This window comes from Castellaniella sp. (assembly GCF_049651205.1).
GTDB lineage: Bacteria > Pseudomonadota > Gammaproteobacteria > Burkholderiales > Burkholderiaceae_B > Castellaniella.
This window is the reverse complement of the sequence record NZ_JBASBR010000004.1, coordinates 343140-456603: the sequence shown is the minus strand read 5'-3', so window position 1 is coordinate 456603 and position 113464 is coordinate 343140. Positions and strand designations below refer to the sequence as shown.

104 protein-coding genes, 1 tRNA gene, 2 pseudogenes and 1 riboswitch (1 of these 108 running past the window's edge) are annotated in these 113464 nt (G+C 59.7%); of the genes and pseudogenes, 68 read left to right on the top strand and 39 right to left on the bottom strand.

Going from position 1 to position 113464, the window contains the following annotated elements; genetic code table 11:
• Nucleotides 1-221: 221 nt before the first annotated feature.
• Complete coding sequence (locus WA928_RS03245; protein WP_424299437.1) at nt 222-749, top strand: carboxymuconolactone decarboxylase family protein; 528 nt, start codon at nt 222-224, stop codon at nt 747-749.
• On the opposite strand, the gene WA928_RS03240 is transcribed toward WA928_RS03245, so the two are convergent.
• Nucleotides 746-1300: a cob(I)yrinic acid a,c-diamide adenosyltransferase gene (locus WA928_RS03240; RefSeq protein WP_424299434.1), complete on the bottom strand. Its 555-nt coding sequence runs from the start codon at nt 1298-1300 to the stop codon at nt 746-748. The two genes, WA928_RS03245 and WA928_RS03240, sit on opposite strands and share 4 nt — an antisense overlap.
• Before the next feature lie 58 nt (nt 1301-1358).
• Nucleotides 1359-1865 carry an N-acetyltransferase family protein gene (locus WA928_RS03235; RefSeq protein WP_424299431.1) on the bottom strand — a complete coding sequence of 169 codons (507 nt, stop codon included), beginning with the start codon at nt 1863-1865 and terminating at the stop codon, nt 1359-1361.
• 52 nt (nt 1866-1917) lie between these two features.
• On the opposite strand from WA928_RS03235, the gene WA928_RS03230 reads away from it, so the two are divergent.
• Entirely contained in the window at nt 1918-2283 is a 366-nt protein-coding gene (locus WA928_RS03230) for a copper-binding protein (RefSeq protein ID WP_424299428.1), read from the top strand.
• A 114-nt stretch (nt 2284-2397) separates the two neighbouring features.
• On the opposite strand, the gene hslU is transcribed toward WA928_RS03230, so the two are convergent.
• From hslU to WA928_RS03205, 5 genes are all read right to left on the bottom strand, one after another.
• On the bottom strand, nt 2398-3729 hold the full coding sequence (hslU, locus tag WA928_RS03225; protein ID WP_424299425.1) for an ATP-dependent protease ATPase subunit HslU: 1332 nt from the start codon (nt 3727-3729) through the stop codon (nt 2398-2400).
• 7 nt (nt 3730-3736) lie between these two features.
• Complete coding sequence (hslV, locus tag WA928_RS03220) at nt 3737-4270, bottom strand: ATP-dependent protease subunit HslV (RefSeq protein WP_424299422.1); 534 nt, start codon at nt 4268-4270, stop codon at nt 3737-3739.
• A 164-nt stretch (nt 4271-4434) separates the two neighbouring features.
• Nucleotides 4435-4875 (bottom strand): RNA polymerase-binding protein DksA, encoded by a 441-nt coding sequence (dksA, locus tag WA928_RS03215; protein WP_350380025.1) that lies wholly within the window; start codon nt 4873-4875, stop codon nt 4435-4437.
• A gap of 78 nt (nt 4876-4953) precedes the next feature.
• On the bottom strand, nt 4954-6054 hold the full coding sequence (locus tag WA928_RS03210) for a CobW family GTP-binding protein (protein ID WP_424299419.1): 1101 nt from the start codon (nt 6052-6054) through the stop codon (nt 4954-4956).
• 123 nt (nt 6055-6177) lie between these two features.
• The gene (locus WA928_RS03205; protein WP_424299416.1) at nt 6178-6675 is read right to left on the bottom strand and encodes a Fur family transcriptional regulator; all 498 of its coding nucleotides are present in this window, start codon (nt 6673-6675) and stop codon (nt 6178-6180) included.
• Between the two features lie 209 nt (nt 6676-6884).
• Here WA928_RS03205 and WA928_RS03200 point away from each other — a divergent pair, with 209 nt between their 5' ends.
• The 3 genes from WA928_RS03200 (at nt 6885) to WA928_RS03190 (ending at nt 9524) form a co-directional block, all read left to right on the top strand.
• A complete protein-coding gene (locus WA928_RS03200; RefSeq protein ID WP_424299413.1) occupies nt 6885-7637 on the top strand; it encodes a metal ABC transporter ATP-binding protein in 753 nt (250 codons plus the stop codon).
• A complete protein-coding gene (locus tag WA928_RS03195; protein ID WP_424299624.1) occupies nt 7637-8569 on the top strand; it encodes a metal ABC transporter permease in 933 nt (310 codons plus the stop codon). Before WA928_RS03200 ends, WA928_RS03195 begins: the two co-directional genes overlap by 1 nt.
• Before the next feature lie 91 nt (nt 8570-8660).
• The gene (locus WA928_RS03190; protein ID WP_424299410.1) at nt 8661-9524 is read left to right on the top strand and encodes a metal ABC transporter solute-binding protein, Zn/Mn family; all 864 of its coding nucleotides are present in this window, start codon (nt 8661-8663) and stop codon (nt 9522-9524) included.
• A gap of 1 nt (nt 9525) precedes the next feature.
• Here the strand turns inward: WA928_RS03190 and xerC are convergent, their stop codons facing one another.
• From xerC to WA928_RS03165, 5 genes are all read right to left on the bottom strand, one after another.
• Nucleotides 9526-10491, bottom strand: coding sequence for a tyrosine recombinase XerC (gene xerC / locus WA928_RS03185; protein ID WP_424299407.1), 966 nt, complete (start codon nt 10489-10491; stop codon nt 9526-9528).
• Nucleotides 10492-10499: 8 nt separating this feature from the next.
• The gene (locus WA928_RS03180) at nt 10500-11180 is read right to left on the bottom strand and encodes a DUF484 family protein (protein ID WP_424299404.1); all 681 of its coding nucleotides are present in this window, start codon (nt 11178-11180) and stop codon (nt 10500-10502) included.
• Entirely contained in the window at nt 11177-12064 is an 888-nt protein-coding gene (dapF, locus tag WA928_RS03175; protein WP_424299401.1) for a diaminopimelate epimerase, read from the bottom strand. Before dapF ends, WA928_RS03180 begins: the two co-directional genes overlap by 4 nt.
• A gap of 80 nt (nt 12065-12144) precedes the next feature.
• Nucleotides 12145-13029: a lysophospholipid acyltransferase family protein gene (locus WA928_RS03170; RefSeq protein ID WP_350380008.1), complete on the bottom strand. Its 885-nt coding sequence runs from the start codon at nt 13027-13029 to the stop codon at nt 12145-12147.
• Nucleotides 13022-13876, bottom strand: coding sequence for a lysophospholipid acyltransferase family protein (locus tag WA928_RS03165; RefSeq protein WP_424299397.1), 855 nt, complete (start codon nt 13874-13876; stop codon nt 13022-13024). The genes WA928_RS03170 and WA928_RS03165 overlap by 8 nt, the downstream gene beginning before the upstream one ends.
• Before the next feature lie 226 nt (nt 13877-14102).
• On the opposite strand from WA928_RS03165, the gene metK reads away from it, so the two are divergent.
• The 5 genes from metK (at nt 14103) to metF (ending at nt 18413) form a co-directional block, all read left to right on the top strand.
• The gene (metK, locus tag WA928_RS03160) at nt 14103-15266 is read left to right on the top strand and encodes a methionine adenosyltransferase (RefSeq protein ID WP_350380003.1); all 1164 of its coding nucleotides are present in this window, start codon (nt 14103-14105) and stop codon (nt 15264-15266) included.
• Nucleotides 15267-15334: 68 nt separating this feature from the next.
• Nucleotides 15335-15541 carry a YqaE/Pmp3 family membrane protein gene (locus tag WA928_RS03155; protein WP_424299394.1) on the top strand — a complete coding sequence of 69 codons (207 nt, stop codon included), beginning with the start codon at nt 15335-15337 and terminating at the stop codon, nt 15539-15541.
• Nucleotides 15542-15608: 67 nt separating this feature from the next.
• Nucleotides 15609-15704, top strand: a riboswitch (S-adenosyl-L-homocysteine riboswitch).
• Between the two features lie 59 nt (nt 15705-15763).
• Nucleotides 15764-17170, top strand: a complete 1407-nt coding sequence (gene ahcY / locus WA928_RS03150) for an adenosylhomocysteinase (protein WP_424299391.1) — start codon at nt 15764-15766, stop codon at nt 17168-17170.
• A 27-nt stretch (nt 17171-17197) separates the two neighbouring features.
• The gene (locus WA928_RS03145; RefSeq protein ID WP_350379996.1) at nt 17198-17539 is read left to right on the top strand and encodes a phage holin family protein; all 342 of its coding nucleotides are present in this window, start codon (nt 17198-17200) and stop codon (nt 17537-17539) included.
• Nucleotides 17540-17555: 16 nt separating this feature from the next.
• On the top strand, nt 17556-18413 hold the full coding sequence (gene metF / locus WA928_RS03140) for a methylenetetrahydrofolate reductase [NAD(P)H] (protein ID WP_424299387.1): 858 nt from the start codon (nt 17556-17558) through the stop codon (nt 18411-18413).
• A 3-nt stretch (nt 18414-18416) separates the two neighbouring features.
• Here the strand turns inward: metF and WA928_RS03135 are convergent, their stop codons facing one another.
• Entirely contained in the window at nt 18417-19049 is a 633-nt protein-coding gene (locus WA928_RS03135) for a 5-formyltetrahydrofolate cyclo-ligase (RefSeq protein WP_424299384.1), read from the bottom strand.
• A gap of 28 nt (nt 19050-19077) precedes the next feature.
• On the opposite strand from WA928_RS03135, the gene WA928_RS03130 reads away from it, so the two are divergent.
• The 3 genes from WA928_RS03130 to murI are packed head-to-tail and all read left to right on the top strand — an operon-like array spanning nt 19078 to nt 23255.
• Complete coding sequence (locus WA928_RS03130) at nt 19078-21234, top strand: transglycosylase SLT domain-containing protein (protein WP_424299381.1); 2157 nt, start codon at nt 19078-19080, stop codon at nt 21232-21234.
• Nucleotides 21234-22370 carry a hypothetical protein gene (locus tag WA928_RS03125; RefSeq protein WP_424299621.1) on the top strand — a complete coding sequence of 379 codons (1137 nt, stop codon included), beginning with the start codon at nt 21234-21236 and terminating at the stop codon, nt 22368-22370. Before WA928_RS03130 ends, WA928_RS03125 begins: the two co-directional genes overlap by 1 nt.
• A 15-nt stretch (nt 22371-22385) precedes the next feature.
• Nucleotides 22386-23255, top strand: a complete 870-nt coding sequence (gene murI, locus WA928_RS03120; protein ID WP_424299378.1) for a glutamate racemase — start codon at nt 22386-22388, stop codon at nt 23253-23255.
• Here the strand turns inward: murI and WA928_RS03115 are convergent.
• From WA928_RS03115 to WA928_RS03105, 3 genes are all read right to left on the bottom strand, one after another.
• A complete protein-coding gene (locus WA928_RS03115) occupies nt 23214-24395 on the bottom strand; it encodes a class I SAM-dependent methyltransferase (protein WP_424299375.1) in 1182 nt (393 codons plus the stop codon). The two genes, murI and WA928_RS03115, sit on opposite strands and share 42 nt — an antisense overlap.
• Nucleotides 24396-24510: 115 nt before the next feature.
• Complete coding sequence (locus WA928_RS03110) at nt 24511-26190, bottom strand: DEAD/DEAH box helicase (protein ID WP_424299372.1); 1680 nt, start codon at nt 26188-26190, stop codon at nt 24511-24513.
• A gap of 181 nt (nt 26191-26371) precedes the next feature.
• Nucleotides 26372-26878 (bottom strand): Lrp/AsnC family transcriptional regulator, encoded by a 507-nt coding sequence (locus tag WA928_RS03105; protein WP_424299369.1) that lies wholly within the window; start codon nt 26876-26878, stop codon nt 26372-26374.
• A gap of 228 nt (nt 26879-27106) precedes the next feature.
• Here WA928_RS03105 and glmS point away from each other — a divergent pair, with 228 nt between their 5' ends.
• Entirely contained in the window at nt 27107-28939 is a 1833-nt protein-coding gene (gene glmS / locus WA928_RS03100) for a glutamine--fructose-6-phosphate transaminase (isomerizing) (RefSeq protein ID WP_424299366.1), read from the top strand.
• A gap of 43 nt (nt 28940-28982) precedes the next feature.
• Here the strand turns inward: glmS and WA928_RS03095 are convergent, their stop codons facing one another.
• Together WA928_RS03095 and WA928_RS03090 are read right to left on the bottom strand one after the other, a co-directional pair.
• Entirely contained in the window at nt 28983-30215 is a 1233-nt protein-coding gene (locus tag WA928_RS03095) for an MFS transporter (RefSeq protein ID WP_424299363.1), read from the bottom strand.
• A gap of 21 nt (nt 30216-30236) precedes the next feature.
• Nucleotides 30237-31625, bottom strand: coding sequence for an MmgE/PrpD family protein (locus WA928_RS03090; protein WP_424299360.1), 1389 nt, complete (start codon nt 31623-31625; stop codon nt 30237-30239).
• Nucleotides 31626-31780: 155 nt separating this feature from the next.
• On the opposite strand from WA928_RS03090, the gene WA928_RS03085 reads away from it, so the two are divergent.
• From WA928_RS03085 to WA928_RS03065, 5 genes are all read left to right on the top strand, one after another.
• Nucleotides 31781-32695 (top strand): LysR substrate-binding domain-containing protein, encoded by a 915-nt coding sequence (locus WA928_RS03085; protein ID WP_424299357.1) that lies wholly within the window; start codon nt 31781-31783, stop codon nt 32693-32695.
• A 103-nt stretch (nt 32696-32798) separates the two neighbouring features.
• Complete coding sequence (locus WA928_RS03080; RefSeq protein WP_424299354.1) at nt 32799-33959, top strand: acyl-CoA dehydrogenase family protein; 1161 nt, start codon at nt 32799-32801, stop codon at nt 33957-33959.
• A 12-nt stretch (nt 33960-33971) separates the two neighbouring features.
• Nucleotides 33972-35120, top strand: a complete 1149-nt coding sequence (locus WA928_RS03075; protein WP_424299351.1) for a CaiB/BaiF CoA transferase family protein — start codon at nt 33972-33974, stop codon at nt 35118-35120.
• A gap of 107 nt (nt 35121-35227) precedes the next feature.
• Entirely contained in the window at nt 35228-36235 is a 1008-nt protein-coding gene (locus WA928_RS03070) for a TRAP transporter substrate-binding protein (protein WP_424299348.1), read from the top strand.
• A 163-nt stretch (nt 36236-36398) separates the two neighbouring features.
• On the top strand, nt 36399-37223 hold the full coding sequence (locus tag WA928_RS03065) for an itaconyl-CoA hydratase (protein ID WP_424299345.1): 825 nt from the start codon (nt 36399-36401) through the stop codon (nt 37221-37223).
• On the opposite strand, the gene WA928_RS03060 is transcribed toward WA928_RS03065, so the two are convergent.
• On the bottom strand, nt 37224-38126 hold the full coding sequence (locus tag WA928_RS03060) for a LysR family transcriptional regulator (protein WP_424299342.1): 903 nt from the start codon (nt 38124-38126) through the stop codon (nt 37224-37226).
• A 132-nt stretch (nt 38127-38258) separates the two neighbouring features.
• On the opposite strand from WA928_RS03060, the gene WA928_RS03055 reads away from it, so the two are divergent.
• From WA928_RS03055 to maiA, 5 genes are read left to right on the top strand one after another with little or no spacing between them, the layout of a single operon-like run.
• On the top strand, nt 38259-38834 hold the full coding sequence (locus WA928_RS03055) for a TRAP transporter small permease (protein WP_424299339.1): 576 nt from the start codon (nt 38259-38261) through the stop codon (nt 38832-38834).
• Nucleotides 38831-40108 (top strand): TRAP transporter large permease, encoded by a 1278-nt coding sequence (locus WA928_RS03050; protein ID WP_424299336.1) that lies wholly within the window; start codon nt 38831-38833, stop codon nt 40106-40108. The genes WA928_RS03055 and WA928_RS03050 overlap by 4 nt, the downstream gene beginning before the upstream one ends.
• Nucleotides 40109-40155: 47 nt before the next feature.
• Nucleotides 40156-41136, top strand: a complete 981-nt coding sequence (locus WA928_RS03045) for a TRAP transporter substrate-binding protein (protein WP_424299333.1) — start codon at nt 40156-40158, stop codon at nt 41134-41136.
• Between the two features lie 54 nt (nt 41137-41190).
• On the top strand, nt 41191-42213 hold the full coding sequence (locus WA928_RS03040; protein WP_424299330.1) for a fumarylacetoacetate hydrolase family protein: 1023 nt from the start codon (nt 41191-41193) through the stop codon (nt 42211-42213).
• A 5-nt stretch (nt 42214-42218) separates the two neighbouring features.
• The gene (maiA, locus tag WA928_RS03035; RefSeq protein ID WP_424299327.1) at nt 42219-42863 is read left to right on the top strand and encodes a maleylacetoacetate isomerase; all 645 of its coding nucleotides are present in this window, start codon (nt 42219-42221) and stop codon (nt 42861-42863) included.
• 33 nt (nt 42864-42896) lie between these two features.
• On the opposite strand, the gene WA928_RS03030 is transcribed toward maiA, so the two are convergent.
• On the bottom strand, nt 42897-44270 hold the full coding sequence (locus tag WA928_RS03030) for a nucleobase:cation symporter-2 family protein (RefSeq protein WP_424299324.1): 1374 nt from the start codon (nt 44268-44270) through the stop codon (nt 42897-42899).
• Nucleotides 44271-44569: 299 nt separating this feature from the next.
• Here WA928_RS03030 and WA928_RS03025 point away from each other — a divergent pair, with 299 nt between their 5' ends.
• Entirely contained in the window at nt 44570-46096 is a 1527-nt protein-coding gene (locus tag WA928_RS03025) for a diguanylate cyclase domain-containing protein (protein ID WP_424299321.1), read from the top strand.
• A 7-nt stretch (nt 46097-46103) separates the two neighbouring features.
• Here WA928_RS03025 and WA928_RS03020 read toward each other — a convergent pair whose 3' ends face one another.
• Nucleotides 46104-46727 (bottom strand): FmdE family protein, encoded by a 624-nt coding sequence (locus WA928_RS03020; RefSeq protein WP_424299318.1) that lies wholly within the window; start codon nt 46725-46727, stop codon nt 46104-46106.
• 291 nt (nt 46728-47018) lie between these two features.
• Between WA928_RS03020 and acnA the strand changes: the two genes are divergently transcribed.
• On the top strand, nt 47019-49694 hold the full coding sequence (acnA, locus tag WA928_RS03015; RefSeq protein ID WP_424299315.1) for an aconitate hydratase AcnA: 2676 nt from the start codon (nt 47019-47021) through the stop codon (nt 49692-49694).
• Nucleotides 49695-49783: 89 nt separating this feature from the next.
• Here acnA and WA928_RS03010 read toward each other — a convergent pair whose 3' ends face one another.
• Nucleotides 49784-50626: an aldo/keto reductase gene (locus WA928_RS03010; protein ID WP_424299312.1), complete on the bottom strand. Its 843-nt coding sequence runs from the start codon at nt 50624-50626 to the stop codon at nt 49784-49786.
• A 35-nt stretch (nt 50627-50661) separates the two neighbouring features.
• Between WA928_RS03010 and panB the strand changes: the two genes are divergently transcribed.
• From panB to glnQ, 9 genes are all read left to right on the top strand, one after another.
• Complete coding sequence (gene panB / locus WA928_RS03005; protein ID WP_424299309.1) at nt 50662-51489, top strand: 3-methyl-2-oxobutanoate hydroxymethyltransferase; 828 nt, start codon at nt 50662-50664, stop codon at nt 51487-51489.
• A gap of 68 nt (nt 51490-51557) precedes the next feature.
• The gene (locus WA928_RS03000) at nt 51558-52514 is read left to right on the top strand and encodes a LysR family transcriptional regulator (RefSeq protein ID WP_424299306.1); all 957 of its coding nucleotides are present in this window, start codon (nt 51558-51560) and stop codon (nt 52512-52514) included.
• A 49-nt stretch (nt 52515-52563) separates the two neighbouring features.
• On the top strand, nt 52564-54072 hold the full coding sequence (rmuC, locus tag WA928_RS02995; RefSeq protein WP_424299303.1) for a DNA recombination protein RmuC: 1509 nt from the start codon (nt 52564-52566) through the stop codon (nt 54070-54072).
• A 129-nt stretch (nt 54073-54201) separates the two neighbouring features.
• Nucleotides 54202-55215 carry a methionine ABC transporter ATP-binding protein gene (locus WA928_RS02990; RefSeq protein ID WP_424299618.1) on the top strand — a complete coding sequence of 338 codons (1014 nt, stop codon included), beginning with the start codon at nt 54202-54204 and terminating at the stop codon, nt 55213-55215.
• The gene (locus WA928_RS02985; protein WP_424299300.1) at nt 55212-55868 is read left to right on the top strand and encodes a methionine ABC transporter permease; all 657 of its coding nucleotides are present in this window, start codon (nt 55212-55214) and stop codon (nt 55866-55868) included. The genes WA928_RS02990 and WA928_RS02985 overlap by 4 nt, the downstream gene beginning before the upstream one ends.
• Nucleotides 55869-55945: 77 nt before the next feature.
• Nucleotides 55946-56731 carry a MetQ/NlpA family ABC transporter substrate-binding protein gene (locus WA928_RS02980; protein WP_424299297.1) on the top strand — a complete coding sequence of 262 codons (786 nt, stop codon included), beginning with the start codon at nt 55946-55948 and terminating at the stop codon, nt 56729-56731.
• Between the two features lie 172 nt (nt 56732-56903).
• Nucleotides 56904-57650 (top strand): glutamine ABC transporter substrate-binding protein GlnH, encoded by a 747-nt coding sequence (gene glnH, locus WA928_RS02975; protein WP_424299294.1) that lies wholly within the window; start codon nt 56904-56906, stop codon nt 57648-57650.
• A gap of 293 nt (nt 57651-57943) precedes the next feature.
• Nucleotides 57944-58510 carry an ABC transporter permease subunit gene (locus WA928_RS02970; RefSeq protein WP_424299615.1) on the top strand — a complete coding sequence of 189 codons (567 nt, stop codon included), beginning with the start codon at nt 57944-57946 and terminating at the stop codon, nt 58508-58510.
• Entirely contained in the window at nt 58507-59235 is a 729-nt protein-coding gene (gene glnQ / locus WA928_RS02965) for a glutamine ABC transporter ATP-binding protein GlnQ (RefSeq protein WP_424299291.1), read from the top strand. Before WA928_RS02970 ends, glnQ begins: the two co-directional genes overlap by 4 nt.
• 1 nt (nt 59236) lies before the next feature.
• Here the strand turns inward: glnQ and WA928_RS02960 are convergent, their stop codons facing one another.
• From WA928_RS02960 to WA928_RS02950, 3 genes are all read right to left on the bottom strand, one after another.
• Nucleotides 59237-59956, bottom strand: a complete 720-nt coding sequence (locus tag WA928_RS02960; RefSeq protein WP_424299288.1) for a hypothetical protein — start codon at nt 59954-59956, stop codon at nt 59237-59239.
• 197 nt (nt 59957-60153) lie between these two features.
• Nucleotides 60154-60861: an N-acetylmuramate alpha-1-phosphate uridylyltransferase MurU gene (gene murU / locus WA928_RS02955; RefSeq protein ID WP_424299285.1), complete on the bottom strand. Its 708-nt coding sequence runs from the start codon at nt 60859-60861 to the stop codon at nt 60154-60156.
• The gene (locus tag WA928_RS02950; RefSeq protein ID WP_424299282.1) at nt 60861-61910 is read right to left on the bottom strand and encodes an aminoglycoside phosphotransferase family protein; all 1050 of its coding nucleotides are present in this window, start codon (nt 61908-61910) and stop codon (nt 60861-60863) included. The genes murU and WA928_RS02950 overlap by 1 nt, the downstream gene beginning before the upstream one ends.
• A 129-nt stretch (nt 61911-62039) precedes the next feature.
• Between WA928_RS02950 and WA928_RS02945 the strand changes: the two genes are divergently transcribed.
• The 3 genes from WA928_RS02945 to rsmA are packed head-to-tail and all read left to right on the top strand — an operon-like array spanning nt 62040 to nt 66842.
• Nucleotides 62040-64409 (top strand): LPS-assembly protein LptD, encoded by a 2370-nt coding sequence (locus tag WA928_RS02945; protein WP_424299279.1) that lies wholly within the window; start codon nt 62040-62042, stop codon nt 64407-64409.
• Nucleotides 64406-65968 carry a peptidylprolyl isomerase gene (locus WA928_RS02940; RefSeq protein WP_424299276.1) on the top strand — a complete coding sequence of 521 codons (1563 nt, stop codon included), beginning with the start codon at nt 64406-64408 and terminating at the stop codon, nt 65966-65968. Before WA928_RS02945 ends, WA928_RS02940 begins: the two co-directional genes overlap by 4 nt.
• A gap of 4 nt (nt 65969-65972) precedes the next feature.
• The gene (rsmA, locus tag WA928_RS02935; RefSeq protein ID WP_424299273.1) at nt 65973-66842 is read left to right on the top strand and encodes a 16S rRNA (adenine(1518)-N(6)/adenine(1519)-N(6))-dimethyltransferase RsmA; all 870 of its coding nucleotides are present in this window, start codon (nt 65973-65975) and stop codon (nt 66840-66842) included.
• Here the strand turns inward: rsmA and gloA are convergent.
• The 6 genes from gloA to glyQ form a co-directional block, all read right to left on the bottom strand.
• Nucleotides 66839-67234 (bottom strand): lactoylglutathione lyase, encoded by a 396-nt coding sequence (gloA, locus tag WA928_RS02930; protein WP_350379805.1) that lies wholly within the window; start codon nt 67232-67234, stop codon nt 66839-66841. The two genes, rsmA and gloA, sit on opposite strands and share 4 nt — an antisense overlap.
• A gap of 74 nt (nt 67235-67308) precedes the next feature.
• Entirely contained in the window at nt 67309-68220 is a 912-nt protein-coding gene (locus WA928_RS02925; protein ID WP_424299270.1) for a M48 family metallopeptidase, read from the bottom strand.
• The gene (locus WA928_RS02920) at nt 68210-68938 is read right to left on the bottom strand and encodes a lysophospholipid acyltransferase family protein (RefSeq protein ID WP_424299267.1); all 729 of its coding nucleotides are present in this window, start codon (nt 68936-68938) and stop codon (nt 68210-68212) included. The genes WA928_RS02925 and WA928_RS02920 overlap by 11 nt, the downstream gene beginning before the upstream one ends.
• Nucleotides 68935-69489: a D-glycero-beta-D-manno-heptose 1,7-bisphosphate 7-phosphatase gene (gene gmhB, locus WA928_RS02915; protein WP_417275913.1), complete on the bottom strand. Its 555-nt coding sequence runs from the start codon at nt 69487-69489 to the stop codon at nt 68935-68937. Before gmhB ends, WA928_RS02920 begins: the two co-directional genes overlap by 4 nt.
• Nucleotides 69486-71618 carry a glycine--tRNA ligase subunit beta gene (glyS, locus tag WA928_RS02910; protein ID WP_424299264.1) on the bottom strand — a complete coding sequence of 711 codons (2133 nt, stop codon included), beginning with the start codon at nt 71616-71618 and terminating at the stop codon, nt 69486-69488. The genes gmhB and glyS overlap by 4 nt, the downstream gene beginning before the upstream one ends.
• Entirely contained in the window at nt 71615-72508 is an 894-nt protein-coding gene (glyQ, locus tag WA928_RS02905; RefSeq protein WP_350380223.1) for a glycine--tRNA ligase subunit alpha, read from the bottom strand. Before glyQ ends, glyS begins: the two co-directional genes overlap by 4 nt.
• Nucleotides 72509-72604: 96 nt before the next feature.
• On the opposite strand from glyQ, the gene WA928_RS02900 reads away from it, so the two are divergent.
• From WA928_RS02900 to WA928_RS02890, 3 genes are read left to right on the top strand one after another with little or no spacing between them, the layout of a single operon-like run.
• Nucleotides 72605-73372, top strand: coding sequence for a crotonase/enoyl-CoA hydratase family protein (locus tag WA928_RS02900; protein WP_424299260.1), 768 nt, complete (start codon nt 72605-72607; stop codon nt 73370-73372).
• Nucleotides 73372-74895 (top strand): fumarate hydratase, encoded by a 1524-nt coding sequence (locus tag WA928_RS02895; protein WP_417275916.1) that lies wholly within the window; start codon nt 73372-73374, stop codon nt 74893-74895. The genes WA928_RS02900 and WA928_RS02895 overlap by 1 nt, the downstream gene beginning before the upstream one ends.
• 27 nt (nt 74896-74922) lie before the next feature.
• Nucleotides 74923-75753, top strand: a complete 831-nt coding sequence (locus WA928_RS02890; RefSeq protein ID WP_424299257.1) for an HpcH/HpaI aldolase/citrate lyase family protein — start codon at nt 74923-74925, stop codon at nt 75751-75753.
• Here the strand turns inward: WA928_RS02890 and WA928_RS02885 are convergent.
• Nucleotides 75750-76583, bottom strand: a complete 834-nt coding sequence (locus WA928_RS02885; protein ID WP_424299612.1) for a thymidylate synthase — start codon at nt 76581-76583, stop codon at nt 75750-75752. The genes WA928_RS02890 and WA928_RS02885 overlap by 4 nt on opposite strands.
• Nucleotides 76584-76662: 79 nt before the next feature.
• The gene (locus WA928_RS02880) at nt 76663-77085 is read right to left on the bottom strand and encodes an OsmC family protein (RefSeq protein ID WP_424299254.1); all 423 of its coding nucleotides are present in this window, start codon (nt 77083-77085) and stop codon (nt 76663-76665) included.
• 202 nt (nt 77086-77287) lie between these two features.
• Between WA928_RS02880 and WA928_RS02875 the strand changes: the two genes are divergently transcribed.
• From WA928_RS02875 to WA928_RS02805, 15 genes and pseudogenes are all read left to right on the top strand, one after another.
• Nucleotides 77288-78961, top strand: coding sequence for a cbb3-type cytochrome c oxidase subunit I (locus tag WA928_RS02875; protein ID WP_424299251.1), 1674 nt, complete (start codon nt 77288-77290; stop codon nt 78959-78961).
• 2 nt (nt 78962-78963) lie between these two features.
• Entirely contained in the window at nt 78964-79602 is a 639-nt protein-coding gene (locus WA928_RS02870) for a cbb3-type cytochrome c oxidase subunit II (RefSeq protein WP_350379787.1), read from the top strand.
• Entirely contained in the window at nt 79599-80183 is a 585-nt protein-coding gene (locus WA928_RS02865; protein ID WP_424299248.1) for a c-type cytochrome, read from the top strand. Before WA928_RS02870 ends, WA928_RS02865 begins: the two co-directional genes overlap by 4 nt.
• 15 nt (nt 80184-80198) lie before the next feature.
• Nucleotides 80199-80855, top strand: coding sequence for an SCO family protein (locus WA928_RS02860; protein ID WP_424299245.1), 657 nt, complete (start codon nt 80199-80201; stop codon nt 80853-80855).
• Complete coding sequence (locus tag WA928_RS02855) at nt 80852-81577, top strand: hypothetical protein (protein WP_424299242.1); 726 nt, start codon at nt 80852-80854, stop codon at nt 81575-81577. The genes WA928_RS02860 and WA928_RS02855 overlap by 4 nt, the downstream gene beginning before the upstream one ends.
• Before the next feature lie 12 nt (nt 81578-81589).
• Nucleotides 81590-82264, top strand: coding sequence for a 2-polyprenyl-3-methyl-6-methoxy-1,4-benzoquinone monooxygenase (coq7, locus tag WA928_RS02850; protein ID WP_424299239.1), 675 nt, complete (start codon nt 81590-81592; stop codon nt 82262-82264).
• 358 nt (nt 82265-82622) lie between these two features.
• Entirely contained in the window at nt 82623-84077 is a 1455-nt protein-coding gene (gene gabD, locus WA928_RS02845) for an NADP-dependent succinate-semialdehyde dehydrogenase (protein WP_424299236.1), read from the top strand.
• Nucleotides 84078-84269: 192 nt separating this feature from the next.
• Complete coding sequence (locus WA928_RS02840; RefSeq protein WP_424299609.1) at nt 84270-85352, top strand: MraY family glycosyltransferase; 1083 nt, start codon at nt 84270-84272, stop codon at nt 85350-85352.
• A gap of 42 nt (nt 85353-85394) precedes the next feature.
• Nucleotides 85395-86669, top strand: coding sequence for a Vi polysaccharide biosynthesis UDP-N-acetylglucosamine C-6 dehydrogenase TviB (gene tviB, locus WA928_RS02835; RefSeq protein WP_424299233.1), 1275 nt, complete (start codon nt 85395-85397; stop codon nt 86667-86669).
• An 11-nt stretch (nt 86670-86680) separates the two neighbouring features.
• A complete protein-coding gene (locus WA928_RS02830; RefSeq protein ID WP_417275927.1) occupies nt 86681-87706 on the top strand; it encodes an SDR family oxidoreductase in 1026 nt (341 codons plus the stop codon).
• Nucleotides 87706-89094, top strand: a complete 1389-nt coding sequence (gene murJ, locus WA928_RS02825) for a murein biosynthesis integral membrane protein MurJ (RefSeq protein ID WP_417275928.1) — start codon at nt 87706-87708, stop codon at nt 89092-89094. Before WA928_RS02830 ends, murJ begins: the two co-directional genes overlap by 1 nt.
• Entirely contained in the window at nt 89075-90202 is a 1128-nt protein-coding gene (locus tag WA928_RS02820; RefSeq protein WP_424299228.1) for a glycosyltransferase family 4 protein, read from the top strand. Before murJ ends, WA928_RS02820 begins: the two co-directional genes overlap by 20 nt.
• Complete coding sequence (locus WA928_RS02815; RefSeq protein ID WP_424299225.1) at nt 90203-91357, top strand: glycosyltransferase family 4 protein; 1155 nt, start codon at nt 90203-90205, stop codon at nt 91355-91357.
• Nucleotides 91245-92372: pseudogene (locus WA928_RS02810) on the top strand (glycosyltransferase); the annotation flags it as partial. The gene WA928_RS02815 and the pseudogene WA928_RS02810, both read left to right, overlap by 113 nt.
• 330 nt (nt 92373-92702) lie before the next feature.
• Entirely contained in the window at nt 92703-93812 is a 1110-nt protein-coding gene (locus tag WA928_RS02805; RefSeq protein WP_424299606.1) for a glycosyltransferase family 4 protein, read from the top strand.
• Nucleotides 93813-93816: 4 nt separating this feature from the next.
• On the opposite strand, the gene WA928_RS02800 is transcribed toward WA928_RS02805, so the two are convergent.
• Complete coding sequence (locus WA928_RS02800) at nt 93817-95202, bottom strand: phosphomannomutase/phosphoglucomutase (protein WP_424299223.1); 1386 nt, start codon at nt 95200-95202, stop codon at nt 93817-93819.
• A 145-nt stretch (nt 95203-95347) separates the two neighbouring features.
• Here WA928_RS02800 and WA928_RS02795 point away from each other — a divergent pair, with 145 nt between their 5' ends.
• Nucleotides 95348-96766, top strand: a complete 1419-nt coding sequence (locus tag WA928_RS02795) for an FAD-binding oxidoreductase (protein ID WP_424299220.1) — start codon at nt 95348-95350, stop codon at nt 96764-96766.
• Nucleotides 96767-96808: 42 nt separating this feature from the next.
• On the opposite strand, the gene mutM is transcribed toward WA928_RS02795, so the two are convergent.
• Complete coding sequence (mutM, locus tag WA928_RS02790) at nt 96809-97636, bottom strand: bifunctional DNA-formamidopyrimidine glycosylase/DNA-(apurinic or apyrimidinic site) lyase (protein WP_424299217.1); 828 nt, start codon at nt 97634-97636, stop codon at nt 96809-96811.
• Between the two features lie 85 nt (nt 97637-97721).
• On the opposite strand from mutM, the gene WA928_RS02785 reads away from it, so the two are divergent.
• The 10 genes from WA928_RS02785 (at nt 97722) to WA928_RS02740 (ending at nt 106285) form a co-directional block, all read left to right on the top strand.
• Nucleotides 97722-99494: a tetratricopeptide repeat protein gene (locus tag WA928_RS02785; RefSeq protein WP_424299214.1), complete on the top strand. Its 1773-nt coding sequence runs from the start codon at nt 97722-97724 to the stop codon at nt 99492-99494.
• Nucleotides 99491-100072, top strand: a complete 582-nt coding sequence (locus WA928_RS02780; RefSeq protein ID WP_424299211.1) for an outer membrane lipoprotein LolB — start codon at nt 99491-99493, stop codon at nt 100070-100072. The genes WA928_RS02785 and WA928_RS02780 overlap by 4 nt, the downstream gene beginning before the upstream one ends.
• 43 nt (nt 100073-100115) lie before the next feature.
• Nucleotides 100116-101030 carry a 4-(cytidine 5'-diphospho)-2-C-methyl-D-erythritol kinase gene (gene ispE / locus WA928_RS02775; RefSeq protein ID WP_424299604.1) on the top strand — a complete coding sequence of 305 codons (915 nt, stop codon included), beginning with the start codon at nt 100116-100118 and terminating at the stop codon, nt 101028-101030.
• A 6-nt stretch (nt 101031-101036) separates the two neighbouring features.
• Nucleotides 101037-101113, top strand: a tRNA-Gln gene (locus WA928_RS02770).
• A gap of 94 nt (nt 101114-101207) precedes the next feature.
• On the top strand, nt 101208-102158 hold the full coding sequence (locus WA928_RS02765) for a ribose-phosphate pyrophosphokinase (protein WP_350379754.1): 951 nt from the start codon (nt 101208-101210) through the stop codon (nt 102156-102158).
• Between the two features lie 92 nt (nt 102159-102250).
• Nucleotides 102251-102871, top strand: coding sequence for a 50S ribosomal protein L25/general stress protein Ctc (locus tag WA928_RS02760; RefSeq protein WP_424299208.1), 621 nt, complete (start codon nt 102251-102253; stop codon nt 102869-102871).
• Between the two features lie 144 nt (nt 102872-103015).
• Nucleotides 103016-103615 carry an aminoacyl-tRNA hydrolase gene (gene pth / locus WA928_RS02755; RefSeq protein WP_424299205.1) on the top strand — a complete coding sequence of 200 codons (600 nt, stop codon included), beginning with the start codon at nt 103016-103018 and terminating at the stop codon, nt 103613-103615.
• A gap of 118 nt (nt 103616-103733) precedes the next feature.
• On the top strand, nt 103734-104486 hold the full coding sequence (locus WA928_RS02750) for a type II CAAX prenyl endopeptidase Rce1 family protein (protein ID WP_424299203.1): 753 nt from the start codon (nt 103734-103736) through the stop codon (nt 104484-104486).
• A gap of 82 nt (nt 104487-104568) precedes the next feature.
• Nucleotides 104569-105660 carry a redox-regulated ATPase YchF gene (gene ychF, locus WA928_RS02745; protein WP_350379744.1) on the top strand — a complete coding sequence of 364 codons (1092 nt, stop codon included), beginning with the start codon at nt 104569-104571 and terminating at the stop codon, nt 105658-105660.
• The gene (locus WA928_RS02740; RefSeq protein WP_424299199.1) at nt 105653-106285 is read left to right on the top strand and encodes a tRNA-(ms[2]io[6]A)-hydroxylase; all 633 of its coding nucleotides are present in this window, start codon (nt 105653-105655) and stop codon (nt 106283-106285) included. The genes ychF and WA928_RS02740 overlap by 8 nt, the downstream gene beginning before the upstream one ends.
• A gap of 64 nt (nt 106286-106349) precedes the next feature.
• Here the strand turns inward: WA928_RS02740 and WA928_RS02735 are convergent, their stop codons facing one another.
• The 4 genes and pseudogenes from WA928_RS02735 to WA928_RS02720 form a co-directional block, all read right to left on the bottom strand.
• On the bottom strand, nt 106350-107396 hold the full coding sequence (locus tag WA928_RS02735; protein WP_424299196.1) for an ABC transporter ATP-binding protein: 1047 nt from the start codon (nt 107394-107396) through the stop codon (nt 106350-106352).
• Nucleotides 107386-108897, bottom strand: coding sequence for an ABC transporter permease (locus tag WA928_RS02730; protein WP_424299193.1), 1512 nt, complete (start codon nt 108895-108897; stop codon nt 107386-107388). Before WA928_RS02730 ends, WA928_RS02735 begins: the two co-directional genes overlap by 11 nt.
• A 35-nt stretch (nt 108898-108932) precedes the next feature.
• Nucleotides 108933-109964: an extracellular solute-binding protein gene (locus tag WA928_RS02725; protein ID WP_424299190.1), complete on the bottom strand. Its 1032-nt coding sequence runs from the start codon at nt 109962-109964 to the stop codon at nt 108933-108935.
• Between the two features lie 167 nt (nt 109965-110131).
• Nucleotides 110132-111835: pseudogene (locus WA928_RS02720) on the bottom strand (methyl-accepting chemotaxis protein); the annotation flags it as partial.
• A gap of 600 nt (nt 111836-112435) precedes the next feature.
• On the opposite strand from WA928_RS02720, the gene WA928_RS02715 reads away from it, so the two are divergent.
• A protein-coding gene (locus tag WA928_RS02715; RefSeq protein WP_424299187.1) for a mechanosensitive ion channel family protein crosses the window boundary here: on the top strand, nt 112436-113464 show its 5' portion. It continues 156 nt past the right edge of the window; 1029 of the gene's 1185 nt are visible here — the first part of the coding sequence; its start codon is at nt 112436-112438; the stop codon falls past the right edge of the window.

The following is a 113464-nucleotide window of genomic DNA, read 5'->3' as shown; positions in this document are numbered from 1 at the left end:
AATATGGCTTATCTTGTTGTGTAATGGTTGTCGGCCCCAATGTCCGATCATGACTCGACTTTCCTTCGTCAATCCCAGCATACGCCGAAAAATGCAGGGTACACCTGGGGAGTTTCCCTGTCTGATAATACCCACCCCGGTGTTGCAGGCTGCGGTCTGCCGGATGTATCGGCTGCTTGTTAGTTGCTTTGCCGGATGGCCGGCATTACATGGAGGTTCTCATGGCCCGATTGCCATATGCAGATTTAAGCCAAAAAGATGCCGCCGCTCTGGCGCAACGCATCACTGCCGAGCGCGGCAGTGTGCTTCATTTATATCAGATGCTCTTGCACAGCCCACCCGTGGCGCAGGGCTGGCTCGGCTATCTCACTGCGATCCGGCAGCAGTCAGGGTTGGATGGCGCCTTGAGAGAGTTGGTGATCATGCGCATCGCCTATCTCAACCGCGCGCCTTACGAGGCTGATCAGCATGCACCCATTGCGCTGTCCGAGGGGCTTAGCCAGGATCAACTCAAGGGTGTGGCATTATCTCCGGTGCCCTCGGGCGTGTTTGATGCACGCCAGCAGGTGGTGCTGGCCTATGTGGATGCGATGACCTTGTCTGTGCAGGTTTCAGACAGCGTGTTTCAGGAAGTCCGCCAGTGGTTTTCCGATACCGAGATTGTTGAGCTCACCGCCACGATTGCAGCGTACAACATGGTGTCGCGTTTTCTCGAAGCATTACAGGTGCATTCGGAAGACGCCCGTTAAGTCTGGCTGGCAGGGTTTTGCCACAGGACATCAGGCGTCTGGGCTGTGCGGTTCAGCTGGCGGGCGAGCACAAAACAAAGGTCTGACAAGCGGTTCAGGTAATGACGTACAGGCGTATTGACGGTGTCGTGATGCGACAGGGCTACCACGGATCGTTCTGCGCGTCGTGCCACTGTGCGACACATATGGGCGTGTGCGGCGGCTAGGCAGCCCCCGGGCAGGATGAACTCCCGCAATGGTTCAAGGCTTGCGTTGTAGTGTGTCAGTGCTTTGTCCAGCCGCTCAACGTGCGTAGCCTGCAGCGATGTCCAGCCCGGGATGCTCAGTTCTGCACCCAAATCAAAGAGATCATTCTGGATCTGCGCCAGAAGCGAATCGATATCGGCAGGCAAGCCCTGAGTGCGCCAGAGGCCGATGGCGCTGTTCAGCTCATCGACATCCCCCAGTGCAACAATGCGCGGCGCGTCCTTGGATACCCGGCTTTTGTCACCCAGGCCGGTGGTGCCATCATCCCCGGTGCGGGTGGCCACAATCGAAACGCGAACAGACATACCAATCTCCTGGTTTTTGCCAGGGTACGCGCCCGCGTGCCCTCTGGCTGAAAGTGTCTTAGGGCTGCGTGGCGAGACGCTGCAGGGCATCCCCCGTGACGCGCACCATACGCCAGTCGTCAAGAATCTCGGCACCATGGTGCTTGTAAAAATCGATGGCGTTCTGGTTCCAGTCGAGCACTACCCACTCAAAACGGCCACAACCCAGCTCAAGGGCTTTGGCTGCCAGGTGTTTCAGTACCCAGCCCCCCAGACCGCGACCACGGTGGGCGGGCGAAATATATACGTCTTCGAGGTACAGCCCGCGCCGATCGAGAAAGCTGGAATAGTTGTGAAACCACATGATGTACGAAATCGCGGTCTTGGGGGCGGCTTCGGTGGTGATCACAAGGCAGTGGGCAGCGGGCTCGGGGCCAAAAAAACTGGCCTGCAAGGTGGCTGGTGTAGCTTTGAAAATATCCGTCAGTTTTTCAAACTGGGCCATCTCGAGCATCAGCCCGTAAATGGCGGGAATATCGGATGCGGTGGCAGGCCGCAGGATGTAGCCGGAAATGGAGGTGGGCAAAATAAACTCTGTTTGGCGTTATGCTAGATTCAAACCCCAAGGAGTTTAGCTTATGTCTTTTTTGCGTTTCATTGTGGTGAGTCTAATGGCTGCTGCACGCCGCTGGCCGGTCGGGCTGCCCCAAAAAGGCGGTGCTGCCTTGCTGGTTTCGATATTGGCCGTCGGGGTGCCGGTGGCAGTGGTTCAGGCCCAGTCTGTACAGGCCCAGGCCAGTGGCACCGTGGTGCGCGTAACACCTGATAAGGGCAAGATCGCAATTCGTCACTCTGCCATCAGCAAACTCGATCTGCCCGCCATGACGCTTGTGTACCACCTTGACCCGGCCTTGTTGGCGGGTGTTCAGAACGGTGACAAAGTGGATTTCACCGCCGAACGCCGCAACGGCCAATATTGGGTGGTCAAACTCGAGAAGCAATAAAAATCTCCCCGCGCAGTATTGCAAAACGGGGGCTGGGCCAGGCTGCTGCATGTTTACTGTATGCAGCAGGCAAGGTCAGCGTGCGACGCGGCTGGCGCGCCGGCAGCACGATTATTACAGTACGTAGCGTGCAAGATCCTGGCTGCTGGCTGCCTCAGCCAACTTATCATTGACGTAAGCCGTATCAATCACCACAGATTCGGCACCCGGATTGGATGCTTCAAACGAGAGGTCTTCGAGCAGTTTTTCCATGATGGTGTACAGGCGGCGCGCACCGATGTTTTCGGTGCGTTCATTGACTTCAAAAGCCAGTTCTGCCAACCGTCGGATACCCTCTTCTGTGAACTCGAGCGTGACGTCTTCGGTGGCCATCAGAGCGCCGTATTGCTTGGTCAGAGAGGCGTCTGTTGTGCTCAGGATGCGTACGAAATCCTCCGCCGACAAGGAGTCGAGCTCGACCCGGATGGGAAACCGGCCCTGAAGCTCCGGGATCAGATCGGATGGTCGCGACAGATGAAATGCCCCTGAGGCAATAAACAAGATGTGATCTGTATGCACCGTGCCGTATTTGGTGCTTACAGTGGTGCCTTCCACCAGCGGCAAAAGGTCGCGCTGAACCCCCTGGCGGGAGACATCGCTGCCACTGGCTTCCTGGCGGGTGGCGATCTTGTCGATTTCGTCGAGAAACACAATGCCGTGCTGCTCAACCAGTGTGACTGCCTGGGTGCGCAGGTCTTCTTCGTTGATGCGCCGACTGGCTTCTTCTTCTGTCAGCAGGCGAAACGCCTCTTTGACTGACAGCTTGCGTGATTTGGTTTTGCCCTGGGACAGACCGGCGAACATGCCACGCAGCTGCTCGGTCATTTCTTCCATGCCCGGTGGCGCCATGATCTCCATGTGGGCAGGGGTCTGTGCCACTTCGATATCGATCATGGTGTCGTCCAGCGTGCCCTCGCGCAAGCGCTTGCGAAACACCTGGCGAGTGTTGTTGTCTTCGCGCTCGGGTTGACCCTGGGCGTTGCGCGGTGGTGGCAGCAAGGCGTCGAGGATGCGGTCTTCAGCGGCGTCCTCGGCTTGCGTGCGAACCCGGCGCATCTCGGTTTCTCGGGTTTGCTTGACTGCCACATCCACCAGGTCGCGGATGATGGTGTCGACATCGCGCCCCACATAACCCACTTCGGTAAATTTGGTGGCTTCAATCTTGATAAACGGTGCGTTGGCCAGGCGTGCCAGACGCCGGGCGATTTCTGTCTTGCCCACACCGGTGGGCCCAATCATCAGGATGTTCTTGGGTACGATCTCGTTGCGTAGCGGCTCGGCTACCTGCTGGCGCCGCCAACGGTTGCGCAAGGCCACTGCCACAGAGCGCTTGGCCTTGTCCTGGCCGACGATGTGCTTGTCCAGTTCCGAGACAATTTCTTTTGGGGTCATGGGTGTGGAGGACATGGCAGGCCTATAGCGTTTCGACAATGTGATTTTGGTTGGTGTAGATGCAGAGGTCGCCGGCGATTTCGAGCGATTTTTTGACCACTTCGGCGGGAGACAGATCCGTGGCATCCAGCAGGGCTCTGGCTGCTGATTGCGCGTAGGCCCCGCCCGAGCCGATGGCTGCGATGCCGTGCTCGGGTTCGAGTACATCGCCGTTGCCCGTCAGGATCAGGGTGTGGTCTTGGTCGGCCACGATCAGCATGGCTTCCAGGCGCCGCAGGACGCGATCAGTGCGCCAGTCGCGGGTGAGTTCGACGGCCGCACGCATCAGGTGGCCCTGATGCTTCTCCAGCTTGGCCTCAAAGCGCTCTTGCAGTGTGAAGGCATCCGCAGTAGCCCCGGCGAAGCCGGCCAGTACCTTGTCGTGATACAGGCGGCGGATTTTGCGGGCTGTGCCCTTGATGACGATGTTGCCCAGTGTGACTTGGCCATCGCCGCCCAGAGCGACATCGCTGCCGCGTCGGACACAAACGATGGTAGTGGCGTGAAATTGTTCCATGGTGATCTCTTGGTCCAGAACCAGAGAGATGGGGACACCAGGGGGAAATTTCAAGGGTGAGGGTGGCAAGGCAAGTGCCTGGCACAGGGCCACGGGGTGGCAAGAGGTGCTGGCAGCCAGGCAGCGCCCGGGTGGGCTGTGAGGCTGCCTGTTTGCCGTCTGGCTTAGTCGCCGTAAAGCTTTTGGCGCATCTCGCGCCGTTCTTGGGCCTCGAGTGACAAGGTGGCGGTGGGCCGAGCCAGGAGGCGCGGCACGCCGATGGGTTCGCCGGTTTCCTCGCACCAGCCGTATTCGCCGGCATCGATGCGCGCGATGGCCTGCTGCACTTTTTTCAGCAGCTTGCGTTCGCGGTCTCGTGTGCGCAGCTCGAGGGCGTGTTCTTCCTCGATGGTGGCGCGATCAGCGGGATCGGGCACGTATTGGGTTTCGCGCAGGTTTTCGGTGGTAGCCCCTGCGTTGGTGAGGATTTCGTGCTCGAGCTGGTGCAGCCGATCGCGAAAGAACGCCAGTTGAGCGCTGTTCATGTAGTCCTTGTCGGACATTGCCAAGAGTTCTTTTTCGGTGAGGGCTTTGGCTGCCGATTTGGTGCCTGATTTGCTAGCCATATTGTGTCCTTCCTTATTATTTGCCTGGAACTGTCGTCCGCATCCCATTGATGATGCGGGGCAGCGTGGGGTGGGCGGTCAGGCCAGGCATTGCTCTAGCCCCTGAGTAAAGATGTCTTGAGGCAGTTTACGGCCGATGAATACCAGTCGGGTATTCGGTTTTTCACTGGCTTTCCAGGGGGTACCGGGTTCGGCCCCCATCATCATGTGGACGCCCTGGAACACCATGCGGCGTTTGATGCCCTTGATGTACAGGATGCCTTTGTAGCGAAGCAGATCCGGGCCGTACACCTGAACGATGCCGCCAAGAAAGTCTTCAAGGCGTTCGGGATCAAAGGGCCGGTTGGCGCGGAACACAAAGGCGCCGATGTCGTCGCTGTGATGGGCGTGATGGTGGTCGTGATGATCGTGGGTGCACCCGGTGCCACAGACATGGCCGTCCTCGTCGTGCTCGTGATCATGGCCGTGGTGATCGTGATCGTGGGCGTCTTCTTCGGCCAGGAACTCGGGATCGATATCGAGGATGGCGTCGAGATTGAAGCCACTGACATCCAGGAGTGTGGTGAGATCGGTTTCGCCAAAGTGCACAGGTGCAATCGATGCCCGGGGGTTGATGCGCAACAGGCGCGCACGCAGGGCTTCGTAATCGGCGTCGTTGACCAGATCCTTTTTGGAAATCAGGATGCGATCGGCAAAACCGACTTGCCGCTGGGCTTCTTCCTGGCGATCCAGGGTAGCCATCCCGTGTTTGGCATCAACCACAGTGATGACGGCGTCCAGACGGTAGGCTTCGGCGATGTCGTCATCCATGAAAAACGTCTGGCACACAGGGCCTGGATTGGCCATGCCGGTGGTTTCAATGATGACGCGATCAAACTGGATGGCCCCGGCCTTGCGGCGAGAGGAGAGGTCGTTGAGCGTGCGGATGAGATCACCGCGAACGGTACAGCACACGCAGCCGTTGCTGAGTTCGACGATCTGTTCGTCGCGATCCTGCACCAGCACATCGTTGTCGATGTTTTCTTCGCCAAACTCGTTTTCGATCACGGCGATTCGCTGGCCGTGGAATTCGGTAAGAATACGCCGCAACAGCGTGGTTTTTCCTGAACCAAGAAAGCCGGTCAGGATGGTAACCGGGATCATGGTGTCGATGGATCGGGCAGTATCAGCAGTGTTCATGGTTAGACCTTTGATTGATGCATGTGCCAGGACAAGCAAACCGACCTGAATCAGGTTTTTACGTTTGTGATGCTTGTCAAGTGCGTGATGCAATCAGCATGCGATTACATCATAGGCAGGGGTTTAGGGCAAACCTGCCTCGGTGGAGGGCGAAGGGTCGGCCAGGCACCGGGCGCAGATTGCACGCAGTTCGGTCTCGTGGCCGTCCAGCGCAAAGTCTGTTTGTGCCACGCAGTCGGCCAACCGCTGGCTGAGATCCGGGTCGCTTAGTTCGGCCACCGTGCCGCAGCGGATACAGACGATGAGCAAGTCGTGGCGCGTGCCGCCGGCATCGGTGCAGGCCGTCCAGGCGTTGATGGCGTCCAGGCGATGGATCAGACCTTGTTCGGTGAGGAAATCCAGTGCCCGGTACACCGTGGGAGGGGCCACGCCGGGGGTGCTGGTGCGCAAGGCATCGAGAAGCTCGTAGGCTTTCAGGCTGCCATGGTGGCGCAACAGGGTTTCCAATACGCGCTTGCGCAACGGCGTCAGCCGCGAGCCGCGCTGCGAACAGAGATGCTCGGCCGTCAGCAGTTGATGCTGAATTTTTGCCGAAGAATGAGAATGTGCCTGGGTACCCATAATAGTTATGTTATAACATAACAAGTCATCCTGATCACCAGCCGTCTCCGGCCACGTCTACTGCTTTCACTTGCCATGCACTTATTGTTCACTCGTCGCCACCCGCGCACTTATCGGGGGTCTGCCTTGCTGTTATCGGCGGGATGTCGCATGCGGCGCGTGACCTGGGCGTTGCTGCTGCTTTGGGCGCTCACCTTCTGGGCATTGTGATGCAAACTCCCCAGCCGGCCAAGGCCGCTGCCCAGCAAGCTGCGCCTGCCATCGAGCTGCAGCAAGTGTGGCTGGGCTGGCGCGATCACATTGCCGTGCGCGATGTCAGCGGTCAGTTTGCCCGCGGCTCTTTCACTGCGGTGGTGGGCCCCAACGGGGCAGGCAAATCTACACTGGTCAAAACCTTGGCCGGGCAACTCAGCCCGCTGCGGGGGCATATTCAAACTGCACCAGATCTCTCGGGCAATCTGGGCTGCCTGCCTCAGGCGGCCGAGCTCGACACCAGTGTGCCTGTCAGCACCTTCGATCTGGTGGCCTTGGGCGCCTGGCATCGTTCCGGGGGGTGGCGCGGTCTGAGTTCATCTGACCTGAACGCCGTGGAGGCGGCCCTGCATACCGTGGGTTTGGCGGGGTTTGGTCATCAGCCGGTTGAGACGCTGTCGGGCGGGCAGCGGCAGCGGGCGCTGTTTGCGCGCCTGATGATGCGTGATGCGCAGGTGATTTTGCTGGATGAGCCCTTCGCGGCGGTCGACCGTGCCACCACCGAAGATCTGCTGGCTTTATTGCAGCTGTGGCATGCGGAGGGCCGCACGATCATTGTTGTTCTGCATGATCTCGAAATGGTGCGCAGCCACTTCCCAGATACCTTGCTGCTGGGTGGGCAGGTGGTGGGGTGGGGAGCCACGGATCAGGTGCTGAATGCGGCCAATCTGCATCTGGCCCGCCATCTGTGCGCGGGGAGCATGCCATGATGACCTTATGGCATGTGCTGGTACAGCCATTTATTGATTTTGGCTTTTTGCGCCGGGCGCTGGCGGGTTCCTGGGCCTTGGCGTTCGCGGCCGGCCCTCTAGGGGTTTTTTTGGTGCTGCGCCGTCTCAGCTTGATGGGCGATGCCATGGCCCACGCGATCTTGCCGGGTGTGGCTGTGGGGTTTCTTACCGCTGGGCTGTCCATGACGGCCATGATGGTGGGGGGGCTGATCACCGGGCTGGTGGTGGCGCTGCTGGCAGGGCTGGTGTCTCGCCTGACCCCCTTGCGTGAGGACGCCAGTTTTGCAGCGTTCTATCTGGTGTCCCTGGGGCTTGGAGTTTTGCTGGTCTCGCTCAAGGGCACCAGCCAGGATCTCATGCATGTGCTGTTTGGCACTGTGTTGGGGCTCAGTCAGGCCGCCCTGATTCTTGTCACAGTTGTCAGCAGCATCACGTTGCTGGCGCTGGCAGCCATGTTTCGTGTGCTGGTTACCGAATGCCTGGATCCCTCGTTCTTGCGTGCTGAAGGACACATCGGCGCTTGGGCGCATATGGGGTTTTTGTTGCTGTTGGTGCTTAACCTGGTGGCGGGCTTTCAGGTGCTGGGCACCCTGATGGTGGTGGGCATCATGATGCTGCCGGCCACAGCTGCACGCTTTTGGGTGCGCTCTATCAGTGGCCAGATGATTTTGGCCGCTATGCTGGGGGCCCTGGCTTCTTATGCCGGTTTGTTGTTGTCTTATTACACTGATGTTGCGGCCTCGCCGGCCATTATCCTGGCGGCTGGAGCCGCCTATTTTGTATCCGTGGCATTGGGCCCCCATGGGGGGCTGGTGCAAACACTTCGGCAGGCGCGCGCCCGGCGCGCCCGTTTATTGCAATCACTCAATCAGGTCCATGAAGACACTCATCCCAACAATCCGCTTGTCTAAGCGAGTGTCGCCGCCGGCGGTTTTCTTTACTGCCATCCGCCATGCTGGGCGTTGCCTGGTGTTATGCCTGCTGATGGTCCCTGCGCTTGTCATGGCGCAGACGGTCTCGGCGGAGGCTTCCGGCGGGACGGCGAAACCCCTGCGGGTGGTGGCATCGTTCTCTATTCTGGGCGATATGGTGCAGGTGGTGGGTGGCCCTGATATCCGGCTGGATGTGCTGGTGGGCCCTATGCAGGATGGTCACGGCTTTGAGCCCAGCCCGCGGGATGCACGGGTTCTGGGGGCTGCCCAGGTGTTGGTCATCAATGGGCTGGGTTTTGAAACTTGGCTGCCACGGCTGCAAGAGGCCTCGGGTTTCGCCGGGCTTGAAGTAGTGGCGTCGCAAGGTGTGCATGCACGTATGCTGAACGATGGCCAGGAGCCGGATCCGCATGCCTGGCAGGATTTGCGCAACGGGGTGCAGTATGTGCGCAACATTGCCGCCGGCCTTGCAAAGGCAGATCCTGCCCATGCGTCGGCATATGCGGCGCGGGCGCAAGCGTACGTACAGCAGCTGCAGCAGGAAGATGCCCAGTGGCGCAGCGCCTTGTCTGCAATCCCGCCATCCCAACGGGTGCTGGCCACTTCGCATGATGCCTTTGGGTATCTTGGTGCTGCCTATGACATCCGCATTTTGTCGCTGGTGGGGATCTCAAGCCAGGCAGAACCTTCCGCCAAAGACATGGCTGCCCTGTTGCAGGAGATTCGCACCGGACATGTGCGTGCCCTGTTTCTTGAGCAAGGCAGCATGTCTGCCGCCTTGAAGCAGATTGCCTCCGAAGCAGGGGTGTCGATAGGGGGCACCTTGTATGCCGATACGTTGAGCGCCAAAGGTGGCCAAGCCCCAAGCTATCTCGCCATGTTCCGCTGGAACACACAACAATTGCTGACGGCGTTTTCAGAGCCCGCAAAGTAGTTCAGGGTTTGGTTTTTGGTTTGCGCCGGGCCCTGGGGTGGGCCTGGTCGTAGCTGCTGGCCAGGTGCTGGAAGTCCAGCCGTGTATAGATTTGTGTGGTGGAAATATTGGCGTGGCCCAGCAGTTCTTGCACGGCTCGCAAGTCTTGTGCCGATTGCAGCAGATGGCTGGCAAAGCTGTGCCTGAGGCTGTGCGGATGAACATGCAGGGGCAAACCTACGCGCTGGGCCAGGGTTTGGAGCTGCAACTCGACCACCCGCGGGCTGATGCGCTTGCCACGAACCCCCAAAAACAAAGCAGCCCGCGTGTCGGCGTCCGGGCTGGCCGGCAGCCAGGATGTCCGCACCTGCAGCCAGGCCTGCACGGCATCTATGGCGTGGCGGCCCAGGGGTACGATGCGTGTCTTGTTGCCCTTGCCGCGCACAATCGCCTCGTGTTCGTCCAGCTGGATCCAGCTGTGGGATTCATATCCGGCTTCGCGCAAGGGCTGGCAATCCAGACCCACTAGTTCTGACAGGCGCAGCCCGGCGGAGTACAGCACTTCAAACATGGCCATATCGCGGTGTTCAACCGGTGTGGTGGCGGGTGGCAGGTGACTGCGATCCAGCAATGCCTGTGCCTGATCAACAGACAAGGCCTTGGGCAGGCTGTGAGGGATACGCGGTGCACGCACGCCGGTGACTGGATTGCGGGCCAGGCCGGCCATCGGGGCGCGCCAGGCAAAATACGAGCGCCAGGCCGACAAGGTGCGGGCCAGGCTGCGCGGTTGTTGGCCTTGAGCATGCAATCGGCCCAGGGCCTGGCGAATCTGGTGCTCTTGTAGTGTGTCCAGGGCTTGGCCCGGGAAAATCGCGATCAAGGCATGGAGATCGCGTCGATAGGCGGCGATGGTGTGAGGCGAGTATCGCTGCCCGCCGGCCAGTTCCTGCAGCCATTGCTCGACAGTGGGCGCATCGACATCCGACATCCCGGGGCTCAGGCGACGTCTGGCGCCACCACCGCCAAACGGCCAAGTGCAGCGCCTGCCAGCAAGGCGATCAGTTGCAGGAAGTCGGTGCTCATGTCAGTCGTGAAGCGCTGCGGATCGGCCGAGCCCATGACCAGCAGCCCAACTGGCTGCTCTTGGTTGAGCGCACGCAGTGGCAGTATGGCCAGTGATGCCGGCTCTGTGGCCAGCCAGCCGGCTGCGGCCTGATCTTTGAGCGGGCCGCAGTAGGGCTGTTGCAGCGCCGCGGCCTGCTGGCGGATCTCATCGTTGACATCCTGCGCCAGACCCGTGTCCGTCAAAGCGGGAAGATTCCATACGCGCAGGGCAATTGCGTCGAGATCGAATTGGTCAGTGAGGCTGCGGACGATGTGGGCGGGGATTTGCTGCGCGTCTGGTTCGGCCAGCATGCGGGCGCACCATTGCATGAGCGCCTGGTGGATGCGCTCGTTGCCGCCTGCGTGATGCAGCAACTGCATGAGCCGTTGTTCTTGCTCTTTTACGCGGCCTCGCAGGGTAAGAATCTGGCGCTCGCCCAGCGAAATGGCCCGGGCCTGATGTGGATGTGGCACCGTCAGAGAAGCAAAAACATCGGCATGGTCTTCAAAGAACGCCGGGTTCTGACTGAGATAGTCGGCTACTTCCTGAGCGGTTAAGGCGTCTTGATTCATGTCTGTGTTCCGTTGAAAGTGGCCAGAAGCTGGTCGATGTCGACTTGGCCGTGAAAGACTGTGACTGCCGCGCCGCGCATGTGCAGCGTCTGGCCGTCCCATTCGATGTGCAGTGTTCCGCCACGGGTGTCCACCTGCACAGGGCTATCCAGCAGGCCGCGGCGTATGCCGGCCACTGCCGCGGCACAGGCCCCTGTGCCACAGGCCAGGGTTTCACCGGCACCGCGTTCGTAGACACGCAGGCGTATCTGGTGACGATTGAGGATTTGCATGAAACCGGCATTTACCCGTCGGGCAAAGCGGGGATGGCTTTCGATGGCCGGGCCAATACGGCCAACCGGATAGGTCGCTACATCCTCCACCAGAACCACAGCGTGGGGGTTGGAGATGGCCACCAGCGAGCACCAGACGGGGTCGATGCCCGCACCTGGTTCCAGTTGGTACAGGGTGTCTCCGCCGGCTGCTTGGCTGGGCAGGCCGCTGGCATCAAAGGGCAGATCGGACGGTGCAAAACGGGTGTGTCCCATTTCGACGGACACCTGGCCGTCCTCGGCCTCGTGCAGCACGATCAGGCCTGTGGCGATTTCGGCCTTGAGCGGGTTGCGGCGCGACAGGCCCTGCTGATGCACGAAGCGCACAAAACAGCGGGCGCCGTTGCCGCAGTGTTCAACTTCGCTGCCGTCGGCATTAAAAATCCGGTAGCGAAAATCGGCTTCTGGATCGAGCGGGTTTTCGACCAGCAGGATCTGATCTGCGCCGATGCCAAAATGACGATCGGCCAGCGCCCGGGCTTGTTGGGGGGTGAGATGTATGGCTTGCCGCACGCCGTCGAGTACGACGAAGTCGTTGCCGGCGCCCTGCATTTTGGTGAAGTTCCAGATCATGGTCAGATTATGCGACAAATAGGTGTGGAAATATTTGGGTATCGAAATAATCGCTGGTGGCGGGCTTGTCGCAAGGTGGCTTAGTAAAATCCTGCCTCGCCTTCGGGCCGGGTTTTAAAGCGTCGATGCACCCAGTAATATTGGGCCGGGTCTTTCAGGATTTGTGCTTCGATCAGGCGGTTTAAACGCGCAGTGGCCTCTTCCGGGCTATCGTTGCCTGGAAAGTCCTGTAACGGCGGCTGAACCCATGCCTGGTAGCGGCCCGTCTCGAGATCCAGATGGCTGATGACAGGGATGACGGCAGCATCCCAGTTGAGGGCAATCTGGCTGGCCGATAGCAAAGTGGCGGTGGGAATGCCAAAAAAAGGCACAAATGCCGCACCCTGTCGGCCGAAGTCCATGTCGGGCAGGTAGTACACCGGGACACCTTTGCGCAGCAGGCGAATCAGCCCGCGCACGCCTTCGTGGCGGCCCACCAAATACACCTGGCTGAAACGCGTGCGTCCCTGGCGCACGATTTCATCGACGTCGGCATCACTTTGCCGGGTGTACATCGAGGCAGCCTCTTTGAGAAACAGCTGCAATCGGGTGGCGGTGGCATCCAGAGCCACAAAGTGTGGTGCAAACATCAACACCGGGCGGCCTTGATCCAGCAGCGCTTGCAGGTGATGTTCGCCCCGCAGCTCGATGGTATCCAGGATGCGTTGCTCGCTACCAAACCAGCATAGGCCGCGATCAATAAACGATTGCGCCAGCAAATGGAAATGCCGCTTCTCGATGCGGGTGCGCTCGGCAGGTGTGAGATGAGGAAAACAGCGCGCCAGATTTACCCGCACGATATGCGCGCGGGACCTCAGCAAGCGGGGCACGAGCCAGCCCAGTACGCGGCCCCAACGCAGGCGGGTACGATCCGGGCAGCGGCCAAAGTATCCCAGAACCGCCCGCAACAGAGGTTTCTTATCCATGGGCTTCGTCCGGATAGGGCGGGGCGTCATCCGGACGTTTATAGCGGTTGTAGCTCCAGAGATATTGCTCGGGAAACCGCCGGATGAGTGTCTCCATCGACTGGTTGATCAGCAAGGTGAGTGCCTCTGGCGTGTCGGGCAGGGGCTCGGGCAGACGCAGATAGTGGATGCGCCAGCCCTTGCCGTGGGGCAGGCGCTGGCCTGCCGTCAGGATAACCGCCACCTTGGTTTGCAGTGCCAGCCGGGCGGCCAAGGTCATCGTCAGGGCGTAGTCGCCAAAAAACGGCAGCCACACGCCATCGCCTTCGCGTGGCACCTGATCGGGCAGCATGCCCACCGACTCGCCGCGCCGCAGTGCGCGCACAAACTCCCGTATCCCCTGGCGGCTGGCGGGCACGGCCCGCAGATTGTGCATGTCTCGAGCCGATTCGACGATGGGATCCAGGAGTTGGCTGCGCGAAGGGCGAAACATCACAGTCAGCGGGCCGTACGTGGCGCCGTAGCGGGCCGTCATCTCGAAGCAACCCAGGTGCGGGGTCAGATGCAGCACGCCGCGACCTGCAGCCATCGCCTCCCGGATGATATGTGCGTCATCGCAGTGGGTGATGGCCATGCATTGTTGGGTACGCCACCAGATTTTCGGCATTTCGAAGATCATCGCACCGGATTGCGCGGCCGCTTGCCGAAAAAACGCCGGTGAGTGGTACCCGGCCCGCCGTGCATTAGCCTGCAGCCGACGTCGGTAGCGCCCGGGAAACGCGTAGACAATGACACCCACCACACGCCCGATGGCCTGCAGCCAGGAGAGCGGCAAAATAGCAAGAGAACGAACCAGAAACAGCAACATATGGATGTGAAATATCCCTGTCGGGCAGGGTGCTTTGTGCGAATGAAAGCTATTTTCGCTTAAAATCAATCTGATCGCTGAGTTAACCGACAACTTGCGGAGCGATCCCCACGCCGTTTGCGGTGTGGTTTTACCCGCTAAAGCGTCGCGCCCCGATATCAGAGGTGCAACGCGTTCCGTTCAACCTTGCACCGGTCGGTCCGGTGTTCATACAGGACGTATCGCTGTGGCAAACAACGATTTTCTCTTTACTTCCGAGTCCGTCTCCGAAGGTCATCCCGACAAAGTCGCCGATCAAATCTCCGACGCCATCCTCGACGCATTGCTCGAGCAAGATCCAAACTCCCGCGTCGCTGCAGAAACCCTTTGCAATACCGGCTTGGTGGTATTGGCCGGCGAAATCACTTCGCGCGCCAATATCGATTACATCCAGGTGGCACGCGATACCATCCGGCGCATCGGCTACGACAACACCGAGTACGGTATCGACTACAAAGGTTGCGCTGTGCTGGTGGCCTACGACAAGCAGTCGCCCGATATCGCCCAGGGGGTTGATCGCTCCCCCGAAGAAATCCTCAACCAGGGTGCCGGCGACCAAGGCCTGATGTTTGGCTATGCCTGCGACGAAACCCCCGACCTCATGCCGGCTCCCATCTGGTATGCGCACCGCATCGTGCAGCGCCAGGCCGAGTTGCGCAAAGACGGCCGCCTGCCCTGGCTGCGCCCCGATGCCAAATCCCAGGTCACTTTCCGCTATCTGGATGGCAAGCCGGCCGAGGTCGATACCGTGGTGCTGTCTACGCAGCATCATCCCGACATTTCCCAGGCAGACATCCGCGATGCCGCCATCGAACACATCATCCGTCCGGTGTTTGCAGACGGCCTGCTCACGGACAAAACCAAATTCCTGATCAATCCTACGGGCAAATTCGTGATTGGCGGCCCGCAAGGCGATTGCGGCCTCACCGGCCGCAAGATCATCGTTGATACTTACGGTGGTGCTTGCCCGCACGGCGGTGGTGCGTTCTCCGGCAAAGATCCCTCCAAGGTCGACCGCTCGGCCGCCTATGCCGCGCGCTATGTGGCCAAAAACATCGTGGCTGCGGGCCTGGCGCGTCAGTGCCAGGTGCAGGTCAGCTACGCCATCGGTGTGGCCGAACCCATCAATATCACTGTGTACACCGAAGGCACGGGCGTCATCCCCGACGACCAGATCGCCCGTCTGGTGCGCGAGCACTTCGATCTGCGCCCCAAGGGCATCATCAATATGCTCGATCTGCTGCGTCCCATCTACGCAAAATCAGCCGCCTATGGCCACTTTGGCCGCAGCGAGCCCGAGTTCAGCTGGGAGGCTACCGACAAGGTGCAAACGCTTAAGGCCGCTGCCTAAGTTGGGTTTTGCCGTACAACGGGTGGAGGCTTTTTGCCTCCACCCTTTTCAGTAATATTGGGTTTTCAATGCGTTATCTTCTTGCGATCATTCTGCCGCCAGTGGCCGTTCTGCTTTGCGGCAAGCCGGTGCAATTTCTCCTGAACATTCTTCTGACGTGTCTGTTTTGGATTCCCGGCGTGATTCATGCCATTTTGGTTGTCAACAGCCATTTGGCAGACCAGCGTACCGCGCGCCTGGAAAAAGCGATCCGCGAAAGCAAGGCAGGCAGCTAAGCCAATATGGCCTGAAGTTTTTCCAGGCTGTATCGGCAAGGTTATCCTGTCGGTATAATCACCACTTTCTCCTGAGGGGCGCTGCACCGGCCCGCCAGCCGACAGGCTGATATCGCGGGCCGCCAGGCTCAGGAACCTTCATTACAAACGGCGTCCATCGTTGCCCTGCGCGGGCAAGGGTGGGCGGTTCTGCCTCTCGGTTTGCGCAGGCTTAGGACAACCATGAGCACTGCACAAGACTACGTTATTGCCGACATCGCACTGGCCGATTGGGGCCGCCGCGAACTTTCCATTGCCGAAACCGAAATGCCGGGCCTGATGGCCACGCGCGAGGAATTCGCCGCATCTCAGCCGCTTAAGGGTGCGCGCATTGCAGGCAGCCTGCACATGACGATCCAGACGGCTGTCCTGATCGAAACCCTGAAGGCACTGGGGGCGGAAGTCCGCTGGGCGTCGTGCAATATTTTTTCTACCCAGGATCACGCGGCCGCTGCCATCGCCGCCGGCGGTACGCCCGTGTTTGCCGTCAAGGGAGAATCCCTCGAAGACTACTGGCAATACACGCACCGTATTTTTGATTGGCCCGGCGAGCAAGCCAACATGATTTTGGATGACGGCGGCGACGCCACGTTGCTGCTGCACCTGGGGGCACGGGCCGAGTCTGACGCCTCAGTAATTGCCAGCCCCGAGAACGAAGAAGAACGTGTGCTGTTTGCGGCCATCAAGGCCCGCCTGGCACAAGACGCCACCTGGTATTCCACCCGTCTGGCGCAGATTCAGGGCGTTACCGAAGAAACCACCACCGGCGTGCACCGTCTCTATCAGATGTCGCAACGTGGCGAGCTCAAGATCCCCGCCATCAACGTCAATGATTCCGTCACCAAGTCCAAGTTCGACAATCTATACGGTTGCCGCGAATCCCTGGTGGATGGCATCAAGCGCGCCACCGATGTGATGGTCGCAGGCAAGGTTGCCATCGTGTGTGGTTTTGGCGATGTGGGCAAGGGCTGCGCCCAGGCACTGGCTGCCTTGCGAGCCCAGGTATGGGTTACCGAGGTAGACCCTATCTGCGCGCTGCAGGCCTCCATGGAAGGCTATCGTGTGGTGGATCTCAACCATCCGGATGTGGTCGAGCAAGCGGATATTTTTGTAACCGCCACCGGCAACTATCACGTTATCGACCGCGAGCACCTGTATCGCATGAAAGACCAGGCCATTGTGTGCAATATTGGTCACTTCGACAGCGAAATCAATGTGGCGTCGGTAGAAGACCTGCCCTGGGAAGAGATCAAGCCCCAGGTGGACCACATCATTTTCCCGGACGGCAAGCGGGTTATCCTGCTGGCCAAGGGGCGTCTGGTCAACCTGGGCTGCGCCACGGGGCATCCTTCGTTTGTGATGTCAGCCTCGTTTACCAACCAGACCATTGCCCAGATCGAGCTCTTCACCCGTGGCGATCACTACGCCACTGGTCAAGTGTATGTGCTGCCCAAGCATCTTGATGAAAAGGTGGCCCGTCTGCACCTCAAGAAACTCGGTGTGCATCTCAGCACCCTGTCGCAAAAACAGGCCGACTACATCAGCGTGCCTGTCCAGGGTCCCTTCAAGCCGGATCATTACCGCTACTAACCCTTTGTTTGTCCAAGGAGATCTCTTATGTTTATGCTCTTGCTCGTCTGGATCTTGAATGCCGTGGCGTTGCTGGTCGTGGCGTATTTGCTGCCGGGGATCTCCGTGGCATCCTTTGGGTCGGCCCTGATTGCTGCACTGGTGCTGGGCTTGCTCAATACCTTGGTCAAGCCCTTGCTGGTGCTGCTGACCTTGCCTCTTACGGTGGTCACGCTGGGCCTGTTTCTGCTGGTGCTCAATGCACTGGTTTTCTGGTGGGCCGGTTCCATCCTCAAGGGGTTTCAGGTAGACGGCTTTTGGTGGGCCGTGATCGGCGCCATTGTGTATAGCCTGGTCTCGGGCCTGTTGGCAGGTTTGCTGCTGCACTAAGCATTTTCAAAAATTTATGCCACTTCTCTCCAATCCGCAGGCGGCGCAGGTCAGCCTCGAATACTTCCCCCCGCGGGATATTGCCGCCCAAGAGCGTCTGGTGCGCTCGGCCAAGCGGCTGGCAGCGCTTAACCCGTCGTACGTCAGTGTCACTTTCGGGGCGGGAGGGTCTACCCGCACGGGCACGGTGGATACCGTACAGATGCTCAGCAACCTGGGCTGTGATGTTGCGCCGCACCTGTCGTGCATCGGCGCCTCACGCGATGATCTGCATGCCATCCTCAATGACTATCGCTCCCGCGGGATTCGTCGTCTAGTGGCCCTGCGCGGTGATCTCCCCTCTGGCATGGGTGGAGACACCGGTGATCTGCACTATGCCAGCGAGCTGGTGCAGTTTGTGCGCCAGCACCATGGTGATGCGTTTCACATCGAGGTCGCAGCATATCCCGAGATGCACCCGCAGGCAGAAAGCGCCACACGTGACCTCCAGCATTTTGTAGACAAAGTGCAGGCGGGCGCCGATAGCGCCATTACCCAGTATTTTTTCAATCCTGACGCGTATTTCGCTTTTGTTGATCAGGCCCGGGCCAAAGGGGTGTCGATCCCCATCACCCCCGGCATCATGCCGATCACCAACTACACGCAGCTGGCACGGTTTTCATCCATGTGCGGTGCAGAAATCCCGCGATGGATCCGTTTGCGCCTGCAGGACTTTGGCGATGACAAGGCCTCAATCCGGGCCTTTGGCATCGACGTTATCACTGATTTGTGCGCTCGTTTGCTGCAAAACGGTGCACCTGGTCTGCACTTTTATACGCTGAACCATGCCGATGCCGTGGTGCAGATCTGCGATAACCTCGGGGTGCCGGCCTGATGGTTAGAGGTTGGGTGCCGCTAGCGCCCAACCCTTGTCGGTCAGGATGCCGTCCAGGTGCTCGTCATGCGCCGCCGGCTGGTAGGTTTCGGCGCTAAGATCACCGCACGCCCAGGCGACGCCCAGGGCTGCACGGGGGCGATGGCCGGCTGCACCAAGCGCGGCCAGGGTGCGGTCGTAGTAGCCGCCACCGTAGCCAAGGCGGTCACCCTGCCGTGTGAACCCCAGTGTGGGTACCAGCATCACATCCGGTGGGGGGGCCTCAGGGCCCTGAGGCTCGAGGATGCCGTAGGCGCCCGCTTGCATCGGGGTGTCGGGCGTCCAGAGGCGAAACGCCAGCGCTTGCCCCGGGGCAGTCACCACAGGCAGAGAAAGTGTCAGGGAGTCGTCCTGTGCCCATTGCCGCAGCAGGGGCTGCAAGGCGGGCTCGTCGGCCATCGACCAAAACGCGGCAATATGGCGTACGTCCGGCATGCCGGCATTTTTTAAGGACGTGCGCTGGCTGGCCAGCCAGGTAAACAGGCGGCCGCGGATCAGCAGGGCACCGCGGTCTTTGTCGGCTGCCGGCTGTGCGCTGCGTTTCTGTTTGAGTCGCGCCCGGAGGGCGACTGCGTTATCCTGTGCGTTCTGATTCATAAGCAGTATGTTGTGCGGGGTGGGCTAGATGAGCTTGGACATTCTAAGGGATACGCAAGCCAGGCGGCAGGATGTTGGTTTCAGTACCAGTGTACGGCCCGGTGTATCTGCGTCGGGGCGCAGGATGATGGGGTGGGGGTTGGCCGCCGTGTTTGGCCTTAGCGGTTGTGCGGCGGCTCGTGCCCCGGTGCAGCAGCAGGTTGATCAAACACCGCAGGTGGCTGCCTTAAATCCGCAACCGGCACAAACCGTGCACAACGCAGCCAAGATTGCTCCCCCGGCCGTCTCGCCGTGGGTGGCACCAGTGGTGCCGGCAACTGCGCGTCAGGCCGTCGAAGACGCCTACGATGCGGTAAAAAAACGCCGCTGGTCTGATCTCGATCGCCTGGCACCATTGGCCCAGGCAGATCCTGTCCTGGGCCAGTATCCGCGTTATTGGGCACTTCAGCACCGCTTGCAGGATCGCACCCTGCCAGTACCCAACGATGCCGTGCGGCAGTTTTTGCACGATAACCCTGATGCCTATCTCAACGAGCGCATCCGCTCCAACTGGATCCTGGCTTCTGTGCGGGCTGAAGACTACACCGGTGCCCTGCGCATCCAGCCGCCCCCCGATCCCTGGTCTTCCGTGCAATGTGCGTTGCTGATGGCACAGCACATGACCGGCAAGCCGGCCCATGCCGCGGCGGTGCTCGATACCTTCAAGCCCAATTCAGATTGCTGGTCCATGCTGGATCAGGTGGCTGCGGATCACGTGCTCAGCCGCAAAGAGCTTAACGGGATGTTGCGAGACACCCTCGAAATCGGCCGTGCCTCTGATATCACCCGATTGGCCTCTGTGGTGTTTGATGATGCGGCGATGGTTCAGTTTGCGGTGCTCATGAAAGATCCGCAAAAATGGCTGTCCGGGCGTCAGAAGCCAAAGCCCGGCGCGGAAACCGAGCTTTTCACCATTGCCCTGTCGCGCCTGGCGCGAAGCGACGACCGCATTCAAGCGGCACAGCGCATCCAGGATCAATGGGCCCATGCGGTGCCCAAGGCTGATATGCAATGGGTGTGGGGCCAGTTTGGGCTGGTGGCCGCGCTTAATGTCGAGCCAGACGCCGCCCGCTGGTACCGGAAGTCGGGCTTTGTACCCATGACGGATTACAACCATGCCTGGCAGGTACGTGCCGAGCTGCGCGCTTCACCCATTCAATGGGATCGCGTGGCGGCCGCCATTCGCAAGATGGGTAGCGCCCAGGCAGCCGAGCCTGTGTGGCGCTACTGGTATGGCCGCGCCCTCGCGGCCCAGGGCAACCGTCAGGCAGCCCAGCAATATTTTCAGTCCATCACGGACGATCTTGGCTTTTATGGTCAACTGGCCAACGAAGAGCTTGGCCATACCCCCCAGTTGCCACCGCAGCCTGCACCGCTGGACAGCGGCTGGGTGGCCCAGGCGCAGGCCAACCCGGGTTTACAGCGGGCCGTGGCCCTGTTTGATCTCGGCTGGCGCCGGGAGGCTGTTCCCGAATGGAACTTCGCGCTGAGGGGGATGAGTGATCCTCAGTTGCGCGGTGCGGCAGAATTTGCCCGCTCAGAACAAATCTACGACCGCGTGGTCAACACCTCGCTGCAAACCCGGCAGGTGCACGATTTCAGTCAGCGCTTTATCGCCCCCTTCGAGGGCCGTGTTGCCGAAAAAGCCCGCGAGATCAATCTCGACCCCGCCTGGGTGTATGGGCTGATCCGGCAAGAGTCCCGCTTTATCACGGATGCCCGATCGCACGTGGGTGCATCGGGCCTGATGCAATTGATGCCGGCCACGGCACGGTATGTGGCACGCAAAATCGGCCTCAAGGATTTCAGCCTCAGCCAGGTCAATGATTTTGACACCAACACGGTATTGGGCACCCGCTACATGGATATGGTGTTGCAGCGCCTGGGGGGCTCCGAGCTTCTGGCCACTGCTGGGTATAACGCTGGTCCGGGGCGCCCCAAACGCTGGAAATCCCAGCTGCAAGCGCCGGTCGAAGGCGCCATCTTTGCTGAAACCATCCCGTTTACCGAAACCCGCCTGTACGTCAAAAACGTGATGTCCAATTCGGTTTGGTATGCCATGCTGTTTTCCGGCAAACCAGCTTCTCTCAAGGCCCGCCTGGGGACAGTCAGCCCGCTGGACGGCACTCAAACCGCTCGGCCGTGATGCAACCCAGGCCCATCGGCCCATCCACTGCCTCTGATCCCGTCGTCGACGGGCTTGAGGTGTACATCGTTGGTGGCGCCGTGCGAGACGACCTGCTGGGTTTGCCTGCGGGCGACCGTGATTGGGTGGTGGTGGGTGCCAGCCCCGAAGCCCTCGCGGCGCGCGGGTTTACTCCGGTGGGTGGCGATTTCCCCGTGTTTTTGCATCCACGTACCCACGAAGAATACGCATTGGCCAGAACCGAGCGCAAATCCGGGCGTGGTTATCATGGTTTTGTGTTTCACGCCGGCCTGGATGTCACGCTTGAAGAAGACCTTCAGCGTCGGGATCTTACCGTCAATGCAATTGCCCGGGCGCCCGACGGCCGCTTGATCGATCCCTTGAACGGCGCCGATGACATTGCCCATCGGGTGTTGCGCCATGTCGGCCCCGCCTTCGTCGAAGACCCAGTGCGGCTCTTGCGGCTGGCACGTTTTTCAGCCCGTTTTCATGATTTTTCCATTGCCCCCGAAACCCTGGCGCTCTGTGATCAGCTGGTGCAGGCGGGTGAGGTGGATGCGCTGGTGCCTGAACGCGTCTGGCAGGAGTTTGCCAAGGGGCTGGTTACACAACACCCACAACGGATGTTTGCGGTACTGGAACGGTGCGGGGCATTGCCACGGGTGGCGCCCGGCTTGGTCTGGAGCCCTCTGGTGGCGGATGCTCTGGCCCGCGCCGCAGCGTGCAGCCTGGATCTGGCCCAGCGCTATGCGGTCTTGTGCTGCCGCTCTGGTTCAGACCTGCACGCCCAACTGCGAGTGCCTACTGCCTGTCGAGACCTTGCGCGCCTGCTGCCAGGCTTGCTGGCAGGTTTGCAGCCCCTTCTGGGGACGGATCCCGATCCGGCCGCCTGCCTGGATGTGCTGGAGGCCTGCGATGCCCTAAGGCGCCCTGAGCGCTGCCTGCAACTGCTGGAAATTGCAGCCTGCCTCGATCCCGCCGTTGACGCGGCTGCCTGGCAGCAGCGCTTGCAGGCTGTGCGCCAGATTGATGCCGGGGCGGTTGCCCGTGCTGCCGGCGGTGATCCCGTCCGGATCCGGACGGATCTACGTGCTGCCCGTATCCAGGCCCTGGCAAAGCGTCCTTTGGCGCCCTGATTCATTCAAAATAATATGGTTGACGATCTTTATCCGGCAGCAGGTGCCGGTCAGTGCGTGCTGGTGTTTGATTCCGGAATCGGTGGGCTGACGGTTTTGCGCGAGGCCCGTCTGTTAATGCCTGAGCGTACGTTTGTCTATGTGGCGGATGATGCCGCGTTTCCATACGGCAACTGGGCCGAGGATGCATTGCAGGATCATGTGCTGCAGCTGATTGGCGCCTTGCTCGCCCAGTGGCGGCCTGCTTTGTGCCTGATTGCCTGCAATACTGCATTTACCGTGGCCGGTGCAGCCTTGAGAGCCCGCTATCCCGAGACCCGTTTTGTGGGTACTGTCCCCGCCATCAAACCTGCAGCCGAGCGCACCCGCTCGGGGCTGGTATCCGTGCTGGCCACTCCGGGTACCGTGCAGCGGGATTACACCCGCGGATTGATCCGTTCATTTGCCTCGCAGTGTCAAGTTAGGCTGGTGGGCTCTACCCGTCTGGCCCGGGCAGCCGAGGCCTATGTGCGCGGACAACCTGTGGATGATGAGCAAATTGCGGCGGAGATTGCGCCGTGCTTTGTCCGTGATGCAGATCGGCAAACGGATATTGTGGTGTTGGGATGTACTCATTATCCGTTTCTGGCCAATGTCTTTCGGCGCCTGGCACCCTGGCCGGTGGATTGGCTGGATCCTGCTGAAGCCATTGCCAGACAGGCACGCAGCCTATTGTCTTGCCCGGCGGATGCAGAGCATTCATCGGCACCCGACATTGCCCTGTTGACTGCCGGCCTGCCTGATTTTGCGACGCGCCGCTTGTTTAATAGCTTTGGCCTGACGGTTGGTGCGCAGACGCCGCAGTCACAGCCGGTCGCGCCGGTCGCCGCGCAAGAAGCCCGGTAGCGGGCTGTCCAGCCCACGCCCTACCGCCAGCACTTTGAACAACTCACCCATTTCGGCTTCTGACACCAGTGTGTTGATGGCCGTGTGCTGCCGGGCGCGATCAGCAGGGGCATGTGCCGGTGTGCCGATAAGTTCGATCAGGCCGCAGTTCATCAGAAAGCGCGCCTGCGAGGTATAGCCCAACACGTCCAGCCCGCCTGCCAGGGCGGCGTCCGCCATCGCGGTGAAGTCGATGTGTGCGGTGATGTCCTGCAAACCGGGAAGAACCAGTGGCTGGTCGTGTGCGTGATGGCGAAAATGGCACATCAGGGTGCCCTGCAGTCGCTGGGGGTGGTAGTACTCGGCTTGTGGAAAGCCATAATCAATAAGGATGGCAGCGCCGCATCGCAGCCAGGTGCCCATCTGGCGTATCCAGGCCTCGGCCTGTCCGTTGATTTCCGACTGATAACCAGGCAAAACCGGCATCCGTGCGGCTACAGTGGTGCGCAGGTGGTCATCTGCCGGCCGCGTGGCCCAGGCAAACGGGCTGGCCGTGTTGGCCTGCGGGGCAGCCATCACACCCAGGGTTTCCAATTGGCCGGTGTCTGTCCAGCGAAACACGGATACCGGCATGGCATCCAATACCTCGTTGGCCAGCACGCAACCGGCAAATGCATCGGGCAACTGATCCAGCCAATGCACCTGACCAGCCCAGGGGGCCAGCCGCTGTTGCTGGCGCGCCCGAAGATCGGCCGAGAGCTCGATGATCTGATAGCGTACCGTTAAGCCGCGTGCCTGTAAGGCAGGCAGCAACGCGGCTGCCAACGCACCGGAGCCCGCGCCGAACTCTAGTACGTCAAGGCTGTGGCTGGCCTGCAGCACCCAGGCCACTTGGCTGGCCAGCGCCTGGCCAAACAGCGGGCTGATTTCCGGTGCAGTGGTGAAATCACCCCCGGTGTGCAGCTTGGTACTGCCGGCGCTGTAGTAGCCCAGCCCCGGCTCGTACAGCGCGGCCTGCATCCAGGCCTCAAATGGCAGATAGCCGCCTGCTGCCTGTATTTTCTCAAGCAGCATGGCCTGCACCCGCAGGCTGTGGTCGTGGGCGGCGGGGTCTGGGGCAGGCAAGCCCGTGGGCATCTGGACGGGAGGCAGTTCATTCATAGGCGCAAAGCATAGCAAAATGAGCAGGGCAAAAGAAAAGGCCTGAGTGCAGTGAGGTACTGGACTCAGGCCTTGCTGTATCAGCAGCGGGCTTTAGCAGGCAAACAGCCTGGCCTTAGGCAAAACGTGGGCGGCTGCTGGGCCGTGTGGTTTGCTCTTGGCGTGCCTGGCGTTTAAAGCCGGCCTTGGCGCCCACTTTGTCGCCGCGCGGGCCACGGCTGGCGTGATCCGCATGGCCTTCTGCACGACGCGGTGCGTACTCAGGGCGGCTGTCTGCGCGCCGGGGAGCGTGCTCGGGACGGCTGTCTGGGCGGCGTGTTGCGTACTCGGGACGGCTGTCGCTGCGGCGTGCGGCGTACTCAGGGCGGCTGTCGCTACGGTGTGCATGTGGTGCACGTGCGGATGATTCGTCGGCTGCCCAGCTGGGTGCGCCTGCGTGACGTGCACGGGGTGCGCGGGCCGGACGCGTGTCGTTGTCGGTTGGCGCGGCATCACGATGCCAGGGCTTGGTGCTTGGGCGACCACCTGGTTTGCCTTGATAACCACCCGGTTTGCCGGCATGGGCGCCTGGTTTGCCCTGGTAGCCACCTGGCTTGCCATGATGCGGGCGACCTTTACCATTGGCGGGGCGGTCTTTCCAGGTAGGCCGTACGGCCTGCTTGGGTTCCAGGCCCGGAATGGTGGACGTAGGAATCGACTGGCCGATGAATTGTTCGATGCGGCGTACTTTATGACGCTCGGAGGACACGGCCAGGGTGATGGCTTCGCCATGACGTCCAGCACGGCCGGTACGGCCAATGCGGTGGACGTAGTCTTCGGCCTGCATGGGCAGATCGTAGTTGACTGCGTGAGTGATGGTCTGGACGTCGATGCCACGGGCGGCGACGTCAGTGGCCACCAGTACGCGGACACGGCCGTTTTGCATCATCCCCAGGGTGCGGGTGCGCTGGCGCTGGTTCATGTCGCCATGCAAGGCTGCAGCCGCGAAACCTTCGCCGGAGAGGTGATCGGCCAGATCGTCGGCGCCGCGTTTGGTAGCGGTAAACACGATGGCCTGATCCAGCGAAGTATCGCGCAGCAGGTGGTCCAGCAAACGCAGCTTGTGGGCACGATCGTCGGCGTACAGCAAATGCTGCGTGATGTTGGTGTGTTGTTGTTGGGGTGCCGAGATCTCGATGCGCTGGGGCTCGTGCATCAGATTGGCAGCCAGGTGCGCCACCGTGCCGTCTAACGTGGCTGAGAACAGCAGGGTCTGGCGGTCGTTGGGCGTGGCGGCCACAATGGTTTCGATGTCTTCGATGAAGCCCATGTCCAGCATGCGGTCGGCTTCGTCCAGCACCAATGTCTGAACAGTAGACAGATTGACCCGTCGTGCCTGCAGGTGATCGATTAGGCGGCCCGGTGTGGCCACCAGCACGTCGACGCGTCGCGACAGCGATTTGATCTGTGCGCCATAAGGCATGCCGCCCACAACGGTGGCGATACGCAGGCCGTCCAGATTTTTGGCGTAGCCTCGGGCGGCGTCAGCCACCTGCATGGCGAGTTCTCGGGTAGGGGCCAGCACCAGCACCTGCACGCCACGGCCACCGGCCGTGCTGCGATGGCTGAGGTGCTCGAGGGCGGGCAACATGAAGGCGGCGGTTTTGCCGCTACCGGTTTGAGAGGACACCATCAAATCGTGGCCACTCAGTGCCTGCGGGATTGCCGCGGCTTGTACGGAGGTGGGGGTGTCGATGCCCTGTTCGCTTAAGGCGGACACGAGCTTGGGGCCAAGCCCCAGAGAGTCAAAAGACATGGTTTCCTTGTGCCCGCCAATGCGGGCATGGAGCGCCGGGCGTGAAAGTGCCGGCTGCCGGGTTGTTGCAGCGGATGTCTGCCGCGCAAGAGTCAGTCGCATGTGCCGACCGAATCAACCCTAAAGAAAACCAAGGTCAGGAGGTCAGAAAACAAGCAATCCGCTACTATAGCATAAGTATTTACCCTGACGTGGGGTATATGCCGTCCGGAATCACAATTCGAGGGTCAAATTTGCTGCATTGTGTGGCAAAGAAACTACGAACATTGCGCACTCGGGGGTCTCCGGTCAGGCGCCTGAGGGCCAGATCCTGATACGCCTGCATATCGGCCAGGCGTGCCACAAGGATGAAATCGGGGCCGCTGCTGACGCGATAGCACTGCTGAATGGCGGGATCCTGAATCAGGTGGGCTTCGACGGCATCCAGTTGGGAGGCTGCCTGAGCATCCAGTGAGACCTCGATGATGACGGTGATGGGACTGCCCAACCGGGTGGCATCCAGCAGCGCGGTTTCGCGCACAATCAGCCCGGATTGCCTGAGCTTGCGTACGCGCCGCAAGCATGTGGGGGCAGATGCGTGCACCCGGGCGGCCAGTTGCAGGTTGCTGAGGGAAGAATCCTGCTGCAGCTGATCCAGAATGCGGCGATCAAGATCGTCCAGCGTGTATGGAAGGGTGCCGGGTGTCATGGCCTGGGTAGAAGATTCCGCGGATGGTTGTGGTTCATTTGAGCCAGAGTAGTAAATATCTGGTAGGTATGAAATTAAATTTCATATTAATTGGTAATTGAAATATTATTTCATAATCAAGAAAAAATAGAAATCAAATTTCTTTGTGGGCGGGACACAATAGCGAAAACCTTCAGGTTCGGCTCTGTGATTCCCGGGCCGCGCCTTACCACTGACAGGAGTGTTGCCATGTGCGGCATCGTCGGCGCAGTTGCGCGTCATAACATTGTTCCCGTTTTGCTCGAGGGCCTGCGACGGCTTGAATACCGTGGCTACGATTCCTGCGGGGTGGCAGTGCACACCGGCACAGGCCTGCAGCGGGTGCGCAGCACCCAGCGCGTGGCCGAGCTCGTCGCCCAGGCCAGGCAGGATCGTGTGGAGGGCCTCACCGGCATTGCCCATACCCGCTGGGCCACGCATGGGGCACCGCTGACGCACAACGCTCATCCGCATTTTTCAGGCCCCGAAAACGGTGCCCCTCGTGTGGCGCTGGTGCATAACGGCATCATCGAGAACCACGACGCCCTGCGCACTGAGCTTCAGGCGGCCGGCTATGTGTTTCACAGCCAGACGGATACCGAGGTGATTGCGCATCTGGTAGACCACCTGTACGACGGCGATCTGCTGGCGGCTGTTCAGCAAGCCACCCGCCGGCTGGAAGGTGCTTACGCCATTGCGGTGTTTTGTGCCGAAGAACCTCACCGTGTGGTGGGTGCGCGCCAGGGCTCGCCGCTGGTGGTGGGCTGCAGCGATCAGGGCAACTATCTGGCTTCGGATGCCCTGGCGTTGGCCGGTACCACCGACCAGATCATCTATCTCGAAGACGGTGATGTCGTGGATCTGCAGCTGTCGCGCGTGTGGGTGACCAACGCGCAGGGCCAGGCCGTGGAGCGTGCGGTGCACACGGTGCAGGCGCATACGGGCGAGGCCGAACTTGGCCCTTATCGTCATTTCATGCAGAAAGAGATTTTCGAGCAGCCCCGTGCGGTGGGCGATACCCTGCAGGATATCGACGCCATCATGCCCGAGCTCTTTGGGGATGGCGCGCATGCCGTGTTTAAAGACATCGACCGTGTGCTGATTTTGGCCTGCGGCACCAGCTACTATGCAGGCCTGACGGCACGCTACTGGATTGAATCCGTGGCAGGCATCCCGGTGAATGTTGAAATCGCCAGCGAATACCGCTATCGCACCAGTGTGCCCAACCCGCGCACCCTGGTTGTCACCATCTCGCAATCGGGTGAAACCGCCGATACCCTGGCGGCCCTGAAACACGCGCGCAGCCTGGGTATGGCGCATACCCTCACCATTTGCAACGTGGCCTCCAGTGCGATGGTGCGCGAGTGCAAGTTGGCGTTTATCACCCGCGCGGGTGTCGAGATCGGCGTCGCCTCCACCAAGGCCTTTACCACCCAGTTAACCGCGCTTTATCTGCTTACCCTGACACTGGCCCAGGCCAAAGGCCACCTGGCAGAAGACGCCGAGCGCGACGCCCTGAAAGCCTTGCGCCACCTACCGGCCGCCATCTCTGCCGTGCTGGCGCTGGAGCCCCAGATCATCGCCTGGGCCGAGCGCTTTGCCAGCAAAGAAAACGCTTTGTTTCTGGGCCGTGGCATGCATTACCCGATTGCCCTCGAAGGCGCGCTGAAGCTGAAGGAAATCAGCTACATCCATGCAGAGGCTTATCCCGCGGGTGAGCTCAAGCATGGCCCGCTGGCTCTGGTAACCGATGCCATGCCTGTGGTGACAGTGGCGCCGCACGACGAGTTGCTGGAAAAACTGAAATCCAATATGCAGGAAGTGCGGGCACGAGGCGGCGAACTCTATGTGTTTGCGGATGCCGACACGCAGATTGTCGGCACCACCGGCATGCATGTCATCCGCATGCCAGAGCACTATGGGCGCTTGTCTCCCATTTTGCACACCGTGCCCTTGCAACTGCTGGCCTATCACACGGCATGCGCCCGGGGTACGGACGTAGACAAGCCGCGTAACCTGGCCAAGAGCGTGACGGTGGAGTGATTGAAACTGGTGTGCTGGGCGGGGCAGCGCTTTTGGGCTGATGTCAGGCCGAGCCTGGCTTGAAATCCCCCCGGTACCGCCACAGCAGTACCAGGCACACACCTGCCGGCACCATCAGGGTGGCATAGGCAAAGCCATAGCTGCCCGATAACGACGCAATCCAGCCAAAGATGGGCGGCCCCACCACCACACCCAGGAATGTCATGGCCAAGGTGCCGCCGGTGGCCATGCTGGCCATGCCGTCGGGTGCCTGGCGGGCCACCTCGGCCAGATAAATGCCGTTCCAGCCAATGGCGCTGCCGCCAAACAGACATAGCACCAGGATCAGCACCCAGCGGGTATCGAGCAGATGCAAGAACGGGGTGGCCAGCGCACACAGGGCAACCAGGGCTGCCAGCCCGGCCAGGGTGCTGACAGGGCCCAGATAGTGGTCAGAGACATAGCCCCATAGCAGGCGGCCGCCCACACCGGCAGCCTGGGAGACGGCCAAAATCACGCCGGCAGCCACCAGATCCATGGCCAGATCATGGTGCAGGAACGTGACCATATAAGAGGTGAGTGACAGCTGGGTGATGGAAAACAAAAAGGACACCCCGGCCAGCACTGCCAGGCTGCGTTGGCTGAACACCAAGCGAAGTGGCCCTGCCAGGCCTTGTCCTGCCGACAGCTTCTGCTTAGGGTTTTGGTCGGCATCCAGGGATTTTCTCAGGGGCTGAACCGCCAATGCGCAGGCAGCATTGGCTGCGGCCACCACCCCAAAGGCAGCCTGCCATCCCAGCCACTGCGCCAGACTGGGCACGATCAGACCTGCCAGCACACCCCCCAGGGGGACACCGGTTTGCTTGATCGAAAACACGAATGACATGCGATCGGGCGGGGTGGTGCGGGCCAGCAGATGAGAGCTGGCCGGTGTGATGGGGCCGTATCCCAAGCCGATCAGTATGGCGCCCAGTGCCATCAGGGGCACGGAGGCCAGCGTGGAGAGCAGCAGCCCAAGTGCACACAGGATCAGCCCTGCCTGGCTGGCACGGATCGCCCCATAGCGGCGAGTGGCTGATCCGGACAGCAAGCTGGCTGCCATGGCGCCCATATAGGCCAGTGCCACATACACCCCGACATAAGCAGTTGGTACATCCAGTACGGCTGCAATGGCAGGGGCAATGGCGGGCAATGTCAGCAGGCTCATCGCCACCAGTGACTGAATCGTCACGGTGGCGGTAAGTGTAATGGCAGAAGAAGCTGTGTTGACTGGGTTGGGCTGCAAGGGAGACGACATCAGTGGTGGTTGAAAGAAGAGTCAGTGAGCCCTGGCCGGTGCCGAAGCGGGTTCTTTGCGCACACAAAAATTGCCTACCCGGGGCGTGTCGGCCAAATGCCAGACGCGATCGATCAGGGTATCGATTTCGGTGTCCGTGGATGCCTGATGATAGTGGCCCAAACGCCGAACCTTGTCTTCGATCTCGGCCCGGCTGAGGGTGTTGTCGGGATCTCCCTTTGGGGTATCCACTCGACCGTGCAAGGTTTGGCCCTGCTGGGTGGTGACCGTGACCTTGCCAATCCAGCGCTGCGGGTAGGCCGTGTTGACTTCGTCGTCCAGCTGCATGCTGACCTTGGGCAAGAAGGCGGCGATGTCGGCATCGTTGGGCGCATCGTCAAATTCTTGCAAGCCCGCTTTCTGGTGCTTGGCAATCACACCCAGCACCGTGCCCATTGAGAACTTGGACTGGTGAACCGTGGCAGGCTTGACCACCGGCCCCAGCACGTCAATGGCCCCCTGATGCACATGTGCCGTAACGTGGGCAATGTCGTGGATGCTCAGGTGATGCGTTTGCACCAGCGACAGCAGGGCATCGGCGGCGGGGTGGGTGTGGCGGCACGAGGCATGGTACTTGAACGAGGTTTCAAGCAAGGCCCAGCGGGTGCCCAGGCCGTCGGTCAGGCGTGAGGGATCTGCGTCGCTGGACATGCCGGCGGCCATCCCTTGCCGGCCCTCGAGGATCTGGCTGGCACCGGTAAACCCCTGGCCAGCCAGCCAGGCTGCCATCAGGCCGTTGGCTGCTGCGCGCGCCGTGTGCAGCTGTTTGGAGTCTGCGCCGTCGCGCAGAAACTCCCACAGGCCTGCCGCCTGCGTGCCCGCGGAGCCCAGTGCGTGCAGCATGCGGGGCGCATCCAGTTGCAGCAGCTTGCCGGCCGCCATGGCTGAGGCCAGGGCGCCGGCGGTGCCTGTGGTATGAAAAATCGTGTAGTGGCTGCGGCCCAGAAACTCGCCAATACGGATACCGGCTTCGTAGCCGGCCACAATGGCGGTAAGCAGGGCCTGGCCGCTGAGCCCATGTGCCTGGGCCAATGCCATGGCAGGCGGCATCACCACGGCTGCCGGGTGAAACACCGAGCCGTTGTGCACATCATCCTGCTCGACCATATGGGCGGCGGCCGCGTTGCTCATGGCGGCAAATACCGGGCTGGTGCCCCCGCGAGTGACAATGTTTTCGGCTGGACCGTTTTGCGGCCCCATCACCAGGCCGTACTGGGTAATGGCCTGAACCGTGCGCCCGCTGGCGCCTGCCAGCATCGATCCGATGCAGTCGAGCAAAAGGTCTTCGGCGCGTCGCAGGACGGGGGCCGGGATATCCTGGAATTCGAGCCCGGCCAGAAACCGGGTGAGCTCAGCGCTGGGATGTGACATGACGTTCCTGAAATAAGCAGTAATGGTGGATGTTTTGTTGTGTGTAACCACGCGCAGCGTGGCATTTATTCGAAAGACTTTGCGGGATAGGGAAATTTTTGCCTATTATTGTTTGCTTAAGACGGACTTCAGTAAACATTAAGGGCACTTGTACGATGGCGACGCGCTTCGACCTCACCGATATGCAGCTTTTGGTCAATGTGGCCGGTGCCCAAAGCTTGACCAAAGGAGCAGAGCGCACATTTTTATCCTTGCCGGCAGCGAGTAACCGGGTCAAAAGTCTCGAAGACGCACTGGGTACCGATCTCCTGTACCGGGGGAGTCAGGGTGTTACGTTGACACCTGCAGGCGAGGTGTTTGTCAGGCATGCCCGTGTGGTCTTGCGTCAGATCGAGCACCTGCGCGGGGATATCCAGGAGTACGCGCATGGCATCAAGGGGCAAGTGCGGCTGTATGCCAACACCACGGCCACCAACGAGTTCATCCCTGCCGTGCTGGGGCAATACCTGATCAGCCATCCCGACGTCAATATCGAACTGCGTGAGCGTCTCAGCTATCAGGTGGTGAAGGCGGTTTCTGATGGCGTGGCTGATATCGGCATTACGGCACAAGGCAGTGGTGGCTCCGGGCTCAAGTATCTGCCTTACCGCACCGATAAACTCGTGCTGGTGACGTATCCGGATCATCCCCTGGCACAGACCGGGCAGTGCCGGTTTGAGCAGACGCTGGGTGACAACTTCATCAGTTTGTTCGAGTCCAGCGCTATTCATTCGTTTTTGCTCAAGGCTGCCGAAGACATCGGCCAGTTGCTCAAGTTTCGTGTCGAGGTCGGTAATTTCGAGGCTGTTTGCCGCCTGATTGCAGCGCGGGTAGGGATCGGCGTCATTCCCCAGTCGGCTGCGTTGCGCTATGCACAGTTGATGCCCATCCGTATCGTGGCGTTAAGCGATGCGTGGTCTTGGCGAAATCTGCATATTTGCTGGCGGGAGGCTGGAGAATTGCCGGTTTTTGCCCAGGAACTGGTGGATCTGCTGGTGCGTGACGCACGGGACAGTACTGCCTCAGGGTAGACCCTCCGTTGCCTTCTGCAAAAGCCGGGCTTTGGCAAAACAAAATTGATTGCTTTGCCGGATTGCTTCATGCTGCCTGTTCTCCTTCACTTCGAGACAGACTATGTTTGACGCCGCAGGCGACCATCAGGATATTCGGGACGCAATCCGTGATCTTTGCGCGCAATTTGGCGATGAGTACTTTCGCAAGGTTGACGAAGCACGCGGCTATCCGGCGGAGTTTGTCGATGCGCTGACGCATGCGGGCTGGCTGGCCGCCCTGATCCCCGAAGAATACGGTGGCTCTGGCCTGGGTCTCACCGAGGCCTCCGTCATCATGGAAGAAATCAACCGGGCTGGCGGTAATTCGGGCGCTTGCCACGGGCAGATGTACAACATGGGCACCGTGTTGCGGCATGGTTCTGCCGCGCAAAAACAGCAGTGGTTGCCGCAAATTGCCAGTGGCCAGTTGCGCCTGCAGTCGATGGCGGTTACCGAGCCCACCACCGGCACAGATACCACCAAGATCAAAACCACTGCGGTTAAAAAAGACGGCCGCTATGTGGTCAATGGGCAAAAGGTCTGGATCTCCCGCGTGCAGCATTCCGACCTGATGGTGCTGCTGGCGCGCACCACCCCGCTGGAGCAAGTGCGCAAAAAATCCGAAGGCATGTCCATTTTTATGGTGGATCTGAAATCCGCCATTGGCAATGGCCTGAGCGTGCGGCCTATCCTTAATATGGTCAATCACGAAACCAACGAGCTTTTCTTCGAGGATCTCGAAATCCCCGAAGAAAATCTTATCGGTGAAGAAGGCAAGGGATTCAAGTACATCCTGGATGGCCTCAACGCCGAGCGCACCCTGATTGCCGCAGAGTGCATCGGCGATGGTTACTGGTTTGTGGATCGCGCCAAAAAGTACGTGTCCGAACGTGAAGTCTTTGGCCGGCCAATTGGCCAGAACCAGGGTGTGCAGTTTCCCATCGCGCGGGCGTTTGTCAATGTCGAGGCAGCCAGCCTGATGCGCTATCAGGCCTGCAACCTGTTTGACGCCCACAAGGATTGCGGTGCACAGGCCAATATGGCCAAGCTGCTGGCGGCCGATGCCTCATGGGAGGCCGCCAATGCCTGTCTGCAGGCGCACGGCGGATTTGGTTTCGCCTGCGAATACGATATCGAGCGCAAGTTCCGTGAAACCCGTCTCTATCAGGTGGCGCCCATTTCCACCAACCTGATCCTGTCTTATGTTGGCCAGCACGTGCTGGGCATGCCGCGGTCATTTTAAAGAGTTCTTACCATGCTGCCTTTGCAGGACATCACCGTTATTACGCTGGAACACGCCATTGCCGCGCCTTTTTGCACGCGACAGCTGGCGGATCTCGGTGCCCGTGTCATCAAGATCGAGCGCCCGGGGGTGGGTGACTTTGCCCGTGGCTACGACGAGCGCGTGCGCGGACTGTCATCCCATTTTGTGTGGGTCAATCGCTCTAAAGAGAGCCTGGCACTGGACATCAAAAGCCCGCAATCCGCAGAGGTCATGGATCGCCTGCTGGCCAAGGCGGATGTATTGGTGCAAAACCTGGCTCCGGGCGCTGCTGCACGTCTGGGCCTGTCCTTTGATGCCCTGCACGAGCGCTTTCCGGGCCTGATCGTTTGCGATATATCAGGCTACGGCAATGACGGCCCCTATCGTGACAAAAAAGCCTACGACCTCCTTATTCAAAGCGAATCCGGGTTTCTCTCGGTAACCGGCAGCCCCGATGAGCCCGCCAAGGCGGGTTGCTCCATCGCCGATATTGCGGCAGGCATGTATGCCTACACCAATATCCTGGCGGCCCTGCTGCAGCGCCAAAAAACAGGACAGGGGCGTCATATTGACGTGTCCATGCTTGAGAGTATGGCCGAATGGATGTCCTACCCGCTGTATTACAGTTTCGAGGGCGCTCAGCCGCCTGCCCGCAGCGGGGCTTCGCACGCCACCATTTATCCCTATGGGCCCTTTGCGGCGGGTGATGGCAAAACGGTGATGCTGGGCCTGCAAAACGAGCGAGAATGGCAAGTTTTTTGCGAAAAAGTACTGCTGCAGCCTGAGCTCGCCAGCGATCCCCGGTTTTCCAGCAATTCAAAACGGTCCGCTGATCGGATTGAACTGCGCAATATTATTCTTCAGGTGTTTTCCACGTTGACGGTTCAGGATGTGATTTCGCGACTGGATGAGGCCCGTATTGCCAACGCCCAGATGAACACGATGACCGACCTCTGGCAGCATCCTCAACTCAAGGCCCGCGGCCGCTGGGCATCTGTAGACAGCCCGGCAGGCCAGCTGCCGGCGCTACTGCCCCCTGGCGTGGCATCAAAAGAGGACGCACAAATGGCGGCCATTCCAGCCTTGGGGCAGCACACTGACGCCATCTTGCAAGAGTTGGGCATCACAAAACTGGTATAAAGCTAGTGCTGATTCAAAAAGGCCATTTCAGAGCCTTTACACAGGGTTTGGGTACCTTGCTGATGCAAGAGCCGCCCAGGCCACAACAATCTTTCAGGAGACCATATATGCAATCCCGTACACTCACCCGCCTGGCACTGGCCTTGGGCATCAGCTTGTCTACGGGCCTGATGGCCACGGCAGCTCAAGCAGCACCCATGATCATCAAGTTCAGTCACGTGGTGGCGGCCACTGCACCTAAGGGTCAGGGGGCCCTGAAGTTTAAAGAGCTCGCCGAGGCGGCGCTGCCCGGCAAGGTCGAAGTTCAAGTGTTTCCCAACTCGCAATTGTTTGGCGATGGCAAAGAAATGGAGGCTCTGCTGTTGGGCGACGTGCAAATGATTGCACCGTCCCTGTCCAAATTCGACCGCTACACCAAAAAACTGCAGGTGTTTGATCTGCCTTTCCTGTTTGACGACATGGATGCGGTCGACCGCTTCCAGGCCAGCGAAGTTGGCCAGGGCTTGCTCGATTCGATGAAATCCAAGGGGATCAAAGGCCTGGCCTATTGGCACAACGGCATGAAGCAGCTGTCCACCAACAAAGACAAGCTCACCCGTCCCGAAGACATCAAGGGCCTGAAGTTCCGTATCCAGTCGTCTGATGTGCTTGAAGCGCAGTTCCGTCAGTTGGGTGCCAATCCGCAAAAGCTGGCCTTCTCCGAGGTCTACCAAGCACTGCAAACCGGCGTGGTGGATGGTCAGGAAAACACCTGGTCCAATATCTACACACAAAAACTGCACGAGGTGCAAAAAACCATCGCCATCACCAACCATGGTGATATCGATTACATGGTTATCACCAACGCGGGCTGGTGGGATGGCTTGCCTGACGATATCCGGGCTGGCTTGAGCAAAGCCATGGCAGGGGCCACCGAGTACGCCAACAAGCTGGCTGCCGATATCAACGAACGTGATCATCAGCAGATTGCCAAGGCCGGTGCTGCAAAGATCCAGACACTCAGCAAAGAAGACGTGGCTGCATGGCGCACGGCGATGAAGCCTGTCTGGGAAAAATTTGAAGGCCAGATCGGTAAGGATGTGATTGAGGCTGCCCAGGCATCCAACAACAGCTGATCCCCCGATGTGCCGGCTTCCCGCATAAGGCCATGCAGATGGCTGCCGGGTAAGCTGGCCCTCATCAGACCACGTATTCAATGCCGTGGTCCAGGGCCACAAATCCCCTTGGGTGTTGTTTCTGCCCTTGGGGTGGTGGCCCGTTTTTTTTAAAGAGGCTCTTATGACCGACTTTTCATCCTGGGTGGGACGCCGCGAAACCTGTCACGATAACCTTGATCCTGGCCATGTCCAGCGGGTTGCCCTCAGCCTCGAAGAACCCGTTGTCCCAGATGCCTCGTTGCCGCCACTTTGGCATTGGGCATTTTTTGTTCAGGGCGAACCCTATGCAAAGCTGGGGCGCGACGGGCATCCCCAGGAAGACGCCTTCTTGCCGCCGGCCGGCCAGCGCAATCGCATGTGGGCGGGCGGACGCATTCAGTTTATGGCGCCCTTGCGTGTCGGTGTGCCCGCTGAAAGAGTGTCCGAGATTACAAAGATCATCGAAAAAACGGGCCGCAGTGGCCGCTTGCAATTTATGACCGTCTTGCACCGCTACATCCAGGACAACATTCTGTGTATATCTGAAGAGCAGGATATCGTCTATCGCGAGCCTTCCGCAGCGGTGCTTCAGGGCACCACGCCTGTGCCAGAAGCCCAATGGCACGAAGACATCACCCCCGATCCGGTACGGCTGTTTCGCTACTCGGCAGTTACCTTCAATGGCCACCGGATTCACTACGATGACCGTTATGTGCGCGAAGTCGAAGGCTATCCCGGCCTGGTGGTGCACGGGCCCCTGATTGCCACCCTGATGGTGGGCGCATTTGTCCGGGCTCACTCAGATTGCCAGGTGCAATCACTGTCCTACCGTGGGTTGCGACCCCTGATTGCTCCCCGGGCGTTTCAGGTAGGGGGATGCGTGACGCAAGCCGGTACGGCGCAGCTGTGGGCTGCTCAGGCGGGTACGCTGGCGCACCAGGCCGAGATCCAGTTCACATCAGCCTGATCATTTCCAGTCGGTTTGCCTGACGTGCTGGTGCAGGTAGTTTACAAAGGCTTCGGCCGCCGGCGGCAGGCTGGCATGCAGGCGGCTGTACACAAAAAATTTGCGCCTGACTTCTGGTGTGTGGATCAGGCGCGCCTGCAGGCCATAGAGTTTTACCAGACTGAGCGCATAGGGCAGGCAGGCCGTGATGCCCAGACCAGCACTGGCCATGCTGAGTGCTGTGCTCATGAAAGCAACTTCGTGGGTGGGGTGCAGGCCGTGTACGGATGCCTGGTTGTTCAGATCCAGCGCCAGGCGCTCGGTAAATTGCCCCTGTAGGGCGATCAGCGGATATTGCATCAGGTCTGCCCAGCGGATGCGTTTTTTGTCTGCCAGCGGATGTGTGGCTGGAAAAACCGCCATAAAAGGCAAGTCAAACAACGGGTCTGCCGCTAGTTCTGTCAGGCCTTCACGTTGCGGGCCAATCCCGATATCCACTTCACCCCGCAGTACCTGACTGATGGCGTTCTCGACTGCGCAATCCAGCAGCCGGATGTCGATGTCTGGGTGGCTTGCATGGAATCCCGCAATCACCTCCGGAATTAGCGTGCTCGACATCAACTGCGGTGCCGCAATCCGCACGACGCCCCGGCGCAGGCGCTTCAGGTTATTGATGTTGTCGACCGCATTGTCCAGATCCCGCAACACCTGTGTGGTGACAGCATGAAATTCTCTGCCAATATCCGATAGCCGCATCCTTCGTGTGCTGCGGTCCACCAGGCGCACACCCAGTTGGGTTTCCAACTCTTTGATCAGGCCGCTGAGGGCCGACTGCGTGATGTGCAGGGTTTCCGCTGCCCGGGTAAAGCTGCCGGTTCGGGCCAGGGCGGCAAATGCCCGTAGTTGGCGTAAGGTGACATCCATCAGGATTCCCTATGAATTGATGGGAAAAAACTGTTTGTATGATAGCCGGATAGCGTCTTTAATGGCACAAAACAAGGAGACAAACCATGTATACCGTTGCCATTATTCAGGCAGGCCTTTGCGGAGCATCTTATGTTTGACCGACTGGCCCAGCGCATCACGCACGGATTCGAGATTCTTATTGTGGCCTGTTTGGCCATTATGGGTGTGCTGGTGTTTGGCAATGTTGTGCTGCGCTACGCATTCAACTCGGGCATTGCCATTTCTGAAGAGCTCTCACGGCTCTTGTTTGTCTGGCTGATTTTTCTGGGAGCCGTGCTGGCTTCTGCCAAGCGCATCCATATTGGCTTCGATACCGTATTGCGGCATCTGTCGCGTGGCCCCCGGCGCGTGTTGCAGGTGGCCAACGGCCTGTTGATATTGGCCGGGTGCGTCATCTTCATCCTGGGCGGCTGGGCGCAAACCAAAATCAACTTGGGCAATGTCTATCCCGTGATGGGGATCTCTTATGCCTGGCTGTACGGAGTCGCCCTGGTGTTTGGGATTGCACTGATTTTTCCGGTGTGCAACAACATCCGCCGGGCACTCACGGGGGCCGACGAAGACCTCACCGAAGACCTTGCCGGGCGCATTGAAGACCTTGCCGAGCGTATCGAAGAAGATCAGGCCACGCGCACTCGTGCGGGCCGTCCGGGGGATCGCTCATGACTGCTGCTGTCTTTCTGGCCACCTTGCTGGGCCTGATCACATTTGGCCTGCCGATCGCATTCGCCCTGATGTTTGCCGGGGTGGCCCTGATGCTTCTGACTGGGCAGTTTGATCCCCAGACCGTGGTGCAGAACGCGATTTCGGGGGCAGATAACTTTGTACTGATGGCGGTGCCCTTCTTTATTTTGGCGGGCGAGTTCATGAACGCAGGCGGCCTGTCCAAGCGCATTGTGGATATGGCAGGTGCGTTTGTGGGGCATTTGCGCGGCGGCCTGGGTTACGTGGCCATTTTTGCCGGCATCTTGCTTGCCAGCCTCTCCGGTTCTGCCGTGGCGGATACTGCCGCCCTGGCGGCCATTCTGGTGCCCATGATGCGGGCCGCCGGGTACGATCCGGCCCGGGCCTGCGGCCTGATGGCGGCTGGCGGCATCATTGCACCAGTCATCCCGCCATCCATTGGGTTTCTGATTTTTGGTGTGGTGGCCAATGTGTCCATTACCCGTCTGTTTCTGGCCGGGATTGTGCCTGGCGTCATGATGGGGATGGTGCTGGTGGTGGCCTGGTGGATCGTGGCCCGTCGCCAGCAGGTGGCCGTGTCGCCGCGTGTGCCCTGGGGGCGTCGTCTGCTTCTGTTGGGCCAGGGGGGATGGGCCCTGATGCTGCCTGTCATCATTATTGGTGGCTTGCGCTTTGGCATCTTTACCCCCACCGAATCCGCTGTGGTGGCCGCCGCCTATGCCTTGTTTGTGGGCCTGGTGGTGTATCGCGAGCTGACCGGCGCCAAGATCTACGAGTGCCTGCTGTCTACCGCCCGCACGACATCGGTGGTGCTGCTGTTGGCGGCACTGGCCATGGTGGCGTCCTACATGATCACCATCACGGATATTTCCGGGCAGGTGGGCAACTGGCTGCAGGGCCTGTCAGATCATCCCACGGTTCTGATGGCCGCCATGATGGTCGTGGTGTTTTTTGCCGGGATGGTGCTGGATTTCATCCCCATCGTGCTGATTTTCACACCTGTGTTCATGCCGATTGTGCTGGCAGCAGATATCGACCCCGTGTATTTCGGTGTGATTTTCATCATGAATTGCTCGGTCGGCATGATCACCCCGCCTGTGGGTGTGGTGCTCAATGTCATCAGCTCGGTGGGCAAGGTATCAATGGGCGACGCCGTTCGCGGCATCCTGCCTTTTCTGCTGTCGCTGATGGTCTTGCTGGTCTTGCTGATCCTGTTTCCGGTGCTGGTGACAGCCCCGGCCCAATGGTGGCGTTAAACAGGCCCCTGCCTGATGCCACACGATTTCTACCCAAGGAGACATCCATGAAACTACGTACCTCGCTGTTGGTGGGCCTGCTGGCCACCGCGCTGTCTGGCTCTGCTTGGGCCACTGTCACGGCCAAGTTTGCCGTTACCCTGCCCGAGAAATCACATCAAGGTCAGGGTGTGGCCAAATTCGTCGAACTGGTTAAAGCCAAAAGCCAGGGCGATATCGTGATCAAGCCGTACTACAGCGGCGCGCTGGGCGATGACGTCAAGGTGACCTCTGCATTGCAAGGTGGCACGATTGAGTTCACCGTGCCGCAAACCACCACGCTGACAGGCATGGTGAAAGCCTACGAGATTCTGGATTTCCCCTTTTTGTTCAGCAGCGATGCTGAAGCCGAAAAAGTGCTGGACGGCCCGGTGGGACAACGCCTGCTGGATACCTTGCCTGCTCATGGCCTGATTGGCCTGGCTTATTGGGAAAACGGTTTCTTCAATGCCACCAACAGCAAACATCCGATTACCAAGGTCGAAGATTTTAATGGCCTGAAATTCCGCTCCATCCAGGCACGTATCACGCAAGAAACCATCAAGGCCCTGGGAGCCAATCCGGTGCCGCTGGCCGTACCAGAGCTCTACACCGCGCTTGAGACCCACACCATCGATGGCCAGGGCACGCCCAATGCAGTGATTGCCGCGCTGAAGCTGGATGAAGTGCAAAAATACCTGTCCGTGACGCGGCATAGCTATGGCGCGTTTATCCCCCTGGCGTCCAAAGCCTTTTGGGACAAACTCACTCCCGAGCAGCAAAAGATCATCAAGGACTCGGCCGTGGAAGCCCGCACCTATCAACGCCAGGTCGCTCGTACGCAATCCGAATCCGCCAAGAAAAAAATGATCGAGCACGGCATGCAGGTCAACGAGGTGTCGGATGCCGAGCGCGCCCGCATGAAAGAGCGTGTCCAGCCGGTCTGGAAAATGTTCATCCCCGATGTGGGCCAGGATCTCTTCGATCAGGTTCAGGCCGAGCTGAAGTGATGTTGCGGGCCCCGCGGGGGCCCGTCTTTGCAGAAGTCTTATAACGAGTTACTCATGAAACTTGCCACCCTGAAAAATCAGACCCGAGATGGTCAACTGGTTGTTGTGTCCAAAGATCTGTCCCTGTGTATTGCGGTGCCGCAAATTGCGTCTACCCTGCAGGTGGCGCTGGATCATTGGGAGGTCTGCCAGCATGCCCTGCAGGATGTCTATGGGCAGCTGAATGCCGGCACACTGGCACAAGAGGCCATGCCTTTTGACCCAGCGGCATGTCATTCGCCCCTGCCACGGGCCTTTCAGTGGGCCGATGGGTCGGCCTACCTCAACCATGTCGAGCTGGTGCGCAAGGCCAGAAACAGTCAGGTTCCCGAGTCATTCTTTTCCGATCCGTTGATGTATCAGGGTGGGTCAGACTCGTTTGTCGGTCCTCGGGATCCCATTGTGGCCGATGATGAGTCCTGGGGCATTGACCTCGAAGCCGAGATCGCGGTGATTACCGGTGATGTGGCCATGGGGACGTCACCGGCGCAGGCTCTGGGTGCCATCCGCTTGCTGATGCTGGTCAACGATGTGTCTTTGCGTGGGCTGATCCCGGGCGAGTTGGCCAAGGGGTTTGGTTTTTTTCAATCCAAGCCGGCCAGCGCGTTTTCTCCAGTGGCGATTACCCCCGACGAGCTCGGTACTTCATGGGCTGATGGCAAGGTGCATCTGCCTTTGCTTGTCGCGCTGAATGACGAGCCCTTTGGGTGCCCCAATGCCGGCCAGGACATGACGTTCAGTTTTCCGCAACTGGTGGCTCATGCCGCCCGCACCCGCGAGCTTGAGGCCGGCACTATCATCGGTTCGGGCACGGTGTCCAATAAACAGGGGGGCTTGTACGGATCCAGCATTCGTCACGGCGGTGTTGGATATTGCTGCATCGCCGAAGTCCGTATGTATGAAACCATCGAGACGGGTGCGCCACAAACAGGATTTATGCGTTTTGGTGACCGCGTGCGCATCCACATGGAAGACGCTGAGGGTCATGACCTTTTTGGCAGCATTGAACAAACCGTGCTGCGCTGTCTGCCGGACTGATGCCCATGCGTACCCTGTATTCTTATTTCCGTAGTTCGGCAGCCTATCGTGTGCGGATTGCACTGGGCCTGAAAGGGCTGGATTACCGTATTGCACCGGTTCATCTGCTGAAAGATGGCGGTGAACAGCACGGTACGGTGTACCGCCAGATCAACCCTGAGGGCCTGGTGCCTACGCTGGATGATGACGGCACCTTGTTGACGCAATCTTTGGCTATCATCGAGTACCTTGACGAAGTCTACGATGGCCCGCGGCTGTTGCCCTCCGATCCCATGGCGCGGGCGCGGGTGCGCGCGTTGGCCCAACTGGTGGCGTGTGATATTCATCCGCTTAACAATCTGCGGGTTTTGCGCTGGCTGGCACATGACATGGGGCTTGAGAAACCTGTGCGCGACGATTGGTATCGCCATTGGGTAACTACCGGCTTCAAGGCCTTGGAGGCGAGGCTGTTGGCATCGAACACGGGCCTGTTTTGTGAAGGTGATGCGCCGGGCCTGGCTGATTGCTGCCTTGTGCCTCAGGTGTATAACGCGCGCCGCTACGACATTGATGTGCAGGCTTATCCCACCATTGCCCGGATTGCGGCGCACTGCAACACTTTGCCAGCGTTTCAGGCGGCTCATCCGGAAGTGCAGCCTGATGCAGCGTAACCCGCCTTTATTGCCAGTGCTTTGGATAATTCGCTAGTTTTTTAGAGAACCAAGCCCCGTGCCGGCAGCAAAGACTGAGGGCCTGTGCGGGGTGCCGCGCTTGAGGTGGTTAAACAGCAAGTTAAGGGTAATGGCCATGATGGCAGCTGAGCTGATGCCCGAGTGGAAAATGGTGGCCACCCAGGACGGAAACTGACTATAGAACTCGGGCGCGGCGATGGGGATCATCCCGAATCCAACCGAAGTGGCCACGATGATCAGGTTCATGTTGTCTTCGTAATCAACCTTGGCCAGGGTGCGGATGCCGCTGGCCGCCACGGTGCCAAACAGCACTAGCCCGGCGCCGCCCAGCACCGCCGGAGGCACGGTGGCAATCACACGGCCCATCACGGGCAGCAGGCCAAGCACCAGCAGAATGACGCCGCTGGCAGCCACCACGAAGCGACTTTTAACGCCGGTAACCGCTACTAGCCCCACATTTTGGGCAAAGGCGCTTTGGGTAAACGAACCAAATACCGGTGCAATGATGCTGGAGGCCATATCGGCCCGCAGGCCATCCCCCAGTCGGCGGGCGTTAATGGGAGTTCTGATGATATCGCCTACGGCCAGGATATCGGCCGACGTTTCTACCAGCACAACCAAAATCACGATAAACATCGACAGCACGGCAGCAGGATGGAATTCTGGCAGGCCAAAGTGAAAGAGGCTGGGCAGTGCAAACGTGGCGCCCGACGCAACCTGTGAAAAGTCTGTCATGCCCGTCGCCCAGGCGATCAGTGTGCCCAATACCATGGCCAGCAGGATCGACAGGCGCGAGACCGTTGCATTACCCAGTTTGCTGAGCAACAGCACAATGACTAGGGTGACGGCTGCCAGGCCGATATTGGCCATGCTGCCAAAGTCGGCCGCCTTGGCGTTGCCCCCCATCGACCAATGGGCGGCCACGGGCATCAGCGAGAGCCCGATTGTGGTGATGACCGAGCCGGTCACCAGGGGTGGGAAAAAGCGGATGATCCTGGAGAAAACCGGTGTAATCAAAAGGCCCATCAAGGCGGCGGCCATGACGGCGCCAAGCACGGATGGCAAGCTGCCGCCTGAATTGAGAATGGCCAGGATAGTGGCGACGCTGGCAAATGACACCCCTTGCACCAAGGGCAGCTGACAGCCAAAAAACGGGATGCCCAGTGTTTGTACCAGTGTGGCCAGCCCGCCCATAAATAAACATGAGGCAATGAGGATACCAATTTCAGTGGACCCCAGGCCCGCGGCCTGCCCCACGATCAAAGGGACGGCGATAATGCCGCCATACATGGTTAGGACATGTTGAAATCCATATAACACGTTGGCAGACAAGCTAAGGCGTTCGTCTTCCGGGCGTTGTGCTGTGGGGGGTGTCGGGGTGATCAAAGCAGTCTCCGTCTGGTTGTCCTCATGGGGTGGTATTGGCTATGAATACCGGGCATCTCTCCCATGCTGGGTGCCTCTGGTGTGCCCGAGGCGAGCAAGTTGGCGAACCGACTCAGGGTGTCATTGTGAACCTGGATGTCTCGAGGGGGGCACTGCCTGAGGCATATTGTCTATCCTTATGTTTTTATATTGATAAAAGTCCATTAGTATTAGCACTAAATTTCACGATGAGCTGCCCGCGTGTGTGTCAACCGTGTATTCGGTGGCAAACTGACACCTTTTGGTTTGGGATTTCAGGCATGAATACTCAGGAGACTCCTGATGCACAACCTGGCAACGAAGCTGGCATCCACCTGCCAGACTTGTTTCAGGCCTCGCCCATGGCTTTTTGGCTCGAGGACTACAGCGCGCTGTACGATAAGTTTCAGCAATTGCGTGCTGCCGGCGTCAGTGATCTGCGGGCCTGGTTGCTGCACGATCGTGCCAATCTGACCGAGTGTGCGGGGCTGATGCGTGTGCTGCACGTCAATCAGCAGACGCTCAAGCTCTATCAAGCCGAGTCGCAAGAGATCCTGATGGCGCGCCTGTCTGATGTGCTGCGCGATGACATGCTGGACGGTTACCTCGAAGAGCTTGATCAGCTATGGCAAGGTGAGAACCAGTTTCACGGTCTCACGGTTAATTACACCCTGGGTGGGCAACGGCTGGATCTTTCGCTCAAAGGGGTGGTGCTGGCCGATGCCGTTCGTCCCTGGGACCGCGTGCTGGTTACCATGGAAGATGTCACCGAGCTGCAGAACCTGAAACGCCAGGCAGAAAGCAGCGCCCGTGACGCCCGTGAGTTTTTTCAGCAGGCTCCCGTCTCTTTGTGGGTTGAGGATTTCAGCGCCATCCGATGTTTGTTTGCCGATCTGCGCAAAATTGGGGTTACCGATTTTCGTACTTTCCTGGATGTGCATCCCGAGTTTGTCTACCGCTGCATGCAGGAGATCCGGGTACTGGACGTCAACGATTACACGCTCAAGATGTATAAGGCTTCGTCACATGCCGAGCTCCTGTCGCGGTTAAACGACATTTTCAGCGACGAAGCGCATGTCTCCTTTGCCGAACAGCTGCTCGACCTCTGGGATGGCCGGCTGTTTCATCAGCGCGAGGTGCAAAACCGCACGGTGCAGGGGGATGTCATGTACATCCATCTGCAATTGTCGGTTTTTCAGGGGTGCGAGAAGTCCTGGTCGAAGGTGCTGGTGTCTCTTACCGATATCACGGCACGCAAAAAGGCCGAAGCCTACCTCGAGTACCTGGGCCAGCACGATGTGCTGACACAGCTGAAAAACCGCTCTTATTTCGTGGATGAACTAAGCCGCCTGGCCCGCAAACACACGGCGCCGGTGGCCATGATTGCGCTGGATCTCAACAACCTCAAGCGTACCAACGACGAGTCTGGCCACAGTGCGGGCGACGACCTCCTGCGCAGGATGGGCGAAGTGCTTAACAAGGTGGTGGATCGTCCCGGGCATGCGGCCCGCATTGGTGGTGACGAATTCATGGTGGTACTGCCCAGCATGGAAGAACCCGCTGCGCAAGCGGTTCTGGATAATATCCGTTCGCTGATCGAGCTGAACAATCAGTATTACAGTGGGGCGCCCCTCACTGTGTCGGTTGGGATGGCAGTGTGCCGCGATCCCAGTCGGCTGGAAGCCGCCATGAAGCAGGCCGATGCGGCCATGTATGCCGACAAGCTGGCGTATTACCAGCAGCACGGCCGCCGGCAGGATGAGGCGGCGGCCGCCGATCTGCCGCGCGAAGCAGCAGAGGGCGCCTGAGAGTCAATCAGGCATGGGCGGCTGACTTTACCCAGCTCAGCGAGATCAGGCCGGGCTGATCGTGCGCCTCAAGAATTCGGCGTACGCGGTCTTGCCAGAGTGCGCCGAATTCTTGCTGCTGGGCAGCATTGGCTTGTCCGGACAGTATCCGTTGCAGCAAGGGCATGGCGGCCGGCGAGCCCGGCACCCCTTGGGCGCTGTATGAAACTTCGACGCTGGTGCCGGTGTCGCGGCGGGTAAAGCGGATCTCGCCCGCCATGGATTGGTCGAATTTCAGCAGATAGCGGCGGTCGTGCTGGCCGGCCAACCCTTTGAAGCCGGTATCTGTGGTTGCGCCGGTAATCAGGCACACCACATTGGCAATGACGCCCGTAACCCCATTGGTGGCTGCGTCGGCAAACTCGACAAGAATATCGCCGCGCTGGGGCAGTGAATCCGGATAAAGGGCTTGCAGGGCTTTGACCGTCATCAGCCAGGCGCCGGCCACGGTAGGGCAGGAGTGACCGGCCAGCCGCACGGCGTCTTCGTAGCCGTATTCGATTTGCCCATCATCCGACGCCCCCAACATTTGGGCGAGTGGATCGTGCAGGACAATCCGGGGGGCTTCATGAAAGAATGCGGGAAACGCCATGGCGTGGACTCCGAAAATTCGCAAGATTCCAGTGTAAGGATCCCCCGGGGCGCAATGGCTGCTTGACCCTGTCGTGTGTCGGGTTTGTCCGGTGGGTATTCTTGATAAGAATCAATTTTTGCGGACAATTGTGTCGTGGGTGCGGTGGTTACTTGCCACCTTCCTATAGCCCTGTTGTTGGCGGGGCAGGGATGGAGGGCCTGTACCGATACGTGTAAGATGGTTTTTATCGGGCCAGCCGCGCTCTCGCAGTGCAGGTTGGCTACAGTGTGTTTGATCGGAGGACTTGCAATGGCTCACCCAAATAGTTTTGGCGCACGCTCTACCCTGGATGTGGGGGGTAAGCCCTATCATATCTACCGGCTTGGGGCCCTGAAAGACCACGGGCTCGACCCTTCACGCCTGCCCTATGGCCTGAAAATCCTGCTCGAAAATCTTTTGCGTACTGAAGACGGTGGTGATGTCACTGCCGACGATATCCGCGCGTTGGCGTCCTGGGATCCCAGCGCACAACCCAACCGTGAAATCTCCTTTACGCCTGCCCGCGTCATCCTGCAAGATTTCACCGGCGTGCCCGCTGTGGTGGATTTGGCCGCGATGCGCGAAGCCATGCAGGCCTTGGGGGGTGATCCCGAGCGCATCAACCCCTTGGCACCGGTAGAGCTGGTCATCGACCACTCCGTCATTGTGGATGATTTCGGACACAATGATTCCTATCGCCGCAACGTCGAGATCGAATACCAGCGCAACGTCGAGCGCTACAAGTTCCTGCGCTGGGGGCAAACCGCCTTCGACGGCTTCCGCGTGGTGCCTCCCAGCACCGGTATCGTGCACCAGGTCAACCTCGAGCACCTGGCCCGTGGCGTGTTTACTCGTCAGGCGGATGGCGGTACCGAAGCCTATCCGGATACCTGTGTGGGTACCGATTCGCACACGCCGATGGTCAATGGCCTGGGCGTGGTTGCCTGGGGGGTTGGCGGCATCGAGGCCGAAGCCGCTATGCTGGGCCAACCGATTTCCATGCTGATTCCCCGTGTGGTGGGTTTCAAGCTGTCGGGCGCGCTGCCCGAAGGCACCACGGCCACCGACCTCGTTCTCACGATCACCGATATGCTGCGCAAGCACGGTGTGGTGGGCAAGTTTGTCGAGTTCTTTGGCCCGGGTGTAGCCGCAGTACCGCTGGCCAATCGTGCCACCATCGGCAACATGAGCCCCGAATACGGCTCCACCATCTCGATCTTCCCGATTGATGATGAAACTCTCAATTACATGCGCTTCACTGGTCGCTCGGACGAGCAGGTGGCTTTGGTCGAGGCCTATGCCAAAGCCCAGGGCCTCTGGCACGACCCCAACCACGAGCCCGTGTATTCCGAGCAACTCGAGCTTGATCTGGCTACTGTGGTGCCATCCATTGCCGGCCCCAAGCGTCCCCAGGATCGAATCCTGCTGACCGAATCCAAGCCTTCGTTCCAAAAATCCCTGGCCGCCTTGCCCGGTTCGCCCAAGTCCAATCCGGCCAGCGTGCATATGGGCGACGGCGTCGATTTCCAGATCGATCACGGCGCAGTGGCCATTGCCGCCATTACCTCCTGCACCAACACGTCCAATCCGGCTGTCATGATGGCAGCAGGTCTATTGGCCAAAAAGGCCGTCGAGCGTGGCCTCAAGCGCAAACCGTGGGTCAAGACATCCCTGGCTCCCGGATCCCGTGTGGTCACCGATTACTTCGAAAAATCCGGCCTGACGCCTTACCTCGAGCAGCTGGGCTTCAATCTGGTGGGTTACGGGTGCACCACTTGTATCGGTAACTCCGGCCCGCTCATCCCCGAGGTCTCCGAAGCCGTGCAGGCCAACGATCTCGCCGTCACGTCGGTTTTGTCGGGCAACCGCAACTTCGAGGGCCGGATTCACTCTGAAGTGAAGATGAACTACCTGATGTCGCCTCCTCTGGTGGTGGCTTACGCCTTGGCGGGGTCGATGGATTTCGATCTCTATAAAACCCCGCTGGGCAAGGATACCGACGGCAAAGATGTGTTCTTGCGGGATCTCTGGCCAACCAGCCAGGAAATCCAGGAAGTCATCCAGTCGTCCATCACCGCCGACATGTACAAAAAGGGTTACTCGGATGTGTTCGCGGGCAACGATGCCTGGCGCAATCTGCCTACGCCCGAGGGTGGGCTGTATGGTTGGGATGATCAATCCACCTATGTGCGCAACCCACCTTACTTCGAGGGTATGCAGCAGGCCCCGGATCCCGTTCAAGATATCCGGGGTGCACGGGTGCTGGCCAAGTTGGGCGATTCCGTCACCACCGATCACATCAGCCCGGCAGGCTCCATCGCCAAAGATTCTCCGGCGGCCAAATACTTGCAAGCCAAAGGGGTCGCACCCAAGGATTTCAACTCCTACGGCTCTCGCCGGGGTAACCACGAGGTGATGATCCGTGGCACGTTTGCCAACGTGCGGCTGCGCAACCAGATTGCTCCCGACACAGAGGGTGGCTGGACACGCGACTTCACCCAGGATGGCGCACCGGTGGCTACGATCTTTGACGCCTCGCAAAACTATCAAAAGGCGGGTATCCCGCTGGTGATCCTGGCGGGCAAAGAGTATGGCTCGGGCTCTTCCCGAGACTGGGCTGCTAAAGGAACCGTTCTGCTGGGTGTTCGTGCGGTCATTGCCGAATCCTACGAGCGCATCCATCGCTCAAACCTGATCGGCATGGGTGTGTTGCCGCTGCAGTTTCCGGAGGGCCAAAACGCCGATACGCTGGGCCTGCGGGGCAAAGAAACCTTTGAGATCACAGGTGTCGAGGCTTTCAACGACGGCAAGGCGCCCAAGACCGTGCGTGTTAAAGCGGGTGACGTCGAATTCGACGCACTGGTGCGTATCGATACGCCCAGCGAAGCTGCCTACTACCGCCACGGTGGGATCTTGCAGTACGCCATCCGGCAGTTGCTGCATTAAGCAGGTACCGGCAGGGCAAGCAGGGGATAGCCTCTGTTTGCTGTTGCTGGCACAGGGCAACAGACCGCAAGGCCTGTTGCCTGTTTTTTTTAGCCTTTTATCACATGAAAGCGATCGGGATCGGGGCCGATCCGGCCGGTTTCACTATCCAGGCCAGCAATGCGCTGCATGGCGGCGTCGTCCAGAAGCAGAGTCCAAATGTTGAAGTTTTCGCGGATGCGTTCAGGGTGTGCCGATTTGGGGATCGCAATATGCCCCTTTTGCATATGCCAACGCAAGACCACTTGTGCGGGCGACACCTGAGTCTGATGGGCAATCTCAAGGATCACTGGGTCTTGCAGTATCTGGCCTTGCCCCAGCGGGCTCCAGGCTTGGGTGAGGATGCTGTGATCGTCGTGATAAGCGCAAAGCGCTGTCTGTTGCAGGTAGGGGTGCAGCTCGATCTGGTTAACGACAGGCAGCACGCCTGTTTTGTCCAGCAGCTGTTGCAGGTGTTCCAGCTGAAAATTGCACACACCGATGGATTTGGCCCGCCCATCGTCGCGCAGCTGGATCAAGGCTTCCCAGGCGTCAAGGTAGTGGTTTTCTTGGGGAACCGGCCAGTGGATCATAAACAGATCGACGTAATCCAGCTGCAGTCGATCGAGGCTTTCTTGCAGTGCCTGCTTGGCGTCTTCGCGATGGTGGCGATTGTTCCAGAGCTTGGTGGTGATAAACAGTTCTTCACGGGGCACCCCACACTGGATGATGCCTTGGCCCACCTCGGTCTCGTTGCCGTAGATATAGGCAGTATCGATGGCACGATAGCCTGTTTCGACTGCTGCCTTGATGGCGGGAACAGTGGCTTCTCCCGTGAGTTTCCAGGTGCCCAGACCCAATTGCGGGATGCGGCGTCCATCGTGAAAGGTCAGGTACGGCTGATTGCTTGCCATGGTAGTCTCCATGAATCATTATCCGGAGTAGATCAATGAGTGTACATAGTAGGGGGCAACGCGTCACGGTGCCTCAGTTGATGGCTTACAAAGGTTCACGCAAAATTGCCGCGCTTACGGCATACATCGCGCCTATCGCACGCTTGCTGGATGAGGCCGTCGACATGATTCTGGTGGGTGACTCCACCGCAATGGTGGGGTACGCCTTACCCGATACGCTGTCTATCACTGCCGATACTCTGGCCGCGCACGCGGCTGCCGTGGTGCGCGCCACCGAGAAAGTCTGCGTGATTGTGGATATGCCCTTTGGCAGTTATCAGCAATCCCCACAGCAGGCTTTTGCCCAGGCGGCTTCCATGATGGCCGCCAGCGGGGTGTCGGGGGTCAAGCTTGAAGGCGGGCGGGTGCTTGCAGACACCACAAAATTTCTGGTCGAGCGGGGGATCCCCGTGCTGGCACATGTGGGATTGATGCCCCAGTATGTGAACACCATGGGTGGCTTCAAGGCGCAGGGGATGGATGTTGCCGCAGCGCAGCGCATTCTTGCAGATGCCCAGGCCCACGCACAGGCTGGTGCCTTTGGGGTGGTGCTCGAGGGCATCAGCGAGCCTCTGGCCCGTGAGATTACTGCAGCGCTTAAGATTCCCACCATCGGCATTGGCGCCTCGCCAGCCTGTGATGGGCAGATACTGGTTACCGAAGACATTCTGGGCCTCAGTGGTGAATACATCCCCAAATTTGCCCAAAAATTTGGCGATGCCGCCCAGGTCATTCGTCAGGCAGCACACGATTATGCGCAATCTGTTCGGCAGGAAACGTTTCCGACGCTTGATCATTGCTTTGGGGTGCGGCGAAAAGGCTAAGATCATGAAACCAATGGTTTCAATTTAATCGGATCACCTCGATCCGAGCTTATGCGCGTCGCAATGATATGGAAATCCGTCAACTTGAGGCGCTGAATGCGGTTGTCAGTACAGGTAGCGTCACAGCGGCAGGCCGTCTGCTGGGGCGCTCTCAACCGGTTGTCAGCCGCCAGATCAGTGATCTCGAAGCCGAACTCGGGTTTGTGCTCTTCGAACGTACGCGGCCCAACATTACGCTTACCGAATCCGGCGCCGAGTTCTACCAGCAAACCCGCGGTATTTTGGCGGATCTCAAGCAGCTTGAAGGCCGTGTGCTGGGGATGCGCAATGGCCAGCAGAGGCCCCTGCGTATTTTGGTTACCTCCGACCTCGCACGCAGCATTCTGCCATTGGCATTGGCCTTTATCGACCAAATGCATCCGGTTTTTCACCAGGCCATGGTTGTCGAAGAAGCTGTCCACGAAATCACCCCGCAAGACATCTTCAACAGTCGCGCTGATTTTGCGCTGATCAATCTGCCTATTGATACCGAAGGCTTGCGGGTGCATTGGTGTGGCCAGGCGCCTTGCCAACTGGCGCTGCCTGCGCGCCATCCACTGGCTAGCTCAACCGACGTGCTGCATCTGGATGATCTCACCGACACTGATGTGATCACCTTGCTGGGCCGCTATCGGATGCGCTACCACCTCACCAACCGCCTGGTTCAGGCCACAGCAGCTAGTACCCGTCGACACATCGAGGTGGGCAGCCAGCAAACGGCACTGGCAATGGTGCGTGCCGGGCTAGGTGTAGCCCTGATTGATCCCTTCTCCGTGCAGGCCAGCCTGCTTGACGGCCTGGTGCTGCGCCCTGTGCGTGCCGATGTCCATTATCGTATCGGAGCGGTCTCGCAACGTTCACACGAAGTCTCCGACGGCGCCCAGCGCCTGATCCGCAGCTTGCACCAGCACGTTCGCAATACAGTTGCTCAGTTTGTTGATGTGGAAGTCAATGGCATGCGCTCCGAGGCACGGTCGGATGCGTGAAACCACGCCAGTCGGTTGAATGCGCTTCCGGGATGGCGCATGAGGGCAGGTGGCCCCTTTGCGTGGCCGCCTGTGCGATGATGTCAGTTTGCTTGGACAGACGCAGGGTCGTATTGTGATGTCGTTTTCTTTAGACGTGGTGTTGGCGTTGATTTTGGCCTTTCTGGCGGGCGGCTTGTCTGTCTGGTGGCTGTTGCGCCGGCGTTTGGTGGCATTGTCCCAGCAGGCGCAGTCGGCCCACCACGAGCAGGTACGCTTGCAAGCCACGCTGGATGCCCAGACTGGCCAGATCAGCCAGAATCAAGCGGATTTGGCTGCAGCGCGCGAGGCCGCCGGCCAATGGCAGGCCAGGGCACAAGAGCAAGACCTCGAACTCACCCGGCTGCAGGCGGTGCACCACGAGAAACTGGCCCTCATCGAAGAACTGAAACTCAGTTTCGAACAGTCCAGAGCCAGCTTGCGCACCGAATTCCAGAATCTTGCCAATCAGGTGCTCGAAGAAAAAGGCAAGACATTTGCACAGACCAGCCAGGCCTCCCTGGATGGCTTGCTGCGCCCGTTTCGCGAGCAAATCGAAGGCTTCCAGAAGCGCGTCAATGAAGTTCACGATGCGTCGCTGCGCGGGCAAACCCAGTTGGGGGCCGAGATCCGGCGCGTGCTGGATATCGGCCTGAAAATGAGTGCCGAAGCCCATACGTTGGCCACCGCGCTAAAGGGCGAAAAAAAAACCACTGGCAACTGGGGTGAGATCCAGCTCGAGCGCAGCCTGCAACTGGCCGGTCTGGTGCAGGGCGATCACTATCAGGCCCAGGCCAGTTTTCAGGACGAATCTGGGCATCGGCGCCAGCCTGACTTCATCATCAAGCTGCCTGATGACAAGCATCTGGTCATCGACAGCAAAGTGTCTCTGGTGGATTACGATCGTGCCATTGCGGCAGAAACCGATGCCGAGCGGGAAACGGCCTTGTCGGCGCACGTGCAGGCGGTCAGGCATCACATCGACGATCTCGCATACAAGGATTACAGCAATCTGGTGGGCATGAAAAGCCCCAGTTTTGTGTTGATGTTCATGCCGATCGAACCCGCCTACATCGAAGCGATGAAACATAATCGTGATCTCTTTGACTACGGTTATGGGCGTAATGTGATCCTGGTGTCTCACACCACGTTGATGCCCATTCTCAGAACCGTTGCCAACCTGTGGATGGTGGCCCGGGCCAATGAGCAAACACGGGCGCTCAGCGACATGGCAGGCAGCTTGTACAATCAGGTGGCCGTGGTGGCAGAGCGTCTGCAGAAACTCGGCAACACGCTAAATACCGTCAGCACGCATTACAACAGTGCTGTTACTGCTGTGGCAGGCCAGCAGGGTCTGTATGGCAAGGTAAACCGCTTTGCCGAGCTTTCCTCCAAGGCCAACAAGCAATTGCCGGCACTCGACCCCATGCATGCCGATATCGAGGTTCAGCGCCTCGAGGCTGTATTGCCGGATGCCTCGGATGCAGGCACTGGTACGCCCCCAGATACGCTGCTACCGCAAACCCGGTCGCACGAATAATCCCGGCACAGGTGTTGCTTATCACTTATCGTTATAAGTTTGGCAGCTAACCCTGTGAAACCGCATGTTAAATTCTCGACCTGACGGTTCTGCCGATCCAGAACCTTGATTATTGAATGGCCCTTTATCTTGATTGATCTCGAGAATATCCGTAAGACGTTTGATTCAGCCGGTCGCGTGGTGCACGCACTGGCTGATGTCAGTCTCAATATCCGCGAAGGCGAGGTCTTTGGCATTATTGGCCGTTCAGGTGCGGGCAAGAGCACCCTGATCCGGCTTTTGAATTTGCTCGAACGCCCCACAGAGGGCGCGGTACGGGTGGATGGACACGACATCACCCAGTTTTCGGACGCGCAACTGCGCGAGTACCGCCACAGCGTGGGCATGGTGTTTCAGCACTTCAATTTGCTGCGTTCGCGCACGGTGCTGCAAAACGTGTGTTTTCCGCTGCGCCTGGCTGGTTTGTCCCGTGCTGCGCGCGAGGCTCGGGCGCGCGAGGTGCTTAATCTGGTGGGCCTGTCGGATCATGAGCACAAGTATCCGGGGCAGTTGTCGGGTGGCCAGCAGCAGCGCGTAGGAATTGCGCGGGCATTGGCCAGCCGACCGCGGCTGCTGTTGTGTGATGAGGCTACATCTGCGCTGGATCCCGAAACCACCCAATCCATTTTGCGCTTGTTGGGTGATATCAACCAGCGCCTGGGGCTGACGATTGTCCTGATTACACACAGCATGGATGTCATCCGGGCCGTATGTGATCGGGTGGCTGTCATCGAGGCGGGTCGTATTGTCGAATCCGGCCAGGTGCTTGAGGTCTTTTTGCATCCACAACACGATGCCACCCGGGCACTGCTCTCGGAAAGCGGGCTGGATGGTGGTGAGGGTTGGCGCGCCATGGCGCAAGGAATCTCAGGGCGCTTGCTGCGTCTCAGCTTTCGGGGCGATGCCACGGGCACGCCGCTGCTCAGCCAGCTCAGCCGGGATCTGCGCCTGGATCTCAGTATTTTGCAGGGCTCTGTCGGCCGCATCAAAGAGACTCCCTATGGCCAATTGGTGGTGGCTGCGCAAGGGGCCGCAGAAGATCTGGATGCACTTGGCGGCGCGCTGGACCGGGCCGGTGTGAACTACGAGGTACTGCGCACATGATGGCCAACGTGGATTGGTGGCTGATTACTGAGGCCACCATCGATACTCTGCTGATGACAGGGTTTTCTTTACTGTTTACAGTGCTGATCGGTTTGCCAGTGGGGGTGCTGCTGTTTCTCACCAGCCCTGGTCAAGTCATGCAGCATCGGGGCCTTTATCAAACCACCGCGTTTATCGTCAATGTGCTGCGCTCGGTGCCGTTTCTGATTCTCCTGATTGTCATGATTCCCATGTCGCGCCTGCTGGTGGGGACGGCTCTTGGGGTGCAGGGATCCATTCCACCTCTGGTGGCCAGTGCTGCACCGTTTTTTGCCCGTCTGGTTGAAAACGTATTGCGAGAGCTGGATCCAGGGGTGAGCGAAGCCTGCCGTTCGATGGGGGCCAGTTCGCGGCAAACCGTCTTGTGGGCGCTGTTGCCCGAAGCCACCACCGGGATTCTCGCGGCGATTGTCGTCACCGCCATCACCCTGGTGGGGTACTCGGCAATGTCAGGTGTGATTGGCGGCGGCGGCCTGGGTGACCTTGCTGTGCGCTATGGCTATCAACGCTACCAGGCCGATGTCATGGCTGTCACCGTCGTCATATTGGTGATCATGGTGCAAGTGTTTCAAGTGCTGGGCGACCGCTGGGTTGCCCGGTTAAACCGGAAGTAATCGTCCGGCGGGTAGTATGCCGTGCCGTCTCGTGTCTGCGCGGCCGGTAATCCTTATTGGTGTTTCAGGAGGCTTTTATGTTGAAGAAATTTGTACCCGCGCTGGTACTAGTGTTGCCATTGGCGTTTGCTTTGCCCACTCATGCCGAGACGCTCTCGGTGGCGGCCACTCCCGTTCCTCATGCCGAGCTGCTGGAGCTTGTGAAGCCCGATCTGGCAAAAGAAGGGGTGGATCTGGATATCAAGGTGTTTACGGACTATGTGCAGCCCAACCTGCAAGTAGCCGACAAGCAGATCGATGCCAATTTTTTCCAGCATCAGCCCTATCTGGATTCTTTTAACAAAGAGCACGACACCAAGCTGGTGTCGGTGGGTGCGGTACACGTCGAGCCCTTTGGCGCGTATTCGCAAAAAATCAAAGACATCAAGGATCTGAAAGACGGCTCTTTGGTGGCTATTCCCAACGATCCTTCCAATGGCGCCCGCGCCTTGCTGTTGCTGCAAAAGCAGGGGCTGATCAAGCTGAAAGACCCCAGCAATATTTTGGCCACTGCACGTGATGTGTCCGAGAACCCCAAGCATCTGGAATTTCGCGAGCTTGAGGCAGCCACTTTGCCGCGTATCTTGCCCGATGTGGATCTGGCGCTGATCAATACCAACTACGCGCTGGAAGCTGGCCTGAATCCGATCAAGGATGCGCTGTTCATCGAGGACAAGAACTCGCCCTATGCCAACCTGGTGGTCACCCGTGCCGATCGCAAAGACGACCCCGCCATCAAGAAGCTGGTTGCTGCCCTGCAGTCTGACAAGGTGCGCGACTTTATTCTGAAGCAATATAAGGGTGCCATCGTACCGGCATTCTGATTTGGCCCTGCGGGGTAAAACCCTTTTCGGTGCTAGGGGATTTCCCCAGAAATTGCCAAAAGGCCCGGGTGTTTTGCTGATTTTTCGGCGGAGCACCCGGGCCTTTCAGTTAACATAAGCGCTGGGCACGGCCTGCAGGCCGACGCAAAAACATCCCACAAGGAGACTTCATATGTTGCCAAAAACCCTCAAAGCAGCCCTGTTGGGCCTGGCCTTTACCCTGGCCCTTCCAACCGCACAAGCCGCCGACAAAGAGCTTGTGGTTGCCACGGACACCGCCTTTGTGCCCTTCGAATTCAAGCAAGACGGCAAATACACTGGCTTTGATATTCAGCTCTGGGAAGCCATTGCCAAGCAGGCAAATCTCAAGTACCGCCTGCAGCCGATGGACTTCAACGGGATTATTCCCGGCTTGCAAACACATAACATTGATGCGGCCCTGGCCGGCATCACGATTCGTCCTGATCGCGCCAAAGTGATCGACTTCTCTGATCCCTACTACGAGTCTGGTCTGGCCATCCTGGTGTCCAAAGACAGCAACATTAAAACTGCCAAAGACCTCGAAAACAAAATGGTGGCAGTCAAGATTGGTACGGCAACCGTTGATTACATGAAAGCCAACGTGCCATCGGCCAAGCTCAAGCTGTTCCCCAATATCGATAACGCGTTCCTCGAACTCGCCACCGGCCGGGTAGATGCGGTTGTGCACGATACCCCCAACGTCCAGTATTACGCCAAGACGGCTGGCCAGGGCAAGGTCAAGGTTGTCGGTTCGCTCAAGAGCGGCGATTACTACGGGATTGCCTTCCCCAAGGGCAGCAAGTTGGTTCCGGTGGTCAACAAAGCATTGGCTGAAATCAAGGCCGACGGTACCTATAACAAGCTCTACGAAAAATGGTTTGGCAAGATGCCTGAATAATCCAGGCGCAGGACATTATCGTGACTTTCGAATGGTCTGCAATCTGGGCCGCCTGGCCTGATCTCATGGCAGGGGCCTGGATGACTATCCAGATCACCCTGCTGGGGCTGGTAGGCGGCTCCATCATCGGTGGCCTGGCCGGGGTAGTAGTTACCTATGTTCCGGTGCCGATTACCCGCCGTACCCTGGGCTGGGGTGCTGTCACGCTGGTGGTTCTGGTGGCGCTGTGGCGTCTGCTGTCCTGGCTGGCTGCGGGGCCACTGGCCGAAGTGCCCGATAGTGTCTGGTGGAGCCTGCGTGCTGTGGTTATCCTTCTGGTGCTGTGGCGCGGCCTGGTCTGGGTGCCGGTGGCGTTGTCGGTGATCTCCCAGATTTACATTCTGGTGATGCGGGGCACGCCAATTGTGGTACAGGTGATGTTCATCTACTTTGCCTTGCCGCTGCTGGTCAATATTCGCATCGACGGATTTACTGCCGCCACCTTCACCCTCATGATCAATGCCGGGGCTTATATTGCCGAAATCGTCCGTGGCGGCCTGCTGTCTGTGCCCAAGGGGCTGCAAGAGGCCGGCCAGGCCATGGGCTTGCCGTTTTACAAGATTCTGGCCCACATCATCGGGCCAGTGGCGCTGCGGCGCATGATTCCCACCATGGGCAATCAGTGCATCATCAGCCTTAAAGATTCTTCTTTGTTCATCGTCATCGGGGTGGCAGAGCTTACCCGGCGGGGCCAGGAAATCATCGCCGGCAATTTCCGTGCCGTCGAAATCTGGGGTGCGGTGGCCGTCATCTATCTCATCATGACAGGCTTTATCGCTGTGGTGCTCAAGTTTATTGAACACAGGACCCGCATCATATGAGCATCGTCGAATTCAAAAACGTTACCAAGAGCTTTGGTGACAACGTTGTGCTCAATGGCATCGATCTCACCATCGAACCCGGCGAGGTGGTGGTGGTTGTGGGGCCCTCGGGTTCCGGAAAATCCACCTTCTTGCGCTGCATCAATGTGCTCGAAACCATTCAGGGTGGTGACATTATCGTCAACGGGCTCAGTGTGCTGGGCAAGGCCTCCGAAGTGCGCGAACTTCGGCGCGAAGCGGGGATGGTGTTTCAGCAGTTCAACTTGTTTCCACAACTGACAGCCCTTGAAAACGTCATGTTTGGCCCGCAGCACACGCGCGGCCTGCCCAAGGCACAGGCCCGGCAGCAGGCTCAAGAGCTTCTGCAAAAAGTAGGCTTGGCCGAGCGTGCCGATCATTACCCGGGGCAGCTCTCTGGTGGTCAGCAGCAGCGGGTGGCTATTGCCCGGGCCCTGGCCATCAAGCCACTGTTGATGCTATTTGACGAGCCTACTTCAGCCCTGGATCCCGAGCTTCGCCACGAGGTTCTGGGGGTGATGCAGGCGGTGGCTGAAGAAGGCATGACCATGATCGTGGTTACTCACGAGATGGAATTTGCCCGCAAGGTGGGCAGCCGTCTGATCTTTATGGATCAGGGAAAAATTGTCGAAGACGGCACGCCAGAAGCGCTGCTGGAGAATCCCCCCACCCAGCGGTTGCGGGATTTCCTGCAGCACGTCAGCTGATTTATCTGGCTGTGGTTGCGCGGATGGTTCGGGTGGCAATCACCTTGTCCGAGCCCTCCGCCGTGATCTGCACCGTCACCTGACGCAGCCGGTAGGCTTTGGGAAGCTCTGTGTCGCCTTCAATGACGATGTAGCGGCCCATGTCCAGCGGCTGGGTGTTCAGGTCGACATACACGGTTTTACCGTTAGGGTAGGTGCCTACGCCCACCAGTTTTACTTCGCCGCGCAGTTGGCCCACCTGAGACTCACCCTCAGGCAAATCCTGGATCAGTAGAACCTGATAATGCAGGCTGCCCTCGCGCACCACCATATCGGCACTGCGGATACCTGGAGAAGTGCCTCGAGGGTCTGGTGGGATGGCAGCAATCAGGGTAGAGACACCCGCGGCCATATCGGCAGTTTGCTTGCGCAATTGCTGGGCCTGCTGGGTGGCGTCTTGCTGGCTGGATTTTGCCTGGCCAATTGCTTGCCGTAACGATTTTGCTTCGGCTGATAAGCGCTGGTTTTCGAGGTTGGATGTGTTCAGGTCCATCCGGAGTTGCTCGGATTGCTCGACTGTCAGCCGTTGTGGCCCATAGCTGCGTTGCAAAAATAGAACGCCGCCAGCCCCGACGGCAATACCTGCAATCAATAGCACCAGCCAGCGCGGGATACCTCGACGGCGCCGGGTGTAGCCATAAGGAGTAGGTTTGAATGTGGGGCGGCTGGAGCCAAGAGACATAAGTGGAATTCCTGAAGCGGCAAGGCTGAGTGCAGGCCTGCCCCCGGTAACAGGCCGACGGGGCAAAAGGGAGCGCGAAAGACCGTTAGCATAAACGGATTGCCTTGCGGATCCTGGGCGAATCTACAGACGGTTGCGAAATGCCAGAACTGGTTAGACGATAAATTGCCGTGCGTCGTGCCCGGCAAAGCATCAGTTTAGCAGCCTGCCCGGCCGGTTTTGTCTTGCAGTGCGGCATCAAGCTCGGCAAGTCGCGCTGGTGTGCCGACATCCACCCAGCGCCCTGCGTAATACAGGCCCCGCACGGTGTGGTGCTGCATGGCGTTGCGCAGCAAGGGGGCCAGCGGGGCGGGCTGGTGTGCAGACGTATGAGCAAACAGCCGGGGGTGATACAGGCCAATGCCGGCGTAGGTAAGCCCGGTACCCGGGGAGGGATCCGCCACCAGGCTGCCATCTGGCAGCAGGCCGAAATCGCCCTCGGGGTGGTGTGCAGGGTTGTCTACCAGTAGCAACTGCGCCAAGGTTTGCGCTGTCCAGTGGTCTGCCCATCGCAGTGCCTGGGCAGGATTCCAGTCGCACCAGATGTCACCATTAATCACCAAAAAGGGTTGATCCTGAAAAAAAGGCAGGGCGCGGGCAATGCCGCCTGCGGTTTCCAGAGCGGTGGTTTCGGCTGAATAGTGCAATCGCACCCCCCAGGCTTGTCCGTCGCCCAAGGCTGCTTCGATTTGCTGGCCCAGCCAGGCGTGATTGATCAGTACTTCGTGGATGCCTGCCTTGGCCAGCCTTTGCAGGTGCCAGACAATCAGGGCTTGGCCACCCACCACCAACAGCGGCTTTGGGCAATTGTCGGTGAGGGGACGCATGCGCTGGCCCCGGCCGGCGGCCAGAATCATGGCCCGCATCAGAACGAATACCCATCTTGGCGTGGCTGGTCGTCCAGCTGATCCAGCAAGCGCAGTAGTGGGCGAAACGGTTGGTAGCGGCCGGCCACTTGCTGTACGTAAGCCAGGACTCGGGGGATGTGATCAAGGTAATGGTGCTTGCCGTCGCGATGGGACAGGCGGGCAAAGACGCCAAGAATCCGCAAATTGCGTTGCAGGCTCATCCACTCGTAGTGCATGTGAAACTGTGCAAAATCGGCTGGGACAGGCAGCCGGGCGTCTCGGGCGTATTCCCAGTAGCGGATCGCCCAGTCAAGTTGCGTGGGCTCGTCCCAGGTGGTGCGGGCATCCATCACCAAAGAAGCGATGTCATAGCTGATGGGGCCGCACACCGCATCCTGAAAATCGATGATGCCCGGGATGTAGTCGGGGGCACCGGCTCCCAGCATCAGATTGGGAGAATGATAGTCGCGGTGCACAAACACCTGCGGCTGGGCGGCGGCTTGTTGGGCCAGCAACTCGAAGATCTGTGCCAGGGCATTGAGCGTGGCGTCATTTGGCGTGTGTTGATGATGAACCTGCAGATACCATTGCGGAAACAGCTGAAGCTCTTGCACCAGACGGGCGGCATCGTATGCGGGTAAGCCACCGGCCGGGCATTTTTGCATCTTTACCAGCGCTTGCAGTGCACCGCGCATGTGTTGCTGCCAGGTGGTGTCGTCTTGTGTGGCGCCGTTTTGGATGGTTTCGTAGAAGGTTTGGCTGCCGAGATCGCTGATCAGCAAAAAACCCAGGGAAAGCTCTTGGGCAAAGATCTCCGGCACCTGCAGGCCCCCGCGGGTGAGGCGTTGGGCAATATCGATAAAAGGCGTGCAGTCTTCTTGCGGTGGAGGGGCGTCCATGACAATCCGCGGACCGGTATCGGATTGCACCCGGAAATAGCGGCGAAAGCTTGCATCGCCAGAGACAGGGGTGAGCGTATTGGGATGTAAGCCGAAAGGGGTGGCAAGCGTATCGAGCCAGTGCTGCAGGGCGGCCAGGCGAGGGTCGGCAGATGTGGTGTGTGTCATGGGAAGTAGCGGTTGTAAAACGGGCTGCCCGCACGCGAGTGGCTGAGCTTCTCTATAATACTGGGTCGCTGGTCAAAGTGGTGCGCAGATCAGTTATTGTGTCTTCTCTTTTAAAGGGGCCGGGTCTTCGTGCATTGGATCAGCCGCATCATTCTCCTGAGTGCTCTTCTGTCTGCTCCCGTGGTTCAGGCGGATTCGTCGGCGCAAGCAGAGTCCATGCGCACAGTCAGCAGCCTGAGGCTGCATTCCGGCTTGCCCGATGATCGTTTGCCCGCTTTTATTATCGGCGACGACCTTACCCGTCACACCGACGGTCGGGTATCTGTGCAGGGCGATGCGCAGGTGCGCCGTCTCGATGGCGTCATCAAGGGCGACCGCATTGATTACAACCCCAACACCGGAGACGTCGAAGTGCGTGGTCGGGGCTTGCTGATGCGCGACGGTAATATCATCAAGGGCCCACACGTTCAGTTCAACACCCAAACAGAACAAGGCATCGTTCAGGCGCCCGATTTCTGGCTGGGGGCCACCGCAGGCCATGGTCAGGCCCAGGAAGCAGAAGTCCTTGGGCGCCAGCATATGCGGCTGCACGAAGTGCACTACACCGGCTGGCATGGCCGTGATGCCGCGTGGTGGATCGATGCCAGCAAGGTGGATCTGTATCTTGATGAAAACGAGGGTGTGGCGCGCAATGGTGTGCTGCGTTTCAAGGGTGTGCCGATTTTGTATTCGCCCTATCTGACGTTTCCCCTGGGCAAAGATCGAAAAAGCGGGTTTCTCGTGCCTACCTACGGCACCTCCAGCAACGCCGGTATCGAGATCACCACACCGTATTACTTGAATCTTGCGCCCAATTACGATGCCACGCTGCTGCCGCGCTACCTGAGCAAGCGCGGCCTGTTGCTGGGTACCGAAGTTCGTCATCTGGGCACACGCTCGCACACCGAGCTCTTTGGCACCTACATCATGCGTGATCGTCAGACGGACGATAAACGCTGGATGTATTCGGTGCAGCACACGCGAAGCCTGGGCGGTGGCCTGCAGGCCTATCTTGACGCCCGCCGGGTGTCGGATGATGATTATTTTCGGGATTTCTCTTCGTTTGGATTGTCGGATGCAGCCATTACCTATATGCCCAGCCAGGCCTTGCTTACCTGGTCGGGAGGCCCGCATTTCAGCAGCTCCTTGCAGTTTTATCGTTACCAGACCCTGCAAGACAGCACGGGTTCGTTTTTAGCGCCGCCCTACGATAAATTGCCCGAGTTTCACTTTCGTGCCCAGCACTATGGCTGGAACGGCTTCGATGTGGTGTCGGATAATTACGTCACGCGGTTTGTGGCGCCTATTTACCAGGGCGATGCCTTTCCCCAGCAATCGGGCCGTCGGCTGATGCCCAATGGTACGCGGATGACCTCCTATACATCCATTGCGCGGCCATTTATCTTGCCAGGCGCCTATCTCACCCCCAAGATAGGCCTGCACATGAGCCAGTACGAAACCGACTGGTTCTACGATTCCATCCAGGGCTTGCCGCCAGAGCTTCTCGGCCAGCCAAACAGTCAGTCGCGGGTATTGCCGATTGCTTCTCTGGATATGGGCCTTACGCTGGAGCGTGACAGCAGTTTTTTTGGCAACGCTGCAGTGCAAACCTTAGAGCCGCGTCTTTACTATTTGTACGTGCCCTATCGCGATCAATCTGGCTTGCCGGTTTTTGATACCGGCATGGCCTCATTCAGTTACCAGCAGGCCTTCGACGAAAACATCTTCAGTGGTGGCTGGGATCGCATTGCCAATGCCAATCAGCTCACGGCTGGCATTACCACCCGGTGGCTGGATGCTGATACGGGCTTCGAGCGCCTGTCGTTGTCTGCGGCCCAACGCTTTTATTTTGCCGACCAGCAAGTGACCTTGCCTAGCCAGACGGCCCGCAAGGCCACAGAGTCTGATTATCTGCTGGGGGCCAAGGCAGCACTTACTGATAATTTTTCGGTGTATTTCGATGGGCAGTTTGATCACGACACGCAAAAACGCAACCGGCTCAGCTCCGGCGTGCGTTGGACGCCCAAGCGCCTGGCTACCATGTCGCTGTCGTATCGCTACGAACGCGACCCCAATCTTTACACCGATCCTTACCGGGTCTTGCCCCCAGGGGTAGACCAGCAGTCCCGCGAGCAGGTCAGTTTCACGGCCCAGTGGCCGCTCATGCGGCGCTGGTTTGGCGTGGGCCGTTATGATTACTCATTGGCCGAGAAACGCAATACGCAGTCAATCGTCGGTCTCGAGTACCGGGGTGACGGCGGTTGGGCGGCTCGCGCAGTGTTGCAGCGCTATGCCGTATCCGCCGAAAAAACCAACACAGCCCTGTTTTTGCAGCTGGAGCTCACCGGCTTGGGATCTCTGGGCACCGACCCCATGTCCCTGCTCTCCGACCGAATCACCGGTTTCAGAACCACCACTCCGTCCACGCCTGACAAAACTGTTTTCGAGAGGTATGAATGATGCGTCATCCCGCCGGTATGTTTTTTCTGGCCCTGGTGCTGGGCAGCAGCCTTGCACTGCCGGTGGCCTCGGCTGCACAAACTGGGGCGGCCAAGGCGGCCAAAAGCAGCCATGCCCAGCCTCCGGCACAGCAATTTGTCGATGGCATCGCTGCAATCGTCAACAAGCAGGTCATCACACTCAGCCAGTTGGCCGACAAACAGGTGCAGGTGCGCCAGCAGATGAAGGCGCAGAACATCCCTGTGCCCCAAGAAGACGTTTTCAAGCGTCAGGTGCTGCAGCAAATGATCAATGCAGCCTTGCAAGACCAGGAAGCCGCCCGCGTGGGTATTCAGGTCAGTGACGCTCAGGTGCAAAGGGCCGTGCAATCGATTGCCCAGCGCAACGGCATTACGGTCGACCAGCTCAAAAATGAAATCGTGCGTAGTGGCATGGATTGGGATCAGTATCAGTCCGAGATCCGCACCCAGATTCAGGATGATCGCTTGCGCCAGCGCTTTGTCGAAGACCGCATCAGTATCAGTGATAGCGATATCGATGCGTTTTTGCAGACGCACCAGGATCTGGCTGTGCCCGTGCCACTGACGGCAGGGCAGCAACAGCAAATCCAGCAGCAACACGAAGCCCAGATCCGGCAGCAGCAAGAGCAGCAGGTGGCCGCACAGCGTGCTGCGATGGCCAACGCAGGGCCAGAGCTTTTCGAAGTGGCGCAGATCCTCATCGAGGTGCCCGATTACGCTTCCAACGAAGTCGTGGCTCAAAAGCGCAAAGAAGCCGAAGCCATTTTGCGCAAGCTTAAATCCGGAGCCGATTTTGCCGGCCTGGCTGCAGCATCCTCCAACGGCCCTCAAGCCCTTGAGGGGGGCAAGATGGGCATACGCCCGCTCAAAGACTGGCCGGATCTCTTTGCCAGAACCATCAAGGATATTCCGCCCGGCGGTGTCAGTGGTGTGATCCAGAGCGGTCGGGGGTTTCATATTCTCAAGGTTCTGCGTCGCGGCTACGCCCAGCGCCCGGTACCCAAAAAAGCACCTGTCCAGCAGCCGGCGCCTGTGCCGGCGCCCCAGCCGCCTGTCCATACCGGCGCAGGCCCAATGATGGTGACGCAAACGCATGCGCGCCACATTCTGATCAAAACTGATAAGGTCACTTCAGATGAAAAGGCCCGTGCCATTCTCGAGGGCCTGCGCAACCGAATCGAACATGGTGAATCCTTTGCCGAACTCGCCAAGCGCTATTCCCAGGACGCCTCCGCCCCCAAGGGTGGCGATCTGGGCTGGCTGAATCCTGGCGAAACCGTGCCTGCCTTCGAGTTGGCCATGGGCCACCTTAAAAAGGGTGAGGTCAGCGAGCCTGTCAAAACACCGTTTGGCTGGCACCTGATTCAAGTTGAAGACCGCCGCAGCAAAAACATGGAAACCGAGTTCCGTCGCATACAGGCGCGCCGCGAGCTTGTGCAGCGGCGCATTGGCCCGGCCTACGAAGATTGGCTCGATCAGCTGCGCAGCCAGGCGTATATCGATAACCGGCTCGACCATACCCAAAGCGGAACCCGTTAAGCCCATGGCTCATCAGGCACGCAAACGATTTGGCCAGCACTTTCTCAGCGACGAATCCGTCGTGGATGCCATCGTGCGTGCGATCGACCCTCTACCCTCTGATACCATGGTAGAAATTGGCCCGGGCCTGTCGGCCCTGACCGCACCGTTGCTGGGCCGACTCAAGCGCCTGGTGGCCGTCGAGCTTGATCGTGACCTGGCGCACAGGCTTCGCCAGCAGTGGCCTGATGAGCGCTTGCATCTCATCCAGGCCGATGCGCTGGCTGTGGATTTTTCCGAACTGCAGGCCGCGTGCGGCCCGCTGGCAAGCGATACGGCTGCATCAGCTGCTCCGGCGTCTGACGCAGATGCTCGACAGCCTGCCAAGCTGCGCATCGTGGGTAATCTGCCCTACAACATTTCAACCCCGCTGTTGTTTCATCTGATGCAATGGGCTGATCAGGTACAAGATCAGCATTTCATGCTGCAGCGTGAAGTCATCGATCGGATGGTGGCACGGCCAGGCGATAGCCAGTATGGCCGGCTGTCGGTGATGTTGCAGGCCCGCTACCGTATGGTGCATCTGTTTGATGTCCCACCCACAGCCTTCGACCCGCCTCCCAAGGTGATGTCTGCCATTGTGCGCATGCGCCCGCTGGCGGCCGACAAACGCCGTGCCCCGCAAAACCCGGCGCTGTTTGCGCAACTGGTGTCTCGGGTTTTTGAGCATCGCCGCAAGATGATCCGTGGCAGTTTGGGGGCCTGGGCGGCTCAGCTGGATTGGGAGCGCCTGGCGATCGCGCCGACGGCACGCCCCCAAGAGCTCACGGTAAACCAGTTTATGGATTTGGCCGACGCCCTGACGGGTGTGGATGCCGACCAGACCAGGGTTTAGTCTTCGCGGCCTTGCTTCTGGATGAGTTCGATCTTGTAGCCGTCGGGATCCTGCACAAAGGCGATCACGGTATTGCCGTGCTTCATGGGGCCGGCTTCGCGCACCACCAGACCACCACGGGATTTGATCGTGGCGCAGGTATCGTAGGCGTCTTCAACCTCGATGGCTACGTGGCCGTAACCATCGCCCAGGTCGTAAGATTCGGTATCCCAGTTATGGGTAAGTTCGAGCACGGCGCCTTCGGATTCGTCTTGGTAGCCGATAAAGGCCAGGGTAAAGCGGCCCTCCGGGTAATCTTTTCGACGCAGCAGCTGCATGCCCAGTACCTCGGTGTAAAACATCAGAGAGCGGTCGAGATTGCCGACGCGAAGCATGGTGTGAAGAAGTCGCATGATGCCATCCTTGATCGTTTGGACTGTCCTATCATACGCATATTTTGAGGTGCCTGGCGCGGGATGCCGGGCCCCTAAAAGAGCGGCAGGCTTCCTGGGTGATGCTGCGCCAGGGCATCACGCGCCTGCTTGAAGTCCGGGTACAGGTGCTCCACCTCGCGCCAGAATGCCGGGCTGTGGTTCATCTCGGTCAAATGGGCCACTTCGTGTGCCACCACATAGTCGATCAGCGTCGAAGGCAGGTGGATAAGACGCCAGTTCAGGTGGATACGCCGGGTGCTGGAGCAAGACCCCCAGCGCCCTTGCGCATTGGAGAGGCGCCAATCCAGAATGGTTTGGCCGGCTCGCGCCAGCGTGGCCTGCAGACGGATACCAAAATCCCGGCGTGCCTGCTCTTGCAGCCAGCCTTGAGTGCGTTCCTGGATACGGCTTGGGCCAGCGTTATCAGGCAGAGGCAGAAACAGCAGGTCGTGGTGGTCAGGACTCGCCTGGTTGCCCGAAAAATGCAGGGTACGGGCGCTGTCCAGCGCCAGCTCGATCATCACACCCAAATACGGGATGTGGCCGCCCTTGCGCCACTGGGCGGGCTGCACGGCCAGCACGTCCAGGCGCTGTTGCGCGGCCCGCAGCTTGCGGTCGATCCAGTCTGCCTTGGTGTGGATGGCGGTTTCAATCTGGCTTTGACTCGCCCAGGACGGTGCCTGGATCAGCAAGTGTGCGTCGCGGATTGTCAGGCCGATGGATCGTCTGTGTGAGCGTCGTAGGCCGTACTCCAGCGGCTCTCCCGGGCGCAACAGCAGCTTGCGCCGATAACCCGTGGGTGGCAGCCAGGGCTGTGGCGTCAGCACAAAAAGTGGCGCAGGCGAGCTGTCCGGGGGCGGGGAAGTGGATGGCGGCGGGCTTTCTCCGCCGGCCCGGGGCCGTTTTGGTAGCGATGCGGGTGCCGCGCCGAACAAGCTTAATTGTTGTGGTGCATCAGTGGTCATAGCGCTCTGGATTGAGCTGCCGCATTTCGGCTTCTATCCAGTCACGAACTGCGTTATTCAGGGTTACCGGGTTATAGCCTTTGGGGTCGATGGCTGGCCCAAAGGAGACCGTAACCATGCCTGGCGTCTTGATAAACGCATTGCGCGGCCAGCGTTCTCCTGCATTGTGTGCCACCGGTATCACCGGAACGCCTGTCTTGCATGCCAGCATCGTGCCGCCCTGTTTGTAGCGGCCCACCTCGCCGGGGGCGACACGCGTGCCTTCGGGAAACAGCACAGGCCAACGACCTTCTTTGAGGCGCTGGCTGCCAATGCGTACAACTTGTTCGAAGGCTTCACGCCCCTTGGCCCGGTTGATCGGGATCATGCTGAGCAGTGCTAGGCTCCAGCCAAAAAACGGCACATGGTGTAGTTCTTTCTTGTACACAAACACCACGTCGCGTGGCAGTTTGACCGCGAAATAAAGGGTTTCCCAGGCGGACTGGTGCTTGGACAAAATAATGGCCGGGCCTTCTTTGGGCAGGTGCTCCGTGCCGCGCACCTGATAGCGGATGCCAAGGATCCAGCGCGCGCCCCACAGGGCCAGCCGTGGCCAGCCCAGCGTCAGGCGGTAGCGCCATGTCAGGGGTAGTGGGGCCCAAAGCACACAGCACAGGGCATAGGGGATCACGGTGATGACCAAAAAGGCCATATAAAGGGTGGATCTCAAAAACGTCATGACTGGGTCTTTAGCAAGGCATCGGCCACCGCGGCCAGGTCGTCGTGTACTTCGGTGCCGGCAGGCAGCTCTCCACTGGTGCCGGATTGATTCCAGGTGGCTCGTCCTTTACCGGTAAGCACTAGATACGGGTGGCAACCTGCACTGGCTGCCGCTTGCAGGTCTCGCAGGCTGTCGCCCACCAAGGGAACCTCGCTTAAAGAGACATCCAGGCGCCGGGCGATATCGTGCAGCATGCCCGCTTTGGGCTTGCGGCAAGTGCAGCCGTCTTCTGGGCCGTGCGGGCAAAAGAAGATGGCGTCGATGCGGCCACCCGCTTCTGCCACGGCTTGACGCATGCGGTCGTGGATGGTTCCCAGGGTTTCCATGGAAAAAAGCCCGCGTGCAATGCCCGATTGGTTGCTGGCCACTGCCACATACCAGCCGGCGTGGCTGAGGCGGCCAATGGCCTCGAGACTGCCGGGAATGGGGATCCATTCGTCGGGCGATTTGATGAAGGCGTCACTATCGTGATTGATGACGCCGTCGCGGTCGAGAATGATGAGCTTCACTGTGCCAGCCTGGAGAGATCGGCGACTTCGTTCATCAGACCGTGCAGGGATTTGAGCAAGGCCAGGCGATTGTTGCGTAACGCGGTGTCTTCGGCCATCACCATGACATCCGTAAAGAATTGATCGACAGGGCCACGGGCCTGGGCTAGCACCGCCATGCCAGCGGCAAAATTGCCGGCAGCAAGTTGTGCCTGAGCCTGCGGAGCCAGCTGCTGAATGGTTTGCGCCAATTGCTGTTCGGCAGGTTCTCGCAGCAAGCCTGGATCAAATTCCGGCAAGGTGCCATCTGCTTTCTTAAGCAGGTTGCTGACGCGCTTGTTGGCGGCTGCCAGGGCGGTGGCCTCGGGCAGGTTGCCAAAGGCCATGCAGGCCTGGACACGGGCAGAAACCTGATGCAGCGGCGGGTGCAGGGCCAGGACGGCATCCACAGCGGTGCGGTCTGCATGCGTGACTAACTGGTTGCGGTAACGCTCGTAGATGAATTCGAGTACGGCCGGGACGGTGCCGGCAGCCAGCATGCCCGGGGCAAAGCCTGCTGCGGTTTCATCCAGCAGGGCGGCCAGGCGGGCGGGGCTGTCTTCGCTGGCGCGCAGATAGCCGCCGGCGGTGAGCTGCTCGTAGGCGCTGATCAGGCCCAGCGCAGCGCGGCGCAGGCCGTAGGGGTCGCGCTCTCCGGTGGGGGCCAGCCCGATCCCCCAGATGCCCACCAGGGTTTCGGCCCGTTCTGCCATAAACAACACGGCTGCCGTCAGTGTCTCGGCGGATACCGGCTGATCCAGGCGGATCTGGTACTGATTGCGCAGGGCCAGGACAAGCTCGGGGAGTTCTCCGTCGTGGGCGGCATAGTACGAACCCATGATGCCCTGCAGTTCTGGAAACTCGCCCACCATCTGGGTGCCGAGGTCGGCATGGGCCAGCATGGCAGCTTTGGCAGCCACCAGGGGTGCGCCGCCCAGCAGCGGCGCCAGCCAGCGTGCCAGCTTGCGCACACGCTCGGTGCGTTGCAGCTGGGTGCCCAGTTTGTTGTGGTAGACGCTATGGGCCAAGTCGGCCACGCGGTCGACCAGAGGTGTTTTGAGATCGGTCTGATAGAAAAACTGTGCGTCGGCCAGGCGTGGGCGCACCACGCGCTGGTTGCCCTGGATGATATGCGAAGGATCTGCCGGCTGCATGTTGCTGACGATCAAGAAACGATGTGTCAGTGCGTTTGTGGCCGGATCAAACAAGGGAAAATATTTTTGATTGAGACGCATGGTCAGGATCAGGCATTCTGGCGGTACAGCCAGAAAGCCTTCGTCGAATTCGCCCACGTATACGGTGGGCCATTCGACCAAAGCCGTCACCTCGTCGAGCAGCGCCTCCGCTTCGGGAGATTGTCCGATAGTGGCGCTCATTTGGGCAGAGGATTCAGCCAGCTGCGTGGCGATACGGGCGCGCCGCTGTGCAAACCCGGGGATCACGTAGCCCTGCGTCTGTAGTGTCTGTGCCCAGGTGTCTGCCGATGCAATGCTGAGTGGTTCCTGGCACAAAAACCGGTGTCCGCGTGTGATGCGGTCGGCCTGCAGCCCCAGTGCCTGAACAGGCACAACGGTATCGCCAAAAAGGGCCAGCAAATGATGCGCGGGGCGTACAAACTTGACGCTGGTGTGTCCGTCTGCCAGCTGATATTGCATCATCTTGGGGATCGGCAAGTGCGTGACGGCGTAATCCAGCGCCAGCTGCAGCCCATCGGCCAGAGAGGAGCCGGGGGCAGTGCCTTCAGCGTACAGGATGTCCTGCTTGCCGTCGTGGCGGGAGATGAGATCGGAGGGGCTCAGGTGAGCCAGATTCTTGGCCTGCAGCTTTTTAAGCAGTGCCGGGCTCGCGGCACCCTGGGCGTCCAGGCCGATGCTGGCGGGCATCAGTTTTTCGGTGTAAGCCTGGTCAGGGGCGTGTTCCAGCACGGCGCTCAGGTGGATGGCCAGCCGCCGAGGCGTGGCATAGGCCTGAAAGCTGCAGTCTGCAGCCAACAGATGATGCTGCTTGAGTACTTTGTGCACGCTGTCGGCAAAGGATTGGCCCAAGGCGTCGAGCGCTTTTGGGGGGAGCTCTTCGGTAAGCAGCTCGAGGATCAGGTCGCGGGTGCTCATGCCTGTGCCTCCAGCATGGGAAACCCAAGCCGTTCGCGCGAATCAAAGTACGCCTGGGCCACCGCGCGGGACAGTACCCGGATACGGCCGATATAGGTGGCGCGTTCGGTGACGCTGATGGCACCGCGGGCATCCAGCAGATTAAATGTGTGAGCCGCCTTGAGCGTGGCCTCGTAGGCCGGCAGGGCCAGTGGCACTTCGATCAGACGTTTGGCCTCGGATTCGTAATCGTTGAAATGAGAAAACAGCATGGGTGTCGCGGCGTATTCGAAGTTGTAGGTGGATTGCTCGACCTCGTTTTGGTGAAACACGTCGCGGTAGTACACGCAACGCCCGTCGGGTGCCTGTGTCCAGACCAGATCATAGACAGACTCAACCCCTTGCAGATACATGGCCAGGCGCTCAAGCCCGTAGGTGATCTCGCCCATGGTCGGGTTGCAGTCCAGCCCGCCTACTTGCTGGAAGTACGTGAATTGCGTGACTTCCATTCCGTTGAGCCAGACCTCCCAGCCCAGCCCCCAGGCGCCCAGGGTGGGGTTTTCCCAATCGTCTTCTACAAAGCGGATGTCGTGCTGCTGGGGATCGATGCCCAATGCCCGCAAAGAGCCCAGGTATAGATCGATGATGTCGAGGGGAGCAGGCTTGAGCACGACCTGGAACTGGTAATAATGTTGCAGACGGTTGGGATTGTCGCCGTAGCGGCCGTCTTTTGGACGGCGTGACGGCTGCACGTAGGCAGCGCGCCAGGGTTCGGGGCCAATGGCCCGCAAAAAGGTGGCGGTGTGTGAAGTACCGGCCCCGACTTCCATGTCGTACGGCTGCAGCAGGGTGCAGCCCTGCCTGTCCCAGTATTGCTGGAGGGATAAAATAAGTTGTTGGAATGTAAGCATGGCGTGGCGGGGTATCCGCAAAGGTTCTGTCTGAAACTCGGGTACAGTGCTGGCTGCGCCCAAAACGACCATTTTATCCACTTTGTCGGAGAACACATGAGCGAGTGCCTCGAGGTGCAGCAACAAGATGGGATTTTGATCCTGCGCCTGAATCGTCCACATGCCCGCAATGCAGTCAATCTCGAGGTAGCCCAGGCCCTGGCGGCTGGGCTTGATCAGTTGGATGCCGATCCTGATTTGCGTCTGGGTATTCTCACCGGCGCGGGCGGGCATTTCTGCTCGGGCATGGATCTCAAGGCATTTGCGGCCACCGGACAGCGGCCCTATGTCGGCAATCGGGGCTTTGGCGGCTTGTGTGAGCGCCCGCCCAAAAAGCCGCTTATCGCCGCGGTCGAAGGCTACGCACTGGCGGGTGGTTGCGAACTCGCCCTTGCCTGCGACCTGATCGTTGCCGCTGAAGACGCCAGATTTGGGGTTCCTGAGGTCAAACGCGGTCTGGTGCCTGGGTCTGGTGGTATGTTGCGCCTGCCCGCACGCATTCCTTATCATGTGGCCATGGAGGCGGTACTGACGGGTGATTTCCTGGATGCTGGCCGATTGCACCAACTGGGGTTGGTGAACCGCCTGGCCCAGCCGGGACAGGCACTTGAATCCGCGCTGGCCATGGCCCGCACCATTGCTGCCAATGGCCCGCTGGCCGTGCAAACCGCCAAGGCCATCATCTCGCAATCGCGCAACTGGCGTCCCGAGGACATGTTTGATCTTCAGCGGCCACGCATTGCGCATATCTTCAGTTCCCAGGATGCCCACGAAGGAGCAACTGCCTTTGCTGAAAAACGTGCACCTGTCTGGAAAGGAAAATAATGACCACCATCTCCGAAGACGACCTGATCCAGTCAATTGAAGATGCTGTTCAGTTCATCAGCATCTATCATCCTTTGGATTACATTCATCACTTGGCGCGAGCCTACGAGCTTGAAGAAAGCCCGGCGGCGCGCGATGCCATTGCCCAGATCCTCACCAATTCGCGTCTGTGCGCCGAAGGCCACCGGCCCATTTGCCAGGACACCGGCATCGTCAACGTCTTCATGAAAATCGGCATGGATGTCCGCTTTGATACGCAGCAAAGCTTGCAGGCTCTGTGCGACGAAGGCGTGCGGCGTGGCTACACCAATCCCGACAACCCCTTGCGGGCGTCCATTCTCGATGACCCCCTGTTTACCCGCCGCAACACGCGGGACAACACCCCCTGTGTTTTGCAGGTAGAGCTTGTACCAGGCAACACCGTGGATATCCAGGTGGCAGCCAAGGGCGGTGGCTCAGAAAACAAAAGTAAGTTTGTCATGCTCAATCCCAACGATTCGGTGGTGGATTGGGTGCTGAAAACCGTGCCCACAATGGGAGCAGGGTGGTGCCCGCCCGGCATGCTCGGTATCGGGGTGGGTGGCACGGCCGAAAAAGCCATGCTGATGGCCAAGCAGTCTTTGATGCAGGACATCAACATGTATGAGCTGCTTCAGCGCGGGCCACAAAACAAACTCGAAGAACTGCGTATCGAGCTCTATCAGAAGGTCAATGCCCTGGGGATTGGAGCCCAGGGCCTGGGCGGCCTTACCACCGTACTTGATGTCAAGATCCAGACGGCAGCCACTCACGCAGCATCCAAACCCGTGGCCATGATCCCCAACTGTGCGGCGACGCGCCACGTGCATTTTGTGCTGGATGGTTCAGGTCCGGCTGATCTTCCACCCCCACCACTGTCCGAGTGGCCGGATGTGCACTGGACACCTGATTACAAAGCCTCTCGTCAGGTTAATCTCGATACGCTCACGCCCCAAGAGGTTGCCACCTGGAAGCCCGGCGAGCGCCTCTTGCTGTCCGGGCATATCCTCACGGGCCGCGATGCAGCGCACAAGCGTATTCAGGACATGCTGGCCCGAGGCGAATCCCTGCCGGTTGATTTTGCTGGCCGAGTCATCTATTACGTGGGGCCCGTCAGCCCGGTGCGTGACGAGGTCGTGGGGCCAGCCGGCCCCACCACATCTACCCGGATGGACGCCTTTACCGAGATGATGTTGGGGCAAACCGGCCTGCTGGCCATGATTGGCAAAGCCGAACGTGGCCCGGAGGCCATTGAAGCCATCCGCAGGCATCAGTCTGCTTATCTGATGGCGGTGGGCGGTTCCGCCTATTTGGTGTCCAAGGCCATTCGGGAAGCCCGTGTGGTGGGCTTCGAAGACCTCGGCATGGAGGCCATCTATGAGTTCCGTGTGCAGGACATGCCGGTTACGGTAGCCGTAGATGCGCGCGGCAGTGCCGTGCACACCACCGGCCCCAAAGAGTGGCAGCAACGCATTGCTGCGCGGCGGGTGGCTGCCAAGGCTTGATCGACCTGGTTTAAAGGGGGATACACCATGCAAGAAACTTTGATGCGCTCTGCGCTTTTTGTGCCGGGCAATCGCCCCGAGCGTTTTTCCAAGGCCATCGCCAGTGGTGCGGATGCGGTGATCGTGGATCTCGAAGACTCCGTGGCACCCGACGCCAAAGAAGCGGCGCGTGAGGCCCTGGCGCGCCATGCGCAACAGTCGCCGCAAGATCATGTCTGGGTACGTATCAACGACGGCACAACCCGTTGGTTTGAAGACGACCTCGCACTGTGCCGCTCCTTGCCGTCTGTGGTGGGCATTATGCTGCCCAAGGCACAGGCCGCCGATCACGTGTATCAGGTGTCGGGGGCCGGTAAGCCACTGATCCCGGTGATCGAGTCTGCCCAGGGTCTGCGGATGCTCGATAAAATTGCCGAGGCCAACGGTGTGGTGCGTCTTACCTTCGGCATTCTTGATTTGATGGTCGAGTTTGGTACTCGGCCACACACCGAAGGGGCCGGGAAGGTTCTGGATCAGGTGCGTTTTCAGGTGCTGCAGGCCAGTCGCATGCATGGCCTGGACGATCCTATTGACACGGTCTTTGCCGATTTCTCCGACCTTGATGGTTTACGGCAATCAGCGACGCTGGCACGGGATATGGGTTACGGCGGCAAGCTGTGCATCCACCCCAAGCAAGTAGAGATGGTGCATCAGGTATATCAGCCCCTGCCTGAAGAACTCGACTGGGCCCGGCGCGTGTTGGATCACGCCGAGAAAACCGGCGAGTACGCCTTCCGGCTGGATGGCCGTATGGTCGATCTGCCGGTCATTGAAGGTGCCCGTCGCATCTTGCAACGCGTGGGGGGCTCTGGTCTCTAGACTGCAATAGGCGCAGAGATGCCCGGATATGGGTTGTAGTCAACGATCTCGAAGTCTTCAAACGCATAGTCGTAGATCGAGTCTGGTTTGCGCTTGATGCGCAGCGCGGGCAGTGTGCGTGGACTGCGTTGCAGCTGCATGTGGATCTGCTCTGTGTGGTTGGAGTAGGCATGCAGGTCGCCCAGGCTGACCACGATTTCGTGCGGCTCAAGATTGCATTGTTGGGCCAGCATGTGTGTCAGCAAAGCCAGCGAGGCGATGTTGTACGGCAATCCCAAGAAGCTGTCCGAGCTTCTGATGTAAAGCAGCGCTGATAATTTGCCTTCTGCAACATAAAACTGATACAGCAGATGGCAGGGCGGCAAGGCCATCCGGCCTTGCCGGGCGTTTTCCTGGGGGCTGATTTTTTCGTCCGGCAGGTATTCGGGATTCCAGCCATGAAACAGAATGCGGCGGCTATCGGGATTGTTTTTTAGAGTGTTCACCACATAATCAATCTGATTGATGGTGCCGCCGTCTTTGGTGGGCCATGCCGTCCATTGCTTTCCGTACACGGGGCCCAGCTCGTTGTCTTCGGTGGCCCACTCGTTCCAGATGCTGACACCATGCGCCTGCAGCCATGAGACATTGGTGTTGCCACTGAGAAACCAGATAAGTTCGTTGGCGATGCTCTTAAAGTGCAACTTTTTTGTGGTGAGCAGCGGAAACCCGTTGGCCAGATTGTGCCGCAGCTGGCGGCCGAACACCGAAGTGGTGCCGGTGCCGGTGCGGTCGCCCTTGGCCACGCCGTTGTCGAGAATATCTTGAAGAAGTTCGAGGTATTGCTTCATACTTACATCCAATTGTTCCGGCAGTGCTCCCGACATCCAGAAAAATGCCATGTCCGTTTGCCTTTTTGTGGATAAAGGCTCAGGCAGCCAGGATTTCCACCGAGTGCGTGATGCGGGCAGTTTTTTCGAGCATGGCGACAGCCGAGCAATACTTGGTATGGGAGAGTTCGACGGCGCGCTCTACAGCCGATTGCGGCAGGTCTTTGCCGGTAACCTGAAACGCAAAGTGGATTGCCGTAAAAACTTTTGGCTCGGTTTCCGCACGCTCGGCAGTGAGTTTAACCCTGCAGCCCGTGATGGCATGGCGGCCTCGTTTGAGGATTAACACGACATCGTAGGCGGCGCACCCACCTGCACCTGTCAGTACAGTTTCCATGGGGCGAGCCGCCAGGTTCTGGCCGCCCCCCTCGGGGGCGCCATCCATTGCCAACACATGGCCGCTGCCGGTTTTGGAGATAAACAGCATGCTGCCAGGGCCTTGCCAGTCTAGGGTGCATTCCATTGTTTCAAGTCCTGTGTTTAAGAGTTCAAAGCATCCAAGAGCCGCCTGACGCCTGGCTGAAACCCCCATATTGGATGTGGGTTTGTACGTATTGTGTAAGTTCGCAGATTTATCATAGATCAAAACTAACGCTACAATCTCACGTTGCCGATCCGGGCCCATACCCGAGATCGGGCTTCGATTGTCCTTCACTGGAAGCGCTGTGGATACCGTCACCGTATTATTAATGACCTTTATTTTGTCCGTCACTGGGCTGGGTGTTTTTATCTGGTCTTTGCGTCGGAACATGTTTGATGACAACCCTGCTGCGGCCGGGGTCATCTTCTCAACAGGCGAAATCGGCCACGTTGAAGACCCCTCTGCCACACCAGAGCAACGGGCTGGTCTGCAACAGATTGTTACCGACGGCGGCAAGGCTGTCATCGACCCTTCCCTGGCTGGCAAGCTCAAGGCCGAGCTCGCCGAGCGCATGGAGGCCGACCAGTCCACAGCGTATGTGACGTTTGTGTTCCTGTCCTGTGCGATTGTCTGGCTGGTGGCCGCGTCCACGTTTGGCCTGATCAGCTCCATCAAGCTGCACAACCCCGAGTTCCTCACCCAATACGCCTGGCTTACCTTTGGCCGCACGCGCACGCTGCACCTTAATATGGTGGCCTATGGCTGGTGCCCGATGGCCGCCTTTGGTATCGCCATCTGGGTGCTGCCGCGTTTGCTCAAAACCCGCCTGTATGGCGGCCGCTTTGCATTGCTGGGCTGTATGCTCTGGAACGCCGGCATCATTGCCGGGTTGGGTGCCATTGCCGCCGGCATCAACGACGGCCTCGAGTGGCTCGAAATCCCCTGGCAAATCAGCATTCTGCTGGTAATCGGTGGTTCACTCATTGCATTGCCTCTGGTGTTCACCCTGCGCAACCGCAAGGTTGATCACCTGTACGTGTCCATCTGGTACATGGGCGCAGCGCTGTTCTGGTTTCCCGTGCTGTATCTCGTGGGCAAGGTGCCCGGCGTGCACTTTGGGGTTGAGCAAGCCACAATGAACTGGTGGTTTGGCCACAACGTGCTGGGCCTGTATTACACCCCGATTGCCTTGGCCTCGGTGTATTACTTTCTGCCCAAGATCATTGGCCGCCCCATTCAGTCCTACAACCTGTCGCTCATCGGGTTCTGGGCGCTGGCCTTCTTTTATGGCCAGGTGGGCGGGCACCACCTGGTGGGTGGGCCGGTGCCGCACTGGCTTATCTCGCTGTCCATTGTTCAGTCGATGATGATGATCATCCCTGTGCTGGCCTTCTCGGTCAACCAGCACCTCACCATGCGTGGCCACTTCAAAACCATGTATTACTCGCCCACGCTGCGCTTCATTGTGCTGGGCGCCATGATGTACACGGTCAGTTCCTTCGAGGGCTCTCTCGAAGCCCTGCGCAGTGTCAGCCGGGTGGCTCACTTCACGCACTTCACGGTGGCTCACGCGCACCTGGGCTTGTATGCGTTCTTCTCCATCGTCATGTTCGGTGCTATCTATTTTGTGATGCCCCGCGTGATGTCCTGGGAATGGCCGCATCCTAAGCTGATCATCGTGCACTTCTGGCTCGTGGTTGTGGGTATGGGTATCTACATTATTGGCCTGTCCATCGGTGGCTGGTTGCAAGGTCTTGCCATGCTGGATCCCGCCCGCCCGTTCATGGATTCGGTGCTGGTCACCATGCCCTATCTCGAAGCCCGCACAGTGGGTGGCTCGTTGATGACCCTCGGTCATCTGGTGTTTGCCGTGCACTTTGTGCAGATGGCGTTGCGCTATGGCCGCGATCGCGTCGGCCCGGCCTTGTTGCATAAACGTAAGTCTCAGCCTGAAGTTCAGGCGATTGCAGGTGCCTGATCATGGAAAGCGAATACAAACTCCTTAGTGGGGCGATGGTGACCCTCGCCCTGGCCACGGCCACTCTGGTTGTGCTGCCCTATATGCAGCTGTCGGATGTGCAGCCCTCCGAGGGCCTCAAGCCCTACACCGAGCAGCAACTGCGCGGCCGTCAGGTTTACATCGAGATGGGTTGCGTCTATTGCCACTCGCAACAACCCCGCAGCCAGTCAATGGCGCCCGACTTCCAGCGTGGCTGGGGCCGCGCACCCGTGGCCGGCGACTACTACTACGATCATCCTCACCTCCTGGGTACGATGCGTACGGGGCCTGACCTCTTCAATATCGGTGCGCGCCAGCCCAGTGTCGACTGGAACCTCGGACACCTCTACGAGCCCCGGGCCTATACCCCGGGCAGCAACATGCCGGCGTTTCCGTTCATGTTCAAGCTCAAGGACAAAGCCGAAGCCGGCGATAAGGTGGTCAATCTGCCGCCCGCCTACGCCCCTGCCGATGGCCGTGTGGTCGTTGCCACCCCCGAGGCACTGGATCTTGTGGCATATCTGATCGGTCTGGATCACACGTATCCGGTTCATCCTGATGCCCAGCTTCCCAAGCTGCCAGAGCAGCCGGCAGCCAAGGCCGAAGGAGATAAGAAATGAGCAATAAATATACGCAGCAGCGTCGCGAGCAACCCGAGCCTGTCGAGGGTAGCCGGCCGATCCCCAAGCTTGTCCTGACCATCATCGGCGTTTTGCTGGTGTGGGCTGTCTGGCATCTGTATGCGTCCTATACTCCCATGCCTCCCTCTGTGGGTGACGACCGCGTCATGGCTGATTTTGCCGTGCCGGCCAAGGCCGATGGCGGCCAGCTGTACACCGCCAACTGCGTGGCATGTCACCAGGCTAGTGGGGCAGGTATCCCCGGTGTATTTCCTCCCTTGTCCAAATCCGAATGGGTGGATGCCAAGGATCCGGGCGTTATGGTACGTATTGTGCTGCACGGCATCCATGGCCCGCTGACGGTCGAAGGTGTCAAGTACAACGGCGAAATGCCGCACTTCCAGGATAAGTTCTCCGACGAGGAAGTCGCTGCCATTGTCAGCCACGTGCGCACCAGCTTTGGTAATTCTGCGTCCACCATCGATGCCTCGTTTGTGGCCAAGGTGCGTGAAGAAAGCAAAGGCCAGACCACTCCCTGGAAAGGCGACGAAGATCTCCGCCCCATGCTCGAGAAAAAGTAAGCAGGCGGTTTCGTCATGCGGTGGGTGATTTCCCTGGTTGTTGCATTGGCTGCGGGGGTGGGGGTGTTGTTTGGCCTCACCAACGGGTTCACCGCCCTGACCGCCGAAACCGCCCGCCGTCAGGATATCCAGGTTCACCCGCGTGAAATTCCTTCAGCACGGGTGCTGGCGGATTCTGGCCAGCAGCACTCCTTGCGTCAATTGCTTCATGACGATGGCCGAGTCGCCATCGTCAATTTTTTTTATGCACGATGCATTTCTCTATGTCTGGCACAGGGCTCACTGACCGAGCGTCTGCAAGACGCCATCAAGGCCGAGGGGCTGCAAGACAGGCTGCGCCTGATCAGCCTGAGCTTCGATCCTCGGGACGATGCCCAGGATCTGGCACGTTACTCGGTGCGCATGGGGGCTGATCCAAAGGTGTGGCAGTTTTATACCCTTGAAGACCCAATTCAGCGCAAGGCCATACTGGATTTGTTCGGGATCGTTGTGGTGCCCGCCCCGCTGGGTGAGTTCGAGCACAATGCGGCATTTCATGTGGTGACACCAGGTGGTCAGCTGGTGCGGGTCGTGGATCTTGATGATCCGGGTTGGGCGCTCAAGGCGGCCAAATCTGCCTTGGCAGCTGTGCCCGGTGCGGCTTCCAGTCCGGGTGCCGGGGGGCAACCATGAAGATCGGGCAGAGCCTGATGACTGTCCAGGGGCAGCGGGTAGCGTGTCTGCTGGCGGCCGTGGCCTGCGCGGGTGTTGCCCTGGGCTTTCATGATGCCCTGACTGCGCTGATGAGTCTGCACATGCTGGTGCAGATCCCGTTGTTAGTGCTCTCCGGCCTGTTTGCAGAGCTTGCCATCAACCCTCCGGCGGTACACGAGGCGCAGTCGTCGGCCTTTCAGGGCTCGGCGGCGTTGGCAAGCCCAATAGGGCCTGGCGCGGCACAGGGTCCGGTGCCGGCCCAAAGACAGCCGCGGCCAATGTGGCAGCCCACGTCGGGGCGCCGGATCCGTTGGTCATGGAACGCCTACGGGATCCCGGGGCTGTTGTTTGTCAGCCTGGTGGGGGCGGGGTGGATGATCCCCAAGGCACTGGATGATGCGCTGGTCGATTGGCGTGTGGCGGCTTTCAAGTATATTGGCTTGCCCTTGTGCGGCGGCTTGCTGAGTGCTTCGGTGCGCCGCGCCAATGTCGTCATCAAACTGTTCTTCTTGGGCAATTTTTGCTGGATGAGTGCTATCGTCGGGATGGTCTATCTGGATCAGCCCATTCGTCTGTGTAATGCATACTTGCAGGATGATCAGATTTGGGCCGGGCGTGGCCTGATTGCACTGGCCATTGTGTTGCCCTCATGTTGGCTGCTGGTTGCACTCAAGCCCATCTGGCGGTTTCTGAGTCGTTAAAAGGATTGCTGTATGACTTCCTCTCCCACTTCTTCAGGGCCTTGGCAGCGCCGTCGCACCTTCCTGGATCAGTTGCTGGCCGAAGGCGGGCGCGCCTTGCAGGTGCTTGATGGCAGCGTACCGCATGATCGCGCGTATCCCGCTGGGCTTGTGAACCCAGACGATCCAGCTCTGTCCTCAGACGAATCGCGCCACAGTGCGGGCCTTATGAGAGTCAATCACGTGGGTGAAATCTGCGCGCAGGCCTTGTATCGCGGCCAGGCTTTGCTGTGCCGCGACGAGAGCATCCGCGCGGTGTTGTACCAGGCGGCCGCCGAAGAAGTGGATCATCTGGCCTGGTGCCGTCAGCGCCTGGACGAGCTTCAAAGCCGGCCCAGCATACTGAATCCCCTGTGGTATGCGGGTTCGTTTGGCCTGGGCCTGGCGGCCAGCCGGGCAGGAGTGCCCCATAACCTGGGCTTTATGGCCGAGACCGAGCGTCAGGTAGAGGAGCATCTGGATGGGCACCTGAGTACGCTGCCCGAGCATGACCATCGTTCAAGGCAAGTTGTCACCCAGATGCGCGATGACGAGATCGGCCATCGTGCCACGGCAGAGCATCACGGGGCCGCCCCCTTGCCGGCGCCGGTACGTTGGGCGATGCGGCTGATGTCCAAGGTCATGACCACCAGTGCCTATCGAATCTGATGATTGGGCCCAAAAGCGGAGAAGGATTACCCTTGTTTGCCCGTAGTTTGTGTTGAAAAAGCAACAAACCTATGGCTGTCATCTATTGACATCAAATAATTCTTGCAACGCAACAATACCTGTTTATATAATTTGATTATCGGATGTCGCAAGGTGATTGCAGCGGGAAAACCCTCAACATCACCGGCTCAGGCCCCAGGCCTTCGTAGCCCGACATGCCCAGGTTGTCTCCTCCACCCTCCTCCTTTGGTGGATTTAGCTCAAGATCTTCGGATCTTGGGCTTTTTTTTGTCTGTTTGGTGGCCACATCTGAAATGACCTAAAGTGTTTATCTATTCAATGAACACGGAGGATCGATATGTTTTCACTGAAAAACCCCGATCTCCTGCGTCAGCAGGCGTACCTGGATGGTCGGTGGTGCGATGCAGATTCAGGCGAGGTGATCACCGTCAACAACCCGGCCACGGGTGAAATTATCGGCAAGGTGCCCTATATGGGCGCGGCCGAAACACGCCGTGCCATCGAGGCCGCCGAGCGCGCCTGGGCGAGTTGGCGTGTCAAGACAGCCAAAGAGCGCGCGGCGGTGCTGCGGCGCTGGTTCGAGCTGATGACAGAAAACGCCGAGGATCTCGCCGTCATCATGACGGCCGAGCAGGGCAAGCCGCTTAAAGAGTCTCTCGGAGAGATTGCCTATGGTGCAGCGTTTCTGGAATGGTTTGCCGAGGAAGGCAAGCGTGCCTATGGTGATGTGATCCCCAGTTATGCCGCCAACCGGCGCGTGGTGGTGATCAAAGAGCCCGTTGGCGTATGTGCGGCGATTACCCCATGGAATTTCCCGTCTTCCATGATCACGCGCAAGGCGGGTGCTGCGCTGGCGGCAGGGTGTCCGTTGGTGGTCAAGCCAGCCGGCCAAACGCCGTTTTCGGCACTTGCGCTGGCGGTATTGGCGCAAGAGGCAGGCGTGCCTGCCGGTGTGTTTTCGGTGCTGACAGGCAACTCTGCCGAGATCGGCGCCGAGATGACCTCCAACGAACGGGTGCGCAAGATGTCCTTTACCGGCTCTACCGAGGTCGGCCGGTTGCTGATGAAGCAATGCGCACCCAGCATCAAGAAACTCTCGCTTGAGCTTGGCGGCAACGCACCCTTTATTGTGTTTGATGATGCCGATCTGGATGCGGCGGTTGAAGGCGCCATTGCCAGCAAATATCGCAACACCGGCCAAACCTGCGTGTGCACCAACCGCTTTTATGTGCAGGATGCTGTCTATGATGCCTTCAGCCAGAAGCTGGTAAAGGCCGTAGAAGGCCTGCGCGTGGGCAATGGGCTGGATGAAGGCATCACCCAGGGGCCCCTGATCGACGAAAAGGCGCTGGCCAAGGTCAAGGAGCATATCGCCGATGCGGTCTCCAAGGGCGGGCGGGTGCTAACCGGGGGCAAGCCTCACTCGCTGGGAGGCACGTATTTTCAGCCCACTGTGCTGGCAGACGCACGCGACACCATGATGCTGGCCAACGAAGAAACCTTTGGCCCGGTGGCCCCCTTGTTCCGGTTCTCGGATGATGCCGAAGTCATCCGGATGGCCAACGACACCGAGTATGGGCTGGCGGCCTACTTTTATAGCCGGGATATTGGCCGTGTCTGGCGGGTGGCCGAGGCGCTGGAGTACGGGATGGTTGGCATCAATACGGGCCTGATCTCCAACGAGGCTGTCCCGTTTGGTGGCGTCAAGCAATCCGGGCTGGGGCGTGAAGGTTCTCATTACGGTTTGGACGAATACCTGGTCGTCAAATATCTGTCGATGGTCATCGCCTGATCGCGCCTCCATCCCCTGTTTTCAAGGGGATGGAGGCGTTTTGTTTCTGCTTTTGTTGCATCTGTATCTTTGTCGCAACGGCACAAGTTACAAATTTGGTCGATAATCTCGTTTTGTCTATTCGGGATTGCCTTGAACGCCTCCAGTCTGTCCGCATCACTCAGCTGGCCCTTGATCGGGGTAGTGGCCTTCATGGTGGGTGGTCTCATCGTGGCGTCCGAGCGTTGGCACGGCCGTTTCACGGGCGACACCGATATGCACAAGCCCCAGGCAATGCACAAACGTGCCGCGCCGCGGGTAGGGGGGCTTGCGCTGGTTGCCGGCAGTCTGGCCGGTTTGCTGGTGTTGGGGCCACGCAACATGACGCTCACCTGGCTATGGCCCGCCCTGTTTGTGGCGGCCTTACCGGTGTTTGTAGCCGGCCTCCTCGAAGACATCACCAAAGATATCGGCTCGGGCAAGCGCCTATTGGCGGCTTTTATCTCGGCGGGGATTGCCTGGTGGTTGTTGGGCGGAGTGTCGCGCGTCGGGCTCTCGTGGGCCGACAGCATCCTCTCCAGCTGGCCGATTGTGTCGCTGGTGTTCACCATGATTGCTGTGGGCGGATGTACGCACGCGCTTAATATCGTGGATGGCATGAACGGCCTGGCGGGCATGATTGCCACCCTGATGGCGGTGTCATTGGCGCTGGTGGCGTGGCAAGTGCAGGATGTGCCCATCTTTTTGATCTCCACGGCGCTGGCTGCTGCCACTCTGGGCTTTCTCGCCTGGAATTTCCCTTTCGGCCGGGTATTTCTGGGTGATGGTGGCGCGTACTTTTTAGGGTTTATGCTGGCCGAGCTGGCTGTACAGCTGGTGGTGCGCAACCCCGGTGTATCGCCTTTTTACGCGCTGGCAGTGTTGTTTTATCCTGTCTTTGAAACTCTGTTTTCAATCTGGCGGCGCAAGTTCAAGCGCGGGGTGCCGGTGGATCAGCCTGATGCCCTGCATTTGCACCAATTGGTCTTCCGGCGTCTGGTGCGCATTACCTTCAGCCGCGACCGCCGTCATGCCGTACCGGCCTTGTGCAACGCCATGACATCCCCGTACCTGTGGGTGCTGGCCCTGATTGGTCTGGTGCCTGCCACTTTGTGGTGGGACAACGCCTGGATACTGTGCCTCAGCATGGGTGTCTTTGCCGCGGTCTATATCTGGTTGTATGTGCGCCTGGTCACATGGCGCAGACCCCGCTGGTTGCTGTTGCCCTCGCTTGGGCGCCGGGACCGCCATGATTAACAATCCTTCGATTACTACGGCATGTTTGCCGGGGAGAAATGCATGAATATTCAGGACGTCCGCCTGGCCGTTGTGGGCCTGGGCTATGTAGGTCTGCCGCTGGCGGTTGAATTCGGCAAGCAGCGTGACGTGCTGGGCTTTGACATCAATGCGCGCCGCATCGAAGAACTGCGCGCTGGTCAGGACCATACCCTCGAGGTCTCCGGCCCCGAGCTTGCTGAGGCCACGCAGCTGCATTATTCGGCTGATCCGGCCGAGCTTGCCAGTGCCAACGTCTTCATTGTCACGGTGCCCACGCCTATCGACCAATACAAGCAGCCTGACCTGACCCCTCTGGAGCGTGCCAGCGAAACCATTGGCCGCATCCTCAAGCGCGGTGACATCGTCATCTACGAATCCACGGTGTATCCCGGGGCCACCGAAGAAGTCTGTGTGCCGGTGCTTGAGGCCACGTCGGGCCTGAAATTCAATGTAGATTTTTACGCGGGCTACAGCCCCGAGCGCATCAATCCCGGTGACAAACAGCACCGGGTGTCCACGATTCGCAAAGTAACTTCGGGCTCTACCCCCGAAGTTGCCGACATGGTGGATGCGCTCTATTGTCAGATCATTACGGCGGGCACGCACAAGGCGTCTTCCATCAAGGTGGCCGAGGCTGCCAAGGTGATCGAAAACACCCAGCGTGATGTCAATATTGCCCTGATCAACGAGCTTGCCCTGATTTTCAATCGGCTGGGCATCGATACATTGGATGTGCTTGAAGCGGCGGGCACCAAATGGAATTTCCTGCCGTTTCGCCCAGGCCTGGTGGGCGGCCACTGCATCGGCGTCGATCCCTACTACCTGACGCACAAGGCGCAGTCGATCGGCTATCACCCCGAGATCATCCTTGCGGGCCGCCGGCTTAACGACTCCATGGGCGGTTATGTGGTGTCCCAGCTGGTCAAGGCCATGACCAAGCGCCGCATCCAGGTGCAGGGTTCACACGTGCTGGTGATGGGGCTGACGTTTAAAGAAAACTGCCCTGATCTGCGCAATACACGGGTGGTGGATATTGTGCGCGAACTTCGTGAGTACAGCATAGATGTGGACGTCTACGACCCTTGGGTTGATCCGGCCGAAGCCAACCACGAATACGGTCTGACGCCGATCGATCAGCCGGCCGCGGGTGCCTACGACGGTATCATTTTGGCCGTGTCTCACCAGCAGTTTGCTGCGATGGGGGCACAGGCACTGCGCGCCTTGGGCAAGCCTGAACACGTGCTGTACGACCTCAAATACGTGTTGGCTGCCGACGAATCCGATCTGCGTCTCTGAGGAGAACCGTCATGACAACCCGTTTTGAGACGGTGCAGGCCGAGCTGCAGGCCAAGCCGCACACCTGGCTGGTCACTGGCTGCGCCGGCTTTATTGGCTCCAATCTGCTTCAGGCGCTGCTGACGCTGGATCAAACCGTGGTGGGGCTGGATAACTTCTCCACGGGTTACCAGCACAATCTCGACGAAGTGCAGTCGCGCGTCACGCCGGCCCAGTGGGAGCGGTTTCGTTTCATCGAGGGAGACATCCGCGAGCTGGAAACCTGCCGTCAGGCAGTAGAAGGCGTGCAGCATGTCCTGCATCAAGCGGCGCTGGGATCTGTACCGCGCAGCCTGAAAGACCCCCTCACCACCAATGCCGTCAACGTGGGCGGCCAGCTCAATATGCTGCTGGCTGCGCGTGATGCCCAGGTGCAGTCGTTTGTCTATGCCGCTTCCAGCTCTACCTATGGCGACCATCCAGGCTTGCCCAAGGTCGAGGATCGGATTGGCAAGCCTTTGTCCCCCTATGCGGTTACCAAGCTGGTCAACGAACTCTACGCCGATGTATTTGCCCGGGCCTATGGGTTTCAGGCCGTGGGTCTGCGGTATTTCAATGTGTTCGGGCAACGTCAGGATCCAGACGGCGCCTATGCTGCGGTCATTCCCAAGTGGGTGTCTGCCATGATCCGCAACGAAGAAGTTGTGATCAACGGCGATGGCGAGACCAGCCGCGACTTCTGCTATATCGATAACGTGGTGCAGGCCAATTTGCTGGCTTCTCTGGCGGGCGCCGAGGGGGTCAATCAGGTGTACAACGTGGCTTTCAACGCCCGTACCAGCCTTAATCAGCTGTTTGCCTACCTGCGCGATACGCTCGGGCGCAACGGGGTGGCTTATGCACGAGAGCCCCGCTATGGTGATTTTCGCGCCGGTGACGTCCGTCATTCGCAGGCGGATGTCAGCAAGGCGTATAGCCTGCTGGGCTACGAGCCCCGCTACGACATCCTGAGCGGTCTGGAGATCGCCATGCCCTGGTACATCCAGTTTCTGCGCTGATGTCCTTTTTGATGCGCCGGCTGGCGGCCCTGCACGCCGATCACCGGCGGATCGCGCTGGGGGCGGCACGGGTTGCATTTTTTCTCCTGATGGGCAAGGCGGTGGGTGCCTTCAAGGAGATGGCCGTTGCTTACCGTTATGGCATCAGCGACGTGGTCGATGCCTATCAGTTCACCCTGACACTGGCTAATTGGCTGCCCGTTACCCTGGTGGGCGCGTTTTCTGTGGTGTTGATTCCTGCGCTGGTGCGCAGCCGCCGTGGTTCTACGCATCAGCATGGCCGTTTCTTGGGCGAGCTTCAGGCCTGGGCACTGGCGCTGGGGCTGCTGCTTGCGCTTGTGCTGGTGCTTGCCTGGCCCTGGGTGCTGGAGATTGCCGGCCAAGGGTTGTCGGCAAATGTTCAGGGCATGAGCCAGCTGCTGATTTTGGGCTTTGCGCCCGCCGCCTTGTTCACTATCACCACCGGCCTGAGTGCCGCCCGGTTACGGGCGCACGAGCGGCATATCAATACACTGCTCGATAGCCTGCCCGCCCTGATGATTTTGCTCTGGGTGCTGGCAGCGCCCGCCGGTGCAGGGGTGATGCCCCTGCTATGGGGAACCCTGCTGGGTTACGCCTTGCAGGCGTTCTTCCAGCGGCTCCTGGCGCAGCGGGCTGATGCCGTGTCAACGCCGCTGCATCTGAGCCAGCAGGCGCCGCAATGGTCTACCCTCGCGGCGGCAGCCGGCATCATGCTGATTGGACAATTGGCAATGAGCTTTGTTGGCCCAATCGACCAATACACGGCTGCCCAGCTGGGCCAGAACGCCAATGCCACGCTGGGGTATGCCGCCCGCCTGCTGTCCCTGATGATAGGCCTGGGAGCCGCGTCGGTGGGTCGTGCCGCCTTGCCTGTGCTGGCCGACATCCAGGGCAGGGGCGATGCCGCGCACGCGCGCGCCATGGCACTGAAATGGTCGGCGGTGATGCTGGTGATCGGGGCAGTGGTGGTTGTGCTGGGCTGGTGGCTGGCACCCTGGCTAGTGTCGGTGCTGTTTGAGCGCGGGGCCTTTGGCGCACAGGATACGCAGGCCGTGGCTCATGTACTGCGCTGGGGCTTGCTGCAGCTGCCGTTTTTCTTTGGTGTGCTGATTTTGGTGCAGTTGCTGGCCAGCCAGAACCGATACCGGTGGATGGCGGCAATTGCCGTCCTTAATTTTCTGCTCAAGGCATTCCTCAACACCGTGCTGGCCCCCCGGATGGGCGTGGCCGGTATCATGCTGGCCACCAGTGCCATGTATGCGCTGTCGTATACGGCGTATTTGGTGCTGGCACTGCGGGCTGCGCCTGTGGCCGGCACGCCGCGGCGCTCCAAGAGAAACCCGGATAATGAAACAGACCCAGATTGATTTGATGATTGTGATTCACTCTCTGCGCGGCGGCGGGGCCGAACGCGTGGCGGTGGATATGGCTGCCTATTGGCAGGCACGGGGATGTCGCGTGGCCTTGGTGACGCAAACCACTGCGGATCAGGATGCCTATCCGATCCCCGAAGGGGTGGTTCGCTACGCGCTGGGACTGGCCGCCAACAGTCGCGGGATGGTGGCTGCTGCCTGGGGCAACTGGCGCCGCTACTGGGCCTTGCGCCGGCTGATTCGTCGTCATCGCCCGGATGTTGTCCTGGGGATGATGACGCGCGGTTCGGTGATGGCGGTGATGGCGGGGCGCGGGGCAGGTTGCCGCATTATCGCCACCGAACACACGCATCCGCCCATCCAGCGCCTGCCGCAAGCCTGGCAGAAGTTGCGGCAACGCACGTACCCGCAGGCGGATGCCGTGGTGGCCCTGACGCGCGGCACGGCCGACTGGCTGGGTGCCCATCTGCCCGGGGTACAGGCGCAGGTGATCCCCAATGCAGTGCACTGGCCACTGGCGGATGAGGAGCCCCGTGTGGTGCCCCCTCAGGTGCCCGGGCGTCTGCGCCTCCTGGCCGTTGGACGCTTGCATCCCGTCAAGGGCTTTGATTGTTTGCTGCGGGCCTTTGCCCAGCTGGCGCGCGTCTACCCCGAGTGGGATCTTACGATTTTGGGCGAGGGGCCAGAGCGCGCTGCGCTTGAATCCTTGCGTGACGAACTGGACCTGGCCGATCGGGTACAGTTGCCTGGGCGCGTAGGCAATATGGCAGCCTGGTATGCCGCTACCGATGTTTATGTGCTCAGCTCCCAGGCCGAGGGCCTGTCCAACACCTTGCTGGAGGCCATGGCTAGTGGCTTGCCTTGTATCGCCTTCGATTGTGATACTGGGCCACGCGAAATTATTCGCGAAGGTATCGATGGCGTGCTGGTACGCCCGGTGCAGGATGCCGAAGCCCTGGCAGGGCATCTGGGGCAACTGATGTCCGATCCCGCATTGCGCAGCCGGTTGGCCAGCCGTGCCACGGATGTCCGCGACCGTTTCTCGACAGCCCGTATCATGGCCTTGTGGGAGCAGGTCTTCGAGGGCGAAAAGGTGAACTGAATGCACACCCTGTTTTTGGTCAGCTCGATGCATGGCGGTGGCGCAGAGCGCGTGGCGGCTACACTGGCCAATGCCTGGGTGGCACGCGGAGACCGTGTGACTCTGGTGTGTTGTTATTCCGGGCGCGGTATTTGCCTGCAGCCGCTGGATGATCGCGTCAAGCTGCTGTGGCTGGCCGATCAGCTGCGCGGGCCGGCACTCTTCAGGCCCATCAGCAAGCTTCTGGCCCTGCGCCGCCTGGCCCGTCGGTTGCAACCCAATCGGGTGCTCTCTTTTCTGACCAACGTCAATGTCTCCACTTTACTGGCCAGCCGTGGCCTGCAACTGCCCGTGGTGGTCAGCGAGCGCACCGATCCTGCTTATAGCGTCAACCTCGAGCCTGCTTTGCGTTATTTGCGCCGCCTGAGTTATCCGTGGGCACATCAGGTCGTTGTACAAACTGCCGCTGCCAGCGGGCATTTGAAACAAGTGGCCCCCCGGGTGCGTCGCATTCAGGTGATTCCCAATCCCCTGCCACAAGGGTTGCCGCCGGCGCGGCAGACAGAGCCTGCTGGTCCGCGATTTCGGTTGGTGGCGCTAGGGCGTTTTAATCCGGTCAAGCAATTTGATCGCCTGATTGCAGTGTTTGCCACCTTGGCCCCCCAGTTTCCCGATTGGGATTTATGCATCTGGGGGGATGGGGCTCAACGCCAGGCCTGCCAGGCTCAAGTGGATGACCTTGGCCTCTCTGGGCGGGTGCAGTTACCGGGTTTCAGCACGACACCCTGGCAAGATTTGCTGACAGCCCATGTGTTTGTGCTGAGTTCTCGCGTCGAGGGGTTTCCCAATGCCTTGCTTGAGGCCATGGCCCTGGGTTTGCCCTGTGTGGCGCTGGATTGTCCGTCGGGGCCAGCCGAGTTGACGCAGGAAGGCGCCGTAGCCACACTGGTGCCGCTGGACGATGACACTGCGCTGGTGGCTGCATTGCGGCTGCAGATGCAGGCCTCTCCGGCACAACGGACGGCCAGCGGCCAACAGGCGGCGGCCTCGGTGCGCGCACGCTATGGCTTGCCGGCCATTTTGCAGGCGTGGGATGCACTTTGGACCCCAAGCGCAATACCAGAGGGTAAGCACGCGACCCCAAATACCGATCATGGAAACCACAATGATACGTGAACCCCAGCCGGCTCACACCGAGGCTCATCCCGTGGATGAGGCGCAAGCATCCGCCTCAGGCCCAGTCACCTTGCAGGTGATGCATATCATCTCCGGGCTGCTGCATGGCGGGGCGGAAACCGTCCTGCAGCGTCTGGTGACGGCACCTCAAGCCGGTGTCCGACACACGGTTGTCTCGATGCGGGGTGAAGGCGTGATGGGGGGCACACTGCGGGATGCCGGTATCGAAGTCATCTCTTTGGACATGCAGGGGCTTGCCGGGTCGATTCGCGGCCTGTGGCGGCTGTATCGGCTTTTGCGTCAGCGCCGCCCCGATGTGGTGCAAACCTGGATGTATCACGCCGACCTCATTGGTGGCGTGCTGGCCCGTCTGGCTGGGATCCGTGCCGTGGCCTGGGGAGTGCGCAACTCGGGTGTCAGCTTGGCTGAAAGCAGCCGTTCTTCACGGATTACCGCGTGGTTTTGTGCTCGCCTGTCTGGCTGGGTGCCCGGTGTCATTGTTATGTGCGCGCGCCGCGCCGCCGAAGTGCATTGTGGCTGGGGATACCGGGCGGATCGCGTGCTGGTCATCCCCAATGGCTATGATCTTTCACGCTGGCACCCAGATGAATCCGCGCGCCAGGCCTGGCGCGAACAATGGCAGGTGCCGCAAGACAGCGTCCTGCTGGGGTGTGTGGCCCGCTGGAATCCGCTTAAAGATCACCATAATTTGTTGGCTGCACTGGCATTGCTGCAAGGCCGGCAGGCCGGTCTGCACTGCGTGCTGGTTGGCCTGGGCATGTCTCGAGACAATGCGGATCTGGTCGCTTTGGCGCGCCAGTATGGGGTCCTGGATCAACTGGTATTCCTTGGACGCCGGGACGACGTGCCAGCCTTGATGCCTGCTCTGGATATCCATGTGCTCTCCAGCAAGGCTGAGGGGTTTCCCAATGTGGTTGCCGAGGCCATGGCCTCGGGGGTGGCTTGCGTGGTCACCGACGTGGGCGATGCGGCTGCCATCGTGGCGGAAGATGGCTGGGTGGCTGCCCCGCAAAACCCTGTCGCACTGGCCGATGCCATTGATCAGGCCGTGCAGGCGGTACGCCAGCCGCAATGGGTGCAGCAACAGACCCACGCACGCCAGTCGGTGGCGCAGCGCTTCAGCCTCGAAGCCATGGTGGATCGTTACCACGTGGTGTGGCATCGCCTGGCGGCGGATTTTCCCAATGCGCCCGGTGCACGGCCTGCTGCTTGGGCACCGTCAGCCACCGTGCAGGCGGGACACACGGCTTCGACATCTTCTGCCGCAGGGGCCTCACATGCCACCACTGCGTCCTCGGTTGAGGGCTCGGGGCGGCCCCGGCGCCTGCTGTTTTTCATCACCAACCCCGCTTTCCTGGTGTCGCATCGCCTGCCCGTTGCCCTGGCGGCCCAAGCGGCTGGCTACGAGGTGCATGTCGCCTCGATGGGCGGCCCGGCAGTGGCGCAGCTACAGACATTAGGGCTTACGCATCATCAGTTGCCGCTCTCGCGCACCAGCATGCGGCCCTGGACAGAAGCCCGCAGCTTGTGGGCGATCTGGCGTTTGTTTCGTAATCTGCGACCCGATCTCGTTCATGTCGTTACCCTGAAATCCGTGCTGTACGGTGGTATCGCCAGCCGCCTGGCCGGGGTGCCCGCCCTGGTGGCCGCGATTTCCGGCCTTGGATATGTGTTTATTCAGGGCTCAGGGTCGCGGCACCTGCTTAAACGGCTGGCGTTATTGCTCTATCGCTTGGCGCTGGGACAGCGCCGCAGCAGGGTGATCTTTCAAAACGCAGCTGATCGCGACGTCTTGCTGGATGCCCATGCGGTGCGGCCAGAGCAGGTTGTCATGGTGCGGGGCTCCGGGGTGGATCTGGAAAAATTTTCGCCAACGCCCTGGCCCGATGGCCCGGTTACCATTGCCATGGCCACCCGCCTGTTGCACGACAAAGGTGTGCGCGAGTTTGTCGACGCCGCGCGTCTGTCGATGTCCCGAGGTGACGGGCTGCGCTGGCGGCTGGCTGGCAGCCTGGATCCCGAGAATCCCGCGTCTGTCGGTGCGCATGAACTGCAGGCCTGGCAGGCCGAAGGCGTGATCGACTACGTAGGCGAGTGCACGGATGTGGCCGCTTTTTATGGTGCTGCGCATATCGTCACGCTGCCTTCCTATCGCGAGGGCTTGCCCAAATCCCTGATCGAAGCCGCCGCTTGCGGCCGGCCCATTGTGACAACCGACGTGCCGGGTTGTCGGGATGCCATCGAGCCCGGCGTTACTGGATTGCTGGTGCCGGCCCGCGATGCGCAGGCCCTGGCTGATGCGGTGCAACGTTTGGCGGCCAACCCCGAATTGCGCGAGCGCATGGGGGCTGCCGGGCGCGATTTGGCCGAGCGTGATTTTGGCCTGCAAACCATCGTCCAGGCGCATCTGGATGTGTATGAGGCGCTGGCCTGAGGGTTTAAAACGGCAGCTTGCACCCTGGCAGCAGGGCGTCAATCGCGGTGCGAAACTCGTTTTGGATGCGTGACAGGGCTTCGGGGGTGTCGCCCTCGAAGCGCAGCACCACCACCGGAGTGGTGTTGGATGCCCGTGCCAGGCCGAAGCCGTCGGGGTACTCGGCGCGGATGCCGTCGATGGTGATGCGGTCGATGGCTGTGGGAAACTGCCCTTCGGTTTGCAGACGTTTGACAAAGGGATGCGGTTCGCCTTCGTTCATGGCCAGCTTGAGCTCGGGTGTGGAGAGCCCCTGTGGCAGGGATTCCAGCAACTGGCTGGGGTTGTTGCTGGCAGACAAAATCTCCAGTAGCCGTGCGCCTGCATACAGGCCGTCGTCAAAGCCAAACCAGCGTTCCTTGAAAAACAGGTGGCCGCTCATTTCGCCGGCCAGTGGGGCGCCGGTTTCTGCCAGCCGCGCCTTGATCAGGGAATGGCCGGTTTGCGACATCAGCGGCACCCCGCCGGCCTGGCGGATGGCCTGGCCCAGATGGCGGCTGCATTTGACGTCGTAAATAATGGATGCACCAGGCTGGCGCTGCAAAATATCGCGGGCAAACAACACCATCTGGCGATCGGGCCAGATGATTTCGCCCGAGCGGGTGACGACACCCAGCCGGTCGGCATCGCCGTCAAAGGCCAGGCCCAGCTCGCAATCGGTGCTTTGCACGTGGTGGATCAGGTCTTGCAGGTTTGCTGGCTCGGCGGGATCCGGGTGGTGATTGGGAAAATGCCCGTCGACGGTGCAGAAGAGCTCGTCGACGGTGCAGCCCAGGGCTCGGTATAGGGCCCCAGCCGCCACGGCGCCTACGCCATTGCCGCAGTCGATGGCAATATGCATGGGCCGTTTCAGCCGGACATCCTGGCAGATACGCTGGATGTAGGTATCAACAAGATCTTGCTTGTGTGCCTGGCCGCTTGCCATGTTGGCGGGGGCCTGGATATTGACCATACGGTTATGCAGGGCCTGGATGTCTGCGCCATGCAGGGTGCGCCCGGCCATCATCAGTTTGAAGCCGTTGTAGTCGGGCGGATTATGGCTGCCCGTGATAGCCACCCCTGAGCCGCAACCATCGACGTGGGCTGCAAAATAGACCAGGGGGGTGTGCACCAGCCCGAGATCGGTGGTGTGGATGCCGCCGGCGTGCAGGCCGGCTTGCAAGGACTGCGACAGTGACGGGCTGCTGAGCCGGCCGTCGTGGCCCACCACCAGCCGGGTGACGTTTTCGAGGTGTGCCTGGGCCGCCAGGGCCAGCCCCAGATTGTAGGCAAACACATCATTGAGCTGATCCGGGACGGTTCCGCGGATATCGTATGCTTTGAAGACGGAGGCAGGTAGGGCAGGGGTCACGGCGGTTCTCGAGATGAACAGACAGGCGCTGACGACCAAAGGTACACCCTGATGACAAGGCCTCTGTGGGTGGCCAGCGGCAAACAACCCTATTATCGCCGATTACAATGGCAGCTTCCGGACATGGTTTAGGGATTGGCAAAACATGGATCATCTGGTCGAGTTGCAGGCGCTGGTGGGTGCTTCGCAGGTTCTGACAGGCGCAGACGCGGAGGCCTTTGAGGTTGATTGGCGTGAGCGCTACCGTGGCCGTGCCCGCGCCGTGGTGCGGCCGGGCAGCACCGATGAAGTCGCAGCCGTTGTGCGCTATTGCGCACAAGCGGGCATTCCAGTGATCCCCCAGGGTGGCAATACCGGCTTGTGTGGTGGCGCTACCCCTGACAACTCAGGCCAGGCCGTTATTTTGTCATTGCAGCGGCTCAATCGCGTGCGCGGCATCGATACCGAAAACGACACCATGGATGTCGAAGCCGGCTGCATTTTGCAGTCGGTGCAGCAGGCGGCCCGCGAGGCCGGGCGCCTGTTTCCGCTTAGTCTGGCTGCCGAAGGCAGCTGCACCATTGGCGGCAATCTTGCCACCAATGCCGGTGGCACGCAGGTGTTGCGCTACGGCAATATGCGCGAGCTCACACTGGGGCTGGAGGTCGTCACTGCTCAGGGCGAAATCTGGCACGGCCTGCGGGGCCTGCGCAAAGACAACACGGGCTACGATCTACGCGATCTGTTCATCGGTAGCGAGGGCACGCTTGGGGTCATCACGGCCGCCACACTCAAACTGCATCCCTTACCGGTGGCGCGTTGCACGGCTTTGTTGGCGCTGGATTCAATCGCCGCCGCCATCGACATGCTGGCGCGGGCGCGGGCAGGCCTGGGGCCGGCACTTACCGGCTTCGAGCTCATGGCAGGCAACTGTCTGCAGGAGGTGGCCCGCTGCTTTCCGCAGCAGCGGATTCCCTTCGAAGGTGCTTCGGCCCAACTGCCCTGGTTTGCCTTGCTCGAGCTCTCCGACAGCGAGTCTGAAGCCCATGCGCGCGAGCGTTTCGAAGTTGTCATCGGCGAGGCCCTTGAAGCGGGTGTGGTGCAGGATGCCGTCATTGCAGAGTCCATGGCGCAAAGTCATGCCTTGTGGCATCTGCGCGAAAGCATCCCGCTGGCCGAAAAAGAATCCGGCAAAAGCATCAAGCACGATGTATCCATCCCGGTATCCCGGATGGCCGAGTTTGTCGAACAAACCAATGCCGCCCTGCAGGCAGCATTTCCTGGCATCCGTCATGTCATTTTCGGGCATCTCGGCGATGGCAACCTGCATTACAACGTCGCACGCGGCGCCGATTGGGCCGAAGGCCAGCTGCTGGCCCGCCAGGATGACGTCTATGCGCTGGTGCATGCGCGCGTCCATGCCGTGGGTGGGTCGATCAGTGCCGAGCATGGGGTGGGGCAGCTCAAGCGCGATGCCTTGCCTCAGTTCAAGGATCCCGTCGAGATGGCGCTGATGCACCAGATCAAGGCCGCCCTGGATCCTCAGGGCATGTTCAACCCCGGCAAGGTCTTGCAGGCTCAATAATCATCCAGCGGGCTGTCGTCGCGGTGTGCCGGGTGGGTAGGGTCAGCGTTTTTGGCAACCCGGGCAAAAGTACGTGGCACGCTGCCCCTGGATAATGCGGCGGATCAGGCTGCCACAGCGTGGGCAGGGCTGGTTCTGGTGCTCGTACACCGCTGCGTGCAATGTAAAGTAGGCGCCCGGGGTGCCTTGGGCATTGACATAGTCACGCAGGGTACTGCCACCGGCGTCCAGGGCCTGGGTTAGTGTCGTCTGGATGGCGGCATGCAGCCGTACGCTTTTGGGGCGCGAAATCCGGCTGCCCGGTGTGCGTGGGTCGATTCCTGCCAGAAACAAAGACTCTGATGCGTAGATGTTGCCCACGCCCACCACGATCTTGCCCGCCAGCAGCAGGGGCTTGATCGCTTGCCTGCGTCCCTGCAGCCCTGCGTGCAGTCGCTCGGGGGTAAAGCCTGGGTCAAAGGGTTCGATGCCCAGATTTGCCAGCAAAGGGTGTTGTGCCAGTGGGCCGTCGGTTTCAGGATGCCACAGCACCGCGCCAAAGCGGCGGGGGTCGTGCAGCAAAAACCGGGCATCATCAAAGCACCATTCCACGTGGTCATGTTTGCGCAAGGGCTCATCCAGCGGCACACGGCGCAAAGACCCCGACATTCCCAGATGAACAATCTGGGTGCCGTGTTCAAAGCGGATCAGCAGATACTTGCCGCGGCGCTCGCAGGCCAGCACGGTGCGGTTTTCCAGGAGACCCGGCAGATCCGGCGGGATGGGCCAGCGCAGGCGGCTTTCGTGGACTATCAGTTGCCGCAGGGTGCGCCCCGGCATAACCGTGGCGATTCCGCGACGTGTGGTTTCGACTTCTGGCAGTTCAGGCATGGCGGGGTGATAAGATCCTCTTTCGATGAAGCAATTTTGCCACCAGACGCGGGCGTTTCTCGCGTTGCGGCCCTGGTTACCGCTGATGAGACTCTCCGCTTCCGTATTACCCGTGGTGCTGGCCTTGGCTGCTGCGCAGGATACTGCTTGGGCAGCCAATCTGCCTAGCCCTGCAGAGTCCGTCGAAACCATCCGGCTGCGCGCAGGCGAACCCCCCGACGTCTCGCTTACCCCAGATCTTTTGTTTCGCATTCTGGTGGCCGAGCTCTCAGCCCAGCAGGGAAACTATAACGATTCTGCCCAAGAGCTTCTTGGTCTGGCGCGAGACACACTCGATCCGCGCCTTGGGCAGCGTGCCTTTCAGATGGCCATGACTGGCCGCAACCTGGCGCTTGCGCTACAAGCCGCACGTCAGTGGGCCACACTCGACCCCAATAATCCTGAGGCGGTGGCCGCCTCGCTGGCGCTGTCTGCATCCAGTGGCCAAACGGATGGTCTGGCCCACACGCTGGCGCGCCGCATCGCGGTGGCCGACGATAAAGACGGGGCGATCGTGCAAGCGGCTGGTATCGTTTCCAAAATGACCGACAAGCGCCTGGCCCTGGATGTGCTCGATAAAGCTCTGGTTGATGTTGTCAAAACCTCCTCACTGGCCCATCTGGCCTTGTCGGATGCCGCCTGGGCGGCAGGCGAGCCGCGCCGTGCCGTAAACGAGGCCTATCAGGGCCAGGCCCTGGATCCGGATTCTCCGGATGCGGCGCAACGCATCCTGGAGTATGGCTTGCGGGTAGAACCCCGCCAGGCGCTGGGGGATACTTACGCCTATCTGGCCAAGCACCCGGATCAGCGCTCCCTGCAGCTACTGCTGGTCAGCCGGCTGACTTCGCAGGGGCAGTTTGACGAAGCCCTTCGGCAGTTGGGCGAGATGCGCCAACGCACCCCCGAAGATTTTGATCTTCTCTATACCGAGGCCGAAGTCAACGCCCGGGCAGGGCGCTACGAGGCAGCCAGGGGCTTGCTTAATGAATACATCCTGATTCAGCAGCAGCGCCGCAAGAGTGTGGCCGATGGTGCCAGTACAGCGCAGGCCGATGTTTCGGACGCGCGTTTGCTGCTGGTGCGGATTGCCGAGCGCGAGGGAAACCTCAAAGAGGCTATTCGCCAGTTGCAGTCCATCGACGAGCCTTCCCTGCGGTTCCAGGCGCAGACACATATCGCCGTGCTGTATGGCAAGCTGGGCAATCTTGCCCAGGCCCGGGCCGTATTGGATGCCATCAAGCCCGTGGATCGTCGCGAACGTGCTGTGGTGCAGCTGACGCTTGCATCTATTTACCGGGATGCCGGGCGCACCGACGAGGCTGTCGATGTCCTGAAAGCCGCCGACCTCGAAATGCCTGATACCTCAGAGATCAAGTACGACCTCGGGATGCTGCTGCATGCGCAGGGTAAAACGGCAGAGTTCGAAGCCCTGATGCGGCGTGTCATCGAGCTTGAGCCGGACAACGCCAATGCGTATAACTCGCTGGGCTACACCTATGTCGAGGCCAATCGCAATCTGCCCGAGGCGCGCGACCTCCTCGAGCGAGCCCTCGATCTGGATCCGGACAACGCCTATATCCTGGATAGTGTGGGCTGGTATCTGTTTCGTACGCGCGACTATCAAGGCGCGCTTGAGTACCTGCGCCGCTCCTATGATCAACTGCAGGCTGCTGATGTCGCCGCGCATCTGGGCGAAACGCTCTGGATGCTCAATCGTCGTGCAGAGGCCCGGCGTATCTGGGCAGAAGGCCTGCGCTCTGATCCCGACAATGCTGCGCTTCAGGACACCTTGCACCGTCTTGGAGTCAAGCTGCCATGACACTGTTTTCTTTTTTGCGCGCATTGCGCGGAGCACTGGCGCTGGGTTTTGTGATGTGGCTTGCGGGTTGCGCCACACCGGCCCATATTCAGGGGACAGGGTCGGCCTTTGATCGCATCGGCCGGTTTGCTGTCAATTTGCAGCCCGTGGCGCAAAGCCCTTATGCCGCCCAGGGTGGGTTCTCCTGGCGTGATAGTCGCGATACCTTGCAGCTGGATCTCAGCAATCCGCTGGGCAGCGTGCTGGCCCGTATTCATGTCACACCGCAGCGCGCCGTGCTTCAGCGCGCAGACGGCAGCAGCGAATCCGCACCATCTCCGGATGCACTGCTGACGCAGGTGTGGGGGCATCCCATGCCCGTGTCGGGCCTGCGCAGCTGGATTCAGGGCCGCACCACGCCCAACCATCCAGTGCAACAGGTACAGCGCGACCCCCAGGGCCGTCTGCAGGCTTTCCAGCAAGATGGCTGGCAGGTACAGCTGTCTGATTACGATGCACAAGGGCCCTTGCGGGTGCGTTTGTCGCGTCATGACGACCAAGGCCAGTGGCGTTTGCAACTGGTGATGGGTCGCGATTAAGTCTGTGTCCGGCCATCCCGATCCATCCCCTGTCAGCCCCCGTTTGGCCGCCCGCGCGCCGGCCACTGCGCTATACGACGTCCCGGCACCCGCCAAGCTCAACCTGTTCTTGCATGTCACCGGGCGCCGTGCGGATGGCTACCACCTGTTGCAGACTGCCTTTCGCTTTATCGATCTGCAGGACAAGTTGTTTTTTGAGCGTACCTCGGACGGCCGGGTTGTCCGGGAGGGCGAGGGCCTGGTGGGTCTGGCGGCCGAGCAGGATCTGGTCTTGAGGGCTGCCTTGCGCCTGCAGCAGGCTACGGGCACATCGTACGGAGCCCGCATCCGTTACCAAAAAAGTATCCCTGCCGGTGGTGGCCTGGGTGGCGGCTCAAGCGATGCGGCCACGACCCTGCTGGCACTTAACCGTCTCTGGGGTACAGGGCTTGATCGCACCGCCCTCCTGCGTCTGGCGCTGCCCCTGGGGGCGGATGTGCCGGTGTTTGTGTTTGGCCAGAATGCCTTTGCGCAGGGCATTGGCGAAGACCTCCATCCTTTGTCGATGCCGCCCCAGGCGTATTGGGTGGTACGCCCAAAGGTGCATACCGACACAGTTGGCATTTTTCGGGATCCTGATTTGACAAGAGATTCAGAATCGGTAAAAATCTCGGTCTTTGCTGATTGGCAAACACGTCATAGCAGCCTATTTGGCTGCAACGATCTTCAGCCTGTCGCGTGTCGGCACCACCCCATGATTGCCAGGGTTCTTGTGGCAATGCATGATGCGGGGCTTGACGCCCGAATGACTGGCTCGGGTTCTTGTCTGTTTGCGCCGTTTTCTGATGTCCGGCAAGCCCGGATGCAGCAAAACCGGATAATCGGTAAAATAAACAACCTGCCTGATGTGGCGATCGAAAACACCTGGGTTTGCCAGGGGCTTGATGATCATCCGCTTCGGGGTTGGGTAGTGGATTAATACTGCTGGGGAATCGCCAAGCTGGTTAAGGCACTGGATTTTGATTCCAGCATGCGAAGGTTCGAATCCTTCTTCCCCAGCCATACTTCCATTTCAGACATTTGTTTCAGGCTGTTGAGTCGGTCCCGCCGGGCACTGGTCAACAGCCTTGTCATTTGACACCACTGGTTCGATACCATGACACAAGACAGATTCATGATTTTTACCGGAACAGCCAATCCTCGCCTGGCTGTCGATGTGGTGAATCATCTGGATATGTCACTGGGCAAAATGACAGTTGGCCGGTTTTCAGACGGCGAAGTCATGGTCGAAATCAACGAAAACGTGCGTGGCAAAGACGTTTTTGTGTTGCAGCCCACCTGTGCACCCACCAACGACAATCTCATGGAAATCATGGTGATGGTTGATGCCCTGCGCCGTGCTTCGGCTCGCAACATCACGGCAGCCATCCCGTATTTTGGCTATGCCCGCCAAGACCGTCGTCCGCGTTCCGCCCGCGTGTCCATCTCCGCCAAGGTAGTGGCCAACATGCTCCAGTCTGTGGGCGTCGACCGCATCATGATGATGGATCTGCACGCAGATCAGATCCAGGGGTTCTTCGATATCCCTGTCGACAACATCTATGCCGGCCCTATTTTGCTGGGTGATATCTGGAGCCGCAATTTCCAGAACCTGGTGGTGGTGTCGCCTGATATCGGTGGCGTGGTGCGGGCGCGTGCCCTGGCCAAGCAGCTCGAGTCCGATCTGGCCATCATCGACAAGCGCCGCCCGCGCGCCAATGTGTCAGAAGTCATGAACATCATCGGCGACGTCAACGGCCGCACCTGCCTCATCATGGACGACATGGTCGACACTGCAGGCACGCTGTGCAAGGCGGCACAAGCGCTTAAAGACCGTGGTGCGGGTCTGGTGTACGCCTATTGCACCCATCCGGTGCTCTCTGGCGAAGCCGTCAAACGCATTCAAGAGTCCGCGCTCGACGAAGTGGTCGTCACCGACACCATCCCGCTGTCCGAGACTGCCCGCAATTGCAGCAAGATTCGTCAGCTGTCCTGCGCCTCCTTATTGGGTGAAACCATTTTGCGCATCGCCACAGCCGAATCCGTCAGTTCGCTGTTTGCCGATTGATTTTTTTCACCCCCCGCTGGTCGCGGCGGGGGTTAACGCAGCTTGCGCTGCTGTTTTGATGGGGCCTGCGGGCCCCGATTTTGGAGTTTTCCATGAAATTTACCGCCACTTCACGTAGCGTCCAGGGTTCGAGTGCGAGCCGCCGCCTGCGCCACGCCGGTCGGGTGCCTGCCATTGTTTATGGTGGCAAGTCTGCCCCCGCCAATATCGAACTCGATCACAACGAGATCTACCACGCCCTGAACAAAGAAGAATTCCACGCCTCCATCCTCGATATGGTGCTGGACGGCAAAACCGAGCCCGTGCTGGTGCGCGCGGTTCAGTGGCACCCGTACAAAGCGCTGGTGTTGCACGTCGATTTTCAGCGCGTAGATGCATCGCAGGCGGTCAGCACCAAGGTGCCCGTGCACTATCTCAATGCCGATCAAAGCCCGGCCGTCAAGCTGGCAGGACAGGTCATCACCCACGGCCCGTCCGAGCTCGATATCACCTGCTTGCCTGCCAACCTGCCCAAGTTCGTCGAAGTTGATCTTGGTGGCATGGTGGGTAATGCCCGCTTGCACCTGGCCGACATCACCTTGCCGATCGGCGTCAAATACGTGCCGCACGGCGACGACGTCAACCCGTTGCTGGCCCAGGCCTCTGCACCCAAGGGTGCGGCAGCCGATGATGCCTCCGCCAGCGACGCTCCGGAAGCCCCGGCAGCCGAGTAATCTGGCTGTACCCACGCAAGGCCGGCTTGCCGGCCCCGTGGGTGTCATCGCACCATGATCATCAGCCCCCGCCTGTCGTCAGACAGTCGGGGGTTTGTCGTATCATGAGGCCTTTTTGGCTCCATACTCTTTTTTGGCCACACCATGACTGCGCCCATCCGTCTCATCGTGGGTCTGGGCAACCCCGGTCCCGAATACGAAACCACGCGCCACAATGCCGGCTTTTGGCTGGCCGATCACTTCGCCGACGACCTGCACGCCAGCTTTGCGCTGGATAAATCGTTTTTTGCCTGGGTGGCGCGGGCTCGTCATGCGGGCCAGGCCGTGATCCTCGCCAAACCCACCACCTTCATGAACAAATCAGGGCAGGCGGTGGGCGCATTGGCGCGCTTCTACAAATTGCAGCCCGAAGAAATCCTGGTATTGCATGACGAAATGGATCTCCTGCCAGGTGCCGTCAAGCTTAAATGTGGCGGGGGTCATGCGGGCCACAATGGTTTGCGCGATATCCAGTCGGTGCTGGGTACCCCCAAGTTCTGGCGGCTGCGCATCGGTATTGGCCATCCGCGCAGCCTGGGCCTGGCGCAATCGGTTATCAATTTTGTGCTGCACCCCCCGCGCCAGGATGACATGCCCGGGATCAACGAAGTCATTCGCCGCTGCCGTGTCGAGTTGCCCGGTTTGCTGGACGGGCAGTTTGATCGTGTCACCGAGCACCTGCACCAGGGCAATCATGGCGGGTGACAAGGGAGGGAAAATGCGCGTGGCGGATTTTTTGCCGGGCTGGCATGATGCATTTCATCGGGTAGCCACAAGGTAGGCGGGGATGCGAGGGTTCAGGCGGCCAGAAAATTTGCCTACGATGGGCGAAGAAATTGTCGATTTCTTACGGTTTCTGGTGCGGCCACGGCCAGGCCCGCGGCTGCCGGGGCATCATGCCGGCAATGGGGTGTGGGCCGATTTTCGTATCAATGCGCCGTGGTGGCGCCTGCTGCACTGGGCGGTGTTGCTCTGGACAGTCAATCTTGTGGTGTTTGCGCCCCTGGCGCTGTCTGCCGCACAGGCCAGCGGTGCGCAACATCGTCTTGATCTCCACAACTTGCCCTGGCTTACTGCCTTCATCTGGGCGCCCATCATCGAAGAACTCACCTTCAGGTACGTGCTGCGCCGGCCTGCCATGATCTGGTGGTTTGTGCCACTGATGGTGGCTATTTTGGTGCAGGGCCCGGGGCCTACGTCCATCCTGCTGGCTGGCCTGGCGTGCCTGCTGGCCCTGGCGCCGCAGTGGTATCCACAACAGCATCGCTGGCGCAAGGGCTGGGCTGCGTCCTGGCGTGCCAGGCGGGCGTTTGGCCGATATTATCCGGGCCTGTTCCATCTGGTGGCCCTGGCGTTTGCCGCCGTGCATCTGTACAACTTCCGCATGACCGCCATGAATCTGGTTTTGCTGCCCCTGTTGGTGTTGCCACAGTGGGTTACCGGCCTGGTGCTGGGCTGGATACGCGTCAGGCGTGGGGTGGGTACTTCGATGCTGCTGCACGCCATTTTCAATGGCGGGCCCTTGCTGCTCATCGGGATTTTGCTGCACTTTGCGCCCCAGCTGGCTACTTACTAGGCCGTCGGCACGCCTCGGCCCGATTTTGGCAGCCGGGCTACAATAGCGGCCTGATTTTCCTTCATTTTTCTTCAGGATCCCCATGGCACTGCAATGCGGCATCGTTGGCCTGCCCAACGTCGGCAAATCCACTCTGTTCAACGCCCTGACAAAAGCCGGCATTGCCGCAGAGAACTACCCCTTTTGCACCATCGAACCCAATGTGGGGGTGGTCGAGGTGCCGGATCACCGGCTGGCACAGCTGGCCGCTATCGTTAGTCCCGAGCGCATCCTGCCTGCTGTGGTCGAGTTCGTAGACATCGCCGGCTTGGTGGCCGGGGCGTCCAAAGGCGAGGGCCTGGGCAACCAGTTTCTGGCCAATATCCGCGAAACCGATGCCATTGTGCACGTGGTGCGCTGCTTCGAGGACGAGAACGTGATCCACGTGGCGGGCCGGGTCAATCCGGTGTCCGACATCGAAGTCATCAACACCGAACTCGCCCTGGCTGATCTTGCCACCGCCGACAAGATCCTGCAAAAGAATCGCAAACTGGCCAACTCCGGGGATAAAGAAGCCATCCGCCTGGTGGCCCTGCTTGAGCGCATCGTGGCCGCACTGGATGCCGGCAAGTCGGTGCGCAGCCTGGGCCTGGACGAAGACGAGCAGGCCGCAATCCGGGGATACTGCTTTATTACTGCCAAGCGTGCCATGTATGTTGCCAACGTGCGCGACGATGGCTTCAAGAACAATCCTCATCTCAATGCTGTGCAGGATTACGCTGCAGCCGAGAACGCGCCGGTGGTGGCCGTGTGTGCTGCCATCGAAGCCGAGATCGCCGATCTGGACGAGGACGACAAGAGCGTGTTCCTGGAAGACATGGGCATGACAGAGCCCGGGCTCGATCGCGTGGTCCGTGCTGGTTACCAGCTGCTTGGGCTGCAAACGTATTTCACCGCCGGCGTCAAAGAGGTGCGCGCCTGGACCATCCCGGTGGGCGCCACGGCGCCTCAGGCTGCGGGGGTGATTCACACGGATTTCGAGCGTGGCTTTATCCGTGCGCAAACCATCAGTTTTGAAGACTTCATCGCCTGCCAGGGCGAGCACGGCGCCAAAGAGGCCGGGAAAATGCGCGCCGAGGGCAAGGATTACGTGGTCAAGGATGGCGACGTGATGAATTTTTTGTTTAATGTCTGACCCATTCGCTGCCTCGCTGATCCCTGCCGACCTTCTGGCCTTCCTGGGCTGTTCCACACCTGATGCCTGGGTGCGGACCGCCCTGACGCAGTTGGATGTGCTGTTGCTGGATCATCGCAATTGCGAGCTAAAAGCGGCCGCGGCGGCCATGAGTGTGATCGCCCGCTATGGCGACGACCCAGCCCTTGCCACGGCTTTATCCAAGCTGGCGCGCGAAGAGCTGGTGCACTACGAGCAAGTGCTGCGGATCATCAAGCAGCGTGGGGTGGCCTTGCGGCCCCTGACGCCCAGCCGGTATGCGGCGGGCCTGCGCGCTGCAGTGCGCACACATGATCCCGCCAAGCTGGTCGACACCTTGATTGTGGGCGCCTTTATCGAGGCCCGCTCCTGCGAGCGCTTTGCCGCACTGGTGCCTCACCTTGAGGATGGGCTGGCCACGTTTTACGCGGGCTTGTTGCAATCCGAGGCTCGGCATTATCTACGCTATCTGGATTTCGCCCAACGCTTTGGCGAGGCAGCGGATGTTGCGCGTTCGATTGAAAAAATCCGGACACTTGAGCAACACCTAGTGTTGTCGCCCGATCCTGAGTTCCGGTTTCATAGTGGGTGCCCGATAGAGGCATAAGCGGCCGGTGTGGGCGTAGCCTCGGTCGCTGCACCTGTTTGGGGTAAGTTGCCCGTTTCGGGTCTCAGGCGTCGGCGTAGGCCATGCACTTGCCCAATACCCGAAGGCAGCCCTGCGCGCCCAATGCTGGCGCTGTTAAAGAGGGCATGCGCAGATCCAGGCAAAGGTCTTTGAGATCCACGCCGATCAGGGTGTGATCGCCGCGAAACGAGCGATAGCTGACGCGCGCGGCGACGCCTGATCCGGATTCCGTCCACTGCACCTGCTCGGGGCGCACCACAATCTGGGCGGCGCCCGCCTGACAGGGGCTGCCGGCATGCAGGTGGACGTCGCCCAGCGCGCAGTATGCGGTGCCGTCGCTGCGGCATTGGCCTGACACAAACAGGGCGGCACCCGTCAGGCGGGCCACCGCTGCGCTGGCGGGCTGCCAGTACACATCCTCGGGCCGGGCGCATTGCATGATGCGGCCCGATTGCATCACTGCCAATTGGTCGGACACTGCAAAGGCTTCTCCGGGGTCGTGTGTTACCAGTACGGTCATGGTGCCCGTTTGTCGCAGTACCCGAATGACCTCTTCGCACATGCTGCGCCGCAGATCCAGATCCAGAGCATTAAAAGGTTCGTCCAGCAGTACCAGAGAGGGGCCTGGGGCCAGGGCGCGTGCCAGGGCGACACGCTGCTGTTGGCCGCCCGAGAGCTCGTGCGGAAAGCGCTGGCCCAGACCAGACAGGCCGGTAAGTGCCAGTACTTCTTTGACGCGCTCGTGCCGTCCCGAGCGGCGCGTTAGGCCAAAGCGGATATTGCCTTCGACGGTCAGGTGCGGAAACAGGGTGCCTTCCTGGGGCACATAACCGATGGCGCGTTGTTCGGGGGGCACGCAGGTTCTGGCGGTGGCCATGGTGCGCCCGCCAAAGGCGATCTGGCCCTCGTCCAGGGGATCAAAGCCCGCAATCAGGCGCAGCAATGTGGTTTTGCCGCAGCCCGAGGGCCCCAGCAACGCCAGCACGGATCCGGCAGGGATGCTCAGGTCGATACCAGCCAGCACTTCGGTGCGGCCAAAGTATTTGTGGATCCCCGAGAGGATCATGGGGTGTGCAGTTTTAATGTCCATGGTGCAGCATGCGGCGGGTAAAGACCCAGACGGGCAAGATTGACACCAGCACCAGCAGAGCTGCAAATGGGGCTGCAGCTGCATATTCGGCGTCGGCGGTGTATGTCCAGACCTCAGTGGCCAGTGTAACGGTGCCTGTGGGGGCCAGCATCAGAGTGGCGGTGAGTTCGCGCACAATCTCCAGCATCATCAGGGCCAGCGCAGCGCCTATGCCCGGCGCAATATTGGGCAGGATCACCGTCAGGAATACATGAAAAGGGCGTCGTCCCAGGCTGCGTGCGATGGATTCGATCTGCGGAGGCACCAGTTCGATGGAGGCGCGCAGCGATGATTGTGCCAGTGGTAAAAACAGGATGGCGTAGGCAATCAGCAGTACTGTCATGCCCTGGTACAGCGACGGCACCAGTCGGATCGAGAGAAACACCAGCGCCAGGGCTACCACGACGCCCGGGAGGCCGTGCACAATGTATGGCAGGCGTTCGGCAATCTGGGCCAGATGGCCGCGATGTCGGCTTGCCACCAATACCAGGGGAATCGCCAGCAGGCTGGTCAGCAATGCACCTGAGCCGGCCAGAGTTAGCGTGCCCTCGATGGCTGGGAGAATATGCGCATAGCCCCGGCCGGCCGAGCTGCCCTTTACCAGCCAGTACGCCAGAATGGATAGAGGCACACCCAGGGACACAAGGCCTAAAAATCCGAAGGCGCCCAAAACCGGCCAGGTTTTGCGGCCCAGCACAATGGCTTGTGACTGGCGTGTGGCGCCGCGCCCTACGCGTGCAATGCGCCGGCCTGCCCGCAGGCGCATTTCGGCCCAGGCGGCAGGGATGCACAGCAACATCAGGACGATCGACTGCATGGCGGCCGAGGCGCTGTCAAACTGCAGTTCGTAGGATTCAAAGATGGCTGTGGTAAAGGTTTGCACCCGTAACAGGGCCAGCGCGCCAAACTCGGCAAACATATGAGTCAGTACCAGCAACGCGCCACCGCCCAGTGCGGGCAGCAGTTGCGGTAGCAGGGCGTGTGTAAAAGCGTGCCAGGGGCCGTGGCCCAAGGATCGACAGACATCCTCGAGGCCTGGGTCGGTGCTGCGTAGCGCAGCGGCCACTGGCAGATATACCAAGGGGTAGGTGGATAAGGCCAAAATGAGGATGGCGCCCCCGAGATTCTGAAACATCACGTTGATCGAGGCCCATGCATAGCTGGAGACAAAGGCGGGGACGGCCAGCGGCAGGCCGGCGGCAACGCGCCAGAAACGGCGTCCCGGCAAATCGGTGCGTTCGACACACCATGCCACGGACAGGCCGATCACTGAGGCCAGCAGCATGACACCCACAGCCAGGGTAACAGTGTTGGTCAGCAGCTCAAGGTTGCGGGCACGAAAAAGCTCTGCGGCTGCACCGGCCAGGCCGGTTTGAGCAGTACGCAGAGCAATATAGATCAAGGGCAGGATGACCAGGCCCACTGGCAACAGTGCGGCAAAGGTCATCCAGGCGGGCGGCATGGCGGGCCGTCGGCCCGCCAAAAAACCAGTTCGCCTCACGCCAAGCCGGCCTCCCGGCGCAGCGCCAGTGCGTCAGCGGCGTCCCCGAGGTCGGCAGGGCTGACGTCAGGAGGCATGAGTTGATCGAAGGGCTTGAGGTCGAATGGTGATTTGACGCCGGGCCGCAGCGGGTATTCGGCAACGGTATCCACGATAGCCTCTTGTCCCGCCTGGCTTACCATGAATGCCACGAACTTTTGTGCCGCCTCGGCATTGCGAGCGGTTTTAAGCACGCCAGCAGCAGAGACGGTGATCAACCCACCGGGGTCTTTGGGCGCTGCATAATGCAAGCCGGCTTTCATGTTGCTGGCACCAACTTCATTGGCTACGATAAACCAGTAGTAATTGTTGACCAGCGCTGTGGCGACTTCGCCGCGCTCAACGGCACGCATGGCAGCCATGTTGCCGTTGTAGATGCGGCCAAATTCTTTGAGACCCTTGAGCCAAGTGAGAGCGGCATCGCGGCCCTTAAGCAGCTTGATGGCGATGATCTGCTCTTGAAATGAGCCGCTGGTGGGCACAAATCCGACACGATCTTTCCAGGCGGCTGTGGCCATGTCCATGACGGAAGCCGGCAGCTCGGATGTCTTGACCATGTCCTTGTTAAATACGATGACGCGGTTGCGGGCGCTGACGCCTGTCCAGGTGCTATCCCGGGCGATGTAGGCGGGCAGTACCTGGTCAAGCGTACTCTTGGGCAAGGTGGCCAACAGGCTTTTTTCGGCGAGAGCAGCCACCGGGGGGCTTTCTTCCGCGTAAAAAACGTCAGCCGGAGAGTGTTCACCTTCCTCGATAATCTGGTTGGCCAGCTGTGTACTGCTGCCTTTGCGGATCTCCACCTGGATGCCCGTGGCCTTGGTAAAGGCTGCCACCAGGGCATTGGTGGTTTTGGAGTGCTGGCCGTTATACAGCACCAACGTCTGGGCATCGGCGGCACGGGCACTGTGCAAGACCGGGATACCCAGTAAAGCGCTGGCGCCCAGCACAGTGCTGCCACGCAAAAATTGACGACGTGAGGAGGTTTTCATGCTCAAGCTCTCGAAAATGAATTCAAGATAATTGTAAGGCAAATAAGAACCATTATCCTTACGGAGGTATCGGGAGTTCAAAAAAACAGCTGTATCCTGCTGCCGTTACCCGATACTAGGGTGATGTCGGCAGCGGATAACAGCATGCATTTTATGTAGCGGGGGTATCAGGCTTGTAGCAACCGCTGTGCAGGGGCCCAAAGAGCGGGTTGCGCGACCGAGGTTTCCTCGGCGTGGGGTTCTCCCGTCTGGAATACAGCGACGCTTTGGGCCAATTGCCGAGCCTGGTCGCGCAATGAATCTGCTGCCGCGGCGGCTTCTTGCACCAGCGCGGCATTTTGCTGGGTGACTTGATCCATCTGGGTGACGGCCAGGTTGACCTGATCAATCCCGGTGGATTGTTCGTTGGATGCAGAGGCGATATCCGCCATGATCTGACTGACCCGATCGACCGCACTCAGCACCTCTTGCATGATGGTGCCCGCAGTATCCGCCTGATGGGTGCCTGCCTGGATCTGCTCTGACGAGTGCGTGATCAGGCCCTTGATCTCGCGGGCCGCATCGGCCGAGCGCTGTGCCAGGGCACGTACCTCGGAGGCCACCACAGCAAAGCCTTTGCCCTGTTCTCCTGCCCGGGCCGCCTCGACCGCTGCATTGAGCGCCAGAATGTTGGTTTGAAACGCGATGCTGTCGATGACACCAATAATGTCGGTGATCCGAACAGAGCTGTCCTGGATTCTTTGCATGGTGCCAACCATGCCCTCAACCGCCTGTTCGCCCTGGTGTGCAGTGTTGGATGCGCTGGAGGCCAGTTCTTTGGCTTGCCTGGCGTTGTCGGCATTCTGGCGCACCGTGGAAGCCAGCTCTTCCATGCTGGCTGCGGTTTCCTGCAGCGACGCCGCTTGCTGTTCGGTGCGACTGGATAAGTCCGTATTGCCTGAGGCGATCTCCTGGGCGCCAGTGTGGATTTCACCCACGCTGTACCGTACCTGGCTGATCATGGTGCGCAGTGCCTGCTGGGTTTCTTTCAGGCTGCTTTGCAACAGGTGCACTTCGTTGTGGCTATGTGCCGGGCTGTCAGGGATCTCCTGGCCAAGGTCTCCCTGGCCCAGGCGTTGCAAGCCCCTGACCACCCCGTCTACGGGCTTTAAGGTGCGGCGCGCCAGCCAGAAGATGGCCAGGGCGATCAGAAGCGTACCCACCAGCATCAGGCTCAGCTGAATCCACATCTGGCGTGTGCTCTGGGCCAGGTAATCACTGACGGGCCCAAAGCCGTAGATGGTCCAGCCCCAGCGGGGGATGGATTTCCAGGACAAAAAGATGGGTTGGTTGGTGACGTGCACTGCCTGGGCGCCGATGTCGGCGTTGCGAAACGTACTGTTCAGGGTGGCAAAATCCTCTGGCGAATTGCCCGCGCTGAGCAAATCACCAGGCTTGCCGAACATGCCGGCTACACGGATCCAGTCTTGATTGTCCGGGGTTGAGCGAATAATAAACAGCTGCCCGAAGCCTGCCAGCATGGTTTCGGTGAGGTCTTTCAGGACAGGGTTGAGTTGGGCGCTGATATCCAGTCGATTGACGATACCGCCGTAGACCTTGCCGCTGTCATCCTTCAAGGGATGAGTGGTCACCAGGTTCCATTTGTTGTCCACCAACTCGGGCAGGTCGGCGGTTGTGCCGCTGTCCAGGGCACGGGCAATGGGATCATTCGCTTTCAGCATATCCCCCAGGGCGTGGCCGGGTTTATCCTGGTAGGCGCTGGCGATGCGCATCCAGCCATCTTGGGTTCGGGCGTAGAGCTCGGCTGTCATGCCGGTGACACTGTTCATCAAGGCCTTGTTGCCATTAAGCTCTTTGCCGTTGGCCACCATGATAGGCTGGCCGTTGCGGCTGCTGCCCTGCAGGGTTGGCGTGCCGCCCGTGTAGCGAAGCAACACCGGATACAGCGAACGCCCGCGATCCGAGGCGATGTCGTAGATCAGCTGCAGGATCCGGTTGTAATCCTGCAAGCCCATCCGGTTGGCGGCGCTGACATTGGCAATGGCTGTTTGCCGGCTTTGCCAGGTAACCGTGGCAGCAAGGGCCGCCATCACAAGAATCGTGCTAAGCGTGGCAGCAATAAACAGTTGGGTACCCAGTGTTGCACGGGTCAGGCGGCCCTTGGGGGCTCGGTGCTTGAACATAAGGTGTGTCTCCGGTGGCCAGTAAGGTTGTCATGCGTATCAGAAGTACGCCAGGCCTCGTTTCGGGTAACGGTACAAATGCCCGATGCTTAAGGGTATGGAAGCATGAGTATTGCAAATAGCGCTTATTTGCCTTTGCAAATAATGCGACTGCAATGTCCCGCCTGGGCTTGTGTGTTTCGCGGGCGATCGTATCCTGATTTTTGCGGTGGGGTCCGGTTTGAAATGTCTCCAATAGGGCCGTTACACTGGTGATCAACCCCTGGACAAATAAGGAAAATCAATTTGATGGCACACACCCTGCTCCAGCAATTCATGTCGATCTATCAGGAGTGGGAGGCTGGTATCCTGGTTTTTTTTACGGTGCTGGCCGCTCTGGTGCTGGGTACCGTTTTGCGGATGCTGTTGGCACGTGTTGTCAGGCGTTTGCATCCGGCACGCCACGTTTGGGCGCATGGCCTGTTGTCGGGGATAGAAATCCCGGCCCAGGTGCTGATCTGGGTGCTGGGAATCGCCCTTGCCGGCAGCTTGTTGGTGCAGCACGATAGCGATCTGGCCGAGAGTTCTGTGCTGGCTCACGGGATCGGGCCGGTGCGCGATGTGTTGGTCATCCTGATCGGGATGTGGTTTTTGTTGCGGGCCGTCAATCAGATCCAGTTTAATTTGCTGGATCGTGCCCGGGCGCGCGGCCGAGAACTCGACCCCACCGCGGCGGATGCCATCGGCAAACTCAGTAAAGCGTCGGTGGTCATTACTGCCATGCTGATGATCATGCAGTCCCTGGGGTTTTCGATTGCCGGCTTGCTGGCCTTTGGTGGCATGGGCGGTATCGCCGTGGGTTTTGCTGCGCAAAGCCTGGTGGCCAACCTGCTGGGCGGGTTGACCATCTTTGCCAGTCGGCCTTTCAAGGTGGGTGAGTACATCATCATTCCGGGCACTGATCTGGCGGGTGGGGTAGAGCATATTGGCTGGCGCGCCACCCGGCTGATCGGCTTCGATTGCAAGCCCTTTTACGTGCCCAACGCCAAATTCAATACAGAGTCTGTGATCAACCATACCCGCATGACGGCGCGGCGCATCATGGAAGACATCCACATCCGCTATGCCGATATGGATGCCGTGCGTGACATCGTGGCTGATGGCCGGGCGCTGCTGGCCGGCCACCCAGGCATCAGGCATGATTTCTTTGCCTTCAATTTCAGCAGTTGTGGCAGCTATTCGCTCAAGCTGTCCTTGTATGCATTCACGGAAAGCACGGATTACAACGAGTACATGGATGTGCAGGAAGACGTCTTACTGAAGATTGGCGACATCATC

Excerpts from the sequence above, each read along its gene's own strand:
- WA928_RS03245 (WP_424299437.1), top strand. The coding sequence starts at position 222 with ATGGCCCGATTGCCATATGCAGATTTAAGCCAAAAAGATGCCGCCGCT.
- WA928_RS03240 (WP_424299434.1), bottom strand. The coding sequence starts at position 1,300 with ATGTCTGTTCGCGTTTCGATTGTGGCCACCCGCACCGGGGATGATGGC.
- WA928_RS03230 (WP_424299428.1), top strand. The coding sequence starts at position 1,918 with ATGTCTTTTTTGCGTTTCATTGTGGTGAGTCTAATGGCTGCTGCACGC.
- hslU (WP_424299425.1), bottom strand. The coding sequence starts at position 3,729 with ATGTCCTCCACACCCATGACCCCAAAAGAAATTGTCTCGGAACTGGAC.
- hslV (WP_424299422.1), bottom strand. The coding sequence starts at position 4,270 with ATGGAACAATTTCACGCCACTACCATCGTTTGTGTCCGACGCGGCAGC.
- dksA (WP_350380025.1), bottom strand. The coding sequence starts at position 4,875 with ATGGCTAGCAAATCAGGCACCAAATCGGCAGCCAAAGCCCTCACCGAA.
- WA928_RS03210 (WP_424299419.1), bottom strand. The coding sequence starts at position 6,054 with ATGAACACTGCTGATACTGCCCGATCCATCGACACCATGATCCCGGTT.
- WA928_RS03205 (WP_424299416.1), bottom strand. The coding sequence starts at position 6,675 with ATGGGTACCCAGGCACATTCTCATTCTTCGGCAAAAATTCAGCATCAA.
- WA928_RS03200 (WP_424299413.1), top strand. The coding sequence starts at position 6,885 with ATGCAAACTCCCCAGCCGGCCAAGGCCGCTGCCCAGCAAGCTGCGCCT.
- WA928_RS03195 (WP_424299624.1), top strand. The coding sequence starts at position 7,637 with ATGACCTTATGGCATGTGCTGGTACAGCCATTTATTGATTTTGGCTTT.
- WA928_RS03190 (WP_424299410.1), top strand. The coding sequence starts at position 8,661 with ATGGCGCAGACGGTCTCGGCGGAGGCTTCCGGCGGGACGGCGAAACCC.
- xerC (WP_424299407.1), bottom strand. The coding sequence starts at position 10,491 with ATGTCGGATGTCGATGCGCCCACTGTCGAGCAATGGCTGCAGGAACTG.
- WA928_RS03180 (WP_424299404.1), bottom strand. The coding sequence starts at position 11,180 with ATGAATCAAGACGCCTTAACCGCTCAGGAAGTAGCCGACTATCTCAGT.
- dapF (WP_424299401.1), bottom strand. The coding sequence starts at position 12,064 with ATGATCTGGAACTTCACCAAAATGCAGGGCGCCGGCAACGACTTCGTC.
- WA928_RS03170 (WP_350380008.1), bottom strand. The coding sequence starts at position 13,029 with ATGGATAAGAAACCTCTGTTGCGGGCGGTTCTGGGATACTTTGGCCGC.
- WA928_RS03165 (WP_424299397.1), bottom strand. The coding sequence starts at position 13,876 with ATGTTGCTGTTTCTGGTTCGTTCTCTTGCTATTTTGCCGCTCTCCTGG.
- WA928_RS03155 (WP_424299394.1), top strand. The coding sequence starts at position 15,335 with ATGCGTTATCTTCTTGCGATCATTCTGCCGCCAGTGGCCGTTCTGCTT.
- ahcY (WP_424299391.1), top strand. The coding sequence starts at position 15,764 with ATGAGCACTGCACAAGACTACGTTATTGCCGACATCGCACTGGCCGAT.
- WA928_RS03145 (WP_350379996.1), top strand. The coding sequence starts at position 17,198 with ATGTTTATGCTCTTGCTCGTCTGGATCTTGAATGCCGTGGCGTTGCTG.
- metF (WP_424299387.1), top strand. The coding sequence starts at position 17,556 with ATGCCACTTCTCTCCAATCCGCAGGCGGCGCAGGTCAGCCTCGAATAC.
- WA928_RS03135 (WP_424299384.1), bottom strand. The coding sequence starts at position 19,049 with ATGAATCAGAACGCACAGGATAACGCAGTCGCCCTCCGGGCGCGACTC.
- WA928_RS03130 (WP_424299381.1), top strand. The coding sequence starts at position 19,078 with ATGAGCTTGGACATTCTAAGGGATACGCAAGCCAGGCGGCAGGATGTT.
- WA928_RS03125 (WP_424299621.1), top strand. The coding sequence starts at position 21,234 with ATGCAACCCAGGCCCATCGGCCCATCCACTGCCTCTGATCCCGTCGTC.
- murI (WP_424299378.1), top strand. The coding sequence starts at position 22,386 with ATGGTTGACGATCTTTATCCGGCAGCAGGTGCCGGTCAGTGCGTGCTG.
- WA928_RS03115 (WP_424299375.1), bottom strand. The coding sequence starts at position 24,395 with ATGAATGAACTGCCTCCCGTCCAGATGCCCACGGGCTTGCCTGCCCCA.
- WA928_RS03110 (WP_424299372.1), bottom strand. The coding sequence starts at position 26,190 with ATGTCTTTTGACTCTCTGGGGCTTGGCCCCAAGCTCGTGTCCGCCTTA.
- WA928_RS03105 (WP_424299369.1), bottom strand. The coding sequence starts at position 26,878 with ATGACACCCGGCACCCTTCCATACACGCTGGACGATCTTGATCGCCGC.
- glmS (WP_424299366.1), top strand. The coding sequence starts at position 27,107 with ATGTGCGGCATCGTCGGCGCAGTTGCGCGTCATAACATTGTTCCCGTT.
- WA928_RS03095 (WP_424299363.1), bottom strand. The coding sequence starts at position 30,215 with ATGTCGTCTCCCTTGCAGCCCAACCCAGTCAACACAGCTTCTTCTGCC.
- WA928_RS03090 (WP_424299360.1), bottom strand. The coding sequence starts at position 31,625 with ATGTCACATCCCAGCGCTGAGCTCACCCGGTTTCTGGCCGGGCTCGAA.
- WA928_RS03085 (WP_424299357.1), top strand. The coding sequence starts at position 31,781 with ATGGCGACGCGCTTCGACCTCACCGATATGCAGCTTTTGGTCAATGTG.
- WA928_RS03080 (WP_424299354.1), top strand. The coding sequence starts at position 32,799 with ATGTTTGACGCCGCAGGCGACCATCAGGATATTCGGGACGCAATCCGT.
- WA928_RS03075 (WP_424299351.1), top strand. The coding sequence starts at position 33,972 with ATGCTGCCTTTGCAGGACATCACCGTTATTACGCTGGAACACGCCATT.
- WA928_RS03070 (WP_424299348.1), top strand. The coding sequence starts at position 35,228 with ATGCAATCCCGTACACTCACCCGCCTGGCACTGGCCTTGGGCATCAGC.
- WA928_RS03065 (WP_424299345.1), top strand. The coding sequence starts at position 36,399 with ATGACCGACTTTTCATCCTGGGTGGGACGCCGCGAAACCTGTCACGAT.
- WA928_RS03060 (WP_424299342.1), bottom strand. The coding sequence starts at position 38,126 with ATGGATGTCACCTTACGCCAACTACGGGCATTTGCCGCCCTGGCCCGA.
- WA928_RS03055 (WP_424299339.1), top strand. The coding sequence starts at position 38,259 with ATGTTTGACCGACTGGCCCAGCGCATCACGCACGGATTCGAGATTCTT.
- WA928_RS03050 (WP_424299336.1), top strand. The coding sequence starts at position 38,831 with ATGACTGCTGCTGTCTTTCTGGCCACCTTGCTGGGCCTGATCACATTT.
- WA928_RS03045 (WP_424299333.1), top strand. The coding sequence starts at position 40,156 with ATGAAACTACGTACCTCGCTGTTGGTGGGCCTGCTGGCCACCGCGCTG.
- WA928_RS03040 (WP_424299330.1), top strand. The coding sequence starts at position 41,191 with ATGAAACTTGCCACCCTGAAAAATCAGACCCGAGATGGTCAACTGGTT.
- maiA (WP_424299327.1), top strand. The coding sequence starts at position 42,219 with ATGCGTACCCTGTATTCTTATTTCCGTAGTTCGGCAGCCTATCGTGTG.
- WA928_RS03025 (WP_424299321.1), top strand. The coding sequence starts at position 44,570 with ATGAATACTCAGGAGACTCCTGATGCACAACCTGGCAACGAAGCTGGC.
- WA928_RS03020 (WP_424299318.1), bottom strand. The coding sequence starts at position 46,727 with ATGGCGTTTCCCGCATTCTTTCATGAAGCCCCCCGGATTGTCCTGCAC.
- acnA (WP_424299315.1), top strand. The coding sequence starts at position 47,019 with ATGGCTCACCCAAATAGTTTTGGCGCACGCTCTACCCTGGATGTGGGG.
- WA928_RS03010 (WP_424299312.1), bottom strand. The coding sequence starts at position 50,626 with ATGGCAAGCAATCAGCCGTACCTGACCTTTCACGATGGACGCCGCATC.
- panB (WP_424299309.1), top strand. The coding sequence starts at position 50,662 with ATGAGTGTACATAGTAGGGGGCAACGCGTCACGGTGCCTCAGTTGATG.
- WA928_RS03000 (WP_424299306.1), top strand. The coding sequence starts at position 51,558 with ATGGAAATCCGTCAACTTGAGGCGCTGAATGCGGTTGTCAGTACAGGT.
- WA928_RS02985 (WP_424299300.1), top strand. The coding sequence starts at position 55,212 with ATGATGGCCAACGTGGATTGGTGGCTGATTACTGAGGCCACCATCGAT.
- WA928_RS02980 (WP_424299297.1), top strand. The coding sequence starts at position 55,946 with ATGTTGAAGAAATTTGTACCCGCGCTGGTACTAGTGTTGCCATTGGCG.
- glnH (WP_424299294.1), top strand. The coding sequence starts at position 56,904 with ATGTTGCCAAAAACCCTCAAAGCAGCCCTGTTGGGCCTGGCCTTTACC.
- glnQ (WP_424299291.1), top strand. The coding sequence starts at position 58,507 with ATGAGCATCGTCGAATTCAAAAACGTTACCAAGAGCTTTGGTGACAAC.
- WA928_RS02960 (WP_424299288.1), bottom strand. The coding sequence starts at position 59,956 with ATGTCTCTTGGCTCCAGCCGCCCCACATTCAAACCTACTCCTTATGGC.
- murU (WP_424299285.1), bottom strand. The coding sequence starts at position 60,861 with ATGCGGGCCATGATTCTGGCCGCCGGCCGGGGCCAGCGCATGCGTCCC.
- WA928_RS02950 (WP_424299282.1), bottom strand. The coding sequence starts at position 61,910 with ATGACACACACCACATCTGCCGACCCTCGCCTGGCCGCCCTGCAGCAC.
- WA928_RS02940 (WP_424299276.1), top strand. The coding sequence starts at position 64,406 with ATGATGCGTCATCCCGCCGGTATGTTTTTTCTGGCCCTGGTGCTGGGC.
- rsmA (WP_424299273.1), top strand. The coding sequence starts at position 65,973 with ATGGCTCATCAGGCACGCAAACGATTTGGCCAGCACTTTCTCAGCGAC.
- gloA (WP_350379805.1), bottom strand. The coding sequence starts at position 67,234 with ATGCGACTTCTTCACACCATGCTTCGCGTCGGCAATCTCGACCGCTCT.
- WA928_RS02925 (WP_424299270.1), bottom strand. The coding sequence starts at position 68,220 with ATGACCACTGATGCACCACAACAATTAAGCTTGTTCGGCGCGGCACCC.
- WA928_RS02920 (WP_424299267.1), bottom strand. The coding sequence starts at position 68,938 with ATGACGTTTTTGAGATCCACCCTTTATATGGCCTTTTTGGTCATCACC.
- glyS (WP_424299264.1), bottom strand. The coding sequence starts at position 71,618 with ATGAGCACCCGCGACCTGATCCTCGAGCTGCTTACCGAAGAGCTCCCC.
- glyQ (WP_350380223.1), bottom strand. The coding sequence starts at position 72,508 with ATGCTTACATTCCAACAACTTATTTTATCCCTCCAGCAATACTGGGAC.
- WA928_RS02900 (WP_424299260.1), top strand. The coding sequence starts at position 72,605 with ATGAGCGAGTGCCTCGAGGTGCAGCAACAAGATGGGATTTTGATCCTG.
- WA928_RS02895 (WP_417275916.1), top strand. The coding sequence starts at position 73,372 with ATGACCACCATCTCCGAAGACGACCTGATCCAGTCAATTGAAGATGCT.
- WA928_RS02890 (WP_424299257.1), top strand. The coding sequence starts at position 74,923 with ATGCAAGAAACTTTGATGCGCTCTGCGCTTTTTGTGCCGGGCAATCGC.
- WA928_RS02885 (WP_424299612.1), bottom strand. The coding sequence starts at position 76,583 with ATGAAGCAATACCTCGAACTTCTTCAAGATATTCTCGACAACGGCGTG.
- WA928_RS02880 (WP_424299254.1), bottom strand. The coding sequence starts at position 77,085 with ATGGAATGCACCCTAGACTGGCAAGGCCCTGGCAGCATGCTGTTTATC.
- WA928_RS02870 (WP_350379787.1), top strand. The coding sequence starts at position 78,964 with ATGGAAAGCGAATACAAACTCCTTAGTGGGGCGATGGTGACCCTCGCC.
- WA928_RS02865 (WP_424299248.1), top strand. The coding sequence starts at position 79,599 with ATGAGCAATAAATATACGCAGCAGCGTCGCGAGCAACCCGAGCCTGTC.
- WA928_RS02860 (WP_424299245.1), top strand. The coding sequence starts at position 80,199 with ATGCGGTGGGTGATTTCCCTGGTTGTTGCATTGGCTGCGGGGGTGGGG.
- WA928_RS02855 (WP_424299242.1), top strand. The coding sequence starts at position 80,852 with ATGAAGATCGGGCAGAGCCTGATGACTGTCCAGGGGCAGCGGGTAGCG.
- coq7 (WP_424299239.1), top strand. The coding sequence starts at position 81,590 with ATGACTTCCTCTCCCACTTCTTCAGGGCCTTGGCAGCGCCGTCGCACC.
- gabD (WP_424299236.1), top strand. The coding sequence starts at position 82,623 with ATGTTTTCACTGAAAAACCCCGATCTCCTGCGTCAGCAGGCGTACCTG.
- WA928_RS02840 (WP_424299609.1), top strand. The coding sequence starts at position 84,270 with ATGGTGGGTGGTCTCATCGTGGCGTCCGAGCGTTGGCACGGCCGTTTC.
- tviB (WP_424299233.1), top strand. The coding sequence starts at position 85,395 with ATGAATATTCAGGACGTCCGCCTGGCCGTTGTGGGCCTGGGCTATGTA.
- WA928_RS02830 (WP_417275927.1), top strand. The coding sequence starts at position 86,681 with ATGACAACCCGTTTTGAGACGGTGCAGGCCGAGCTGCAGGCCAAGCCG.
- murJ (WP_417275928.1), top strand. The coding sequence starts at position 87,706 with ATGTCCTTTTTGATGCGCCGGCTGGCGGCCCTGCACGCCGATCACCGG.
- WA928_RS02820 (WP_424299228.1), top strand. The coding sequence starts at position 89,075 with ATGAAACAGACCCAGATTGATTTGATGATTGTGATTCACTCTCTGCGC.
- WA928_RS02815 (WP_424299225.1), top strand. The coding sequence starts at position 90,203 with ATGCACACCCTGTTTTTGGTCAGCTCGATGCATGGCGGTGGCGCAGAG.
- WA928_RS02795 (WP_424299220.1), top strand. The coding sequence starts at position 95,348 with ATGGATCATCTGGTCGAGTTGCAGGCGCTGGTGGGTGCTTCGCAGGTT.
- mutM (WP_424299217.1), bottom strand. The coding sequence starts at position 97,636 with ATGCCTGAACTGCCAGAAGTCGAAACCACACGTCGCGGAATCGCCACG.
- WA928_RS02785 (WP_424299214.1), top strand. The coding sequence starts at position 97,722 with ATGAGACTCTCCGCTTCCGTATTACCCGTGGTGCTGGCCTTGGCTGCT.
- WA928_RS02780 (WP_424299211.1), top strand. The coding sequence starts at position 99,491 with ATGACACTGTTTTCTTTTTTGCGCGCATTGCGCGGAGCACTGGCGCTG.
- WA928_RS02765 (WP_350379754.1), top strand. The coding sequence starts at position 101,208 with ATGACACAAGACAGATTCATGATTTTTACCGGAACAGCCAATCCTCGC.
- WA928_RS02760 (WP_424299208.1), top strand. The coding sequence starts at position 102,251 with ATGAAATTTACCGCCACTTCACGTAGCGTCCAGGGTTCGAGTGCGAGC.
- pth (WP_424299205.1), top strand. The coding sequence starts at position 103,016 with ATGACTGCGCCCATCCGTCTCATCGTGGGTCTGGGCAACCCCGGTCCC.
- WA928_RS02750 (WP_424299203.1), top strand. The coding sequence starts at position 103,734 with ATGGGCGAAGAAATTGTCGATTTCTTACGGTTTCTGGTGCGGCCACGG.
- ychF (WP_350379744.1), top strand. The coding sequence starts at position 104,569 with ATGGCACTGCAATGCGGCATCGTTGGCCTGCCCAACGTCGGCAAATCC.
- WA928_RS02740 (WP_424299199.1), top strand. The coding sequence starts at position 105,653 with ATGTCTGACCCATTCGCTGCCTCGCTGATCCCTGCCGACCTTCTGGCC.
- WA928_RS02735 (WP_424299196.1), bottom strand. The coding sequence starts at position 107,396 with ATGGACATTAAAACTGCACACCCCATGATCCTCTCGGGGATCCACAAA.
- WA928_RS02730 (WP_424299193.1), bottom strand. The coding sequence starts at position 108,897 with ATGCCGCCCGCCTGGATGACCTTTGCCGCACTGTTGCCAGTGGGCCTG.
- WA928_RS02725 (WP_424299190.1), bottom strand. The coding sequence starts at position 109,964 with ATGAAAACCTCCTCACGTCGTCAATTTTTGCGTGGCAGCACTGTGCTG.